Below are 114,042 nucleotides of genomic sequence, written 5' to 3'. Positions count from 1 at the left end.
GTTCTTGCTGCTCAACCAAGCGCGGAGGATAGGAGATTCGAACTCCTGAGGGGTTGCCCCCAACACGCTTTCCAAGCGTGCGCCCTAGGCCAACTAGGCGAATCCTCCGTCGGACAGCTTAGCTCACTTTCCTGTGTGGTTTCGACGTGTGTTTCTCCGTCCCGCGCACACCCGTCGAGTGGCTAGACTGTCCAGCGGACCCCTCGCGCGGCGTCATCCTGTGAACCTCCCCAGGGCCGGAAGGCAGCAAGGATAAGCGGGCTCTGGCGGGTGTGCGAGGGGTTCCTCAGTTAGCGGGTACGCCGGCCGGGTCGACCCTCCGAGGAGGCGGCATGAGTCTTGCGCTGTACCGCAAGTACAGGCCCGGGACGTTCGCCGAGGTCAAGGGGCAGGAGCACGTCACCGACCCGTTGCGCCAGGCGTTGCGCAGTGGCCGGATCCACCACGCCTATCTCTTCAGCGGCCCGCGCGGCTGCGGCAAGACCTCCAGTGCCCGCATCCTCGCCCGTTCGCTGAACTGCGAGAAGGGCCCGACGCCCGACCCCTGCGGGGAGTGCGAGTCCTGCGTCGCGCTGGCCCCCACCGGGCCCGGCCACCTCGACGTCATCGAGATCGACGCGGCGTCGCACGGCGGTGTGGACGACGCCCGCGACCTGCGCGAGCGGGCCTTCTTCGCCCCCGTCTCGGCGCGCTACAAGATCTACATCATCGACGAGGCCCACATGGTCACCCGTGAGGGCTTCAACGCGCTGCTGAAGCTGGTGGAAGAGCCGCCGCCGCACCTCAAGTTCGTCTTCGCCACGACCGAGCCGGAAAAGGTCATCGGGACGATCAAGTCCCGCACCCACCACTACCCCTTCCGGCTGATGCCGCCGGCCACGCTCAAACGGCTGATGGAGGAGATCCTCGACTCCGAGTCGGTGCCGTACGAGCCGGCCGCGTTACCACTGGTCGTACGGGCGGGCGCGGGATCGGCCCGGGACACGCTGTCGATCCTCGACCAGCTCCTCGCGGGCGCCGACGAGTCCGGCATCACCTACCAGCGGGCGGTGTCCCTGCTCGGCTACACCGACGGCGACCTGCTGGACGAAGTGGTCGACGCGTTCGCCAAGCGGGACGGCGCGGCGGTGTTCCAGGCCGTGCACCGGGTGATCGAGGGCGGCCACGACCCCCGTCGCTTCGCCACGGACCTGCTCGAACGCTTCCGCGACCTGGTGATCCTGTCCAACGTCCCCGAGGCCGCCGGCAGCGGCCTGCTCGACCGGCCCGCCGACGAGCTGGAGCGCCTGCAGGCGCAGGCGGCGTCGATGGGTCCCGCCGAGCTGACCCGGGCGGCCGAGGTGTTCAACGCCGGGCTGACGGAGATGCGCGGCGCGACCTCCCCCCGCCTGCTGCTGGAACTGATGTGCGCCCGCGTGCTGCTGCCCGGGGCCGACCAGGGCGAGGCCGCGCTGCTGACCCGGCTCGAACGGCTGGAGCGCGGGGTCGCGGCCGGGACGTACACCGCCGCCGCGCCGCAGGCTTCCCCGGCTCACTCGGCTCACTCGGTTCCCCCGGCTCCCCAGGCGGCGCCGTCCCCGGTGCCCGCCGCCGCCCCGGCTCCGCAGGTACAGGCCCCTTCCGCCGTGCCTTCCACCGTGCCTTCCACCGGGCCTGCCCCCACGCGCGGCGCCGACGACTGGCCCACCCCCGTACGACCCGGGTCCGGGGCCGCCGCGGCGCCGCCCCCGCAGGCGCAGCAGGCCCAGGCGCCCGCCGTGGGCGGGGGACCGGTGCAGCAGGCCTGGCCGCAGGTGCTCGAAGCGATCAAGAACCGCCAGCGGGTGGCCTGGATGATCCTCAACGCCCAGGGCAGGCTGCTCGGCGTCGAGGGCAACGTCGTGACCGTCGGTTTCGAGAAGCCGGGCGACGTGCAGGGCTTCCTCAAGGGCAAGCGCGACGAGGTGGTGGCCGCCGCGCTCGGCGACGTGCTCGGCGGCACCTGGCGCGTCGATGTGGTGGTCGGCGGCTCGGGTCCCGGCCCGGCCGGTCCCGCCACCCGCGGCCCTTCGGGCCCGCAGACGCCCACGCCGCCCCCGGCGGCTCCGCCCGCCGCGTCCTCCTCGCCGGCGGCGCCGGCCCCGTCGGTCACGCCGCCCGCGGGGGCCACGCCCGCCCCGGCCCCGGCCGCTCCCCAGGCCGCCCCGGCCGTGGAGCGGAAGGCCGCCGCACCCGTCGCCCCCGCAGCGCCCGCCGCGACGCCGACGGGGACGACCGACGAGACATGGCCGGACGCGCCGTCCGACGACTACGACGGGCCGTCGTCGTCGTCCTCGGCCTCGGCCCCGCGGGCCACGGCGAGCCCCGGGCTGGCCGCGGCGCGTTCGGCGGCCAGGGCCGCCGCCCAGACCGGCCCCCGGCAGGCCTGGCCCGAGACGGTGCCCGGCCGTACGGGCGCCGCCTCCCGTCCGGACGACGACGTGGACCCGCTCAACGACGACGACGCGGACGTCAGCGAGCTGTCCGGCATGGCCCTGATCCAGCGCGAGCTGGGCGGCCGGATCATCGAGGAGATCGATCACTCCTGAGCGCCTTCCCCGCCGGGGGGACGGCGGCCGCATGGACGGAGACTGGTGGGGTAACCGGTGTCCGTCCACTCGTGACCCGCCCGGCACCCGCGCGGAACACGCACGCCGCGCCGGTGCGGAAACCGGGGCGGACGCCGTAGGCTCGTCGCGACGAACATGTCGCTGGACGCTGAGGAGCGCAACCATCGTGAATCCAGGGGATGTCAACCTCCAGCAGTTGCTGGAGCAGGCTCAGCTGATGCAGCAGCAGCTCGTCACCGCGCAGCAGGAGCTCAGCGACGCCGAGGTGGAGGGCAGTGCGGGAGGCGGCCTGGTCGTCGCCACCGTCAACGGCAGCGGCGAGCTTCTCGAGCTCGAGATCAGCCCGCTGGCCATCGACGCGAGCGACCCGGAGGAGACCGCGCAGACGATCGCGGACCTCGTGCTCGCCGCCGTGCGGGACGCCGTACGCGCCGCGGGGGAGCTGCAGCAGGAGAAGCTGGGCCCGCTCGCGCAGGGACTGGGGGGCGGCCTCGGCGGTCAGCTGCCGGGGTTCTAGAGCATGTACGAAGGGGTCGTCCAGAACCTGATCGACGAGCTCGGGCTCTTGCCCGGCGTCGGTCCCAAGAGCGCGCAGCGGATCGCGTTCCACCTCCTCGCGGCCGACCCGGCCGACGTCAAGCGGCTGGCGCACGCGCTGCTCGAGGTGAAGGAGAAGGTGCGCTTCTGCCGCGTGTGCGGAAACGTGGCCGAAGAGGACCAGTGCCGGATCTGCCGGGACCAGCGGCGCGATCCGCACGTGATCTGCGTGGTCGAGGAGTCGAAGGACGTGGTGGCGATCGAGCGGACCCGTGAGTTCCGCGGCCGCTACCACGTGCTCGGCGGGGCGATCAGCCCCATCGACGGCGTCGGCCCGGACGACCTGAAGATTCGCGAGCTGATGACCCGGCTGGCCGACGGCCAGGTGACCGAGCTGATCCTCGCGACCGACCCGAACCTCGAGGGCGAGGCGACGGCCACCTATCTGGCCAGGCTCGTCAAGCCCCTGGGATTGAAAGTGACCCGACTGGCCAGCGGTCTGCCTGTGGGCGGTGATCTCGAGTACGCGGACGAGGTCACTTTGGGCCGCGCTTTCGAAGGACGGAGGCTGCTGGATGTCTGACGAGTGGAACGACCTGGCCGCACGCGTCGCCGGACACGCGCAGAATTTCATCGACGGCCTCACCCGCCTGGCCGGCGGTGAGGGCGGCGACGCGACTCTGCCGCTGCTCCTGGTGGAGGTGGCCCAGGTCAGCCTCGCGGGCACCCAGCTCGGGGCCGCGCAGGACGTGATCCTGCAGGGGAACGTGGAGCCCGCGCTGAGCGAGGACCCCGACATCGACCCCCTCCGTACGGCTCTCGCCGCCCGGCTCGGCCCGGTGGACGACTACGCCGAGGTGTTCGACCCCTACAAGGACACCGTGGTCACGCCCTACCGGCTGTCGGACGACCTCACGGCGGTGGCGGCCGACCTCATCCACGGGCTGCGGCACTACCAGGCGGGCCGCCCGCTCGAGGCGCTGTGGTGGTGGCAGTACTCCTACTTCAACACCTGGGGCAACCACGCCGGCGCGGCGCTGCGGGCCCTTCAGGCACTGGTCGCCCACACTCGGCTGGACGTCGTGGAAGAGGGCACGACGGTCTGATCCGGCGCCGGCCGTCCACATGCTGGTCGCGTCCGGTCTCGGTTTGGGACGTCCAAGTACACTGTGAGCTCCACGTCCTGATTCGTTGGAGATTCCAGTGGCGCTCGTTGTGCAAAAGTACGGTGGTTCCTCCGTAGCCGACGCGTCCTGCATCAAGCGGGTCGCCCAACGGATCGTCGCGACGAAAAAAGCGGGCAACGACGTCGTGGTGGTGGTCTCCGCGATGGGCGACACCACCGACGAGCTGCTCGACCTGGCCCAGCAGGTGTCGCCGCTGCCGCCCGGCCGCGAGCTCGACATGCTGCTGACCTCGGGTGAGCGGATCTCGATGGCGCTGCTCGCGATGGCGATCGCCAACCTCGGTCACGAGGCGCGCAGCTTCACCGGCTCGCAGGCCGGCGTCATCACCGACTCGACGCACGGCAAGGCGCGCATCATCGACGTGACGCCCAGCCGCATCCAGGAGGCCGTCGACGCCGGTCAGATCGCGATCGTGGCCGGGTTCCAGGGCGTCTCCCAGGACAGCAAGGACATCACGACGCTGGGCCGGGGTGGTTCGGACACCACGGCCGTCGCTCTCGCGGCGGCGCTCGGCGCGGACGTCTGTGAGATCTACACCGACGTGGACGGCATCTACACCGCCGACCCCCGCATCGTCCGTACGGCGCGGCAGATCCCGCGGATCTCCTACGACGAGGCCATGGAGATGGCGGCGTGCGGGGCGAAGATCCTGCACCTGCGCTGCGTGGAGTACGCCCGCAGGTTCGACCTGCCGATTCACGTCAGAAGCTCGTTCAGCACGAGGGAAGGCACCTGGGTCGTCTCCGACCCCTACAGCGAAGGAACCGAAGTGGAGCAGCCCATCATCTCCGGGGTCGCGCACGACCGGAGCGAGGCCAAGATCACTGTGGTCGGGGTGCCCGACAAGGTCGGCGAGGCCGCCGCCATCTTCCGCACGCTGGCGGACGCCGAGATCAACATCGACATGATCGTGCAGAACGTGTCGGCCGCGGCGACCGGTCGCACCGACATCTCGTTCACGCTCCCGGCCAGCGACAGCCAGACGGCCCTCACGGCGCTGAAGAAGATCCAGAACCAGGTCGCCTTCGAGTCGCTGCTGTACGACGACCAGATCGGCAAGGTCTCGCTGATCGGTGCGGGCATGCGCTCGCACCCGGGCGTCACCGCCAAGTTCTTCGGCGCGCTGGCCGACGCCGGGGTGAACATCGAGATGATCTCGACCTCGGAGATCCGCATCTCCGTCGTCGTGGGACAGAACGAGGTGGACACCGCGGTCGCCGCCGCCCACCGCGCGTTCGACCTCGACGCCGACCAGGTCGAGGCCGTTGTGTACGGAGGTACCGGACGATGAGCCGCAAGCCCACCCTCGCCGTCGTCGGCGCGACCGGTGCCGTCGGCACCGTCATGCTCGACATCCTGACCAGCCGGCGCGATCTGTCCGACGCGTACGGCGAGATCCGGCTGATCGCCTCGCCGCGCTCGGCCGGCAAGGTGCTCAGCGTGCGCGGCGAGGACGTCGTCGTCCAGGCGTTGTCGCCGGAGGCGTTCGACGGCGTCGACATCGCGATGTTCGACGTGCCGGACGAGGTCTCCGCCGAGTGGGCGCCGATCGCCGCCTCGCGCGGCGCGGTGGCCGTGGACAACTCCGGCGCCTTCCGGATGGACCCGGACGTGCCGCTCGTGGTGCCCGAGTGCAACCCCGAGCAGGCCCGCAACCGGCCCAAGGGGATCATCTCGAACCCCAACTGCACCACGCTGTCGATGATGGCCGCCATGGGCGCGCTGCACCGCGAGTACGGCCTGCGCGAGCTGGTCGTGGCCTCCTATCAGGCGGTGTCGGGCGCCGGGGTGGCCGGCCCCGAGCGGTTGTACGACGAGATCCAGGCCGTCGCGGGCGACCGGACGATGGGCACCGTGGCGGGCGACGTGCGCAAGGCCGTGCCCGACCTGGCCGACTCGCCGTTCCCGGCCCCGCTGGTGCTCAATGTGGTGCCGCTCGCGGGCTCGCTCAAGGACGGCGGCTGGACCTCCGAGGAGCTCAAGGTCCGCAACGAGTCGCGCAAGATCCTCGGCATCCCCGACCTGAAGGTCTCGGCGACCTGCGTCCGCGTCCCGGTGGTGACCACCCACTCGCTGGCCGTCCACGCGACGTTCGAGCGGGAGGTCACGGTCGAGGGCGCCCGGTCGATCCTGGACGCCGCGCCGACCGTCGTGGTGCTCGACGACCCCGCGAACGGCGTGTTCCCCACGCCGGCGGACGTCGTGGGCACCGACCCGACCTACGTCGGCCGGATCCGCCAGGCGCTCGACTTCCCGAACACGCTCGACCTGTTCCTGTGCGGCGACAACCTGCGCAAGGGCGCGGCGCTCAACACCGCCGAGATCGCCGCGCTGGTCGCCACGGAGTTCTGAGTCACCTGTAGAGCACGTCCCAGTGGGTGGACTCGTCCGCCCACACGTCGTCATCCGGCGCGTCGGACCCGGTTCGCGGGTCCGGCGCCGGCGGGCGATACAACGCGACTCCGTCCCCGCGCGTGCGCCAGTAGCGGTAGGTGCGGGTGACGTACGCGTCGAGGCACCGGTTGTGGGCGAGGTCCACCTTGTAGCCGTTGCCGTGGCTGTAGCGGCCGCCGGCGTGGCCGGCCTCGGTGCCGCCGGTGACAGTCACCGGGCAGCCGCTGTCCCGTCGCAGGTCGACGGTGCGCATCAGCGTGCCGTACCTGATCGCCTCCAGGGACGTGCAGTACGGGTGGCGGCGGTCGGCGCAGTCCCCGCTCGACGTCCAGCGCACCCCGGCCTCCTGCAGCAGGCCCGCCGCCTCGTCCTGACGGACGCGGGTGTCCGCCGCCGAGGTGTCCCAGGTCTTCACCGTGGCGACGAACGTGCCGGCCAGCAGTGGTGGGAGGGACGCCGTCCCGCTCACGCCGTCGGCCGTCACGGGCGGCGGCGAGGGTGGTGGGACGGGCTCCCCGCGGTTGTGTGCGGGGTGATTCTGCTGCGGCAGGGAGATCAGGACGGCGGCGCCGATGCCGGCCAGCCCCCGCCAGGACGAGCGGACGTACAAGAGCCTCGTATCCTCGGTCGACGACGGGGGCTGAGGTCTTCAATGCCACAGGTGGCGCCCGATGGGCCCGCTGCCACGAGGCGGTTTGCCGCGACGCGTGGATCATCTTGTCGGTTCATGACCGGGAGTGGGCCTGAGCCGTACAGTGACGAGCGTGGCCGAGAGTACACGGGAGCTGATCGTCGAGACGGCCCTCCGGTTGTTCAGAGATCGGGGGTACGAAGCGACCACGATGCGTGCCATCGCCGCCGAGGCCGGCGTGTCGGTGGGGAACGCCTACTACTACTTCAGGTCGAAAGAGCAGCTGATCCAGGCGTACTACGACCGGGCGCAGGAGACGCACGAAGCGGCCTGCCGTGAGGTGTTCGCCACCGAGCGGTCGTTCGCCGGACGGCTCGGGGCGGTGCTGCGGGAGTGGGTGCGCATCTCGGAGCCGTACCACGAGTTCGCGGTGAAGTTCTTCAAGCACGCGGCCGAGCCCAGCAACCCCCTGAGTCCGTTCAGCGCCGAGTCCGCGCCCGCCCGTGAGTCGGCCATCGCACTTTACCGGGAGGTGGTGGAGGGGTCGGCCGGGCGGATGGACGACGAACTGCGTGAGGAGCTTCCCGAGCTGCTGTGGCTGCTGTGGATGGGGGTCGTGTTGTTCTGGGTGCACGACAGCTCGCCCGGCTGCGCGCGCACCTATCGGCTGATCGACCGGGTCGTCCCGCTCGTCGACCGGCTGGTGGGCCTCTCGCACCTGCCTGGCATCAGGGGCGTGGCGAGGGAGGTCATCGAGGTGGTCCACGAACTACGGGCGTGACCGCGACTCCATACCGTCCGGTTGGTATGGTCGGGTCGAGACCTTGAGAGGGGTGGCCGTGGACCGCTGGGGCATGACGATTCCGTTCTTCGGGCAGACGCCGGTCGAGTCGAAGGAGCTCGTCGCCGAGCTGCCCTCGCTGGGCTACACCGACGCGTGGTCGGCCGAGGTGGGCGGCACCGACGGGTTCGTCCCGCTGGCGCTGGCGGCCGAGTGGGCGCCGTCCCTGCGCCTGGGCACCGCGATCGTCCCCGTCTACACGCGCGGGCCCGCCCTGCTCGCCATGTCGGCGGCGACGCTGGCGGACGTCGCTCCGGGCAGGTTCGTGCTGGGCATCGGCGCGTCGTCCCCGGTCATCGTCGGCAACTGGAACGCCGGCGAGTTCGACAAGCCGTACGCGCGGGTCCGCGACACCCTGCGCTTCCTGCGGGCGGCGCTGGCCGGGGAGAAGGTCACGGAAAGCTACGAGACCTTCGCCGTGAAGGGCTTCCGGCTGGAGAAGGCCCCCGCGACGCCGCCGAGGATCGTGCTCGCCGCGCTGCGGCCGGGCATGCTCCGGCTGGCCGCCCGCGAGGCCGACGGCGCGATCACCAACTGGCTGTCGCCAGGGGACGTACGGAAGGTCCGGGCCGAGCTGGGGCCGGACACGGAGCTGACCGCGCGGCTGTTCGTCGCGGTGACCGAGGACGCCGCCAGGGCCCGCGAAATCGGCCGTCGGCTGCTGGCCGCCTACCTGACCGTGCCGGTGTACGCGGCGTTCCACGAGTGGCTGGGCCGGGGGGAACTGCTGCGGCCCATGCGGGAGGCGTGGGCGGCCGGAGACAGGAAGGCCGCGCTGAAGGCCATTCCCGACGAGGTGGTGGACGATCTCGTCGTGCACGGCGACCCGGCGACCTGCCGGGCCCGGGTGCGGGAATACGTGGCCGCAGGGCTGGACACGCCCGTGCTGGCCCCGTTGCCGGGCGGCGACCTGCCGCTCGCCGACACCGTACGCGCGCTCGCCCCCGGCGCCTGACGGAACCAGGTGCGCGCCGCCGTACGTTATCCAGAGGGCAAAGCGGGCAGAGGAGTTCCCCTGGAGGTGTCCTCATGGTGAAGGCAGGACGTGCGGCGGCCACCTGGCGCGCCTACCGCGAGGTCTCCAAGCCGGGCTCGCCGAAGTTCGGGGCCCGGCTGCGGGCGGTGCCCCGGATGCTCCGCGCCGCCGTGAAGGGCGACTACCCCGGCATGACCAAGGGCAAGCTCGCCATGCTCGGCATGGCTGTGGCGTACATCGTGTCGCCCATCGACGTGGTCCCCGACTTCCTCCTCGGCATCGGGGTGGTCGACGACTTCGGTGTGTTCCTGTGGCTGGCGACCGCGCTGCTCGGGGAGAGCGGCCAGTTCGTCGAGTGGGAGAGGACCGAGAGGCGTTAGAGCTGCTCCTGCCGCAGCCAGGCCCGCGAGGGCAGCGGGTGGCCGAACAGGCGGGCGGCGTTGCCGTAGGAGACCCTCGCGATGTCGGCGGGGGGCAGGCTGCCGAGGTTGCGGGCCACCGCGCGCTGGGTGTCGGGCCAGGTGGACTCCGCGCGCGGATAACCGGTCTCCAGCAGCACGCGCTCCATGCCGACGGCGAGCCGCACCGAGCTCAACGCGCTGTCGTCGAGCGTTCCGAAGAAGAAGTTGCGCCGCAGCACCTCGCTGGGCTTCAGGCCGCCCTCCCAGCTCGGCTCGCCGGCGACCGGATGATCGAGCGCGTAGTCGGCCCGCTCGGCCAGCATCGGCAGCCACCCGACGCCGCCCTCCACGATGAGGATGCGCAGCTTGGGGAAGCGCAGCGCGACCCCCGACCACAGCCAGTCGGCGCAGGCGAACATCGCGCTGGCCGGGATCAGTGTGGTGATCGCCTCGACCGGGGTGTCGGGCGAGGGCACCGGCGCCCAGGAGGACGCGCCGGTGTGCAGGCACACGACCGTGCCGGTCTCCTCGCAGGCGGCGAAGAACGGGTCCCAGTGGCGGCTGTGGATGGAAGGCAGCCGCAGCCGGGTGGGGAACTCGGGGAACACGACCGCCTTGAAGCCGCGTGACGCGTTGGCCCTGATCTCCTTCGCCGCGACCTCCGGATCGGGGAGCCAGGGAAGCTGCAGCGCGATCATGCGCTCGGGATAGGTGCCGGCCCACACGTCGACGTGCCAGTCGTTCCAGGCGCGTACGAGCGCGAGCCCGAGGTCCTGGTCGCGGGTGCGGCCGAACGCCACTCCCGCCTGGTTCGCGAGCATGCCGGGGAAGCACAGGGCCGCCCAGATCCCGGCCCGGTCCATGTCGCCGATCCGGGCCTCGATGTCGTAGCAGCCCGGCCGCATGTCCTCGAAACGGACGGGATCGAGCGTCCACTGCTCCTTGGGCAGGCCCGCGCCCACGTCGAGCCCCGCACAGGGATAGGTGGCGCCGCCGTACCGCCACACCTGGTGGCCGGAGTCGGTCTCCACGACCTTGGGCGCGAGGTCCTTGTACTTCTCGGGGAGGCGGTCCTCGAAGAGGTCGGCCGGCTCGATCAGGTGATCATCGACCGAAATGATCACGAAGTCCCGCCGCCTCGGCTCTGGGTCGGGAAGCAGCGGCGTCGTCACGGTAGTAAACGGTAGGGCCAAGGGATAACGCCGTACAAGCTGCGAGGTCTCCGGTTGGTATCCGTTCGCTCACCTTGCGGCGCGTACGGTCACGCCGTGTGACGTCTGTTCCGTCCGGAGGTCGCGGGCCTCCCGGCGCAGCAGCAGCACCCAGCCGCCCACCGCGATGCCGATGAACAGCCACCACTGCACGGCGTACGCCAGGTTGAGCCCGCCTCCGGCGCCCACATCGGGCGGCGGGAGAAGCTGCGGGGCCTCGGCCGTCTTGGGCGTCTGCTCGGTCAGCTCGACGAACCCGCCGAAGACCGCGTACGGCAGGCCCTTGGCGACGGCGGGCGTGTCGATCAGCAGGATCTGCCCGGACGGCAGTCCTGACCTGTTCCTGATGCCGGTGTTGTCCCGCGTCTCGGCCGGGCGGAGCCGTCCGGTGACGGTCACCTCCCCCGCGGGCGGCGCGGGCACCTGCGGCGGCGCGTCCGCGGTGGCCCCGGCCGCGACCCAGCCGCGGTTCACCAGTACGGCGCCTTGCGGCGTGACGAGCGGGGTGACCACGTAGAACCCGACCCGGGTGTTGAGGGTGCGCCTGCGCACCACGAGCTCGTGGGCGGGGTCGTACCGGCCGGTGGCGGTGACGAGGCGATACCTGTCCCTCTCCGGTACGGGCACGCCCGGCCGGTCCAGCCGGTCGAGCGGCACGGGCGCGGCGGCGAGGTTGGCGGTGATCCTGGCGCTGTCGGCCGACCGCTCCTCGAACCGCCCCCACTGCCATCTCCCCAGGAAGAAGAAGGCGGGGATCAGCGCGAGCACGAGCAGGTGCAGGCCGACCCAGCGGCGCGTGAGGAGGAACCGGTACACGTCACCAGCCTAGGCAGGGGCACGACCGGTCCGCCCCCCGGGCGGAGCCCGGAAAACGAACGCGGTCAGGTCGTGTCTCACGCCGTGTCTCAGGCCGGGGTGCTGAGGCGGGCGCCGGGACCGGGCCGGGCGGTGACCTCGCGCGGGCCGCCGACCTCGTGGCCCTCCTCGCAGACCAGGTGCAGCGCGACGGGCGCGCCGCAGTCGCGGTGGGTCACCGCGACGGGCGGGCCCGCCGGGTCGGCCAGGTAGCGGTCGCCCCAGTGCATGAGCGCGATCATGATCGGGTAGAGGTCGAGGCCCTTCTGGGTGAGCCGGTACTCGTCGCGCTGACGCTGGCCGGGCTCCTGGTAGGGCGCCTTACGGAGCAGGCCCTCGTCGACGAGCCGGGTCAGCCGCGCGCTCAGCACCTGCCGGGGCGCGCCCGTTCGTGTCTGGAAGTCGGCGAACCGCCGGACGCCGTTGAACGCCTCCCGCAGGACCAGGAACGTCCACTTCTCGCCGAGCACGGCGAGGGTTCGCTCGATGGAGCAGTTGTCCACCCGATAACGCCGCATGTCGCGCATCGTAACCACAACCTCCGTCCCGCATCTAAGTCTAGTTGACAGACTCAGGCGGCTCGCGAGAGGCTGAGTCCATGCTTGGAACTCAGGTGAGGCCCGCCCTGGAGATTCGCGCGGCACGCCCCGAGGACGACGAGGAGCGGGTCGGGCTCTTCCTGCGGGGCCTGTCGCGGGAGACCCTCGCCCAGCGCTTCTTCGTCGGGCTGGGTGTGCCGGGCGCGGGCCTGGTGCGCGCGATGGTCGCCCGCGACGAACGACGCGACGCGCTGCTCGCGCTGCACGGCGACGTGGTGATCGGCCATGCCATGAGCCACCTGTCCGCGAGCCGCCTGTCCACGAGCCGCCTGTCCACGAGCCACCTGTCCGCGAGTCTCTCTGCCGACGGTGCGCCGGGAGTCGAGGCGGAGATCGCGGTCGTGGTGGACGACCGGTGGCAGGGCCTCGGCGTCGGCTCGCTGCTCGTCCGCACCCTGCTGCGGCGGGCGTCCGTACGCGGCGCGGTGGTCGTCGGCATGGACGTCCTGGCCGGCAACCGGAGGGTGCTGGCGATGGTGCGGAGGGCGTGGCCTTCTGCCACAATTACCGCAACAGGCACATCCGTAGAGATCAAAGCACCCCTCGCGTTTGCAGAACAAGGTTCTGTTGGTTCACCATTGACTATGTGAAGAACGCGAAGAGCGGGCGGGACGGCAGGGCCAGGATCATCGAGGGCGCCCTGCGCAGGTTCAGCCAGAGCGGGGTGTCGGCCACCACGCTGGCCAGCCTGCGGCAGGAGAGCGGCGTCAGCGTCGGCAGCTTCTATCACCACTTCACGAGCAAGGAACACGTCTTCGGCGTGCTCTACGCCGAGATCCTTGAGATGTACCAGGACGCGTTCGTCAAGGAGCTGACCCGTCACGAGGACGCCCGCGCCGGCATCGAGGCCATCGTCGCGATGCACATGGCGTGGTGCGGTGAGCATCCTGAGCGTGCCCGCCTGCTGATCAGCGAGCGCCCGCCCCGGCGCAACGAGCCCGGCGGGCCTGAGGTCGCCGAGTCGAGGCGTGAGTTCTTCCGCCAGGTCGCCGACTGGTGGCGGCCGCACATGAAGGACGGCGTGCTCCGGCCGGTCCCCGCGACCATGTGCTACGTGCTGTGGCTCGGCCCCGCGCAGGAGATGTGCCGCCTGTGGTTCAGCGGCGCCCACCAGCCCAGCGAGGAGGAGATCCGCGAGCTGGGCGAGGCCGCCTGGAACAGCCTGAAGATGCCGTAGATTCGATCTGTGGACGCCCCTTCTGACCTGGTCCGGCGACTTCGCGGCAGATTCGTGGAAGCCGGATACACGATCGACGGCGTGCGCGAGCGGCTGGGCGACATGGCCGCCTCCGCCCTGGCCCGTGAGGAGATCGTGCCCGCGCTGCGCGCCACCAGGGACGCCGACCCCCTCGCCGCGCTGATCCGCCTGTGGTGGCTGGGCGCCCCGGTCAGCATGGCCGCCGCCGACCTCCCGCTGCAGGACCTCATCGAAGCGGGGCTGCTGGTGCGCCTGGGCGACTCCGTGCAGGCCACCGTGCACCTCCAGCCGTGGGACACGGGGACGGGCGACCCGGCGTACGTCGTCTCCGACCGGAAGGTGCGGCCCGGCGACCCCTCCCTGCGGCCCGACCACGTGGTGGGCGCGGGCGGAGCCTCGGCGAACCTCGCGCAGCTCGGCTGGGCCGCGCCGGTCGGTCGGGCGCTCGACCTCGGCACCGGCTGCGGCGTGCAGGTGCTGCACCTCGCGCCCAGGGCGGAGCACGTCGTCGCGACCGACGTGAACCGCAGGGCGCTGCGGCTGGCCCGCCTCAGCTGGGGCCTGTCCGGCGTGACCGGCGTCGAGGCGCGCGAGGGCTCGATGTACGACCCGGTGGACGGCGAGCGGTTCGACCTCGTGGTCTCGAACCCGCCGTTCGTCATCGCGCCCGAGGCCAGGTACACCTACCGGGAGACCGGGCGGCGCGGCGACGAGTTCTGCCGCGACCTCGTACGGCGCACCCCCCGGCACCTCGCCCAGGGCGGGCAGGCGCGCTTCCTCGCCAACTGGCTGCACGTCAAGGGCGAGGACTGGCAGGACAGGGTGGGCGGCTGGCTCGCGGAGACCGGCTGCGACGGCTGGGCCGTGCAGCGCGACGTGCAGGACCCGGCCGAGTACGTCGAGCTGTGGCTGCGGGACTCCGCGGAACACGGCACGTCGGCCTACCGCGAGCGCTACGACGAGTGGCTCGGCTGGTTCGAGTCGATGGACGTGACCGGCGTCGGATTCGGCTGGATCGCCCTGCACGACTCCGGCTCGCTGAGCCCGCTCGTGCGGGTGGAGGAGATGACGCAGCCGGTCGAGCCTCCGGCCGGCGCGCTGGTCGAGGAGGTGCTGCGCGCGGCGCGCACCGCCCATGAGCTGTCCGACGAGGCCCTGCTCGACGCGCGGCTGAAGGTCGCCGAGGGGGTCGTGGAGGAACGCGTCGGCCTGCCCGGCGCCGACGACCCCTCCCGCATCGCCCTGCGGCAGACCCGGGGCGCGCGCCGTACGGCCACGGTGGGGACGGTGGAGGCGGCCCTGGCGGGGGTGTGCGACGGCGACCTGCCCACGCGCCCGCTGCTCGCCGCGATCGCCGAGCTGACCGGAGAGGACGTCGGCACCGTGATCCGCGACGCTCCCGCGGCGCTGCGCTCCCTGATCGCCGAGGGCTTCCTGGACGTTGCAAGCCCGCGTTGATCGAAGTTTGAACGGCACGGGCGACAGTGGTCTCTGCGCGGGCTTCGAGGGGGTTCGGAGCCCGCGCACTGGGGAGTGTCCTGCAGATTTTGCCGTAGCGAGGCGCCGCCTGGGCGACCGCAGTAGGCGAAGGATCCAAGGGACACGACCTGCCCGGCCAGCCGTCGACGTGAGGCGGCGAGTCGCCACGGGGCGCACCGGAAGGATCCGGGCCCCTGCGCGCCCCAGAGGCGACGGACGGCCGGCCGGGCGTTCACGCCCTCCGCTGAGCGAGAAATCGGTGATCACTGTGATCAACCACGTCCGGATGAGCCGGCTCGACGAAGACCTGCGACCCGACCTACGTCTCGACCTGTTCGCGCAGGAGCGCGCGGATGTCGCCGGCCTCGGGCGAGCCGAGCCGGGTGAAGATGTCGAGGGCCTTGGCCAGGGCGTCCCTGCCCCTGCCGGTCTCCCCGAGGCCCGCGAGGGCCTTGCCGAGGGCGGCCAGTGACTGCGCCTCGCCGTACGGGTGGGTGATCTCGCGGCTCACGGTCAGCGCCTGCTCCGCGTGCCGGGCGGCCTCGGCGAACCGCCCGGCGGCGATGAAGGTGGCGGCGAGCCGGTAGCAGACCCTTTGCTCCCAGACCCGCTGGTCGCTCGCCCGGAAGAAGGCCAGGCACTCGGCGTGGTGGACGACGGCCTCGTTGAGCCGCCCGACATGCGACAGCACGTTGCCGAGGTGGTATCGCGCGCGGGCCATCCCCGCCCCGCTGCCGATCTCGGTGAAGACCGCCAGCCCGCGCTCGGCCGCGGCGATGGCCTCGCCGGGCCGCCCGAGGCCGAGGTGGTCGCGGGCCGAGTAGCACGACGCCAGCGCCTCGCCCGCGGGGTTGCCCACCTCTCGATGGACCGCCGTCGCCCGGTCGAACCATTCGAGCGCCTCGGTGTGGCGGCGCCGCCGGCCGGCGACGACCGCCAGCGCGTTGCACGTCTCGCCCAGCACGATGCGGTCGCCGGTCTCCTCGGCCAGTGCCCGCGCGGCGAGGAAGTGGCCCTCGGCCTCGGCCAGCCGGTTCGCGCCGAACAGCACCCGGCCGAGGACGTAGCGGCAGCGCAGCTCTCCGCGCAGCTCTCCGGGCCGCTCTCCGGGCCGCTCTCCGGGCCGCTCTCCGGGCCGCTCGCCTGCCCGGCGTGTCGCCGTCAGCAGGGCCGAGGCGCGCTGCTCGAAATCCCGCTGGTTGGTGCCCGACTCCAGCAGCGGTTCCATGGCCAGCAGCAGGTCGGCCGCCGCGAGCAGGTCCTCGCCGGACGCGTCCTGGTCCGCCGCCGTCCTGGCGACCGCTCCGAACATGTCCTCGGCCTCGGCCGACAACCAGGACACGGCCTCGTCGGCGGTGGCGAAGGAATGGCCGAGCACGCCCAGGTCGGTGAGGTTCCCGGCGATCGCGCTGCCCTCGTACGCCAGCCGGTGGGCCGCGCCCGCCGACGCCAGGTAGAAGCCCAGCAGCCGCCGCAGGGCGAGCACGCGGGCTCCGGGCTCCTCGGCGTCCTCCGCCTGCCGCCGCGCGAACAGCTTGAGCAGGTCGTGGAAGCGGTAGCGGCCCGGCGCGGGCGCCTCCAGCAGGCTGGCGTCGACCAGTGACTCGATCACGTCCTCGGCCTCGGCCGGGGTGAGGCCGAGCACGGCCGCCGCCGCGAAGACCGAGATGCCCGAGCCCGCCGGCAGTGACAGCAGCCGGAACGCCCGTGCCTGCCGGGCGTCGAGCTGGCCGTATCCAAGGGCGAACGTGGCCGAGACGGCCAGGTTGCCGATCTTCATCTCGTCCAGGCGGCGGCGCTCGTCGGCGAGCCGGGGGACGAGCGAGGCCACCGTCCACGACGGCCGGGAGGCGAGCCTCGCGGCGACGATCCGCACGGCCAGCGGCAGGAAGCCGCAGGCGGCGACCACGTCCATGGCGGCAGCGCGTTCCGCCGCCACTCTCTCGGGTCCCGCGACCGCCGCGAACAGCGACAGCGCCTCCTCGGGCTCCAGCACGTCGAGGTCGATGAGCCGGGCCGCGGGAAGGTCGGCCAGCTTGCCCCGGCCGGTGATTATCGCCGCGCAGCCGGCCGACCCGGGCAGCAGGTGCTCGACCTGCTCGGCGTCACGGGCGTTGTCGAGCAGCACCAGCATCCTGCGGTCGGCGAGCAGCGAACGGAACAGCGCGGAACGCTCGGCCAGGCCGTCGGGGATCACGTCCATCGGGATGCCGAGGGCGCGCAGGAACGCGACCAGCGCCGTCTCGGGCGCGGTGGGCTCGGCGCCGTATCCCCGCAGATCGGCGTAGAGCTGGCCGTCGGGGAACAGGTCTCCGGCGAGATGGGCCACATGGACGGCGAGGGTGGTCTTGCCCACGCCGCCGATGCCCGACATCGCCGCGATCGGCACGCCCTCTCCCGCCCCTTCTCCGCTTAGCAGCGCGAGCAGCCGGCGCACCAGGCCGGCGCGTCCGGTGAAGTCGGCGACGGCCGCCGGGAGCTGTGCCGGTCTCGGCATCTCGATCGCGGGTCCGGCCTCGGCCGCCGCGGCGTCATCGTGGACATCCTGCGGCGAGAGCCGTACGGGAGGGGGTGCGGGGGTGAGAGAGGGGTCGGCGGCGAGAATCCTGCGGTGCAGGTCGGCCAGCTCGGCGCCGGGCTCGATGCCGAGCTCCTCCACCAGCGCCTGCCGGGTCTCGGTGAAGACCGACAGCGCCTCGGCCTGCCTGCCACAGCGGTAGTAGGCGAGCATGAGCTGGGCCCGCAACCGCTCGCGCAGCGGGTGCTCCGCGGCGAGCGCGACCAGCTCGGAGACGATCTCCGCGTGCCGGCCCAGCTCCAGGTCGAGCTCCATCAGCGTCTCCACCGCGCTCATCCGGCGCTCGGCCAGCCGGTCGCGCTGGTGCTCGGCGTACGGGCCGACGGCGCCGGCCAGGGGCTCGCCCGACCACAGGCGCAGGGCCCCGCGCAGCCGCCGGGCGGCCTCCCCGGCCCGGCCCGTACGGCGGTCGGACTCGGCGGCGGCGCACTCGCGCTCGAAGACGGCGAGGTCGAACCGGGCGGGACCGGAGTGCGCGGAGTCGAGCCGCAGCGCGTACCCCCGGCCCACGGAGGTCAGCAGCCGCGGCGGGGTCCTCGGCGAGCGGTCCGGCTCCAGGACGGTGCGCAGGCGGGAGACATATGTGCGCAGTGCGCCGAGCGCGCGCGGTGGCGCGTCCCCGCCCCACACGCCGTCGATCATCTCGTCCGGCGTGACCGCCTGCCCCTCGCGCAGCAGGAGCATCGCGAGAATGGAGCGTTGCAAGGGCGTGCCGAGGTCGAGTTCGACGCCGTCACGCCAGGCCAGGACGGGTCCGAGTACGGCGAAGCGCAGGCCGTCCGCGGCGGCGTGATCAGGCATGTGCCCTGTCTCCCAATGGCAAGATTTCCGACCAAATGATAGATCGTGACGCGCGCCGGCAACAGGACCGTGCGCGTCGGTTCAGTGTGCGTTCAGGTGCTTGAAAGTGGCCTGCAAACCACGGTGTGACCGCTGAAAGCGGGTTGCAGGCGGGCGGGCCTATCACTGTGGTGCAACCCCGACAGCACCCCGCATCGGGGATCGTCCTCGAACAGGAGAACCGAAATGCGACGCTCCATCACCCTCGGCCTCGCCGCAGCCACCGCCGTCGCCGCCCTCGGGCTGCCGGCCCTCGCGACCGCCGCGAACGCCGCCCCCGCTTCCACCGCCTCCGCCGCCTCCGCCTCCGCCCCGCACCACGACGACTGGGACTACGACGGCTGGTGGGGCACCTACTGGTCGTCCAACCACCTCGCCAAGGCCAAGGGCTACGTCGACGTGAACTACGACGACGAGGAGTCGAACCGGGTCCACATCACCGGCAAGCTCTGGGACGACGACCACCGCACCTACCGTCAGGGCGGCAAGTGCGCGTTCATCCAGTTCCGCGTGTCGTCCTGGGACGACGACGAGGACGACTGGTCCTCCAGCTACAAGTCGTACAAGCAGTGCGGCGCCGGCGGCTACAAGCAGATCAACTTCTGGCGCTACGACGTCGCCCAGGTCCAGGCGAAGGTCTGCCAGATCGGCCAGTACAGCAACCACCCGACCAAGTGCGGCTTCTGGCGCGACATCTACAACGCCTACGACGACGAGTACGGCTACGAGGCCTGACCGTCCCCGCACGACGCGGCCCGTCCCTTCCGGGACGGGCCGCTTTTCTCTCTAGGGGCTGATCACGCTGCTTCCGACGCCGTTTCCAGGAGGCCCAGCCTGACGCGGAGACGTTCGCGTACGGCGGGCCACTCAGGACTCAGGATCGAGTAGTACGCGGTATCTCGGACCGTGTCGTCGGCGCCTCGGCTGTCCGCTCGTCGCACACCGTCGAGGTGCGCTCCGAGGGCCTCGATGGCGGCCCGGGATCGGGAGTTGCGTACGTCTGCCTTGAGGGTGATCCGGTGAACCTGCCAGGTCTCGAAGGCCAGGGAGAGCAACAGGTACTTGCTCTCCCGGTTGACACCGGTGCCCTGGGCCGACGCGGCGAGCCAGGTGTACCCGATGTCCGCGACGGACGGGACCTCGCCCACCGCGCCCTTCGTGCCCGGCGGCCAGGGCATCGGGCCCTGCCAGTACTCCAGGTTCATCAGACGGGTGGCACCGACCACGCGGTCGGTGTGCAGCCACCGGATGGCGAAGGGCATCGTGCGGCCCTCCGCCTGCTCAGCCAGAGCGGCCTCCACGTAGGAGACCATCTCATCCCGGCCAGCGGGAACGCGAGTGAAGGCGTACGTCGAACGGTCTTCACTCGCCGCGGCGACGAGGTCGTCGAGCACCGCGAGGCTGAGCGGTTCCAGGCGCACGGAGCGCCCGGACAGGGTGACAAAAGCGGGCATGAGCACATGATGGGGGCTGCCAGCCACGGCTGATACCAAATGACACGAGACATCTTGGCGGGGGCTCGGTTAAGGGGGGTGGCGGGTGAAGAAACCGCAGGTCAGAGCGATGAACCGGGGGCTCTGTGGCGGGCGCTCAGAGTAAAGATTTCGCCAAAGATCGACTCGGTCCGACGGGCGGGTTCAGCGGGCGGCCGTGGGGGCGTCCGCGGGCTGCCCGAACCAGGTCTCCAGAGCCCGCTCGAGCCCTTCGGTATCGAGGCCGTCGGGTCCCTGTGCCCGATTGTCCTGTGCCCAGGCGACGAAGCCGTCCGGGCGTACGAGAAGCGCGCCGGGAGCGTGCGGATCGCGTATCGCCGTCGTGACGGTGACGATCCGGTCTCCGTAGCCGTCCACAGCCGGGCCGTGATCGTCCGGCGCCGTGCCGCCGGGGAGGACGAACAGGCCGCGTCCTGCATGGAGATGATCGGCGAGCCGTGAGCCGTCCTCGAACTCGTAGTCGGGCGCGCTGCGTCCCACCAGCGGGTGCCCGCCGGCGCCGGGCATGTCGTACCGGTGCCATACGCCTGAGATCTTCTTGACGAAGTAGGTGGTGCCGGTGACCGTCTCGATCAGGTCGGCGACCACGGCCCGGGCCGCCCGCGCGTGAGCGTCGGGACGCATCAGGGCGATCTGGGCGCGCGTCCAGTCCAGGACCCAGGCGCCGATCGGATGCCGCTCCCTGGTGTAGGTGTCGAGCAGCTCTTCCGTCGCCTGTCCTCGTACGACCGCCGCGAGCTTCCAGCCGAGGTTCACCGCGTCGCCAAGCCCCAGGTTCAACCCCTGGCCGCCGAAGGGCGAGTGGACGTGGGCGGCGTCGCCGGCCAGCAGCACCCGGCCGAGCCGGTAGGTCGCCGCCTGCCGGGCGTTGTCCGTGAACCGGGTGACCGTCTTGATCTCCTTCACGACCACGTCGGCACCCGTGACGTGCCTGACGGCGTCCTGGAGCTCTTCGGCGGTCACCGGGGTGGCCCTGTTGGCTCTGCTGGGCGGGGCGCCGTCGAAGCGTGCGACCAAAACGCGTCCGGGCACCGGCCCGTGGGAGTAGACCCCGGTAGGGGTGGCCCGCCAGCCGACGGCCAGGCGTTCGGTGCCCTCCATCTCGGCGACGGCCTGATAGGCGGTGATCTCCGGGTCCGTCCCCGGGAACTGGAAGCCGGCCAGCCTGCGTACCGTGCTCCTGCCGCCGTCGCAGCCCACCAGCCAGCGGCCGTGCACCGGGCCGCCGGTCGTGGTGACGGTGATCCGCTCGCCGTCGTCGGTGAAGCCGGTCACCTCCACGCCGCGCCGCACCTCGACTCCCAGTTCGGCCGCGCGTACGGCGAGGATGTGTTCGAGCTGCTGCTGCGACACCAGGCCGATCTCGGCGGCCGGTCCCCGGCTCGACAGGTCCGGATCGTCGGCGTCCAGCCGCTCGGCGCTCAGCATCATCCCCGCGAAGTGGCCGGCGAACCTGGGCGGAATCCGCGGCGTGGTTCGGGGCGTGGCTCGGGGCGTGGTTCGGAGCTGCCCTTCCGGGGAGGCCGGTCCGCGTTCTTCGGAGGCCCGCTCGCGTTCTTCGGAGGCCCGCTCGCGTCCTTCGGGGGCTCGTCCACGCATGAAGGCGGCCATCAGTTCCAGCGTCCGATCATGGGCTTCCTTCACCGCCGGCAGAAGGCCGCGCCGATAGAGCGCCTCCACGCTGGGCGTGTTCAGTGCTCCCGCCTTGATCGTCTGGTCGATCTCGGTGAGCCTTTCGAGCACCACGACCGAGGCTCCGCCCAGCCGTAGCTCACAGGCCAGCATCAGGCCGACGGGTCCCCCACCGACCACCACGACGTCGTACATTCGTCCTCCCCGTGTTGCTGTCGCTATAAACTTACTGTCACTAAAAGTTTCTAGCAACTAGAGTGAGGCGGGTGGCGGAAACGTTGGGACTGCGAGAGCGGAAGAAGCGGCAGACCCGGTCGCTCATCTCGGACGTGGCCTCGGGCCTGTTCATCCAGCGCGGGTTCGACAACGTCACGGTCGCTGAAGTCGCCGAGGCGGCCGGAGTCTCGGCCAAGACCGTCTTCAACTACTTCCCGCGCAAGGAGGACCTCTTCCTCGATCGCTTCCCGGAGGCGGTCGAGCTGGTCACCCGGGCCGTACGGGAACGCGGTGAGGGGGAGGGCCCCCTCGCCGCGCTGCGCCGCTTGTTCTTCCGCATGCTCAAAGAAGGCCACCCCCTCGGCGGCATCGCCCCGGAATATCAGGTGTTCTGGCAGGTGATCCTGGACTCGCCCGCACTTAGGGCCCGAGCGAGGGAAATGCTCGAGGAGTTCGAGGGCATGCTCGCCGCCCTGATCGCCGAGGCGGCCGGGACCGACCCCGCCGAGCCTGCCCCGAGGCTCGCGGCCGCTTTGGTGGTCGCCGCCTACCGCACTGTGTACGTCACCAGCGTCGGCAGGATCCGCGCCGGCGACCCGGGAGAGGAGGTGCTCGCCGCCCACGTCGCCCTGCTTGACCATGCCCTCCAAGCCGTCGAGCGCGCCGTCCCCGATTTCTGAGCACTCGCCGTCGTTGAGCACTCGCCGGCTTTGAGCCGGTGATCCTTCCCCGGTTGTTCACGAGCCCGTGGAAGTGGCACCCCGACGGCCTGTCCTGCGAGTAGGGCGGCGTGCCGTTCATGCGACAGCACGTCCCGGCGCACATCGCTACCTACTTATCGCGCTCCTAGGTGGCGAATCGGGGAGATTTCCCGTACGAGGCCCGGTCTGGGTCTGCGTTCCGGTCGGTGCTCCCTTTGCTCCGCTGGCTCGCTGCCGAAAACGGTTCAGGGAGCAGCGCGCTGGGACGCCGTCGGTGCTATCGCCCCTTCTCGGGCTGACCTGCTGCTCCAACTATTCGCCTCCAGCGGTTGCTCTGCGTGATGAGGCGATGGAAAAATTAATACAGGTTTTCGAGTTACTTGGGGGGGTGTGATGGATCTGTTCGGCTCCGATCCTGAGCACTCTCGTCGTTCGAATAGGGCCGACGGCGACTGGTGGGACCGGTTGACCGCCGATTCCCCTTTGTGGTCGTCCGAGGGCTCCCTTGCTCGCGACGACTCCTTCAGTGGCTGGTTGCCAATTGTCGAATCGGAAATACGGCGGTCCGGCAGCCCACTCGGCAGCCCACTCGACGGCCCGCCCGATGACGCCCCAGCCGACGACAGCTCGGTCAACGACAGCTCGGTCAACGACAGCGTGGTCAACGACAGCGCGGCCGATGTGGCGCACGACCCGGCCGGTGACCGCGCCGCCAGCGGCGATCTGAACGGTGCCGCCACCGCAAGCGCCGCTGCGGGCGGCGCTGGCAGGGGCGGCGGCAGTCGGGTCCGGTCGTCGTGGGTGTTGGTGGCCTCGTTGCGGGAGTCGGCGCAGGCGTTGGCGCTGGCGCCGGTTCCGGACGATGCCGGTGTCTGCCTGGCCGAGGCCGAGGACTTGATGTTCGCCCGCGATCGGATCACGTCGGCGTTGGCGGATCGGGTGGGGCGGGTGCATCGGGCGGGGCAGGCCAGGCAGCATGGGCATGCCTCCACCCGCAGTTGGTTGCGTACCGCGGGTGGGTTGAGCGTGGCGGGGGCGGGCCGGCTGCTGACGTTGGGCGTGCAGCTGGCGCGGTTGCCGCGGGTGCGGGAGAAGTTTGCGGGCGGGGAGCTGTCGGCGGGGGTGGTGGAGGCCATTTGCATGGCTACCGAGCATCTGACCGGTGAGCAGGTGGGGCTGGCCGAGCCGATTTTGTTGGAGTTGGCGGGCCGGGCGGGGCCGGCAGAGGTGGCCAGGGCGGGCCGGTATCTGCGGGCGGTGCTGGACCCTGATGGGGACGAGCGTGATGAGCGGGCCGATTACGGGCGGCGGTTTCTGCGGGTCCGCCCCGGCAGAGGTGGTGGGCTGGAGGGGGAGTTTTATCTTCCTCGTGAGGCGGCCGCCCGGTTGCGGGCGTTGCTGGACGCCTATGCCCGGCCCCGGGCGGAGGGTGATGACCGGCCGCTGCGGGTACGTCAGGCCGATGCGTTGATCGCGTTGCTGGAGCAGAAGATCGTCGCCGAGCTTCTGGTACTGGTCAACGCCGAGTCCCTCCCCACCGACCCGGTCACCGACACCGCCCCTGACCCGGCCACCGACCCCGCCGCCCCCGACCCGGTCCACGACCAGGGCGACCAGGGCGACCAGGGCGACGACGTCAACCACCCCGAGGACGCCACCGACACCGAGGACAGCGAGAACTGCCAGGACACGGAGGACCTCGAGGACACCGGCACCAGCGACGCCACTGGCCCGGAGGACGCGAATGACGTGAGTGACGTGGATGATGCGGGTGGTGTTGACGTCGTTGACGCTGACGGCCGGGGTGATGACCTGCGCAATCGCACGGAGACTACCGAGCCCGCCGCCCCCGAGTCGGCCGCCCCCGAGTCGGCCGCCCCCGAGCTCATCAAGCCAGTCGAGTCCGTGGGACCCGCCGGGCTCATCGAGCCCGCCGAGGAGGCGGTGTGCTCTGCCTCCGGCGAGGCCGAAGGAACGGACGCGGTCGCTCCGGGTGCCGGTGCCGCTGGACTCGGTGACGCGGCCGAATACGCGCAGCCGGAGGGCAACGAGCCGGAAAGCAAGCAGCAGGAAGGGACACAGCCCGAGGGGACGCGGTCGAAGAAGGCGCGGCCGGAGAAGGCGCGGCCGGAGGGGACGCGGCCGGAGGGGACGCGGTCGGAGGGGACGCGGTCGGAGAAGGCGCGGTCGGAGAAGGCGCGGTCGAGCGAGCCACAGCAGAGCGGGTCACGGTCGGGTAGGTCACGCTGGGATGAGTGTCGACCGCCGGATCCTTCTCCCGGGGGCACCTCTGCCCGTCACGCCCACGCCGGGCCTCGGCCCGCGGGGGAATCCCGGCATGGGCTGGGCACGCCTGAGGCCCATGGCGATGTGCGCGGCGGGCAGCGTCGGCATGGCCTGGGCACGTGCGAGGACCACGGTTGTGACAACCATGGCCGTGAGGACCACGGTTGTGAGGACCACGGTTGTGACAACCATGGCCGTGAGGACCACGGTTGTGAGGACCACGGTTGTGAGGACCACGGCCACGGGTGCCGGGGGCACGGCGAGAGCGCGTGCGGGTGCGGTGGTGGGGCAGGACGCTCGTCGAGCGAGCCGCCGGGGACACCACCGGGACTACCGGAAGGAGCGTCGCAGACGCCGCCCGCAGGGCCGGATCCAAAGCAGGGGTCAGCCCCGGTGACAGGGCTGGGTCCAGACCCGGCGACAGAGCCGGGGGCAGATTCGGGGCAAGGGCCGGTGCCAGGGCCGGGAGCAGATCCAGGGGCAGACCCGATGACAGGGCCGGGAACATGGCCGGGGGCCTTGGTGGGGGCGTTGCTGGGCAGGGCGCCGGGGTTGCTGCTGGCCACGGGGCAGGTGCTGCCGGTCTCCGGCGTGCACCGCCTGGCCCGCACCTCCACCCTGGTACGCCTGGTCATGAACGCCGCCGGGCAGGTCCTCGACATGGGCCGAAAAGTCAGATTGGCCACCCCGGCCCAGCGACGGGCGGTCTTCGCCCGCTACGCCACCTGCTGGATCGACGGCTGCCCCCTGCCCGCCACCCTCTGCCAGATCGACCACGCCGACAACTGGAGCACCGGCGGGCTCACGGACCTGAAGCTGCTCGGCCCGGCCTGCCAGTTCCACAACCGTGACCGCTACCAGCACCCCGAGCGCTACACCCGCCACACAACCGGCAAAGACCGCTGGGCCTTCACCTACCACCACCCCACCCGAGCCCCGAGGCGGCGGAACTAATCCTGGACCTTCACCGGGCTGGGGATGGAGCGGGCTTCGCGAGTGCCGCGCATTTCTGCCGGCGTGGTGACTCGGCCGAGGTTCATGGACGCCCGCTGGACAAGCGCATGGTGACGCGCCGCACGACCGGGATGGCGCTTCGCGGCGTGGCTGCGCCGAGATACGCGGGAGCATGACTCGGAGTAAGTTGCTGTGATCGAATCGGCGCGAGGAGGCTGGCGATGTCACGGTTCATCGGTAAGTTCGCGGTGGTCACCGGCGCGGCGCGGGGGATCGGTGCGGCGATCGCACGCCGGTTGGCCGCAGAGGGCGCGGCTGTGGCCTGCGTGGACCTGACCACGGACCAGTGCGCCTCGATCGTGGACGAGATCACCGTCACCGGGGGCAGGGCGGTCGCGTTCGGCTGTGATGTCTCGGAGGGTGCTCAGGTCGAGGCGCTCGTGCCGAGGGTGATGGCCGAGTTCGGGCGGATCGACGTGTTGGTGAACAACGCCGGGCTGACCCGCGACAACCTGCTGTTCCGTATGTCGGAAGACGACTGGGACAAGGTTGTCGACGTGAACCTCAAGGGCGTCTTCCTCATGAGCCGGGAAGTGCAAAAGCACATGGTGGAGCAGCGGTCCGGAGCCATCGTCAACCTGTCGAGCCGGTCGGCACTGGGAAACCGGGGGCAGGCCAACTATTCGGCGGCCAAGGCGGGCATCCAGGGGCTCACCGCGACCATGGCGATCGAGTTGGGCCCGTTCGGTGTCCGCGTCAACGCGGTCGCGCCCGGATACGTCGCGACGCCGATGACCGAGGCGACGGCAGTGCGGCTGGGGGTGACTCCGGAGGAGCACCAGGCCACTATGGCGCAGGCCGTGCCGTTGCGGCGTGTCGGTCAGCCGACCGAGATCGCGTCAGTGGTGGCCTTCTTCGCCTCCGACGACGCGTCGTACGTCACGGGTCAGACGCTTTACGTCAACGGCGGCCCGCGATAGGGGGCGGCCGCAGGGATGCGGATCGGCGTCTTCCTCATCGCGGCGGGCTTTCCTGGCATGGCATCCGGGGACGTGCTGCGCGGCACGGTCGAGGCGATCGGGGCGGCAGAACGAGCCGGGTTCGACGACGCCTGGATCGCCGAGCACCACTTCATGACCTACGGCGTGTGCCCGTCGGCGGCGACGCTGGCAGCCGTGGCGCTGGGCCGCACCTCGCGGATCGTGGTCGGGACGGCGGTCAGCGTGCTGTCCGCCCAGCATCCGATCGCGCTGGCGGAGCAGGCGGCGATTCTCCATCACGTGTCGGACGGCAGATTCCGGCTCGGCGTGGGGCGCGGGGGTCCGTGGCTGGAACTGGAGGTCTTCGGCACCGGGACGGCGAGGTTCGAGCGGGGTTTCCCCGAGTCGCTCGACCTGCTGTGCTCGGCGTTGGCCGACGGTCCGGTGGCGGGGGACGGCGAGTTCTTCCGCTTCCGTGAGGTCAAGATGGTCCCGCAGGCCTATATGTCGCCGGTCGTCGCCTGCACGTCGGACGGCACGGTGCGGCTCGCCGCCGAACGGGGACTGCCCATGCTTCTCGGCATGCACATCGGCGACGATGAGAAGGCGGAGATGATCGCCGGCTACGAGCGGTACGCCACATTCCCGAGCGCGGTCCCGGCGGCGCACATCGGGGCCGTGCTCGGGCATGTGGCGGACACCACCGAGCAGGCCGTACGGGAGATGCGTGAGTCGCTGCCACGCTGGCTCGGGCCGGGACTGGCCGGGTACGTGCCCGTGGACGGCCGGCCATCCCCACGGCGGAACATTGCGGAATACGTGGACCTGCTGTGCCGGATCCACCCGGTGGGCTCGACGGAACACTGCGTGGAGAAGATCACCGCCACGGTGGCGCGAACCGGGCTGCGGCACCTCATCCTGATGGTCGAGGGCGCCGGTGACCGCGCGCGGACGCTGGAGAACATCGCACGACTCGGCGCTGAGGTGCTTCCGGCCGTCCGGCAGGCCGTGTCACGGTCCGCGTGACGGGCCGCGTGATGGCCGTGTGATGGCCGTGTGAAAGGCAGGCAGTGGGAGAAGGGACGGTTCGCGGTGACGAGCGGACCGGCGAGGGCTGCGGGCGCTGCAGGTGGCCGGTGGTGGCTGGAGGCGGCGTGAACCGCCGTGAACCGGCGCGCCGCCCCCAGCCTGAGCCCGGAGAACCAGCCCGGGAATCCATCCCGGCGGCCAGTCCGGAGATTCAGCCCGGCGGCCAGCTCGGGAATTCAACCCGGGCCAGTTCGGGAGAACCGGCCGGGTCAGCCGATCGAGCTGGTCCGAGCTGGTCCGAGCTGGTCCGAGCTGGTCAGCAGTCGACCAGTTCCGGGCTTTGATTCAGGATCTGCGCCCGCGGTGTGACGAACTCCTGGTAGGCCTCGGTGGCGTCGGGGCGGAACACCGCGACGCGGTGGCAGTTCTGGAAGGCCAGCCGTACGCCGAAGTGCCTTTCGAGAGCGCCGCGCATCGCGTCGCTGGCCAGGCAGCGCAGCAGTTGACCGCGAGCGGCCTCGTCGGGCGGCGGCACCTGGTTGTCGGCGAAGTCGGCGCCGGACCGGTCCCGCCGCTCGACCAGCGCGGTGATCGTCGCCCAGGCGTACGGCAGCGAGTCGCGGACGCAGGCGACGAAGGCCGCGTCGTCCACCTCACCGGCGCGGGCCTGGTCGAGCAGGTCGTTGGACACGGACAGTGACATGAGCGTGTTCTCCTCTCGACGGCGTTTCCCCTGTCTCCTCGGACAAGCGGGGAACGCAGTTGACGGTATGCCGAACGTGGCGGGCCTCCATGTGGCGCGGAGGCGACACGTTTATGGGGCGGCGACGGCCGGGCCGTACACGAAGCCGGGGTCGATCTGCGCGACCAGGTCCTGTCCCGTCGCGCGGTTGGCCCATGCGCGGGCGTTCCTGATGTGGAACTCGGCCGCCTGCCTGCCGAACTTCGGCCAGTCCTTGGGCTGCGCGTCGAGTCTGTCGAGCATCGCGGCTAGGGCCAGATGGCCGGCGGGCTCCAGGTCGTGGAGCGTGAACGGCCGGCCCTGCTCCATGCCTCGGATGGCGGGGGAGTGGCCGAACCAGGTCAGCAGGTCGTCGCCGACGTGCTCGCGGAGGAAGTCGACGTCGTCCGGCGAGTGAATCTTGTTGCCCACGACGGCGATGGCGACGTCGAAGCCGGCGGCGTGGTCGCGGTACTGCCGGTAGACGCTCACGCCCTGCCGGGTCGGCTCGGCGACCAGGAAGGTGAGATCGAACCGGGTGAACAATCCGGAGGCGAAGGAGTCCGCCCCGGCGGTCATGTCCACCACGACGTACTCACCCGGGCCGTCGACGAGGTGATTGAGATAGAGCTCGACCGCGCCGAGCTTGGAGTGGTAGCAGGCGACGCCGAGGTCGTCCTCGTCGAACGGCCCGGTGACCATGAGCGTGACGCCCTCGACAGGGCGGGACGGGAAGAACGGGTCGCCCAGCCGGACCAGCCGGGATCCGCGTCCGGGCGGGGTCGTCTTCACCATGGACGCCGTGTCGCGAATCAGCGGGTTGTCCCCGCGCAGGTAGTCCTTGATCTCCTGCAGCATCCCGCCCAGCGGGGGCGGGTGCCCGGCCGCGTCGGCCTTCGCATCGGCAGGCAGGCCCAAGGCCAGGCCGAGGTGCTGGTTGATGTCGGCGTCGATGGCGACGACCGGTCCTCTCCGCGTCGCGTATCGCGCGAACAGCGACGACAGCGTGGTCTTGCCGCTTCCGCCCTTGCCGACGAACGCCACTCGCATCTTGGCCCCCAATCAAAATGAAAACCGTTGTCACTTTCACTCGTGCGTCATCATGACACAGCCGAGGAGTGCGCGGGCGGATTTCAGGCCGGGGAAGGCGTCGCCACAGAGGGTTGCGAGACGGGCGAGGGCGGCTGGAAGAGCGAGAGCACCCTGACGAGCGTGGGCCACAGGGCGTCCCAGCCGTCGGCGGGAGCGGTCCAGGTGAGCACGCTTGTCGTCGTGGCGGTGGAGATCACCCGTCTGTACTGGTGATACTTCACTCCCTTGTCCAGGTGGTCCCGCGCCGACGCCGTACGCGGGGTCCAGGTGAACTCCCAGTCGGCGGCAGGGCCGTGCCGGCTGGTCACGGTTTCGAGCCGGAGCTTGCGGTAGGTCGTGGCGACCGGACGGAGGATCACCTCCGCCTCGCCGAGCGCCGCCAGGGGGTCGGTGCCGCGCTGTGCGGTCACCTCGACCGTGAACGTCGCCTCGCCGTCCCGTGAGCGCCACGTGGTCGAGTACGGCCCCTTCTCGCGAGCCCAGCCGCGGGGCACGCCGGCCCGCCAACCGGCGTCAGACGTGTGCCACTTCAGCTTCAGCCGCCGGGCGGGCTGTGCGGACGCCGACGCAGGGGTCGACACAGGGGTCGACACAGGGGAGGCCGAAGCCGATGGAGCGACAGAGGCGACCGCCCCGGCCCCGGCCCGGTTCTCACCGCCGGGCCGCAGCGCCCCCCAGCCTCCCACCGCCCAACTCCCGGCAGTCCAACCCCCGACAGCCCAGCCTCCGAGAGCGCAGCCGACCAGGACGGCCGCCGCCACCCCGACGAGGAGCCGGGTGCGGCCGGGCTTCCGGCGTACGGGCCGGGGCGGGGCGGGCGGCTCGATCTCGCCGAGCAGGCGGTCGGCGGTCTCCGCGTCGATCCGCCGCCTGGGCTCCCGGGCCAGCAGCCCGGTCAGCACGTCGTGTAGCTGCCCGGGCAGGTCCCCGGGCGGATTCTTCAGGGGCCCCTGGCCCCCCGGCGGCCTGCCGGTGACGGCCAGGTGGAGGGTGGCGCCCAGCGACCACAGGTCGGCGGCGGCCGTACGCGGCCCGCCTGCGGCCCGCTCCGGGGCGAGGTACGTCTCGGTGCCACGGCCGGCGGAAGGGCTGCCGGCTTCCGGAGACCGGGCGAACGCCGGATCGGTGGCCGGCACGGACATGCCGAAGTCGGCGAGCAGCACCCGCCCGTCGTGCGCGAGGAGCACGTTGGCCGGCCGGACGTCGCCGTGCCGTACGCCGGCGGCGTGGGCGTGCGTGAGCGCGGACAGCACCGCGCGGGCGACGCGCGCGGCCTCGGCCGGGGGCAGCGGTCCGTCGCCGGAGACCACCCCGTCGAGCGAGCGCGAGGGGACCAGCTCCGTCACGACGTACGGCGTGTCGTCCTCCTCGGCGACGTCGTGGACGGCGGCGATGTGAGGGTGGCTCAGCCGCTCGGCCTGGCGGACCTCGCGGGAGATCCGCTGGACGAGCCGCAGTCGCGCGGTCTCGCCGAGGTCGGGGGGCAGCAGGACCTCGCGGATCGCCACGGGCCGGTCGAGCAGAGTGTCGCGGCCCTCCCACATGAGCCCGGTGCGGCCGTGGCCGAGGGCGCGGACCAGCCGGTATCGCCCCACGATGAGCTGCCCAGCAGTACCCATCCCGCCTGCCTCTACGCCACGGCACGTTCCACCTGAATGCGGAGTCTTGCACAAGTACCGGGCGCGCAAAGGTGATTAGAGGGGCGGAAGTGAACCCGTCGCGATGTGGGCGAGCGTGACCTCGGTGAGCGTCGCCTGCTCGTGGTCGCGCAGGGCCGTCCAGACGTCGCCGAGCGGTTCGGCGACGCCGTGGAACCCCTCGCTGTCCTGCGGCGCTCCCTCCATGATGAGGACGACGTCGGCGAGCGTGATCTGCTCGGCGGGCCGCGCGAGCCAGTAGCCGCCGTCGGGCCCGCGCTGGCTGTGGATGAGGCCGGCCCGCCGCATCTGCAGCAGGATGTTGTCGAGGAACCGCCGCGGAATGCGCTGGGCGGCCGCGATCCGCTCGGCCGGGAGCGGCCCCGGCGCCGCCGCGGCCAGTTCGGCCGCGGCGCGCAGGGCGTACTGGGTCCGTACGGAAAGCCGCATCTTCTTACACTGCGAGGACCAGGGATCGGGCGCCGGGCATGGGCCGCAGGTGCACGGTGTCGCCCGGCCCGAGACCGAGCCGGTCGGCCTGCTCCCGTGTCACCTGCACCCACGCCTCGTGCCCGCCGATCTCCACCTCCACGCGCACCTCGAAGCCGAGCCGTACGACGCGGGAGACCACGGCGGGCGAGCCGCCCTCGACGGGATCCTGGCTGATCTCGATGTCGTGCGGGCGGACCAGGCTGCCGCCGATCTCGGTGACCGGGCCCAGGAAACGCATCACGAACGGGTTGGCCGGGTTGTCGTACACCTCGCCGGGGCTGCCGGCCTGCACGACCTCGCCCCCGGCCAGCACCACGATCGTGTCGGCGACCTCGATGGCCTCCTCCTGGTCGTGGGTGACGAACACGGTGGTGACGTGGACCTCGTCGTGCAGCCGGCGCAGCCACGCCCGCAACTCCTTGCGCACCTGCGCGTCCAGGGCGCCGAACGGCTCGTCCAGCAGCAGCACCTCGGGCTCCACCGCGAGCGCCCGGGCCAGGGCCATGCGCTGGCGCTGGCCACCCGACAGCTGGGAGGGGTAGCGGTCGGCCAGTTTCTCCAGGTGGACCAGTTCGAGCAGCTCCATGACGCGCTTGCGGATCTCGTCCTTGGGCCGCTTACGGATCTCCAGCCCGAAGGCCACGTTGCGGAAGACCGTGAGGTGCTTGAAGGCGGCGTAGTGCTGGAACACGAAGCCGACGTTGCGCCGCTGCGGGGACAGCCGGGTGGCGTCGACGCCGGAGATCCGGACGGTGCCGGTGTCCGGCCGTTCCAGGCCGGCGATGACCCGCAGCAGCGTCGACTTCCCCCCGCCGCTCGGGCCGAGCAGGGCGGTGAGCGACCCCGCGGCGACGTCCAGTGACACGTCGCGCAGGACGGGGGTCGTCCCGAACGACTTGTTCACGTCGCGTACCTCAATTGCCATGAGACCGGTCCTTCGGGCGCAGGAGCTTGGTGAGCAGCAGGGTGACCACGGCGATCAGGGCGAGGGCCGTGGCGGCGGCGAACGCGGCCGGCTGGTCGAAGTTCTGGAACCGCTCCTCGACGAACAGCGTCAGCGTCTGGGTCTGGTCCACGAGGCGGCCGGAGACCACCGCGACCGCGCCGTACTCGCCGAGCGAGCGGGCCAGGCAGAGCACGATGCCGTAGCCGAGGGCCCAGCGGATGCCGGGGAGCGTGATGCGGACGAACGTCTGCAGGCGGCTCGCACCCAGCGTGTGCGCGGCCTGCTCCTGCTCGTCGCCGAGCTCCTCCAGGACCGGTACGACGGCCCGCACGACGAGCGGGAGCGCCACGAAGACCGTGGCCAGCACCATGCCGGGGGTGGAGAAGATGACCTGGAGTCCCCAGCTCTCCAGCAGTCCGCCGACGGGGGAGAACCGGCCGTACACGAGGATGAGCGCGAGCCCGACGACGACCGGCGACACGGCCATAGGCAGGTCGATGAAGGCTCCCAGAAGCCGTTTGCCGGGGAACTCGTGCCGCACGAGCAGGAGCGCGGCGCCGACCCCGAAGACCGTGTTGGCCACGACCGCCCAGCCGGCGACCGTCAGCGTGACTTTGAAGGCGTGCAGGGCCGACGGGGAGGTCAGCGCCTCGGTGAACGGCCCGATCCCGTTTCCGAAGGTCCGCCAGATGATCAGTGCCACGGGCAGGACCAGCAGGAACAGGACGTAGACGACGGCGACCAGGCGCAGGACGTGCTTAGCCACGGCGGCTCCCCCAGCGTTGCAGGACGTCGAGCGTGATCAGGGCGACCAGGGCGACCACGAGCAGGACCGTCGAGATCGCGGCCGCACCGGTGGTGTTGTCGCCCTCGATCTGGCTGAAGAGGTTCACCGCGGCGACCTGCGTCTTGAACGGCAGGTTGCCCGAGATGAGCACGGTCGAGCCGAACTCGGCGATCGCCCGGGTGAAGGCGAGGGCGGTGCCGGACAGCATCGCGGGGATGAGGTTCGGCAGGATGACCCGGCGGAAGGTCTGGAACGGCCGGGCCCCGAGGGAGGCCGCCGCCTGCTCCATCTCCGTGTCGAGCTCGAGCAGGACCGGCTGCACCGTACGGACGACGAACGGCAGCGTGACGAACATCAGCGCCAGCACGACTCCGGCCCTGCTGTAGGCGAGATTGATGCCGAGCGGGGACTGCGGGCCGTACAACGCGAGCAGGACGAGACCGGCGACGATGGTCGGCAGCGCGAACGGCAGGTCGATGATCGTGTCGAGCACCGCCCTGCCGGGGAAGCGGTCGCGGACCAGCACCCAGGCGATCACCGTTCCCATGACCAGGTTGACCAGGGCGACGAGCGCCGACGCCCCGACGGTCAGGGTGAGCGCCGCCCAGGCATCGGGGGTGGTGACCGAGCGCCAGAAGTATCCGGGGCCCTCCTCGCCCGAGCGCCAGACCACGGCGGCCAGCGGAATCAGCACGATCAGGCTCAGGTACAGCACCGCGACGCCGAGGCCGGCGGCGGTGCCGCCGGCGGGGCGCCGGACAGGTCGTACGGTGATCGCGGTCACTTCCTGCGTCATTTCTCCGTCGCCACGCCGAGCTTGCGCTCGATCTCCGCGACCTTGCCGGTCTTGGGGTCGAAGAAGTCCGTCGTGAGCTTGTCCCAGCCGCCGAGGTCCTGGATCGTGAACAGCTGCGGCGGGGCGGGCCAGTTGAAGCCGGTCACGCCGTCGACGACCGGGCGGTAGCCGTTCTTGGCGAAGATCGTCTGCGCCTCGACCGAGTAGAGGTACTTGAGGAAGGCCGCGGCCTCCTTGGGGTGGGCGCTGTTCTTCGTCACGGCCACCGGGTTCTCGATGAGGAGCGTCGAGTCCGGGACCGTGTAGTCGATCTCCTGGTTGTTCTGCTGAGCGAAGATCGCCTCGTTCTCGTACGTGAGGATCGCGTCGCCCTTGCCGCCGGTGAAGGTCTGCAGGGACTTGCGGCCGCTGTCGTCCTGGACCGGCACGTTCTTGAGCAGCGAGTCGAGGTAGGCGAGCCCGGTCGCCTGGTCGGCGCCCTTGTTCGACTTGGCGCCGTACCCCGCGAGGAGGTTCCAGCGGGCGCCGCCCGAGGTGAAGGGGTTCGGCGTGATGACCTCGACCCCGGGCTTGACGAGGTCGTCCCAGGTCTTGATGCCCTTCGGGTTGCCCTTGCGGGTCCCGATGACGACGACGGACTTGGTGAGGATCCCCTTGTCGGGCCCCGCGGTGGGACCGGAGTTCCAGTCCGGCGCGACGATGCCGGCCTTCACGAGCCGGGTGATGTCGGTCTCCAGGGAGAACTCGACGATGTCCGCCTTGAGCCCGTTCGCCACGGCGCGGCTCTGGTCGCCTGACGCGCCGAACGACTGCGTGAAGGTGATGTTCTTGCCCTCGGGCGTCTTCTGGAACGCCTTGATGATGTCCTCGAACGCCGCCTGGGGGGTGGAGTAGGCGACCAGCGCCAACTGGACCTTGTCGCCTGCGCCGTCGCCCCCGCCGGCGTCGCTGCCTCCCCCGCAGGCGGTGACCAGGGTGGTCGTCGCCATGACGGCGGCTGCGATGGCCCCGAGCCTGCGTACTGTCATGCCTGTCCTCTATTCCGCGCGATTCCTACCAAGTCAGTCGGTTTAGTCGATATTAAAGACCGTTCCAGGAATCCCGTCAAGCCCGATGGGTTTCACAGGTTTGTCACGACGATGACAAACCTGCTTCCAGCGGTTGTTGTGAAATTTCCAGACAGGACGTGTCGACAAGTGCTAGGAACGTTCGCTATTGGGACATGACCCAAATCCCACTGAGGAAGGAACTTCATGCGCGACCCGGTCACGGAGGACGCCTATGAGCAGGACGGTTCGTTGATCCGGCCGTACATAGCAGGCGAAGGGCAACACGCCGCGGAGGGGGACCGCTTCTGGTCGGAGGAGCACGACGAGCAGGCTCTGGGCGCCGCGCCGCGCGACCACGGGGACGTGTTGTCCGAGGACTGGCGGCCGGATCAGCCCCCGCAGACCCCCGCCGACCACGCCGACCAGGACGACTACACCGCCGGACGCACCGCTCGGCTCCGCTCCGACGACCTGGCGAGCGACGAGGGCCCGGTGAGCGAGGGGCGCCTGGTGAGCGACGGGGCCCTGGTGAGCGAGGGGGGCCTGGCGAGCGACGGCGACACCGATCCGCGCGGCTTCCTCGGCTCGGGCTGGCGCAACACGCCCGATCCGGAGGAGGACGAGGACGAGGGTTCGCGACGCGGCGGGCTGCTGCTGCGGACCGGCCTGATCGCCGTCGGGGTCCTCGGTGCGATCTGGGCGCTGGCGCTGTGGGTCGGACAGCCCTCCGGCACGGACTGCGCGGAGGCGGACTGCGCCGCCGGGGCGAAGCCGGCCGTGACGGCGCCCGTCTCGCCGGCCGCCGACGGCGACGCCGCGACCGGAGAGTCCGGCGACGCCCCTGCCGACGCCCCCACTGACGTCCCCACCAGCGTTCCCACCGGCCCGTCCGATGACGTGCCGAGCCAGGCGCCCAGTGACGCCCCGAGCGACGCCCCCAGGGCGGAACCCACCCGGACCCGGCCCGCGACGTCCGGGACCTCGGCGCCCGCCGCGCCCTCGCACGCCCCCCGGTCCCACGCGCAGAACCCCGGCTCCGGGAACGACACGGCTGACGACGCGGCTGACGGCGCGGCCTCACGCCCGTCGCGGTCCCGCGTGTCGGTCGACACGCCGGAGCGGTCGTCCGGCGACGAGCGGGCCGATGGACGGACCTCGGGGACGGACACGACGTCCGAGGAACGGGCGGCCACGGCTCCGACCTCCGAGCCGGCCACCGAGCAGCCGACGACCGCGCCGGCCCCCGCGCAGGATTCGTCCCACCGCGGCGGCGGCCTGTTCGGCTGGCTCTTCGGTTAAGAGGCCGGGCGGTTAAGAGGCCGTGCAACTGTCCTGAGTGGCGTCGAAGCCCTCCACGTCGTCAAGCGTCCTGGGGGGCTTCATTCCCTTCCAGTCGGCCCCGATCCCCAGCACGAGGGTCTGCGTGGTGGCCGTGCCCACCCGGCGGGAGCGCGCCTTCTTCAGCTCGCGGTAGAGCCGGGACGCCCGGCTCTCACCGTTGTCCGAATACGCGACGACGGTCTTGGCGTACGGCTTGGGCGCCTGCTCCACCTTGACGATGTGGTAGCCGCGCTGCTCCAGTTCGGCGGCCACCTGGGTGCCGAGGCCCTGCTGCCCGCTGCCGTTGCGGATCAGGATGTGGATCTGCGACTTGGGCACCTTCTGCTCGCCGCTCTTGACGTTCTTGGCGATCTGGTCGGCGGCGACCATCTTGAACAGACGGTCGGCCTGCGGCTGCACCCACTCGACCCGGCCGGGATTGGTGATCGAGTAACGCCAGGGGGTGGTGACGAAGCGGATCTGTCCGGCGGTCAGCCCCTGCGCGCTCGTCGCGAGCTCCTTCATCACGCCGATCGAGAGGTCGGGATCGGTGGTGATCGACCTGGTCGCCGCGTCGAGGAACCCGAACAGCGTCGCCGGGTTGGTCAGGGTCTCGCCGCTCATGGCCTTCTTGGCCATCGAGGCGAGGAACATCTGCTGGCGCTGGATCCGGCCGATGTCGGACCCGTCGCCGAGCGAGTAGCGGGCGCGGACGTACCCGAGCGCCTGCTCGCCCTTCAGCACCTGCTTGCCCGCGGGCAGGTCGAGCAGGGCCTTCTTGTCGTGGACGGCCTGCGGCAGGCAGACCTGGACGCCGCCCAGCGCGTTCACCATCGCCTTGAACCCGGTGAAGTCGACCTTCACGAAGTGGTCGATGTGGATGTCGGTGAGTCCCTCGATCGTCTTCCAGGTGCAGCCGATGCCGCCGGAGTTGAACGACTCGTTGATCATGCCGACGTGGGGCCGCTGACCGGGGAGGTTGCCCTTGGCGGAGCAGGCCGGGAGGCGGACGAGCGAGTCGCGGGGGAAGCTGATGAGCACCGCGCCGTCCCGGTTCGGGGAGATGTGGGCCAGGATGATCGTGTCGGTGCGCTCGCCGGGAAACTTGCCGTATTTGGCGTTTGCGCCGTTGCGCTGGTCGGAGCCGACGATCAGCACGTTGAGCGCCTTGCTGATCTTCTGCGGGCGTGCCTCCTCGCCCCCGAGATCCTTCTGGGTCACCGTCTCGTGCTTGACGTTGCCGCTCAGCTTGACGTATCCGCCGACCGTGAACGTGACGGCGCCGGCGAGCACGCCCAGCGCTCCCGACAGCGTGACCCACAGCCAGGCCCGCCACTTCGGGGGCGTCCGGGGTGGCGGCGCCGGAAGGTCCTCCGCCGGGGGCGCCGGACGGACGTCGACGTGACCCACTGTCGTGCTCCTGAGGGTCGGACCAGGCGCTTCTCGCCAGGTCGAAAGCCAGTAGCGGCAAACGGGGCCAAGTGTAGCGATCTCCCCTGAACGTCACCTTTCAAACGCGGTAACCGCGCACCACGCCGATCAGGCGGGTGGCGCCGTGCTGCCCCGGGTGGTCAGGCGCGGGGCCTCGTCCTCCAGCGGCGTGGCCTCCACGCCGTCGATCAGCGCGAGCAGCCGCTGCGCCGCGTGCGCGCCGTACGCGGGGATGTCGCGGGTGAGCACGGTCAGCGGGGGACGGACGACCTGGCAGAGCGGGGAGTCGTCCCAGGCGACGACGGACAGGTCGGCCGGCACGTCGAGCCGCATCTCCTGGGCGACGGAAAGACCCGCCACGGCCATGATGTCGTTGTCGAAGACGATCGCCGTGGGCCGCTCGGGCGAGCTGAGCAGCCGCCGTGTGGCCCGCGCGCCCTCCTCGCCGGTGTAGTCGGTGTGCACGATGGGGCAGGCGTCCAGCCCGAGACCGGCGCAGACGTCGCCGAACGCGCGGTCGCGGATCGCCGTGTGCGACAGCCGGGGCAGCCCGGCGACGCGGGCGATCCGCCGGTGCCCGAGCGCGACGAGATACTCCACCGTCTCGCGTACGGCCGCCCTGTCGTCGGCCCAGACCGGCACGAGCGATCCGGCGGCCGACGGGTGCCCGAGGACGACGACGGGCATGCCCATCTCCTCCATCTGGGGCACCCGGGGATCGTCGAGGTGGAGGTCGACGAGGATCGCGCCGTCCACCCGGCCCTCCCCCCACCAGCGGCGGTAGACGCCCATTTCGGCCTCGTGGTCGCCGACGACCTGGAGCAGCAGCGCGTACGAGCGGGCGGACAGCTCCGCCTCGATGCCGCTGATCAGCTCCATGAAGAACGGCTCGACGCCGAGGAAACGGGCAGGGCGGCACAGCGCGAGGCCCACGGCGTGCGCGCGGGCGCCGTTGAGCGCGCGGGCGGCGATGTTCGGCCGCCAGCCGATCTCGTCCGCGATCGCCAGGATGCGGGCCCTGGTGGCTTCGGACACCCCCGGCTGGCCGTTCAGGGCGTATGAGACCGCGCCCTTGGAGACCCCGGCCTGGCGTGCGATGTCCGCGATGGTGGGTCTTCTCACGTGTCCCCTCGACTGAACCGGTCCAGTGGCCCTCACCTTACTACCGTTACTTTGCCTACATCTTCCCCTTATTGACACCGGCGACGTCCCGATTTTACGGTCTCGGTACTTATCCGGTTCAGCAATAGCGAGCCGAGCAACATCGGGGTCTGGCATGAGGAGAGTCACCATGCGAAACCGAACACGGTTTCTGATACCGGTGCTGGCGGCCGGCCTGTTGAGCGCGGCCTGTTCGGGAGGCGGGGGATCGTCCACGCCGACCGGACCGGCGGGAGATGCGACGGGGGGCGCGGCGGGAGGCGGCGCCGCCGCTCCGGCGGGCGGCGGGGCGTTCCCCCGCAACGAGACCCTCTACACGAGCGGCACCCAGTGGGGGCCGCCCGCGAACTGGAACCCCCTGCGCGAGTGGGACTTCGCCACCGGCACCAAGGGCCTGGTCTACGAGACGCTGTTCATGTACGACCCGAACACCGACAAGTTCTCGCCGTGGCTGGCCGAGAGCGGCGACTGGACCGGTGACCTGGAGTACACCCTCAAGCTGCGCAAGGGCATCACCTGGTCGGACGGCAAGCCGTTCACGGCCGACGACGTCATCTTCACGTTCGAGCTCGGCAAGATGGAGACCGTCCCCTACCACCCGCTGTGGGACTGGATGAAGAGCGCCGACAAGGTCGACGACTACACGATCAAATTCACCTTCACCACGGCCAATCACCAGGAGTGGGCCAACCACCTCTACAGCCGGGCCATCGTCCCCAAGCACCTGTGGGAGGGGCGGTCCGAGGACGAGGTGATGAACGGGGTCAACGAGAAGCCCGTCGGCACCGGTCCGTACGCCTACCAGTCCCACGACCAGGACCGCATGGTCTGGGTCAAGCGCGACGGCTGGTGGGCGACGAAGGCGCTGAACAAGGACGTCAAGCCCAAGTACATCGTCGACATCGTCAACTCCAGCAACGAGGTCGCGATGGGCCTGCTGCTGCAGAAGGGCCTCGACCTCAGCGTGAACTTCCTGCCGGGCATCGCCAACCTGGTCAAGGGCAGCTTCGGCATCAAGACCTACTACGACCAGCCGCCGTACATGCTGTCGGCCAACACCACCTGGATGTGGTTCAACACGGCCAAGAAGCCGATGGACGACAAGGCGTTCCGCAAGGCGGTCGCCTACGCCGTCGACACCAAGAAGATCGTCGAGGGCGTCTACGGCAACCTGGTCAAGGCGTCCGACCCGAGCGGCCTGCTGCCGCAGTGGGACAAGTACGTCGACAAGAACGTCACCTCCACGCTCGGCTTCTCCTACAACCCCGACAAGGCCAAGCAGCTGCTCGCCGACGCGGGCTACAAGGACCGCAACGGCGACGGGCTGGTGGAGTCGCCGAACGGCGCCAAGATCTCGCTGAAGCTGATCGTGCCCGCCGGGTGGACCGACTGGATGGAGGCGGCCCGGGTCATCAGCTCCAGCGCCAAGGCCGCCGGCATCGACATCGAGGCCGACTTCCCCGACTACAACGCGCTCGTCGACGTGCGCAACCAGGGCAAGTTCGACCTCGTCCTCAACAACGACAAGCAGCTGGCGAACACGCCCTGGCTGTACTACGACTACCTGTTCCGCCTGCCGGTGCAGAAGCTGCAGACCACGACGAACTACGGCCGGTACGAGAACAAGCGGGCGTGGGAGCTCACGCAGCAGCTCGACCAGGTCAAGCCCGACGACCTGGCGGGCATGCAGAAGATCACCTCGGAGCTGCAGAAGATCCAGCTCGAGGACATGCCGGTCATCCCACTTTGGTACAACGGCCTGTGGTCCCAGACCTCCGACTCGGTCTGGAAGAACTGGCCCAGCAGTGCGCCGAACACGCCGAAGTATCCGCCGACCGTGTGGCGCAACTGGCTGGAGATGGGCGGCACGCTCATGCTCACCGAACTCCAGCCGGCCTCCGGAGGCTGATCTTCTCGCGCCCCCCTTCCATCCTGCGTACGGGAGGGGGGCGCCGTTCCGCGACCGGGAGGTCGATCGTGCGCCGCTATTTCGGCAGAAAACTCCTCATCTACGGCCTGACGTTCTTCGTGGCCGTGACCGTCAACTGGATGATTCCGCGGTTCATGCCGGGCGACCCCGTGTCGAGCATGCTCTCGCGGGCCAACGTCGCGCAGCCCGCGGCCGTCGAGGCCATGCGGGCGCACTACACCGCGATGTTCGGCTTCGACCTGCCGCTGTGGCAGCAGTATCTGAACTTCTGGGGATCACTGCTGAAGGGCGACCTCGGCATCAGCATCTGGCTGTTCCCGACGCCGGTGACCGACGTGATCGTCCGGGCGGTCCCGTACACGCTGGGGCTGCTGATCCCGTCCATCCTGCTGAGCTGGTTCGCCGGCAACCGGTTCGGGGCGTTCGCCGCGCGGCGCAAGTGGCTCGACAACAGCGTGCTCCCGGTCGGCTACGTGCTGACCGCGACGCCGTACATGTGGCTGGCGATCCTGCTGGCCTGGGCGCTCGGCATCGTCGCGGGGATCTTCCCGGTCGCCGGGCCCTACGGCTTCGACCTGCGGCCGTCCTGGTCGTGGACCTTCCTCGGCAGCCTCGCGCAGCACTGGTTCCTCCCGTTCGCCTCGCTGTTCCTGGTGGCGTTCGGCGGCTGGGCCATCGGCATGCGCAACATGATCATCTATGAGCTGGAAGCGGACTACGTCAACTACCTGCGGGCGCTCGGCGCGCCGGCGCGGCTGGTGCGGCGCTACGCCTTCAGGAACGCGATCCTGCCCCAGGTGACCGGCCTGGCCCTGCAACTCGGCGTGCTCGTGGCCGGCGCGCTGGTCACCGAAATCGTCTTCAGCTATCCCGGACTCGGCCACCTGATCCTTCAGGCGATCCAGAACCAGGACTTCTTCCTGCTGCAGGGCACCTTCCTGTTCATCGTCATCGGCGTGCTGATCGCCAACTTCGTCATCGACATCGCGTACGTCCTGGTGGACCCGCGCACCAGGACCGGGATGGGAGAAGCGGCATGACCACCGCACGCCGCGAGGCCCTGCACTTCGCGCTGCGCAACCGCAAGCTGGTCGTCGGCGCGATCATCGTCGCCGTGTTCCTCGTGGCCGGCCTGGCGGGGCCCCTGCTGTTCGACCACGGGCCGAACGACTACGTCGGGCCGGCCATGGCGCCGCCGTCCGGGGAGTTCTGGTTCGGCACCACCACGTTCGGCCAGGACGTCTTCGCCCAGTTCGTGTACGGCCTGCGCTCGACGTTCCTCGTGGGCGTGCTCGGCGGCGTGCTGGCCGCGGTCGTCGGCATGGTCGTGGGGTTCGTCGCGGGTTACCGCGGCGGGTGGGTCGACGAGCTGCTCACCATGCTCACCAACATCGTGCTCGTGCTGCCCGCGCTGGTGGTGCTGCTGATCGTCAACGCGTACCTGGGCGTGCGCAGCATCGGCGTGCAGGCGCTGTTCATCGGGCTGACCTCGTGGCCCTGGGCCGCGCGGGCGATCAGGGCGCAGACGTTCTCGCTGCGCTCGCGCGACTTCGTCGACCTCGCGCGGCTGAGCGGGGTGCGCACCCCGAAGATCATCCTTCGTGAGATCGCCCCGAACATGAGCTCGTACCTGTTCCTGACGTTCATCCTGCTGTTCGGCAGCGCGATCCTGATCGCCGCCTCGCTCGACTTCATCGGCCTCGGACCGACGGAAGGGGTCTCTCTCGGGCTGATGCTCAACAACGCCGCGCGGTGGAGCGCGCTCCAGCTCGGCCTGTGGTGGTGGTTCATCCCGCCGGGCGCCGGGATCACGGCGATCGTCGGCGCGCTCTACGTCATGAACGTCGGGCTGGACGAGGTGTTCAACCCGAAGCTGAGGGAGATGTGACGTGGCGCTGAATGTCACCGACCTCCGGGTCTACTACCGGACGCTGCGCGGCGAGGTGAAGGCGCTCGACGGCGTCACGTTCTCCGTCGCGGACGGCGAGATCATGGGCCTGGCCGGGGAGTCCGGCTCGGGCAAGTCCACGCTCGCCAAGAGCCTGATCCGCCTGGACGGCCGCATGCGCCACGTCGGCGGCACGGTCGAACTGGACGGCGCCGCGATGCCGCTGTCGGACGACGGCGCGATGGACGAGTTCCGCTTCCGGAAGGTGTCACTCATCCCGCAGTACTCGATGAGCGCGCTCAATCCGACCAGGAAGATCGGCAAGATGGTCGGCGAGCTGCTGGAGTCGCGCGGCGAGCGGCCGGACAGGGCCGAGCTGGAGCGGCGGCTGGAGCTGGTCGGCCTGTCGAAGGACGTGCTCGACCGCTATCCCATCGAGCTGTCCGGCGGCATGAAGCAGCGGGTGGTCATGGTCGTCTCCACGCTGCTGAACCCCTCGCTGCTGATCGCCGACGAGGTCACCTCCGCGCTCGACGTGTCGAGCCAGAAGGCCGTGGCCACGACGCTGCTCGGGTTCCGCGACCACGGCCTGGTCACGAGCATGATGGTGGTCACCCACGACATCTCGCTCGTCTACCAGATCGCCGACACGATCATGGTGATGTACGCCGGGCGGCTGGCGGAGAAGGCCCCGGCCGACGTGCTAGTCAACACTCCGAGGCATCCGTACACCAAGCAGCTCATCTCCGCGCTGCCCGAGGTGGGGGTGCGCTACGAGGACCGCCGGCTTACGGGGATCCCCGGCGGTCCGCCGTCGCTGCTGAAGCCGCCGGAGGGATGCCGGTTCAGGGACCGCTGCCCGGTCGCGTTCGACCGGTGCGCGGAGCAGCCGCCGTTCGCCGAGGTGGCCCCCGGCCACTTCGTCGCCTGCTGGAAGGCCGAGTGAATGCTGAAACTCGATAGCGTCTCCAAGGTCTACCGCGTCGGCGCGTTCGGCGGGCGCGAGCTGAAGGCCGTCTCCGACGTCGGCTTCGAGGTCGGCGAGGGGGAGGTGGTCTCGCTCATCGGCGAGAGCGGCAGCGGCAAGAGCACGCTCGGGCGGATGATCCTGCGCCTCGCCTCGATCAGCGGCGGCACGATCACCCTGGACGGCAGGAACATCTCCTCGATCAAGGACCGCAAGGAGTACTACCGGCAGGTGCAGGGCGTCTTCCAGGACCCCTTCAGCTGTTACAACCCCGTCTTCCGCGCCGATCGCGTCTTCTCGATGCTCAAAGAGCAGTACTTCCCCCGGGCGGGCGCGGACGAGTGGCGCACGCGCGTGGAGGCCGCACTGGAGAGCGTGCGGCTCGACCCCGGAAACGTCCTCGGCAAGTATCCCCACCAGCTCAGCGGCGGCCAGCTCCAGCGCATGCTGATCGCCCGCGCCGTGCTCCTCGACATCCGGCTGCTGGTCGCCGACGAGATCATCAGCATGCTCGACGCGTCCACCCGCATCGACGTGCTGAACCTGCTCGCCGACCTGCGGGCGCGCGGCCTCGGCATCCTGTTCGTCACCCACGACCTGTCGCTCGGCAACTACGTCAGCGACCGGACTGTCGTGCTCAGGAACGGGAAGATCATGGAGATGGGCCGCACGGACCTCGTCTTCGGCAACCCCGCGCATCCCTACACCCGGTCGCTGCTGGCCTCGGTGCCGCGGCTGCACGCCAAGTGGACGGACGCGGTCGTGGAGGAGGTGCCATGCGCGTATCACGAGGCGCCGGAGGACAGCCGGACTCGCCCCGGGCTGGCCGAGGTCGAAAATGATCACTACGTGGCGTGCGCCGGCTGCGCGGGATCGAAGATTAAGGAGACAGCGTGAGCTCGTACCGTCCCCTGCACGACGGGTGGACCGTCACCGCCGTGTCGTCGACCGGGCAGCTCCGGCCGGTGGTCGCGGGATTGCCCGCGTCCGTTCCCGGTTGCGTCCACACCGACCTCCTCGCCGCCGGGCTGATCGAGGATCCGTACCTGGACGACAACGAGGACGGCCTGACCTGGATCGGCCGCACGGCGTGGTCGTACGAGACCACCTTCACGTGGGAGTTCGCGCAGGACGGCACCGGCGACGACCGGGCCGACCTGGTGTGCGCGGGGCTCGACACGGTCGCCACGCTCGTGCTCAACGGCGTCGAGATCGGCGCGACGGCCGACATGCACCGGTCGTACCGCTTCCCCGTGCACCACTTGCTGCGTGCGGGCGAGAACACGCTGAAGATCCTGTTCGATCCGCCGTACGGGTACGCCGAGGCGCAGAAGGCGGCCCTCGGCGACCGCCCCGGCGCGTACGCCGAGCCGTACCAGTTCATCAGGAAGACGGCCTGCAACTTCGGCTGGGACTGGGGGCCGACGCTGGTCACGGCCGGGATCTGGCGGCCCATTGGCATCGAGACCTGGAGCACCGCCCGCCTGGCCGAGGTGCGTCCGCTCGTCCACGGCGACGGCAGGGTCGAGGTGCACGTGGAGGTGGAGCGCGCCGCCGAGCGGCCGCTCACGCTGACCGCCTCGGTGGGGGGCAGGGGGGCGGGCGTGACCGAGACCGTCACCGTCGGCGCCGGGCGGCGCAGGGCCGTCGTCACGCTGACCGTGCCCGGCCCGGAGCTGTGGTGGCCGCGCGGGTATGGCGAGCAGCCGTTGTACGACCTCACCGTCCGGCTTGAAGACGACGAGTGGACCGGCAGGATCGGGTTCCGCTCGGTCGAGCTGGACCGCACCGACGACGCGTTCACCTTCGTGATCAACGGCAAGCCGGTCTTCGTCAAGGGCTTCAACTGGATCCCCGACGACTGCTTCCCCTCCCGCATCACGCGGGAGCGCCTCGCCGAGCGGTTCGCCCAGGCGGCCGGCACGGGCGCCAACTGCCTGCGGGTGTGGGGCGGCGGGATGTACGAGAGCGAGGACTTCTACGACCTCGCCGACGAGATGGGCCTGCTCGTCTGGCAGGACTTCCCGTTCGCCTGCGCGGCCTACCCGGAGGAGGGCCCCTTCGCGGCGGAGGTCGAGGCCGAGGCCCGTGAGCACGTCGCCCGCCTGACCCGTCACGCCGCGCTCGTGCTGTGGTGCGGCAACAACGAGAACATCGAGGGCCACGCCGACTGGGGCTGGCAGGAGAAGCTGGAGGGCCGCAGCTGGGGCGCCGGCTTCTACTACGATCTGCTGCCGCGCATCGTCGCCGAACTCGACCCGACCCGGCCGTACTGGCCGGGCAGCCCGTACTCCGGGGCCCCCGACCTGCCGCCGAACGACCCGTCCAAGGGCACGGTCCACATCTGGACGGTGTGGAACACCCACGACTACACCCACTACGCGACCTACACGCCGAGGTTCGTGGCCGAGTTCGGCTTCCAGGGCCCGCCGACGTACGCGACGCTGCGCACGGCGGTCTCCGACGACCCGCTGACGCCGGTCTCCCCGGGGGTGACCCACCACCAGAAGGCCGTCGACGGCAACCTCAAGCTGCTGCGCGGCCTCGGCGAGCATCTGCCGCGGCCGGACGGCTTCGACGACTGGCACTACTACACCCAGCTGAACCAGGCCAGGGCGATGACGTTCGGCATCGAGCGGTTCCGGGCGCTCGCACCCCACTGCACGGGCACGATCGCGTGGCAGCTCAACGACTGCTGGCCGGTCACCTCCTGGGCCGCGGTCGACGGCGGCGGGCGGCGCAAGCCGCTGTGGTACGCGCTGCGCCGGGCGTACGCCGACCGGCTGCTGACCTTCCAGGGCGACGCGCTGGCGGTGGTGAACGACACCGACGAGCCGTGGTCGGGCGAGCTCGCCGTCGACCGGCTCAGCCTGGCGGGGGACATCCTGGCCAAGGAGCGCGTCGACGTGGCGGTCCCGGCGCGCGGCACCGCCTCCGTGGAGCTGCCCGAGGGGGTGACCAGGGCCGGAAACCCCGCGGGCGAGGTCCTGGTGGCGACGCTCGGCGACGCCCGCGCGCTGCGATTCCCCCGCGAGGACCCGGCCATGGACTACCCTCCGGCGGAGATGGACACGGCGGTCGAGGAGATCGAGGGAGGGCTGCGGGTGCGCGTGACCGCGCGGACGATCGTGCGCGAGCTCGCGATCTTCCCCGACCGGCTCGACCCCCGCGCGACCGTGGACGACCAGCTCGTCACGCTGCTGCCCGGGGAGAGCGCGGTCTTCCACGTCACCGGTGGTGATGTGGACCCCGGCGCGCTCATCCGTCACCCGGTGCTTCGCTGCGTCAACGAACCCCGTTAGTCTCGGATCTCCCCCTTTTGATGCCCGAAGGACGCACGTGGACCTGCTCATCAACCCCATAAAGGACTACCCCTGGGGCTCCCGTACGGCCATCGCCGAGCTGACCGGGCGGCCCGCCTCGGGGCCGGAGGCCGAGATGTGGCTGGGCGCCCACCCGGCCGCGCCCTCGCGGCTGACCAGGGACGGGGCCGAGACCACGCTCGCCGACGTGGTCGCCGCCGACCCGGTGGGGACCCTCGGCGAGGCGGTCGCCGGGCGGTTCGGGCGGCGGCTGCCGTACCTGATGAAGCTGATCGCGGTGGACGCGCCGCTGTCGCTGCAGGTCCACCCGGACGCCGAGCAGGCCGCCGACGGCCACGCGCGGGGCGACGCGAACTACACCGACCCCTGGCACAAGCCGGAGCTGGTCTGCGCGCTCACGCCGTTCACCGGGCTGGCCGGGTTCCGGCCGCCCGAGCAGGCGGCGATGCTGGTCGAGCGGCTGCACGTGAGCGCGCTGCAGCCGGTGGTCGCGGCGCTGCGCGGCGGCGACGTACTCGGCGCGCTGCGGGTGCTGCTGGAATGGCCGGGCTCTCGGGGAAAGCTGGTCGAGTCGGTGGTGTGGGCGGCCTCCGCCTGCCACACCCCCGACTACGCGCTGGTGGTGCGGCTGGCCCGCCGTTATCCGGAGGATCCGGCCGTGCTGGCGCCGCTGCTGATGCGCCGTCACACGCTGGCCCCCGGTGAGGCGCTGTTCCTCGGGGCAGGGGTGATGCACTGCTATCTCGAGGGCTTCGCGGTGGAGATCATGGCCTGTTCCGACAACGTGCTGCGGGCGGGCCTGACCGGCAAGCACGTCGACGTGGAGGAGCTGCTGCGGGTCGCCGACGCCGCCGCGCAGCCCCTGCCGGTGGAGCCGGTCGGCGGCGCGTACGTGCCGCCGGTGCCGGAGTTCCTGCTCCGCAGGATCGCGCCCGGCGCGGGTGAGGCGCTCCCGGGGAGCCTGCCGAGGATCGTGCTGTGCACCGAAGGTGTCGTGAACGTGCGCACGGCCTCCGGTTCGGAGGTCAAGCTCCGTCCCGGCGACTCGGTGTTCGCCGCCGCGTCCGAGGGCCAGGTCGAGGTCGGCGGCGACGGCCTCGCCTTCTGCGCCGAGCCCCACATGTGACTCACTTAGGGTGATGTTTGTCCTACCGAGTGTGACGTGAACCTGTCGCGCGGGTAGGAGCCCCTCATCGTCAAGCGCGGCCCGATGAGGGGGATCCATGGGGCGCTTCAGGGTTGCCGGAATCGCCGCTGCGTCGTTGGGGGCGGTCGCGCTCTCCGCCTGCGCGGCCGGCGGGGGCAAGCACGCCACGCAGGCGAGCCCGGCCGGCCACAAGCAGAACAACGCGGCCGCCGGGGCGGCACTGCGCAAGTCCGAGACGGCCGCCGCCGCCCAGGTGAAGGCCAACGAACTGGGGCAGATCCCGGTGATCATGTATCACCGGATCGTCACCAATCCGCCACCGGGCGACGACCGCAGTCCGAAGGACTTCCGCGACGAGCTGGAGCGGCTGGCGGCGGACGACTACGTGCCGATCACCGCGGCCGAGTACGTCACCGGGAAGATCGACATCCCGGCGGGCAAGCACCCGGTGGTGCTGACCTTCGACGACTCCTCGCCTTCCCAGCTCACTCTCGACGGCATGGGCAATCCGGCGCCGGACTGCGCGGTCGGCATCCTCATGGACGTCGCGAAGAAGCACCCTGGCTTCCGGCCGGTGGCGACCATGTACGTGATCAAGGACCTGTTCGGCAAGGCCCGCCAGGAAGAGCAGATGCAGGTCCTGCAGTGGCTCAAGGACCACAACTTCGACATCGGCAACCACACGCGCGACCACCTCAACCTGCTCGGCAAGCCGAAGGACGAGGTGGAGAAGCAGATCGCGGCCGGGCAGGCGCTGATCACCTCGCTGGTCAAGACGTCGCCGGTCACGCTCGCCCTGCCGTACGGCAACCAGCCGCACGAGAAGAAGTGGGCACTGCAGGGAGCGTCGGGCGGCACCCGCTACGACTACAGGGGCGTGTTCCTCGCGGGCTACACCCCGTCGCCGTCGCCGTTCACCAAGGACTTCGACCCCCTCGGCATCCCGCGGATCAGGTCGAAGGAGAAGGTCGGCGACTGCAAGAAGTTCTGCTCGATGGCGTGGCTCGACTGGCTCAAGGCCAACCCCACCGACCGCTACACCTCGGACGGCAACCCCAACACGGTCGCCTTCCCGAAGTTCAAGGCGGCCTTCGTCGCACCGTCGTTCACGTCCCGTGCGCTGCCGTACTGAGAGGACGGATGACCGCGCGGGGGCGGCTACCCTGCCTGCATGGACGACGCCACCGCCGACGCCACCGCCCTGCGCGGTCTTACGCCACGGCTGATCGGCCCGGAGATCGTCGCGGTCTTCGCGGTCTCGCTCGGCGCCAGCGCCCTGCTGTCGCTCATCCGCCTCATCGGCGCACTGACCGCGCCGAAGGACCTGGGCGACCAGCACGCGGTGCTCGTCGGCTCGCTGGCTCCCGGCCGCCCGTGGCTGGATCTCTCGCTGCACCTCGCGGGGATCGCGGTGAACGTGGCGCCGGTGGGGCTCGTCGCCTACCTGCTGGCCAGGTCGGGCGAGTCGATGCGCACGGTCGGGGCCGACTGGCGTGAGCCGGGCCGCGACACGCTGCGCGGCGCCGTGCTGGCGGCGGTTATCGGCGGCACCGGCCTGGTGTTCTACCTGTTCGCCTTCCGCTCCGGGTTCAACCTGAACGTCGTGCCCGACAGCCTGCCGGACCACTGGTGGCGGATCCCGGTCCTGGTCGCAGAGGCCGCCCAGAACGGTGTGCTGGAGGAGGTGCTGGTCGCCGGCTACCTGCTGCACCGGCTGGGGCAGCGCGGCTGGTCGCCATGGCGTGCGGTCGGAGTGTCGGCCGTCCTGCGCGGCTCCTACCACCTCTACCAGGGCTTCGGCGGCTTCGTCGGCAACATCGCGATGGGCGTGGTCTTCGGCCGGCTCTACCAGCGCTGGGGCCGGACCATGCCGCTGATCGTCGCGCACACGCTGATCGACGTGGTGGCCTTCGTCGGGTACGGCCTGCTGCGCGGCCGCGTCTCCTGGCTGCCCTGATGCTGCCCTGATCTCCGTCTAATCGGGCGGAATGCGTTCTCTCCGGCGCGCCTGATTGATTTGGGTCCGATCCCGGTGCATCGTTGACGGGCCGCCGCACGTCTGGATCCCCCCGGGCAAAACCGGCCTGTTCCGGCCGCATTTTCATTCGGGGAATTCGCATGAGGCGTTTATTGCCACGTATTTCATATCCGGCACGCATTCCATATCCGGCGCGCCGCCGCGCTGCCGTCGGCCGCCGGCCCGGGGGGCCCACCCGGCCGCCCGGCCGCAGACGTCCGGTCAGCCCGCCGTACCGCTGCCGCGTGGGAGGCGGGGCCGGGACCCGGGGCCGCGCCGTACCGGCCGCCACGAGCGCCGTGACCGTGCGCACGCTCGTGCCCGTACGGCCCGCGCCCGGGCGCACCGGGCCGTGGGCTCCGGTCCCACCGGGGCCGGAGACGATCGTCTTATTACCACCGGTGCCGCGAGCACGCTCCGATCCGTTATGTCCCGCACGCCGGGTGCCCCGAGGGGGCGCCCGGCGTGTCTTCGTGCCGGGGCTGTGTCGCCAAAGCTCAGGTTGCCAAAGCTCAGGCGAGGCAGCGCAGGGCGCCCCGGACGCGGGCGTCGAGGGGATGCCCGGCGGGCAGGCGGCCGACCGTCGCCTCGACGAACTCCCCGGGGGAGAGGTCGGCGGTCACGCCGTCGTCCACCTGCACCTCCAGTCGGTCGCAGGCGCGTGCGATCCGCGCCTTCGACCCCTGCTCCTCCAGCACGAACGCGCCGACCCGGACGCGCCAGTCGAGGCGGTCGCCGGCCTCGTCGGCCGTCACCGGAGCCCCGACGTCGTCGGCGTGCGTGGCGTACTCCGAGTCGTAGTGGAAGGTCTGGAGAACGGCCGGGTAAGGGCCGGCCGACGTGTGCAGCGTGCCGTCGAGGCCGAGGGCGCGCATCCGTGCGCGGGTCTCCCTGTTCTTGGTCCGCCACTCGTCGAGCACCTGCTCCGCGGGCAGGCCGTGCCGCTTGCGCACGCACCATTCGTTGAAGCCGTCGAAGCCGCCGCGCACGCCCTCGTGTTCGAGCATCTCGTAGAACCCGTCGATGTCGTCGTCGAGGCACGCGTGGTTGTACATCTCCTCGCCGGCCAGATGCGCGAGCACGTCGCGCACCGTCCAGCCGTCGCACCGGGAGGGGCGGTTCCAGCCGTCGTCGTCCAGGGAGGAGAAGAAGCGGTCGAGCCGCGCCGCCTCGGTGTCGAAGATGTCGAAGGGGTCGAGCCCCGCCAGTTCGTCCCGCGCAGAGGTCATGTCTGAGCCGTACCCCCAGGCGTTCCACCCTCACTTGGGCAGTGTCGGGACATTTCCCGCAGAAGACGGACATTTAAACCTGCGGCGCTCCCAACAAAGCGTAGGGGAAGGGAAAAACCGGCTCTTGGCCCGTTTGTCCGATGATCGACGCGGAAACCCCCGAGGTCGGAAAGCACGGCGGTTGTCGTTCTGCGGTTGATCTGTCGTTGATTCAGGGGGAAAACGAAATGGCAAAAAGCACGAGCGTCGCACTCGCGATCGGCGCCGTTCTCGCCGGGGGCGCCGTGATCGCGGGCGCTCCTCTCGTCGCGGCTCCGGCGGGGGCCGTGACGACGTCCGCCACGATGTCCGCACAGCACGACCTCGTCCGGTTCGGCCACCCGCACGCCCGGGGACAGCGCAACCGGAACAAGGGCGGGCACCGGCACAATCAGCGGCTGCGGGAGCAGCAGCGTCAGCACCAGTTCCTGATGCGTGACCTCACGCTGGTCCTCGTCCCGTACCAGAAGGAGACGACGGACGCGGCGGCGCTGCCGTACAACTGGCAGAACGACAGCACCTCCGTGCAGCAGTACGGCAACCAGGACCTGCTGACCACGGCACAGGACACGCCCCGGGCGACCGAGATCAACGTCGACGGCGGAGAGGGGAACAGCACGACGACGGTCTCCCCGAAGACGGAACAGCACGACGTGGACCACTCCAGCGATGTGAACGTCGCGGTGGACGACAAGGTGAAGGAGCCGGCGGGTGGGCCGCAGGGGGATCTCGTCACGCGGCCCGTTCCCACCGCGCCCGTTCCCACCGCGCCCACTCCCACAACGCCCGCTGCCACAGCGCCCGCTCCCACAGCGCCCGTTTCCACCGAGCCGGTGCCCGGCGCCACGTCGGCCGGGGATGTCCCGCAGCTCGCGGTGGACCCGGCGCCCGCGGCGGCCGATCCCGGCTGCTCGCAGGCTCTCACCCTGCCCCTGACCCTTTCGCTCACGGCCACGGTGTCCCTCGCGCCGGGCACGGACGACCGCCCGCCGTCCGCGCCCTGAGTCGTCAGGCGTCCCTGCGGGCCAGCAGGACGGCGGCCACCGCGTACGGCACCGCCACGTAGGCGGCCATCACCGCGAGCGCGGCGAGCGGCGACAGGAGCGCGCCGCCGAGCGATTGGGGGTTGCCGGTGCCGGCCAGCTGGCCCGCCAGGGCGCCCGGCAGGATCGAGCCGATGCGCTCGTTCCAGGGCGCCGGGATGTTGCCGACGATGATCGGGAGCACGTACCAGACCGCCACGAGTGCGGCGATGGCGGCGACGGCCGACCGGGTGATCGCGGCCAGGCACAGGCCGAGCAGCGCGAACATCACCATGGACAGGCTCATCGCCAGGAAGAGCGGCACCTGGCGGCTCAGCGCCTCGGCCGACTGCCCCCGGATCGGACGGTCGCCGATGATCAGCCGGCCCACGGCGGACGTCACGAGCACGGCCGCGAGCCCCGTGCAGAAGGCGACGACGGCGACGACGCCCGCCTTGGCGGCGAGCACCCGCCCGCGGGACGGCAGCACGGTGAACGTGGTGCGGATCATTCCGGTGCCGTGTTCGCCCGAGAAGGCGAGGACGCCCAGCACGGCCAGGCACAGCGAGGCGAGCCAGTTGGCGAGCTCGGGCAGCGACGCCACGGCGAGGTGGCCGCGCTGCTCGAGCGGCAGGGTGTCCCACAGGTGGGCGGCGTACCAGGCCAGCAGGACCATGAGACCGACGACGACGCCGACGACGCCGAGGACGACGGAGGTGGATCGGAGGGTGCGGAGCTTGAGCCATTCGGCGGCGAGAGCGTCGATCACCGGTCCACCCCCTCGGCCGTGGACTCAGCCGTGAGCCGCATGTAAATCTCCTCCAAGGAGGCGCCGCGCGGGGTGACCTCGTAAAGGGGGATCGCGTGCCGGGCGGCGAGGTCGCCGATCTCCGTCGGGTCGAGGCCGCGCACCGACAGGCCGGCGCCGTCCTCGGCCGTGACCGTCCCGCCCGCGGCCGACAGCGCGGTGGCGAGCTCCCCGGCGCGGCTGCTGCGGACGAACACCTCCCGCACGGCGGTCAGCTCCCGCATCGGGGTGTCCGCGATGAGCCGTCCGCGGCCGATGATGACCAGATGGTCCGCGGTGAGCTCCATCTCGCTCATCAGGTGGCTCGACAGGAGCACGGTGCGCCCTTCGGCGGCGAGGCCGCGGAGCAGTTCCCTGATCCAGCGCACGCCGTCCGGATCGAGGCCGTTGACCGGCTCGTCGAGCAGCAGCACCCCGGGATCGCCGAGGAGCGCGGCGGCGATCCCGAGGCGCTGGCGCATACCGAGCGAGAATCCCCCGATCCGCTTGCGGGCCACTCCGGCCAGGCCCACCTGCTCGATGACGGACACGACCCGGGCCCGGCCGATGCGGTTGGCGCGGGCCATCCAGCCCAGGTGCCCGAGGGGCGTACGGCCGCCCTGGACGGCCTGGGCGTCCAGGAGCGCGCCGACCTCCCGCATCGGGTGGCGGATGCGGTCGTAGCGGCGGCCTCCCACCAGCGCCTCGCCGCTCACCGGGCGGTCCAGGCCGAGGATCACCCGCATGGTCGTGGACTTGCCCGCGCCGTTCGGCCCGAGAAACCCGGTCACCCGGCCTGGTTTCACGTGGAACGTCAGCCCGTCCACGGCGACCGTGCGCCCGAAGCGCTTGGTCAGCTCTCTGACTTCGATCATGTCTCGACGGTCTCGCGGGCGGCCCGTCCCCCGCGTCGGAGCGACGTGCGATCTTCCGGCCGCACCTCGGACCGTGGCATGACAGACCGTGGCATGACAGACCATGGCATGAGGCGAACGGGATCGCGTACGGCTAGCGTGGGCGCGTGGACGATCCGGACGTGCGGCCGTTGTTCCCCCGGCCGCTGCGCCCTCGCGAGCTGGTCGCGCTCGACGCGCTGGCCGGTCTGGGCTACGCGTTCGTGCTGGTCCTCAACTCCCCGGACGCGCATCACCCGGCGGGCTGGGCCGCGATCGCCGCGATGACGCTGCCGCTCGCGGTAAGGCGGCGGTGGCCGCTGCCGGTCTTCTGTGTCGTCTCGGCCGCCTCCGTGGCGGCCGTGGCGCTCGGCGTCGTGCGGGAACCGCTGGCGGCCGCGGCGTACGCGCTCTACCCGGTCGCGCTGACCACGCGCCGGCGCCGGTGGGAGCCGACGGCGGCGATCGGCGCGCTGACCGCCGGGGCGCTGCTGCTCGCGGCGTTCGGCGGCGTGACGGCCGTCGCGGAGGTCAGGCGGATCATGGAGACGGTCGTGCTCGGCTCGCTCGCGCTGGGCGGGGCCTGGACGATCGGCCGGGCAGTGCGGGAGCGCCGGGCGTACGCCGCGCGCCAAGCCGAGCAGGCCGCCGAGCGGGCCGTCACCGAGGAGCGGCTGCGCATCGCCAGGGAGATGCACGACGTGGTCTCCCACACGCTCAGCCTCATCGGGGTCAAGGCCGGGGTCGCCGCGCACGTGGCGGACCGGCGGCCGGAGGAGGCGCTGGAGGCGCTGCGGGTCATCGAGACCACGAGCAGGCAGGCGCTGACCGAGATGCGGCACATGCTCGGCGTCCTGCGTGAGGCTCCCGGCGCCGCTCCGGACGCGTTGTCCCCGGCACCGGGCCTCGCGGCCCTTCCGGATCTCGCCGAGCGCGCGGCGGCCGCGGGCGTACGGGTGGACCTGGACGTGCGGGTGACGGGCGGCCTGCCCGAGGCGCTGGAGCTCGCGGTCCACCGGATCGTCCAGGAGGCCGTCACGAACGTGGTCAGGCACGCGGCCCCGGCGGCCTGCCGGGTCTCCGTGCACGACGAGGGCGGACAGCTGCGGATCGAGGTGACCGACGACGGGCCGGGCCGGCGGACCCTGCCCGCCGGTGCACCCGGCCACGGCCTGATCGGGATGCGCGAGCGCGTCAGGGCGTACGGCGGGGTCTTCACGGCGGGCCCGCTGCCCGGCGGCGGGTTCCGCGTGCTCGCGCGCCTGCCGCTGAAAGGGGAGGGGACGTGAACGAGCCCGAGCCGATCCGGGTGCTGCTCGCCGACGACCAGGAACTGCTGCGCGGCAGCCTGCGCCTGCTGGTCGACAGCACGCCGGGGCTGGTCGCGGTCGGCGAGGCGGGCACCGGGGCGCGGGCGGTCGAGCTGGCCCGCTCCGAGCGTCCCCACGTCGTGCTGATGGACGTGCGGATGCCCGGCATGGACGGCATCGAGGCGACCCGGCGCATCTGCGGTGAACCCTCCGGCACCAGAGTGCTGATCCTCACGACGTTCGACCTCGACGAGTACGTCTACGCGGGGCTGCGGGCCGGGGCGAGCGGGTTCCTGCTGAAGAACACCCCGCCGGCCGAGCTGCTGGCGGCGATCCGCGTCATCGCCGCGGGCGACGGGCTGCTGGCGCCGAGCGTGACGCGACGGCTGATTGCCCAGTTCACACAGTTCGGCGGGACCGCCATGGGCCGGTCTCGATCCGGCCCCTCGCTCGACGGCCTGACCGCCCGGGAGCGGGAGGTGCTCATGCTCGTCGCACGTGGGCTGTCCAACCTGGAGATCGCCGCGAGCCTGCACGTCAGCACGGCCACCGTGAAGACCCACATCGGGCACCTGCTCGCCAAGCTCGACGCGCGGGACCGGGCCCAGCTGGTCATCGCGGCCTACGAGGGAGGGCTCGTCTCCACCTCACGGCCGCACCCGTGACAGGCTGGAGCCCGTGGAAGTCTTCGATGTGATCGTCATTGGTGCGGGTTCGACGGGCGAGGTCGCCGCGGGACGGGTGGCGGCGGCCGGCCTGAGCACCGTCATCGTGGAAAGCGAGCTGGCGGGAGGGGAGTGCTCCTACTGGGCCTGCATGCCGAGCAAGGCGCTCCTGCGGCCGGTCGACCTCGCGGGAGAAGTGGGCCGGGTCACGGGGCTGCGGCTGGCCGGCACAGTCGGGGGCGGGCCGATCGACGCCGCCGCGGTGCTGGCCCGGCGTGACGCCGTGGTCTCGCACTACGACGACGCGGGGCAGGTCCGATGGCTCGACTCGGCGGGCGTGACGCTCGTTCGCGGCGCCGGACGGCTCGCCGGTCCCCGGCGGGTCGAGGTCACGACGGCCGACGGCGGCACGCGCACACTCGTCGCGAACCACGCCGTCATGGTGGCCACCGGAAGCCGCCCGGTGATTCCGCCCGTGGCCGGTCTCGCCGCGGCCGAGCCGTGGACGAACCGTGAGGCCACCGGCGTGCGTGCCGTACCGAACCGGCTCGTGGTGATCGGCGGCGGCGTGGTCGCGTGCGAGATGGCCCAGGCCATGCGCGGGCTCGGCGCCCGCGAGGTCACGATGCTCGTCCGGGGCGGCGGGCTGCTGACGAGGCTGGAGCCCTTCGCCGGCGAGATGGTCGCGCGGTCGCTGAAGGACCAGGGGATCGACATCCGCACGCACGAGAGCGTGGAGAAGGTCGAACGGCCGGAGCCGGGCGGCGAGGTCACGGTGCGGCTCGCGAGCGGAGGAACGGTCACGGCCGACGAGATCCTGGTCGCGACCGGCCGCCGGTCCGCCACCGGCGACATCGGCCTGGCCTCGGTCGGGCTGCCGGAGTCCGGTCCGATCGAGGTGGACGAGAGCATGCGGGCCACCGGCGTGGCGGACGGCTGGCTCTACGCGATCGGGGACGTCAACGGCCTCGCGCTCCTCACCCACATGGGCAAATACCAGGCGCGGGTCGCCGCGGACGTGGTCGCCGCCCGTGCCCGGGGCGAGGCGGACGACCGGCCGGGGATGCGCGACCGCGCGGACCGCGCCGGGGCGCCGCAGGTGGTCTTCACCGATCCGCAGGTGTGCGCGGTGGGCCGCACCGAGGCGCAGGCCCGCGCAGAGGGCTTCGACGTGCGGGTCGTGGAGTACGACATGGAGCAGGTGGCCGGCGGCTATCTCCTCGGCGACGGCTACCGGGGCAGGGCCAAGGCGGTGGTCGACGAGCGCCGCCGGGTGCTGCTCGGCGTGACCTTCGCGGCCCCCGGGGCGGCCGAGCTGCTGCACGCGGCGACGATCGCGGTCACCTCCGGGGTGACCCTGGACGACCTGTGGCACGCCGTCCCGGCGTACCCCACCGTCAGCGAGGTGTGGCTGCGCCTGCTGGAGGCGTACGGGCTCTAGAGGCGGGCGCTACAGACTGATCACTGCGGGGTGGCGCGGGTCCTCGACGCGGACGACCACGTCGGCGGCCCGTGCCGGGCCGATCTCGCGCTCGTACCGCTCGTAGGCGGGCAGCGTCCACCGCTCCTCGGGCGGCGTACGGCGGGCCAGCGCGGCGGCCGACACGGACAGGTGGACGGTCACGTCGAACGGCAGGCCACGCCCGAGCAGCAGCGCGCCGTCGAGCAGCACCACGCCGCCCGGCTTCAGCGTCACGTAGTCCGCGCGGGTGGCCCGGTCGCGTGCGCTGTCCCACAGCGAGGGCAGCACTCTGCCCGTACGCCTGCCCGTACGGCCCGGCTCCAGGGGGCCGAGCACCTCGCGGACGAGGCCGCCCATGTCCAGCCACTCGTCGTAGAACACGTCGGGGTCGGTCCGGCCGAACTCCAGCCGCAGCGAGGCCGGGCGCAGGAACCCGGCCGCGGGCACCCGCAGGGCCTCACGGCCGCGCAGGCGCAGCGGCTCGACCAGCTCGCCGGCCAGCCTCCCCGGTTCGGCGGCGGGAGCGCCGTCCAGGGCGACGCGCACCCACGCGTCGCGCGGCCGGTCGGCGATCAGGTCGGCGAGTTCCTCCACGAGCAGGGACGGGGAGACGGGACGGGCACGCACGTTCCCATCATCTATCGCTTGAGCCGGCGGCCGGAGATCTGCTCGGGGGCCATCACGATGAACTGGTCGCGGCTGCCGGGCACCCACGGCGTGAGCGGCAGCGCCGACAGGCGGGCGATCTCCTCCGGTTCCGAGACCGCGCGGGCGGGGCCGACCGCGGTCACCGACCACCCCGTACGGAACGTCGCGTCGAAGTCGTCGGCCTCGAACGCGACGATGGCGTTCCTCGCGGCCGCGGCCAGCTTGGAACCGGGGGCGGTGCGGATGACGATGTTCCCGTCGAGCAGGCAGAAGTTCACCGGCTGGACGGCGGGGAGGGCACGATCGGTGAAGACGATCCTGCCGATGGGGGCGGAGGCCAGCAGGTCCAGACATTCCCCTCCGCTGAGAATCTCCAGGCCGGCCGAGTCGAGCTTCATGTCTGCCAGCCTGAGGGATCGACCCCCACGCGGGTTAGGGACGAAGGTCCCGTTGTCGACGTCGATCGGCCCGGCTCAGTTCTCCTGTCCGGCCTTGAGCCGGGCGGCGAGCGCGGCGGCCTGGGTGCGGCGCTGCATGTCGAGCTTGCTCAGCAGGTTGGACACGTAGTTCTTGACCGTCTTCTCGGCGAGGAACATCCGCTCGCCGATCTGCCGGTTGGTCAGGCCCTCGCCGATCAGCTCCAGGATCTGCCGCTCCTGGTCCGACAGCGCCGCCAGCGGGTCCTTCTTCGCGGCCTGGTCGCGCAGCCGGTGCAGCATGGCGGCCGTGGTCTGCGGGTCCAGCAGCGACTGCCCGGCCGCCACCGTCCGCACCGCGCCGACCAGGTCAGAGCCGTGGATCTGCTTGAGCACGTATCCCGCGGCCCCGGCCATGACCGCGTTGAACAGCGCCTCGTCGTCGGCGTAGGAGGTCAGCATCAGGCAGGCCAGGCCCGGCAGCTTCGAGCGGACCTCGCGGCAGACGTCCACCCCGTCGCCGTCGGGCAGGCGCACGTCGAGCACCGCCACATCCGGCTTCAGCGCGGGGATGCGCGCCACAGCCGACTCGGCCGTCCCGGCCTCGCCGACGACCTCGATGTCGTCCTCCGCCTCCAGCAACGCCGCCACACCACGCCGTACGACCTCGTGGTCGTCCACCAGGAACACCCGAATCATGACCCGGACGTTAGCCGCTCCCCGCCCGCCGGTGAAGTGACGAAGGTCCCCACCCGCGCCACGAGTCAGCGGCGGGACAGACGGCGCAGGGCGCTCCTGATCCTGCCGCCGAACGGCGCGCGCCGCCCGGGCTGGGTATCGCGGGCCATACGCAGCTCCGCGAGGGCCGTGACCGCGTCCGGGCGCTTGGCCGGTGTGGGGTCGCGCATCCGCCTTACGAGGTCCATGACCTCGGGGGCGACGCCGCCGGCGTCCGGCTCGGCGTCGACGCCGGGCGCGGGCAGTTCGCCGGTGAGGAGCTGGAAGGCGATGACCCCGGCCGAGTACACGTCGGCGGCCGGGGTCATCCGGTCGGGGCGGGCCCGGCATTCGGGGGCGACGTAGTGGACATCGAGGATGTTGGGCAGCTCGTTGGCCACGGTGTGCTTGCGCGGGCCGGGCTTGGCGTAGTCGAAGCCGGTCAGCATCGCGTTGCCGCCGTCGGTGACGAGCACGCAGGCGGGGGTCAGCGACCGATGGATGACGTTGTTGGCGTGGACGTGGGCCAGGCCGTCCAGCATGTCCTCCATGACGCCGAGCTTGGCGTCGATGCCCAGCTTCCGCCCGGTCAGGTGCAGGTGCAGGGCCTGCCCGTGGACGTCGTCGAGCACGAGCACGAACCGGCTCTCGTCGTCGATCGCGAAGAAGTCCCTCGATCGTACGACGCAGGGGTGCGGCGGGATCTTGGCCAGCGACTGGTAGGCGTTGGCGATCCGGCGCTGCTCGGCCACCCGCCGCCGCTGCTCGGCCATCGGGTCGGCGCGGTAGACCCGCAGCAGCACGGTCCCGCTGGTCGGGGCGGTCGCGTTGACGGCGCGGTATTCGGTGACCCGGCTGTCGCCGCCGAGTTGCTCTTCCACCTCCCAGTTGCCGAAGCGCGGCGGCGCGGTCGAGCGGCGCACGGTGCCGTTCAGCGCCTCGATGATCGCCGTGCGGTACGGCCCCGCGTCCCGGCTGCATCCGTGCCTCACCCGGGAGACGTCGCTGAGCATGGGGATGAGCCCGGCGATCGTGGTGACGTGCCGGGCGTCGCGCCCGCTGGGGTCGACGAGGACGGCTCCGGAGGCGGTCAGCACCACCACGTTGTCGACGTACAACCGCTCCAGCTCGCGGTGTTCCTCGATCAGCAGGCCCTTGAGCGCCCGTGCGGTGCCGCGCAGCTTGGCCACCGGCGAGCCGAACGCCTCCCGGTGCTGGGGGAACCACCGGTTGCCGGACACCTCGAACCGGCCCCGGGCTCCCTTCACGTCGATCACCACGAGGGAGTGGCCGGTGAGCACCACCACGTCCACCTCGAACAGGTCGGCGCCGCGGGGAACCTCGATGTTGTGCAGCAGCAGCCAGTCGTCAGGGGCGTTGTCCCGCAGGTGGGCGATGACCCTTCGCTCGGCGTCATTGACGGGGCGTCCGCCACCGACGATCTGAGCCATCTCTGCTGCTCCGCCTCTCTGACCAGATTGAGAACTTAATCCTCCTAGGTAGCGGTATTCCCGCGCCACCACTGATTCCCCCGCATTGTTCCAGGAGAAATCTGGAGCTCCCGCATCCGGCCCACCCCGCCGGCCGGTCGCGGGGCCGCATGATCGGGCACCTGCCGGGGATGGGCGTATAGCGAACTTGTGCCTGGTTTGTGGCAGCTATCGCCAGGAAACGGAGTATTTCATGCGAGTTGTCGTGGTTGGTGCGAGCGGGAACGTCGGTACGAGCGTGCTCACCGCGCTCGAGTCCGAGGCGAGCGTGACCTCGATCGTCGGGGTGGCCAGGCGGATGCCGGGCTGGTGCCCGGCGAAGACCGAATGGCGCACGGCCGACGTCTTCCGGGACGACCTCGATCCGATCTTCAGCGGCGCCGACGCGGTCGTGCACCTGGCCTGGCTGTTCCAGCCCACGCACGACCCGGTCACCACCTGGAACTCCAACGTGCTCGGGAGCATGCGCGTCTTCGACGCCGCCGCCCGGGCCGGGGTCTCGGTCCTCGTCCACTCGTCGTCCGTGGGGGCGTACTCGCCGGGGCCCAAGGACCCGCCCGTCGACGAGTCCTGGCCGACGAACGGCTGGCCGAACGCGGCGTACGGCCGGGAGAAGGCCTACGTCGAGCGCGTGCTCGACGTCTTCGAGCGCGACCACCCGGACATCCGCGTGGTGCGGATGCGCCCCGGGTTCATCTTCAAGGAGGAGGCCGCCACCGAGCAGCGACGGCTGTTCGCCGGGCCGTTCCTGCCGCAGCGGCTGGTGCGGCCGGAGCTGATCCCGTTCGTGCCGGACATGCCGCGCCTGCGGTTCCAGGCCCTCCACTCCCGGGACGCCGGCGAGGCGTTCCGGCTGGCGCTCACCCGCGACGTGCGGGGGGCGTTCAACATCGCCGCCGACCCGGTGATCGACCCCTCCGTGCTGGCGGACCTGCTGGGCGCGCGGAAGGTGCCGGTCCCGGCCGCGATCGTGCGTACGGCGGTGTCGGCGGGCTGGCACCTGCGGCTGATCCCGGCCTCGCCCGGCATGGTGGAGATGGTCCTGCAGATTCCGATCATGGATGTCTCCCGTGCCCGTGAGGAACTGGGCTGGCAGCCCCGGCACAGCGCGGTGGACGCCCTGCGCGCGGCGATCGAGGGCATGCGGCGCGGCGCGGGCATGGAGACCCCGCCGCTCGCGCCCGACTCGGGCAGGGAGCGGGTCAAGGAGGTCACGACGGGCGTGGGCTTGCGGCCGTAGAGGTCGCCCAGACGCCGATCCCGACACCATGCCGACACCATGCCGACACCAGGGAGGCGCGATGGCGCTGCTGGACCCCGACTGCGTACGGCGGCTGCTTGAGTCGGCCGACCCGGACGTCGCACTGGTCTTCGTCCGGGGCGAGTGCCTCGTGCTGCCGCTCGACCGGATCGACGAGAGGCACCGCAAGCTCGTGGTGGTACGCCGCGCGGACCTTCCCGAGGCCCAGGGAGACGAGCCGGTGACGGAGGAACGGGTGGAGGCGCTCACCCGGTGCCTCGAGAACGTGGCACGTGATCTCGGCGCCTGAATCCGCCACCCGCGGTTGATGCGTGACCACGGCGTCACGTTCGGTAACATCGTCACCGGCATCCCCCATCTGTCCGCGGTCTCCGACGCCATGTGGACGCGGCGTGGGCGGCCGGATATGCCGCCTGATGCCGTCCTCTGAGACAAATGACGGCGTGTCGCGCGCTGGCCCAAAATTCCGGAAAGCGCCGCGGACAAATCAGACAGTCAACTACGCATCACGGGACAAACCGGGATAAAAAACTATCGCAACCCGTGATCTGATCGTCACTCTTCGTGCGGAACCTCGAATGCCGCTCGTATTCGTTGCGTGCACGGTGGGTCACCTGTGAACATCAGGGAAAGGTCCGGAATCCCTCCTACCGGGTCGGCGGCGCGACGGCGGCGGGGATTCCGCCCATGCGCGCTTCGGCCCGGCCAGGAACGGATTCCTGATCGGGCCGATCGACACGTCCGAGACGTCGATCTCGGACAGCGCATATGGGGAGGGGGCCCCGATGACTGCTATCAGGCCCCGCGGGAGCGGGGGACGCCGTCACGAAGGGCGGATTCACGACCCGGAATTCGGCTCGTGGATCGGCGAGGTGGCCAGAGCGGTCCGGGACGTGGTTGACAGCACACCCCGGACCATTCGCCTCTGCGCCCTGATCGCGGTTGCCGCCGCGTCATGGGCATTCCTCAGGTAGCCGTCCAGCAGCCATGAGGAGGTGGTCGCGGACCCAGGTTATGGCGGCCGGAGACCCGTGACGGCCCGGTTTACGGGATCGGGACGATACCCAGGGCCAACCCGGGGGTCGACCGGGGTGAACCGAGGAGAACCGAGGAGAACCGAGGTGGGGCGGCCACGGTTGGCCGGGCCCCGCCTGGGTCCGCGACAGGATCGCGGGGCACGTGCGGATTCCGCCCGTGCCCCGCACGCGTTCAGACCGGGCTGGCGCTGTGCCCGAGAGAGGCGGCGCCCCCGTCGCCGTTGTCCGCGACGCCGTCGTCGACCCGCATGGACAGCCGGATCGTCGACTGACCGGGGATCCGGTCGATGGTCACCGAGTCGCACAACTCGCCCATGAGCCACAGGCCGAATCCGCGGTCGCCGCGGCCGCTGGGCCGCTCGTTCGGGACGGCGCCGGCCCGGAGGACGCCGACGTGGTCGGCGACGTCGACGGCGAGCACGCCGCCGTCGCAGGAGATGGCCAAAGTGCCGACTCCTCCACCGTGTTCGAGCACGTTGATGGCCGCCTCGTTGGCGGCGATGACGAGGTCGTCCAGCCGGGGGCCGGCGAGGCCCGCCTGCACGGCGTACCGCTGGATGTTCTCGCGCAGCGTCGCGAGATCATCCGTTATCGGCCACTGCCGGCGGTGATCCACCACTGTCCTCCTCGCCGCTGCCTCTCCTGGCTGAATCTTCCGCCCGATTTCTTCGAGGCTACCGTCTTGTTACCCGTCGCCTGCCTTCACCTGGGTGTCGACCGTGCCGCGACCGCGTCCACGGCCTCCGCCAGGCCCGGCGCGACGGTGAAGGCGTTGACCAGCCCGGTGATCCTGAAGATTCTCGCCAACCGGGCGTTCATGCCCGCCAGAGTCACCGCGCCGTCGCGCTCCTGCAGCAGCTTGCGTACGGCCAGCAGGATCCGGATGCCCGTGGAGTCGCAGAAGTCGAGGCCGCTCAGGTCGAGGACGAGCTCGCTGTGCCCCTCACCGAGAACCCCCTCGACGTCCGTACGCAGCAGCTCGGCGTTCGTGTAGTCGAGGGCGCCGGCGAGCGCGACGACCAGCACGTGGTCGGCGAGGGGGCCGGCCACGGGGCCGGCGAGGGGCGTGGAGACGGGAGTAAGTACGACGGCGGCGGTCACGAGCACACCTCGGCGGACGCTGCGGGGACGGTCGGGCGGTGGGGGCGGTGGGAGTGGGGGGCGGGGGTCAGGCGTCAGTCTAGAGCAGCCATGCCGCGGGGGCGGGGCCGTACGGCCTGCGGAGACTCCTCCGACACGGACGGACGGTCAAGAAACGCCATATGTGGTTTTTCGCGGCGTGGTCGGGGGGAAGTGGGGGACTAACCTGCTGGACCCTCCTGCCGAAGAAGATCGCTCATGCCAGACGTGACAAGGGAGGTCCAGTTCGACACCGTGCACACACCCTCCCTCGTCGCGCAGGCAACCGCGAGTCCGGCGACACTCACGCTCGGAGTCGAGGAGGAGTTCCTGCTCGTCGACCCGCGAACCGGACGGGTCGTCCCCGCGGCGCGGGAGATCCGCGCGCGGGCGGCCGGGCCGGGGGCGGACCGGCTGGTGTTCGAACTGACACAGTTCCAACTGGAAAGCAACAGCGCCGTACACAGCACGCTGCGTGACCTGCACGGCGACCTGCTGGAGATGCGCCGCGCCGCCGACGGCGCCGCCGCGAGCGCGGGACTCGGCCTGCTGGCATGCGGTGCGCCGCTGGACGGCAACGCCGGGGTGCCGCCCCTGTCCCCGTGCCCCCGCTACCAGGCCATGCATCGCGAGTTCGGCGCGGTCATGGACGGGCAGGGCGTCTGCGGCTGCCACATCCACGTCGGCATCGCGGACCGAGAGGAGGCGGTGCGGGTCAGCAACCACCTGCGGCCCTGGCTCCCGGTCCTGCAGGCGCTGGCGGCCAACTCGCCGATCGCGGACGGCCGGGACACCCGCTACGCGAGCTGGCGGGCGCTGATGATGGGCAGGTGGCCGAGCGCGGAGCCGCCGCCGTTCTTCCGATCTCTGCGGCACTACGAGAGCCTCGTCGACGGCATGCTGACCGGCGGCACGATCATGGACCGGGGGATGATCTACTGGCTCGTCCGCCTGTCCGATCACGTCCCGACGCTGGAGATCCGCGCGGCCGACGTGTGCCCGACCGCGGGAGAGGCCGTGATGCTGGCCGGGCTGGTGCGAGGGCTGGCGGAGACGGCGTTGCGCGATGTGCGGGCCGGCGTGCCCGCCCCCGAGGTCGAGGACACCCTGCTGCGGGCGGCCTACTGGCGGGCCGCCCGCGACGGTGTGGACGGCGAGGCGTTCGACCTGTTCACGGGGGTTCGGGTGCCCGGCTGGCGCCTGGTGGACCGCCTGCTCGATCACGTGCGGCCGGTGCTGGAGAACAGCGGCGACTGGGCGCCGCTCACCCTCCAGCTCGACCGGCTACGGCACAGCGGCTCGGGGGCGGCGCGTCAGCGGGCGGCGTACGCCCGGCACAGCCGGCTGAGTGACGTCGCCGGAGCGCTCATGGCACAGACGGTCGCCGCCCAGTGGACCTGAACGGACCCGAATCCGCGTTCCGTCACTCAGCGACGACGCGCAGCGTCTTCAGGCTGGGGTCGCCGGCGTCCGGGATGTCCATGCCGCCTTCGAGCCCGGTGGTCAGGTAGCTCAACACCGGCTGGGTGATGCGCTCCCCCGGGCACAGGGCGGGCGCGCCCGGCGGGTACGGCGTGACCATCTCGGCCGCGATCCGGCCCACCGCCTGGCCGGTCGGCACGATCTCGACCCGCCCGAAGAACGCGTCCCTGGGCAGCATGGCGACGTCCAGCTCCAGCTCGCCCGGCTCGGGTACGTCGATCCGGGCGGCGGACGGTAGGTCGCGGGCCGAGGACAGAGCGCGCAGCGCGTCGAGCAGCACGCCGACCGTCTCCTCGCTGTCGGCGACGGTGATCTCGGCGCTGACGCGGCGGTGGTCGCTCAGCGAGAGGTTGACGTGGCAGCGCTCGCGCAGCCAGTCGGAGGCGTGGTAGCCGTCGACACCGAGTCCCGACACGTCGACCACGATCTTCAGCGGGTCCATGTCGAACGCGCGGGTGTTCTCCTTGCTCAGCACCCACAGGCCGTGCATTTTGTCGATCTCCCTGCGGACCGACTCCGCGAGTTCGAGCGCGCGGTCGAGCAGGTCCTTGCCGTGCTCCACCATCTGCCTGCGCCAGCCGTCGAGCGCCGCGTAGATCAGGGTCGAGGGGCTGGTCGTGCCGAGCAGGTCCTCGCGGGCCTTGAGCACGGCCGGGTCCACCCGGTTGCCCTGCAGGTGGAACACCGAGCTCTGCTCCAGCCCGTTGCCCATCTTGTGGACGCTCGTCACGCACAGGTCCGCCCCGGCGTTCATCCCCCACGTGGGCAGGTCCTCGTGGAACGGCAGGTGGGCGCCCCAGGCCTCGTCCACGATGAACGTCCGGTCATACCTGCGGCACACCTCGTTGATGCCCTCCAGGTTGCCGCAGGTGCCGTAGTCCACCGGGCTGGCGACGATGACGCCCTTGGCGTCGGGGGCCGCCTTGAACGCGTCCTCCACGGCCTCCGGCGTGGGCGGATACGACATGTGCAGATCCCCGTCCCAGTCCCCGTGCACCCAGACGGGCTCGACGCCGCTCAGAATCAGCGCCGAGATGACCGACTTGTGGGCGTTCCGGGCGACCAGCAGTTTCTCCCCGGGCCCGGCTACGGAGAGCATGGCGCTCTTGACCGACAGGGAGCTGCCGCAGGTGGAGAAGAACGCCCGCTCGGCGTTGACCGCCTCCGCCATGAGCTGCTGCGCCTCTTCGAGCACGCCGTTGCTCTGCAGCCGGTCGTCCAGGCCGTTCATGACCATCACGTCGTCTCTGAAGAGGTCCTCGCCCAGGACCTCCAGGACCCGTGGATCCACCCCCCGCCCCTGCTTGTGACCCGGAGGCGTGAAGCTGATGTCTCCTCGCCGGCGGTACGCGGTGAGCGCCTCCAGCACGGGTGCGCGGGACTGGTCCATGTCCGTGTTCCTCCCCTGGACGGGCCCTGAACGACTCGGGGCCGTTCCCCTCGTCCGCGCGTACCCGGACCTGACCGGCACAAACGACCACGGCGGGCCGTCAGAGGCCCCCGCCCCTCGGCGAGAGGGCGGGGGCCGGCGGTCAAACGATCGGACCGGTCAAACGATCAGACCATGGACACATCGTGCGAGTTCGTCACCACCATGGCGGCGACGGCCTCGACGGGCGTACCGTCGATGATGAACGTGTCGCGCAGCCGGGTCGCCGCAAGGACGATGTTCAAGATGCCGTGAACTCCGGTGAGCCGCATCGCACCGGCGGCCTTCTCGATGTCGTCCCGGGCGTCCAGCAGCGCTTCCAGGCCGCAGGAGTCGCAGAACCGCAGGCCGGACGCATCCACCACGATCTTGGTGCGACCCTGGCGGACAAGATTCCTGATCGCCTTGCGGAGCATGTCCCCGCTGGCGATGTCGAGTTCACCCCGCAGCACGACCACGACGGCCGGCTGGTGATCGCTCACAGTAATCTCGAGCTGCTGCGTTGTCATATACGCGCCTTCATCCATATTTTTCGGGCGTACTGTCTTGAACGACGCTACCCGGCAGAGTGTCAGGTCTCAGTAATGCGCGACGGTCGATGGTATGCGAGTCCGTCTGGCAATCCCACTCTTGCCCCACATTGTGGCAAATAGGTAAAGAGATCGGGCTTTGTGGTGATCTCTGGCGACATGTCCCGAACGATCCGGGATCACGGGGGATCCCCTGTCCTGTAGACGATTGCGGCCTGCGGGAGATCGCCGGAGGCGCCGGCCGGGGGCGGGATCCGCTGCCGCCGTCGTGGTCTCGTGGGGTGGAGACTGGACTGGTTCAAACATACCAGCTCGCCAGATAAACGAGGCGTAACCCCTTTTTCTCCGGAGAATGCTTACTTTTCCCACACGCTCTTGGCGGGCGTATTACCATTCATGCCAAGTCCGCCGCCCGGAACCGCCGAGCGATCGAAGGACGGCCGATCCCTGACCTCCATCGGCTCGATCACGTGGCGGCGCTCCTGACGCCGGCATCGGTGCGTGGCCCTTCCGTGCGTGGGTAGAGGGCCCGTTCCCGGAAGTACGGCGAGCGGGAGGACCGGCATGGCGGACGAGATCACGGCGGGCAGGATCGCGGCGCGGGCACTGGCGGCCAGGACACCCGGCTGGATGGTCTGGTATGGCGAGCGCACCGGAAGCTTCTGGGCCGTCCCCCGGGTGGCGACGGCGATCGTGCCCCGCCTGCTGGAGGCGCCGACGGCGGACGACCTGGAAGAGGAGATCCGGCAGGCCGAGGGCCGCCCCGCGCGGGAGCAGACGCGTGAGCAGACGCGGCCCGGGGAGCAGAGCCCCACTCAACAGGCCACCACTCAGGAGGCCACCACTCAGCAGGCCGTCACGGAGGCCGCCCGTCACCGCCGGTCGGCCGCCGAGACGCCGGCCCCCCGGATCCCGGTCAACCGCTGACGGCACGCTCTCACGTCGCCCGCACGACCACGCACTGGCCGGGGTTCAGGACGCCGGTGAGGGGCTCGCCGCTGATCAGGTCGGTGCCGTGGACCGGCACGGGCTGCTCGTCCTGGGTGTGGTTGAGAGCGAAGACCCGGTCCCGCCGCCGGACGATCTCGACGCCCGGTGCACCGCTGCCGGCCAGGCCGGCGCGGGCGAGGACACCCGCGTAGCCGGAATCGCCGAGCCGCGTCGAGACGTACCACGCCGTGCCCTCGCCGAGGCGGCGGCGCGTGACGGCGGGCCCGCCGCCGGGGTAGCGGGCGACCGCCTCGGCCCCGTCCAGGTGGACGACCTCGCTCCAGGCGGTCGCGACGCCGAAGTCCGTGAGCGTCACGGCGTCCGCCAGCGGGCGGAACTCCTCCACGCGGACGCCGAGGATCTCCCGCAACGCCCCCGGGTATCCGCCCGGCCTGATCCGGGTGTGCTCGTCGGCGATCCCGCTGAAGAACGACACGACGAGCGTGCCGCCACCCCGCACGTACGTCCCGAGGCCGCGGGCGGCCTCGTCGGAGATCAGGTAAAGGCTCGGCACGAGGACGGCCCGGTACGCCGACAGGTCGTGCGAGGGGTGGGCGAAGCAGGTCGTGACGCCCTGCCGCCACAGCACCCGGTGGGCCTGTTCGACGGCCGCGAGACAGTCGAGCTCGGCCGACGGCAGGCCAGGCGCCTGGACGGCCCACCACGCCTCCTCATCCCACAGGATCGCGACCTCCGCCTCGACGAGTGGCTCATCGGCCGGCTCATCAGGGGGGATCCGCTTCAGCGCCTCGCCTAGGGCGCACACCTCGCGGAAGACGCGGGAGTCCGGGCCGGTGTGCGGGACCATGCCGGGATGCCACTGCTCGGCGCCGCCGAGGGAGGCGCGCCACTGGAAGAACATGACACCCTTCGCGCCCCTGGCGACGTGCTGCAGGCTGTGCCTGGCGATCTCGCCGGGCTCCTTGGCCGTCATGCGGGGGCCCGTCACGTATCCCGTCGCCTGCTCCATCAGCAGCCAGGGCCGTCCGTTCGCCCAGGAGCGGGCCAGGTCGGCGGCGAACGCGGTCTGCTCGGCCGCTGCGGTGCCCCGCCCCGACGGGTAGTGATCGACGGCGACCAGGTCCACCTCGCGCGACCACTTCCAGTGGTCGATCGACGCCCAGCCGGCCAGCACGTAGTTGGTGGTGACGGGCACCTCGGGGGTCAGTTCGCGTAGCAGGTCGCGCTGCTCACGGAAGTGCGCGAGCATCTCGTCGGAGACGAACCGGCGGAAGTCGAGCGCCTGCGCGGGATTCGGGAGATACTGCGTCGCCCGGGGCGGGGTGATCTGTGCCCAGTCCGAGTAGTGCTGGCCCCAGAAGGCGGTCGTCCAGGCGTCGTTGAGGGCGTCGAGGCCGCCGTATCGCTCCCGCAGCCAGGTGCGGAACGCCGCCGCGGCGTGGTCGCAGTGGCAGGGCGTGCCGTACTCGTTGTGCACGTGCCACATGGCCAGCGCGGGGTGGTCGCGATAGCGCTCGCCGAGAGCGCGGGTGATCCGCAGCGACGCCGCGCGGTACGCCGGGGCGCTCACGCAGTAGGTGTCACGGCTGCCGTGCGTGAGCCGTACACCGTCCCGGGTGACGGTGAGGGCGTCGGGATGCGCCAGGGAGAACCACGGCGGGGGAGAGGCGGTCGGGACGGCCAGATCCACCCGGATCCCGCCGTCGGCGAGCAGGTCGAGCACCCGGTCGAGCCAGCCGAAGGTGTGGCGGCCCTCGGACGGCTCCAGCCGTGACCAGGCGAAGACGCCGACGGTGACGAGGGTGACCCCGGCGCGGCGCATGAGCGCGACGTCCTCGGCCCAGACCACCTCGGGCCACTGCTCCGGGTTGTAGTCCCCGCCGTACCAGAGCGGCATGCACGTGCCCTTCTTCAGGCTGGCCCTTCTTTCGGCCGGAGCCCAAACTAATTCCGGTGGATCATGGAGTCAACGGCTTCGTCTCGCGCACCCGCCCGGACGACTGGGAGCACGCGCTGATCAGCGGGAACGGCCGTCAGGGCGCTCTGGTCCACGGCGCGGGACCCGAGATGCGGGTCACGCTCTCGCACGAGCGGTTGTTCCTGCCCACGCTGCCGCCGATCGACCCGCCGGAGACCGCCCGGGTCCTGCCGGAGCTGCGCGCGCTGCTGTACGCGGGGCGGTTCGCGCGGGCGGCCGAGCGCGTGATGGAAATGGCCGTCGAGCAGGATCCCGGCTACGCCGCCCTGCGCCGGATCGGCCCGCTGATCGGCGCCGCGGCCCTGACGTACACGCACGTGACGTCGCCGGAGGGCTACGAGCGGGGCTGCGACTTCATGACCGGGCTGGTGACCCAGGAATGGCCCAGAGCCCTCAGGCAGGAGGTCTTCGTCTCCCGCGCCCACGACGGGACTTCTCGGCCTGCTTCCGGCCTGCCCCTGGCCGTCCGGGGAGGTCCGCGGCCTGCGCGCCAGGCGCGGGGTCGTCGTCGAGCGCCTGACCTGGTCCCCCGGCCGCGTCGAGGCCGTCCTCACCGCTCCCGCCCCCCGCCGCCTCACCGTCACCACCCCGTACGGCCCGCCCGCGACCGTCACCCGCCCCCTGCGTCGTGGCAGCGCCGTGAGCAGCGCCATGAACAGGGGGCGGGTGACGGGGATCCGGTCCGCTCAGACCTCGTCGACGGTCATCGCGCCCTCGTGGGGACGCCGGGACAGGTCGATGCCGAGCTCCTCCGCCGCGCGGAAGACGTCCTCGTCGGTGTCCCTCATCTCGATCGACATGCCGTCGCTGGAGAGAACCTCGACGTTCAGGCAGAGCGACTGCATCTCCTTGATGAGGACCTTGAAGGACTCGGGAATGCCCGCCTCGGGGATGTTCTCGCCCTTGACGATGGCCTCGTAGACCTTCACGCGGCCCAGGACGTCGTCGGACTTGATCGTCAGCAGCTCCTGCAGCGCGTAGGCCGCGCCGTAGGCCTCCAGGGCCCACACCTCCATCTCGCCGAAGCGCTGGCCGCCGAACTGCGCCTTACCGCCCAGCGGCTGCTGGGTGATCATCGAGTATGGGCCGGTCGAGCGAGCGTGGATCTTGTCGTCGACCAGGTGCAGCAGCTTCAGGATGTAGATGTAGCCGACGGCGATGGGCTGCTCGAACGGCTCACCGGTGCGGCCGTCGAACAACCGCGCCTTGCCGCTGTGCCGGATCATCCGTTCACCGTCGCGGTTGGGGAGGGTGCTGTCCAGAAGACCGACGATCTCCTCCTCGCTGGCACCGTCGAACACCGGCGTGGCCACGTTCGTGCGCGGCTCGACGCGCGCGAAGCCCTTGTCGCGCAGGCGCTCGGCCCAGGCCTCCTCGACGCCGCTGACGTCCCACCCCCGGGCGGCGATCCACCCCAGGTGGGTCTCGAGAATCTGGCCGACGTTCATCCGGCCGGGCACACCCAGCGGGTTGAGGATGATGTCGACCGGGGTGCCGTCCTCCAGGAACGGCATGTCCTCCACGGGCAGGATCTTGGAGATGACGCCCTTGTTGCCGTGGCGGCCGGCCAGCTTGTCGCCCTCGCTGATCTTGCGCTTCTGCGCCACGTAGACGCGGACCAGCTCGTTCACGCCCGGAGGAAGCTCGTCGCCCTCCTCGCGGCTGAACACGCGCACGCCGATGACCTTGCCGGCCCCGCCGTGCGGCACCTTCAGCGAGGTGTCGCGGACCTCGCGCGCCTTCTCCCCGAAGATCGCCCGCAGCAGCCGCTCCTCGGGGGTCAGCTCCGTCTCACCCTTGGGCGTGACCTTGCCGACCAGGATGTCACCGGTCTCCACATCGGCGCCGATGCGGATGATGCCGCGCTCGTCGAGGTCGGCCAGCGCGTCCTCGGAGGCGTTCGGGATGTCGCGGGTGATCTCCTCGGGGCCCAGCTTGGTGTCGCGGGCGTCGACCTCGTGCTCCTCGATGTGGATCGACGACAGCACGTCGTCCTGCACCAGGCGCTGGGACAGGATGATCGCGTCCTCGTAGTTGTGGCCCTCCCACGGCATGAACGCCACGAGCAGGTTCTTGCCGAGCGCCATCTCGCCGTTGTCGGTGCACGGCCCGTCGGCGACGACCTGACCCTGCTCGACCCGGTCGCCCTCGGCCACGATCGGCTTCTGGTTGAAGCAGGTGCCCTGGTTCGACCGGCTGAACTTGGCGACCCGGTAGGTCGTCCGGGTGCCGTCGTCGTTCATCACGGTGACGTAGTCGGCCGAGACCTCCTCCACCACACCGGCCTTCTCGGCCGTGATGACGTCGCCCGTGTCGACCGCGGCGCGGTATTCCATGCCGGTGCCGACCAGCGGGGCCTCGCTCTTGAGCAGGGGCACCGACTGCCGCTGCATGTTCGAGCCCATGAGCGCGCGGTTGGCGTCGTCGTGCTCGAGGAACGGAATCATGGCGGTGGCCACGGACACCATCTGGCGAGCCGACACGTCGACGTAGTCGACCTCGTCGGGACGGGCCAGTTCGGTCTCCCCTCCCTTGGTGCGCACCAGGACGCGCGTCTCGGCGAACGAGCCGTCGGCGTTCAGCGCCGTCGTGGCCTGCGCCTTGACGTACCTGTCCTCCTCGTCCGCGGTCAGGTAGTCGATCTGGTCGGTCACCTTGCCGTCGACGACGCGGCGGTACGGAGTCTCGACGAAGCCGAACGGGTTGATGCGGGCGTAGGAGGCCAGTGAGCCGATCAGGCCGATGTTCGGGCCCTCCGGCGACTCGATCGGGCACATCCGGCCGTAGTGGGACGGGTGCACGTCGCGGACCTCGAAGCCCGCACGCTCACGCGACAGACCACCGGGCCCCAGCGCGTTCAGGCGGCGCTTGTTCGTCAGCCCGGCCAGCGGGTTGATCTGGTCCATGAACTGCGACAGCTGCGAGGTGCCGAAGAACTCCTTGATCGACGCCACGACCGGGCGGATGTTGATCAGCGACTGCGGCGTGATCGCGTCCACGTCCTGCGTGGTCATGCGCTCGCGGACGACGCGCTCCATGCGGGCCAGGCCCAGGCGGACCTGGTTCTGGATCAGCTCGCCCACCGTGCGCACCCGCCGGTTGCCGAAGTGGTCGATGTCGTCGGTCTCGACGATGACGTCACCGCTCACGCCCGGCATCGTCGCCTGGCCGGCGTGCAGCCGGACGAGGTATTCGATGGTGGCGACGATGTCGTCCTCCGTGAGCGTGCCCTGGGTGATGTCGGACTGCACGCCCAGCTTCTTGTTGATCTTGTAGCGGCCGACCTTCGCCAGGTCGTAACGCTTCGGATTGAAGTACAGGTTCTCCAGCAGCGCCTGCGCCGACTCCTTGGTCGGCGGCTCACCCGGACGCAGCTTGCGGTAGATGTCCAGCAACGCGTCGTCCTGGCCGGAGGTGTGGTCCTTCTCCAGCGTCGCCCGCATCGACTCGTACTGGCCGAAACGCTCGAGGATCTGGTCGCTGGTCCAGCCCAGCGCCTTCAGCAGCACCGTGACCGGCTGCTTGCGCTTGCGGTCGACGCGGACGCCGACGCTGTCGCGCTTGTCGATCTCGAACTCGAGCCACGCGCCACGCGAGGGGATCACCCGGCAGCCGAACAGGTCCTTGTCGGAGGTCTTGTCGGCCGACCGGTCGAAGTAGACGCCCGGCGACCGCACGAGCTGGGAGACCACGACACGCTCGGTGCCGTTGACGATGAAGCTACCCTTCGGCGTCATGAGCGGGAAGTCGCCCATGAACACCGTCTGGCTCTTGATCTCACCTGTGGTGTTGTTGATGAACTCCGCCGTGACGAACAGCGGGGCGGAGTAGGTCATGTCCTTGTCTTTGCACTCGTCGACCGAATGCTTGGGCGGCTCGAACCTGTGCTCGCGGAACGACAGGGACATGGTTCCGGAGAAGTCCTCGATCGGACTGATCTCCTCGAAGATCTCTTCGAGGCCGGATTGGGGTGGGATGTCCTTGCGCCCGGCCTGGCGAGCCGCCTCGACCCGGTCCTTCCATCGTTGGTTGCCCACCAGCCAGTCGAAGGACTCGGTCTGCAGGGCGAGAAGGTCGGGGACTTCGAGCGGCTCCTCGATACGTGCGAACGACACGGTACGGGGGCCGGCGGGTACGGCGGAGGCGTTGCGCGAGGCTGCCAACAGATGTCCTTCCGAGGGCTCGCGGACTGACTACACGCGCCCGGCGGCACCACACCTGATAGCAGGGAATGGGACATCGAGACCGAGCGCGGAAGGGCAGCATAAATCAACAGACAAACGCCTGTCCACTTACTACAGTATTTGTCAATCTCTATCCCACCATCAGAGTCGCACGCCCCGGCGGAAATTGTCAAGCCGCCATTCGCGCCGCGGTTCTTTGGTAAACCCCGGTTTCCGGGAGGCCGTGCTTTCTCGGCAACCGCGGCGGCATGACGACGCCCCGCCGGTGGGAGGCGCGGCGGGGCGTCGGTCCTGGGGACGGGCGTGCGGAAAGCGCGTCAGCCCTTGATGGCGCCGATGATGACGCCCTTGGTGAAATGGCGTTGCACGAACGGATAGACGACCAGGGCCGGCAGCACGGCGATGGCGACGATGGCCATTTTGACGGCCAGCGTGGGGGGCGCGACGTGGCCGAAGCCGTTCACGCCCACCGTGGCCGTCGGCAGGGGATTGGAATCGACGACGTACGACCGCAGGACCAGGGCGAGGGGCCACTTGCGGGTGTCGTCGATGAACAGCATGGCGTTGAACCACGCGTTCCAGTAGCCCACGGCGTAGAACAGCCCGATGACCGCCGTGACCGCTTTCGACAGCGGAAGCACGATCCGCCACAGGATGCGGAACTCCCCGGCGCCGTCGATGCGGGCGCTGTCGAGCAGCTCGTGCGGGATGTTCATGAAGAACGCCCGCAGCACGACGATGTTGAACGCCGACACGGCCGACGGCAGGATCAGCGACCAGTACGTGTCCTTCAGCCCGAGCGAGGCGACCATCAGGTAGGTCGGGATGAGGCCCGGGAAGAACACGAACATCAGCAGGACGGAGAACAGGATCGGCCGGTGGAACAGCGTCCCCGGCCGCGACAGCGCGTACGCCCCGAGGACGCTCACGCCGAGGCTGACCGCGGTGCCCGCGACGGTGACGCCGGTGCTGACCAGCACGGCGCGGCTGACCACGCTGTCGGAGAAGATCTGGAGGTACGCGTCGAACGTGATGCCGTCCGGCACCAGCACCAGGCCGCCGACCCGGTTGACCGTCTCGGCCGACGACAGGCTGGTCAGCACGATCGTGTAGAGCGGCAGCAGCACGGCGAGCACGATGAGCGCGAGCGCGCCGCCCTTGCCGATCCGGCCCGTGACCGATCCCGGCTCCTCCCAGGGGGCCAGACCGGACACCTTGCGACGACTCATGATCGCGAATACACCCCCCGTTCGCCCAGGGCGTGCGCCACCCGGTTGGCCACCAGGATCAGCGCGAGGCCGACGACGCCCTTGAACAGGCCGGCCGCCGCGCCGTAGCCGAAGTCGCCGGTGCGCAGGCCGGACCAGTAGACGAAGGTGTCGAAGACCTCCGACACCTTGCTGCCGACCGCGCCGCGCTGCAGCATGAACTGCTCGAAGCCGACGTTGAGCGCGTCGCCGAGCCGCAGGATCAGCAGCAGCACGATGACGGGCCGCAGCCCGGGCAGCGTGACGTGCCACATCCGGCGCCACTGCCGGGCCCCGTCGACCGCGGCGGCCTCGTACAGACTCTGGTCGATGGTGCTGAGCGCGGCGAGGAACACGATCGTGCCCCAGCCGGCGTCCTTCCAGACCGTCTCCGCCGTGACCAGCAGGATGAACGTGTCCGAGTTCGTCATCCAGTCGATGCCCGCGTGCCCGTGGTCGCGCAGGATCTGCGCGATGAGCCCGGCGCCGCCGAACATCTGCTGGAAGATGGCGACAACCAGCACCCACGAGAAGAAGTGGGGCAGGTAGACCACGCCCTGGATGAAGGCCCGCAGCCGCCCGGAGACCAGGCTGTTGAGCAGCAGCGCCAGCGCGATCGGCACCGGGAAGTAGAAGACGAGCTGGAACGCGGTGATGCCCAGCGTGTTCACCACCGCCCGGATGAACTGCGGGTCGCCGAACAGCTGGGCGAAGTTGGTGAAACCGATGACCGGGCTGCCCAGGATGCCGCCGCTGAACGGGTTGTAGTCCTGGAAGGCGATGACGTTTCCCAGCGCGGGAACCCACCAGAAGGCGGTGACCAGCACCAGCATCGGCGCGGCCATGACCAGCAGCGGCCAGTCGCGGCGCAGCCGCGCGGCGAAGGTGTCCTTCCGCGCGCCGGCGGCCGGTCCGGCCGGGGTCGCCCCCGGCCGGACCTCCGGCACGCTCCTCGTGTCGGCGTCGGCGCTCACAGCCGCCCGTTCTCCCTGGCGACCTTCATGTAGAACTCGCGGGCCTCGTTGCCGCCCTGCTCCTGCCAGTCCTTGACGACCTGGGCCCACTCCGAGATCGGCCGCTTGCCGCGGAAGATCTCGTTCATCTTGTCCTCGGTCGGCTTGACCAGAGCGGCCATCTTGGACGGCACCTCGACCCGGATGCCGACGAACGGGTCGTTCTCCAGATACTTCGAGGCGGTGGCCTCCCAGCCGTGGTACGCCTCGACGTAGCCGGGATACTGGTTCTCGGTGATCGCGCCGGGCCGTCCGGACAGGAACATGTACGTCGGGGCGACCTCCTTGCGGCCGAGCGCGGTCTGCTGGACCTGCCCGTCCTTCAGCGTGAAGTGCCTGCCCTCGACGCCGTTGCTGATCAGGTCGTACTCCTGCGTGCCGTACGGCGCGGAGCACCAGTTGGCGATGCCGATCAGCTCGCGGGTGCGGGCGTCGCCGAGGCCCTTCCTGATGAAGCAGAACATGCCGGCGGGCTCGTTGCGCCACACGATGACCTTGCCGCCCGGGTGGGCCGGGTAGGGGTCCACCGCCCGCACGTCGATCTTCGGGGTGCTGGGCAGGTAGCGGCCGAGCAGCTCGTGGATCGTGCCGATCCCGTCCTTGTACATGACGAGCTGCCCGGCCCCGAAGGGCTCCTTGTGGTCGGCGAACTGGTTGGCCACGACGTCAGGGTGGACGTATCCGGCGTCGAACAGCTTCCTGTTGAACTCGATGGACTGCAGCCATTCCGGCGTCTCGTACTTGTAGATCAGAGTGCCGTCGGGCTGCTTGCGCCACTCGCGCGGGGCGCCGAACGCCCGCTGGAGCTCCTGGTCCATGCCGCCGAAGGCCCAGCGCTTCTTCTTCGGATCGGTCAGCTCCCTGCCCAGCGCGAGCAGGTCGTCGGCGCTCTTCGGAGGGGCCAGGCCGAACTCGTCGAGGATGTCCTTACGGACGATCGTGGCGAACGGATAGGGGGCGTTCTGCCACGGGATGCCCTGGAGCACGCCGCCGAACACGCCGTACGTCCAGGCGGCGGTGTCGTAGTTGGCCAGCAGCGGGAACTCCTTGGCCTTGTCGCCCGCGAGATAGGGCGACAGGTCGGCGAAGAGCTTGTTGGCCGCCTCGGTGAAGTGGGCGATGGCGATGACGTTCCAGCCCGGGATCTGGAGCATCTCGGGGACGTCGCCGCTGGCGAGCATCGTGTTCAGCTTGTCGACGTAGGTGTTGCCGTCGGAGATGTTGAACCGGACGGGTCCGCCGAGCCGCTCGTTGACGGCGTCGAAGTAGGAGTTCTCGCCGAGGCCGGGGGGGACGGTGCCCCACAGCGGGGTCATCACCTTCACCTCCGCGCCGCTGGTGATCGGCTTGGTGGTGACGGCCTGGACCATCGTGCCCGGCCTGGTCAGGAAGCCGGGTTCGACGAATTCGGAGCCCGGAAGGTCGGGCGACAGGCCCGGCACCTGGAACGGCACGCGGGTGGGCACGAGGCCCTTGAGCTTGTCGGCGGCGACGGCGGTGCCCTTGGACACTTCCTTCTTGGCCGCGCAGCCGGTGAGGCCCGCGGCGGCGAGCGTGCCCGCGCCGACCAGCCCGAGGAATCCGCGGCGGCTGGTCAGGGGGCCGCCGTGGGGTTGACTCATTGGTGCGATCCTTTGCTCGACGCCGATTAGTTCGTCAGATAGCCAAACAAATTAACCGGTTAACGGAAGGGCGACAAGGTTTCATGAAACGTTCATCGCGGTCGCGGGATCGCCCGTACAGGCGATCCGCCGGTCCTTAGGGCTGGTGATACTGGGGCGTTATGTCGCTCTTGTCGTTGAAGGCGTCTCGGTGGGCTCGACCACCAAGGGCGACTCGGCCATGCTGCGGACGATCGGACTGGCCGCCTTCTCCGGGTGAGGCGGGGCGAAACACTTGGCCAGGGTGTCGGACACGTACGCAGCGTCCGACACCCTGGCATGAGCAGCGCGCAGATCTGGCTCGCCCGTCCGGCCCGGCCCGGCGAGCGATACGCGTCGGCCGGTGACGTCGACTCCACCGGCGAGTTGCTGCACCCGTACCGCGGCATGACCGTGGACGAGGTGCGGGCAGTGCTGGCCGGGCGCAACGGCTCGATCGAGGAGTTCAGGGTCGGCGAGAGATCGGAGCGCCCCACGCAGGTGCCGGGAAACTGGTTCGTGGAGAGCGCGGTGCCGTGGGCCCCCGGGCGGGTGCTCGTCTGGGCGCGGCCCGACCGGGTGAAGCTCACTCCGGAGCAGACCGCGCAGGCGAAGGGGAAGATGGCCGGATGCCCTTAGGGACCTGAAGGACGTCTCCCGGACGTGAGGAGCGGGCGTGAGCGGCGCGATGGCGAGGGACGAGGCGGGCAACGAGCTGACCGCCTTCCACCGGGTGGCGGAGCGGGCGATGTTCTCCGACGCCCCGACGCCGCTCGCGCTGGTCGCGGTCTGGCATCGGCACGCGCACCTGGATCGGCTGCTTGTCGTCTTCAACCGCTACCGGCAGTGCTGGGAGCTGCCGGGCGGCCTGATCGATCCCGGCGAGACGCCCCATCAGGCGGCCGTACGGGAACTGCGCGAGGAGTCCGGGCTGCGGGCCGGGGACCTCGCGTTCGCCGGGTACGCGCGGTTCGTGCTGGGGCCCGAGCGGCGCGCGGAGTACGCGGCCGTCTACGCCCTCCGCGTCACGGCGCCGCATGACGGGTTCGCGCCCAACGCCGAGATCGCCGCGATCGGATGGTGGGACGGCACGACCCCGATGAAGGGCCGAGTGCAGAACCTCGACGTCCTCCTGGGCCGGCTGGCCCGGGAGGCCATTTCCGGTTGAGGGCCGGTCGATTCAGGCCCGTCCGGAACGGAGCGATCCAAAATTGACAGCCATCCGCAAACAGGATTGACAGTGACCGTAACATCCGAAAATGGCGCGATATTCAATTACTCGCCAGTACAATTTCTCTCCGGTGAACCACGTCTGACCAGCGGTTACGTCGCACACATAAGTGGATGACGCCCAATATGCGATAGTACGGACGCATTTCCGGATGTGGATGACATAATGCGTGGGAGCGCTCCCGCGCGTTCCGCTGCATTCTCGGAGCGCCATCCGGCACGCCTGCCCTCGGAAGGAAGGTGCCGCGTCTTCATGACGGCATTCGGCAAGAGTCCTCCGTCCCGGCCGCACCTCGACGGACACGGTCCGGCGGACGTCGTCCGCGCCGGCTCCCGTCCCTGGGCGTCCCACGTCTGGTGGATGGCCCTGGCCGCCGGGGCGCTCGGCTTCGCCTTCGTGTGGCTCGCCACGCCGCACGCCAGGGAGATCGGCTCGCCCTGGGAAATGGTGGCCAAGCTGTTCGCGTTCGCCTGCCTGTGCGTGGCGATCGCGGTCTTCCCATGGGTGTCGCCGCGGCTGAACTGGCTGCTCTACGTGCCGTTCGTCTTCTTCACCGGCTACCTGATTCCGCGCATCAGCTGGTTCTACTACGGTGACGGCGCGCGGGCCCAGGGCGACAGCTTCTACACGCACCTCTACCTGCTGCTCTATCCGGGCATCGTGCTCACGGTCGCCGCCGCCTACCGCATCGGGGGAGGCACGCCGGGCCGCACCCTGAAGATCATGGCCAGCGGTGTGCTCATCGTGTTCTCGGGGTTTCTCGACATCATGTGGCAGATCGTCAACCCGGTCGAGATCCCCGAGGTCATCGACGCGCCGCACATCAACCTGTTCACCGGGGGGCCGATCTCGTTCGGCGCGACGATCGTGTTCGCGCTCGTGCACGTTCCGATCATCGTCGGGATCAACCTGCTTCCCCTGGACCGCTGGATCGGCCGCCTGCTGGGCGCGGGTGACCGGTGAGCGCTGCCGTGAACATCTCCGTCGCCGCGCCCGCCTACAACGAGGCGGACACCATCGCGGCGGTGGTGAGCGAATGGCAGGACTATCTGGACGGCAACCCGGCCGTGGGCGAGTGGGAGATCGTCGTCTGCGACGACGGCAGCGGTGACGCGACCGGGGAGATCCTGGCCGCCCTGCGGGCCCGGTGCCCGCGGCTCGTCGTGGTCACGTTCGAACGCAACCGCGGCGCGGGCGCGGCCATCGCCGCCGCGATCGCCCACACCCGGCTCGACTGGGTCGTGCTGCTCGACTCCGACGGTCAGTTCCCGATCGCCAACCTCGACCGCGTCCTGCCGCGCGTCCAGGCCGGGGACGCGCGGGCGTTCTCCGGGGCCCGGATCAGGAAGGCCGACGGCCTGGCGTACCGATGGGGGTCGGCGGCCAGCGGCGCGGTCAGCAACCTGCTCCACCGCACGCGCTACCGCGACTTCAACTCGATCTTCAAGGTGGTGTACGGCCCGCTCTTCAGGTCGCTGCCGCTGGAGTCGGCCGGGATGAACTGCTCGACCGAGATCACCGCGCGGGTCGCCGAGATGGGCCACGAGTGGGTGGAGATCCCGATCGAGCACCGCGAGCGCGGCGGCGGCACCCGTGGCTGGCGCTACTGGCGCGGCGCCCGCGACCGGGCCCTGTTCGTCGCCTATCTCGGCTACCGCCACTGGTTGCTGCGCCGGGGCGTCCTGCGCCGTCCGGAACCGGCCGAGCCCGGCAGGTCCGCGTCGCCGGTCGCCGAGGAGGCCCGATGACCATCGCGGTGACGATGTTCAGCGGCGGCCGGGGGGCGTCCAGCATCACGAGGGGCATGCTGGACACCCCCGGGGTCGCCGTGTCGCTGGTCGTCAACGGGTACGACAACGGCCTGTCCACCGGCGCGCTGCGACGCTACCTGCCCGGGATGCTCGGGCCGTCGGACTTCCGCAAGAACCTCCTGCTCCATCTCGATCCCGCCGATCCGGAGCAAGGCGCGCTGGCGACCGTCCTCGACCACCGCCTGCCGGGCGGGACGACGCCCGCGGGGCTCACCGAGGTCATCGAGGCGATCGCCGGACGGCGTGGCCCGTTCGCCGCGCTGCCGGAGGCGGCCCGCGAGGCGGTCACGGCCGACCTGCGGGTGTTCGCCCGGCGGCTCGCGGCGTACCCGCACGGGCTCGATCTCGCCGACTGCGCGCTCGGCAACCTCGTGTTCGCCGGGGCGTACCTGCGGCTCGGCCGGGACTTCAACGCCGCCGTCGACGCCTGTGCCCGCGCGTTCGGCTCGCCCGTACGGCTGCTCAACGTGACCAACGGGGAGAACGCCTTCCTGACCGCGCTCAGGCAGGACGGCGGCCTGCTGACCGACGAGGCCGACATCGTCGCGCCGCAGGGCCCGGGCACGATCACCGACCTGTTCCTGCTGCGTGAGCCGGTCGGCGCGCGGCGCCGGGCCGAGCTGGAGGCGCTGCCGCCCGGATGGACCAGGGAGGTCCTGGGCCGCGAGCGCGCCGAGGTGACGCCGAACCCCCGCGCCCTGGAGGCGATCCGCGACGCGGACCTCATCGTCTACGGCCCCGGCACCCCGCACTCCTCGCTCCTGCCCAGCTATCTCACGCCCGGAGTGGCGGACGCGATCGCGCGCAGCCGGGCGGCGGCCAAGGTGTTCGTCGTCAACGTCCGGAGCGACCACGACATCCGGGGGCTGAGCGCGCCCGATCTGGTCGACCGCACGCTGGCCCACCTCGGCGACCCCCGCAACGGCCGGCGGCTGGTGACCCACGTGCTGAGCCACCTGCCCGCCCGGCCCGCCCTGCCCGTGCCGGACGCCCCCGCGGTGCCTCACAGCGTGCTCGACCGGGGCGAGTGGGCGGGGGCCCGCTGGGTCACCGCCGACCTCGAGAGTCCCGGCCGCCCGGGCCTGCACCACGCGGAGCGCACGGTCGAGGCGCTGCTCGCCGTCAGGGAGCTCGCCGTGAAGGAGTCGGCCGCCAGGGACGGGGCGGCCCTGGCGCGGGTCCGATGACGGCGCGGCTGGCGGACGCGTGTGCCCGGCGCGTCTGGCTCTTCGATCTCGACGGCACCCTCGTGGACTCCTGTCCGGCCCACGAGCAGGCCTTCCGCCAGGCCATCGCCGAGGTCGCGCCCGATCTGCTCGCTTCTTTCCGGTACGCCGACCACGCGGGCGCGAGCACCCGCGAGGTGGCGGTCCGCCTGCTGGGCGACACCGGGGACGCGGCCCGGCTGGCCCGGCTGAAGCAGCGGTTGTACCGCGAGCGGGCCGGTGCGGTGACCGTGTTCCCCGGCGCCCGGCGACTGCTCGGCCGCCTGGTCGCCGGGGGCCGCGACGCGTACCTCGTCACCAGCGGCAGCCGGGCGTCGGTCACGCGGGTGCTGGCGGCCTGCTCCCTGGGCGAGTACTTCCGCGGCGTGCTCACCAGCGACGACGTCCCGGCGAGCAAGCCAGACCCGGCCTTCTACGCGTACGCGTGCGACCGCTGGGGCCTCGACCCCGGCGCGGCCGTGGTGCTGGAGGACTCCGCGCACGGGGTGGCGTCGGCGGTCGGCGCGGGCCTGGCGACCCTGCACGTCCACGTCGCCGAGCCGGCTCCCGGGGCGGTCGCGGTGGGCGGCCTGGAACAGATCGTGTCTCTGCTGAACCCGGAGGTGGCCGGTGCCGGCTGACCGGTTGTGCGCGGTGATCCCGGCGGCCGGGCGGGGGACCCGCCTGGGCCTCGGGGTACCCAAGATCATGCTGGAGATCGCGGGCGGCGTCACCGTGTGGCACCTGCTCCACCGGCGGCTGCGGCCGTACGCCGAGCACGTCCACGTCGTGATGTCCCCCGAGGGGGAGGGGCCGTTCCGCGCGCTGGCCGCCGGCGAGATCGCGAGCGGGGCGGTCTCGGTGAGCGTCCAGGAGAAGCCCACCGGCATGGGCGGTGCGATCTTCGGCGCGGCCCCGCACTGGGAGGCCTACGGTGCGATCCTCGTGGTCTGGGGCGACCAGGCGGGCCTGTCCCCGGTGACCGTCGATCGTGTCGTCGAGGCGCACGAGAAGGGACTCACGCTCCCGCTGGTGCCGATGCCCGACCCGTACGTGGAGTACGAACTGGACGACGGCGGGACGCTGACGCGGGTGCGCCAGTCGCGGGAGGGCGACGAGTGCCGCCCGGGCGGGCTCAGCGACGTGGGCGTGTTCTGCCTGAGCACCGAAGGGCTCCGCGAGGCGTGGACGCGCCACCTGGACGAGGCGGCGGTGGGCGCCCACACGGGAGAGGTCAACTTCCTGCCGTTCCTGCCTTATTTGTCGCGGGAGCGGCGCTGGCCGCTGACGGTGGTGCCGGTGACCGACCCCGACGAGGCGCGCGGCGTCAACACGGCCGACGATCTCGAGTTCGCCCGGCGGGCGTACGCGCGGTGGGCATGAGACGGTGGGCATGAGACGGTGGGAGCGCTGACCGACCGGGTGGCCGGGCTTCTGGCCGCCCACCGCTGGGCCGCCGGGCCCACGCTGGTCAGCACCGCGGCCAGCGGCACGGCCGCCGCGACCACGCTCGTCATCGCGCGAGGGGTGGGCGCCGCCGCGTTCGGCCACTTCACCGTCGTCCTGTCGATCGCGCTGATCGTCACGGTCGGCATGATGATGAGCCTCAACTCCGTCATGTTCCAGGAGCTGCCGCGGGCCGAGTCCGCCGAGCGGCCTGCCCAGCTGAAGACGGAACAGCTGAAGACGGAACTGGTGACGACGGCGCTGCTGTGCACGCTCGTGCTGGGCGCGGTGGTGTTCGCCGCCGGGATGCTCGCGGCTCCGCTGCTGACCCGCGCGCTCGGCGTGGACACCCGCACGCTGGCCTTCGCGCTGGCGCTGGCGCTGTCGATGACGCTCAACCAGCTCACCGAGAGCTTCCTGCGCGGGCTGAAGAGGTTCCGCCTCGTCGCCGGGCTCAAGCTCGCCGTGGCCGTCGCCTACCTGGGCGGGGCGGCGTTCTTCCTGCTGGTCCTCGGCGCGCGGGACGCCGAGCCCTACCTGGTCGCGCTGATCGGCACCAACCTGGTCTTCGCCCTGCTCTCCTTCGCCGGGTTCGAGGTCGCGCCGCGCTCCTGGTCGCGGACGCTGGCCCGCTCGCTGTACCGGCACGGCGCGTACGTCACCGTCATCGGCGCGCTCACGGCGGTGGCGTTCGGGGTGGACGTCATCTTCCTCAACCATTGGGCGCCCCGGGCCGACGTCGGCGTCTACTCCGTCTACAACGGCTTCCCCAAACGGCTGCTCGGCGTGGTGTTCATCGACGGCATCGGCCTGGTGCTGCTGCCGACGCTGGCGACGTCCGACAAGCCCGCCGTGATGCGGCGCATCGCCCGGCTCGGCCCGGTGGTGTTCGCGGCGACGGCGGTCTTCGCGTTCGCGGCGAGCACGGTGTTCTTCCTGCTGGTGGGGGGCGAGTATCCGTACTCGCTCGGCCTGATGGCGCTGTCGGCGCTCGGGATCGGCGTGCACACGGTCTTCAACCTGCAGCAGGTCGCCCTGACCATGGACGGCGTGCGCGGAGCCAAGGTGCTCATCGGCTGCCTGCTGGCCGGGACCCCGCTCGCGCTCGCCTGCCAGGCGGCGCTGATCGCCTGGCAGGGGCTGACCGGCGGTCTGGTGGCCTTCGTCCTGAGCAATCTCGTCCTCGTGGCGGTCGTCACGGCCGTCTCCGCCCGGCTCTACCGGCCCGCATCGGAGGTGCGCGGGTGAAGGTCGCCCACGTCATCAACCAGTTCCCGCCCAACATCACGGCGGGGCTCGGCCGCTATGCCGAGCTGATCGCCCCGCATCTGGCACGCGACCACGAGACGGCGGTGCTCACCCTGAACGACGGCCGCCTGCCAATCTGGGCGCGCTCGCAGGGCGTGACCGTCTACCGGCCGCGTGGGCGGGTGCTCGGCGCGATCGCCCGTCGCCGGCGGCTCAACCGCACGCGCGGCGTGGAGTTCCTCCTGCTCGCGCTGACCGTCGTGGTGAGCAACTGGCGCTACTTCCTGCTGCTGCGGCGGCTGCGCCCCGACCGGCGGCCGGACCTCGTCGCCGTCCACGACTCGACGAACTTCCTGTGCGGGCTGCTGTGCCACTACGTGCTGCGGCTCCCGGTCGTGTTCCACGTGCACACCACCGAGTACGGCGTCGCCCCGCAACGCAGCATCACCGATCCGCTCAACCTGTTCGCCGCGCTGGAGCGGTGGCTGGCGCGGATCTCCCGGCGGGTCGTGGTCGCCACCCCGGAGGTGCGGGAGCAACTCCTTGCGGCGGGCTGGAACCGCTCGCCGATCGACGTCGTCCGCCTCGGCGGCACGTACGAACGGGTGGTCGCCGGCCCCGGGTTCGACCGCGACACGCTGCGCCTCGGCGCGGCGGACCTGCGCGCCCGGCTCGGCATCGCCGAGGGAGACCCGGTGCTGCTGTTCGTCGGCCGCCTGGAACGGCAGAAGGGCGTCTACCAGCTGCTGGAGGCCATGCGCAGGATCGCCCCCGCCGTGCCGGGGCTGCGCCTGGTCCTCGTGGGGGAGGGCGACGAGACGGGCGTCGCGCGGATCGCCGCCGAGACGGGACTCGGCGGCCGGGTGCTGACCTCCGGCGGCTTCGTCGACGGGCGGGCGCTGCTGGAGTATTACGCGATGGCCGACGCCTGCGTCTTCCCCTCGCTCTTCGAGCCGTTCGGGCTGGTGGCGACCGAGGCGATGGCCCTGGCCCGGCCGGTGATCCTGGGCGACGGATTCTCCCGGATCTTCCTCGGCGATCCCGCCGAGCCCGCCGTACGGTTCGTGCGGGCGGCCGATCCCGGCGACATCGCCGACGGGGTGATCGAGGTCATGACGGACGCGGGCCTGCGCCGGGCGCTCGCCGAGCGTGGCGAGCGGCTGGTGCGGGAGACGCTGAGCTGGAGCCGCACCGCAGAGGAGACGCTCGCCGTCTACGCCGAGGCCCTGGCCGCCGGCTCCCCGCGCCCGCTGTCCGAGCCGCGGGGGAGCCGGGCGGCGTGAGGGGTCAGGCGCAGCCGACGCGCCGGGTGCTCAGGGCGATGTCGTCGAGCCAGAGGTCGTACGACGCCGGGGACGGGTTGGACTGGTAGAGCTGCCAGCCGATCTTGACGGTGTCGAAACGGGGGAAGACGAAGTCGGTGTCGTTGCCGCCGTGGCTGCGGGTGGAGACGGTGAGGTCGGGCTGGGCGACGCCGTCGAACCAGACCGAGATCGAGTTGTCGGCGGGGTCCATCCGCCACTCGACGCACTGCCACACGCCCGCCCGTGAGGGGGCCGACTCGCGCCAGTTGGTCCAGTCTCCGGTGGGGCCGCCGTCCGCGCCGACGCCCCACAGGTCCTTGCGCAGCGTGGGGACGTACTGTCCGCCGAGCGGCCGGACGATCTCGGGGCCCGCGCCGGTGGCCTCGATCAGCGTGTAGTGGGCCCAGTCGGGCGCGGTGGGGAACGCCTTCACGCGCAGCCGCAGGCGGCCGTAGAAGCCGTTGCCGGGCGGAGCGAAGTCGTCCACCTTGAGGAACGCCCGTCCGTTGCCCTCGGTGTGGACGTGCAGCACCTTCTGGCCGCGCTCGGCGCGCTCCACGGTGAGCGTGCCGTGCTTGGTGTCGACGCCCCACCCGAGGCTGGCCGCGCCGCCGTCCGGCAGCGACTGGAAGTCTTCGCAGAACAGCGTGCCGTCCCTCCCGCAGGTGCCCGGCCCGTGACCCGGCCCGTGTTCCGGCCCGTGTTCCGGCCCGTGTTCCGGCCCGGGAGACGCGGCGGCGGCCGAGGTCGCCGTCAGCGGCAGCAGCAGGGCCAGACAGGCCGCGGATAACAGTCCTCGCACGACACGCTCCTTTTCCCGGTGATTACGGCAGAAGTAAGCTACGCCATCTGGGAGCGCTCCCACAGGGGTCTGCCGAAGATCGACGAAAGGGCCCGATCGCGCGGATAATCTCCGTGTGAAAGGACCTTCTCGGCGATTATTTCTGCAGCTCAGCGGGCTCGCCGCGCTGGCCGCGGCGTGCGCGCCCCCCGAGAGGGTCCCCACCGGGACCTTCGCTCTGCTGCGCCGCCGCTGGCGGGAGGTCACACTGGGGACGGAGCTGTTCGACCCGCGAACCGAGCCGTACCGGACGCGGCTCGCGGAGCTGGGAGCCCGGGCACGCGCGCACCGCGACGCCATGAACCCCACCGACCGGTCGTTGTGGCCGGACCTTCCGTTTCCCTCCCTCGACGCGACCCCCGCGCGGTTGCGGGCGATGGCCCGCGCGTACGCCCTGCCGGGAACCGGGCTGACCGCCGAGCCCGGTCTCGGCACGGCCGTCGCCACCGGCGTGGAGCACGTCGTGCGGCGCGTCTACTCTCCCGGCGCCGAGCCCGTGGGCAACTGGTGGGACTGGCGGATCGGGACGCCCAGGGCGCTGCTCGACGCGGCCGTGCTGGCCGCCCCGCACCTCACCGGCACGCAGAGCGCCGCGTTGTGCGCGGCGGTGGACGACTTCGTCCCGGAGAGCCGCCTGGACGACTACGAGGGCAACAGCACCGGAGCGAACCGGGTCGATCTGTGCACGGTGACGCTGCTGCGGGCGATCGCCGGCGAGGACCCCGGCCGTGCCGCGCTCGCGGCCTCCGCGCTCTCCCCGGTGTTCCCCTACGTCACCGAGGGCGACGGCTTCTACCGGGACGGCTCGTTCATCCAGCACGGATCCGTCCCCTATCAGGGCGGGTACGGCGCGGTGCTGCTGACCGGCCTCGCGACGCTGTTCGCCGTGCTGCGCGGCACGCCGTGGGAGATCACGGACCCGGTGGCGCGCACCGTCCTCGACGCGGTGGACCGGTCGTTCGCGCCGTTCGTCCACGACGGCGCGTGCATGGACCTGGTACGCGGGCGGGGTGTCGACAGGCGGCCCTACGGCGACCACAGGAGGGGCCGGGAGATCGCCGCGGCGGTCCTGCTGCTGGCGGAGACGGCCCCGGACGCCGACCGGGCCCGCTGGCGGGCCATGGTCAAGGGCTGGGCCGTGCGTGACACCGCGAAGCCCATGCTCAGGGCGGCCGAGGGAGGCGACCTGGCGTTCCACGCCCGCCTCGCCGCCGTGCTGGACGACGACGCGGTCCCAGTGGCCTCCGAGCCCGGCGGGCACCGCCTGTTCCCCATGAGCGCCCGCGCCGTGCACCGCGGGCCCGACTGGTGCGCGGCGCTCAGCATGGCCTCCTCCCGCGTCGCCCGCTACGAGTACGGCAACGGCGAGAACCTGCGGGGCTGGCACACCGGCTCCGGAATGCTCTACTGGTGGGCGCGAGGTGACGGCGACCACTACTCCGACTCGTTCTGGCCCACCGTGGATCCGTACCGGCTGCCGGGCACGACGGTCTCCACGCGGCGGTTACGCGACGGCGCGGGCGGCGCGTGGGGTGACACCCGCCCGCCGGCCGACTGGGTGGGCGGCGCGACCGACGGCGTGTACGCCGCCGTGGGCCAGCACCTGTACGGCCTGCAGAGCACGCTGGAGGCGTTCCAATCGTGGTTCTTCCTCGACGACGCCGTGGTCTGCCTCGGCGCCGGCATCACCTGCAGGGACGGCGTGCCGGTCGAGACCGTCGTGGACAACCGCAGGACCGGCGCCCGGCTCGCGGTGGGCGCCGGTTGGGCCCATCTGGACGGGCACGGCGGCTACGTCCTGCCCGCCGGACAGCCGCTGCGCACGCTGCGCGAGGCACGCACGGCCGGCGGAGCGACCCGGGCGTACACGGCACTGTGGCTGGACCACGGCGTGGACCCGGACGCGGCCGGTTACGTCTACCACCTCATGCCGGGGGCGGGTGAGGCCGCGACCGCCGCACGGGCCGCCGATCCCGGCTGGGCCCGGGTGCTCGCCAACACCTCCGCCCGGCAGGGAGTCGAGGTGCCGTCGCTGGGCGTCACCGCGGTGAACTTCTGGAGCGGGGGACGGGCGGGCGGCCTGACGGCCTCCGATCCCTGCGCGGTCCTCGTGCGCGACCTCGGCGACGGCACGGCCACGGTGACGGTGGCCGATCCCCGGCGCGACCTCGACGGGCTGACGGTGACGTGGGACCGCCCGGTGGCCGGGATCACGCGCGGGCATCCGCTCCTGCGGGACGCGCGGACCGGGCCGCGGCTGACCCTGGTCTTCGGCGCACTGGCCGATCGCGAGGGCGCCTCCCACACGGTGACCGTACGACTCCTGTCATCATGAACGCCGTGCCAACCGTGCCCGATCACCAACGCGACGCGCTGGACCTGGAAGACGCGCTGGAAGAGTCGCTCGGCCGCTTTCCGGCGGCCGAACTGACGCGAAGCGTCCAGACGCTCATCCGGCAGTACCGGGAGGGCTTCGACCGCAGCGTGCCCGCGCTGAGTTCGCAGGTCGCGGTCGCGGCGTACGCCGGGTATCGCATGCCGGCGACCTACAGCGCCGTGAGCGCGGCGCTGCGCCAGGTCGCCCTGCTGGCGCCCGGGTTCGCGCCGGTGACCCAGGTGGACGTGGGCGGCGGCACGGGCAGCGCGCTGTGGGCCGCGAGCGCGGTCTGGCCGACGCTGCGCACGGTCACCGTCCTGGAGCAGTCTCCCGCCGCCATCGCCTTCGGGCGGCGGCTGGCCGGCCGCGCACCCGCCGCGGCCGTACGCGAGGCGCGCTGGCAGCAGGCGGCGATCGACCGCACCCCGCCCTCGCCGGCGGCCGACCTGGTCACGCTGTCATACGTGCTCGGCGAGCTGTCGCCCGACGTTCAGGAGGACGTGGTCGCGTCCCTGGCCAGGGACGCCGGCATGCTGGTCGTCGTCGAGCCGGGCACGCCCGCCGGGTACGCGCGGATCGCGGCGGCACGGCGCCGGCTGGCCGGGCTGGGGCTGCATCTGGTCGCCCCCTGCCCGCATGACGGCGAATGCCCGATCCGCCCGGACCAGGACTGGTGCCACTTCGCCGTCCGCCTCAACCGCAGCGCCCTGCACCGGAGGATCAAGGACGGCACGCTGAGCTTCGAGGACGAGAAGTTCTCCTACGTCGCCGCGTCGGCCCGGCCGTGGCCGCGCGCGGAGAGCCGGATCCTGCGCCATCCCCTCAAGCGCAAGGGGCTCGTCACGCTGCGCCTGTGCACGGAGGGGGAGGGGCTGGCCGACCACGCGGTGTCCAAGCGGCAGGGGGAGACCTACCGCGAGGCGCGCGATGTCGTCTGGGGCGACGCCTGGCCGCCGCGCGTTCCCTAGATCGCCTAGTTCGCGAGCCCGTGGATCGTGGTCAGTTCCGCGAGCCCGGAGATGGTCAGCACGGGGGCGAGCAGCTCGTTGGCGACGAGCTCGATTTGCGGGGCGTGCGCGAACAACACGGTCAGGCCGGCGCTGTCGAGATACTCGACCGCGCTCAGGTCGACCAGGAGGGCGGGACCGTCGTCGCCTGCGGCGCTGTTCAGGGCGGCATCGAGATCACCGGCGTTGCTCATGTCGATCTCGCCGCTGACGGTGAGGACCGGGGTGCCGTCGGAACGGCGGGACGGAGCCAGGGTCAGGGGAGTCGTCATCGGGAGATCCTCGCGTGCATGTCGACGGTGGTGCCGGCGGCGCCGGGCTGGATGGTGACGTGCTGCATAAGGGCGCGCATGAGCGCGACGCCCCGGCCGCGGTGTGTGTTGACCTCGGGCTGCGGAGGCTTCCATCGGCCGGTGTCGGCGACGGTCAGGTACAGATCACCCGCCGTGACGACGGCCCGCAGCCGTACGGTGCGGCCCGGGGCGTCGCGGTGGCCGTGCTCGATCGCGTTGGCGCAGGCCTCGCCCGCCGCGACCAGCACGTTCTGGACCATCGAGGAGGTGATGTCGCACCGGTTGAGCCAGTCCCGCAGGGCCGTACGGACCGGGGCGAGCTGGCTGGACTCGGCGGGGAAGGCCACATCGAGCGGCGCCGGCTGGCGATACAGCAGGAGCGCGACGTCGTCGCTGTAACCGGTGTCCGGCGTCATGCGGCGCATGACCTGCGTCGCCAGATCCTCGATGGGGGCCGCGCGGCCGTCCTGCACCGCGGCGCTCGCCTGGTCGATGCCGGCGGTCAGCGGGCTGCGGCGGCGCTCGACGAGACCGTCGGTGTAGAGCAGCAGCGTGGAGCGGGGCGGCATCGTGCAGCTGCTCTCGGGCCGGGAGTGGCCGGGACGCACCGCGAGCGGGGTCGAACGGCCGCCCTCCAGCAGCTCCGTGGTGCCGTCGGAGTGGGCCAGGATGCCGGGCGGGTGGCCCGCGCTGGAGTAGACGAGGCGGCCGGTCGTGGTGTCGAGGACGCCGCAGAACACGGTGGTGCACTTGGCGCCGGGCACCAGCGCGGCGAACTTGTCCAGCGCGCTCAGCACCTGTGCGGGACCGGCCTCCTGCAGCAGCAGGGCGCGGCAGGCGCTGCGCAGCTGGCCCATGACGGCCGCGGCTTCCAGCCCGCGTCCCACGCAGTCGCCCACCACGATGCCGATGCGGTCGTCCGGCAGCGGCACGATGTCGTACCAGTCGCCGCCGACCTCCAGCGGCCGGGTGGCCGGCTCGTACCGTACGGCGAAACCGTCGGGCAGGTGGGACGGGCCGAGGATGGCGCGCTGGAGCGCCACCGCCGCCTCGCGCTGCTGGTCGAGCTGGTGGGTCCGGTGCAGGCCCTGCCCCAGATGACCGGACAGCAGCGCGAGCAGCGTCTGGTCCTCGGCGGTGAAAGGCCGGTTCTGCCCGAGGTCGATCCAGAGGGTCACGATCCCCTCGGGATGCTCCAGGGTGATGCCGGCCCCGTCCGCCTCGCTCGCGACCGGGCGCAACGGCGGGAAGTCGCGCAGCTCGGTGAGCCTTTCCCGCAGGTCGTCCGGCAGCGCGTGCCAGGTGGCCTCGGAGTCGGTGCAGAACAGCACCGGCTCCCACTCGGTCTCGCCGTGGCGCGGAGGCTCACCGTGCCACACCGCGGCGGTCACCTGCCGGGCGCGCCAGACGTCGCGCAGCTCCTGCAGCGCCCCGGTGAGGGCGTCGGGCACGCTGCTCGCCTCGGAGACGCGCACGCTGAGCGCGGCCAGGGCGGTCTCGCGCTGCACGAGGTAGTGCTCGGCGGTGACATCGCGCAGGGTGCCGACGACCCTGCGCTCGCCCGTCGTGGGATCGGCGACGTCGGTGAACGTCACCGCCACCCAGATCTGGTGCCCGTCCCGGTGGGTGAGGGGGACCACGCAGCTGCCCCGGCCCCGGCTCACGAGCTGCTCGAACGCCTCGGCGACGATCCGGTGCGCCACGGGGTCCTCGGCCTCACCTGGCCACCAGGGATGCAGCGCGGTGTAGGGCAGGCCTTCGGGGCCGTATCCGAGGATGTCGGTGAACGCCTGGTTGATCTCGATGACCGCGCCGTTGTCGTCGCAGACGAAGAAGGCCTCCTGCAGCGATTCGATCATCGCGGTCTGCCACCGCGTGTGGCGGCCGCGGATGCGCGCCAGTTTCACGTTGACCTGGACCCGTGCGAGCAGGTCGGCGGCGGAGAACGGCTTGACGAGATAGTCGTCCGCGCCGGCCTCCAGGCCCTCGATCGAGGCCTCCTGGCCCGCGCGGGCCGACAGCAGCAGCACCGGGACCCCGGCGGTGCGGGGGTCGGCCCGCAGCGCCGCCACCAGTTGCAGGCCGTCCAGGCGCGGCATCATGACGTCGCTGACGACGAGGTCGGGGGCGTCGTCGCGTACGGCCTCCAGGGCGGCCTGGCCGTCGGTCACCAGGGTGACCTCGTAGGCGGGCCGCAGGAGGCGCGCGAGATAGTCGCGCATGTCGGCGTTGTCGTCGGCGATCAGGACCCGTGGCGGGGGCCCGTCGAAGCCCGGATGTGGGGAGCCCTGGTGTGGGGAGCTCACGTGCGGGGAGCCCGGTTGCGCGGAGGTGGACGGCGAGGGGGTCTGGTCCGCCGTCATCCCCTCCTCCGAGGGGAGCCAGCGCAGGGCCTCCTCGACGAACGGGTCGGCGGCGTCCGACACCGCGCCCGAGATCGTGTCCGGTGCGGCGTCCGCCTGCCGGGCCGGCACGACGGCGTCGGACGGCAGGTGCGCGGCGCCGAAGGGCAGCCGGATGGTGAACGTGGTTCCCGCGCCCTCGGCGCTCTCGGCGGTGATCGTGCCGCCGTGCAGACCCACCAGCTCCTTCACCAGCGCCAGCCCGATGCCGCTGCCCTCGTTGGAGCGCGACCTGGCGCTCTCGATGCGGTGGAACCGTTCGAACAGCCGCGGCAGTTCGTGCCGCGGGATCCCGATGCCGGTGTCGGCGATGGTGACGACCGCGTGCCCGTCCCCGGGGCGCAGCGCGACCCGGACGGAGCCGTCGAAGGTGAACTTCAGGGCGTTGCTCAGCAGGTTGAGCACCACCTTCTCCCACATGCCCCGGTCGACGTACACCGGTTCGTCCAGGGGAGTGCAGTCCACCTCGAAGGCGAGCCCGGCCCTGTCGATGGCGGAGCGGAAGACGCCGGCCAGCTCGGCGGTGACGGCGGCCAGGTCCACCGGCTCATACCTGGCCTGCATGCGGCCGGCCTCGATGCGGGAGAAGTCCAGCAGCGTGTTGACGAGCTTGCCCAGCCGCAGGCCGTTGCGGTGGACCATGTCCAGTTCCTCGCGCAACCGGTCCCCGCTCAGCACGCCCTCGCGTGCCGGCCCGCCGGCGAGCGCGGTCCGCAGCTCCTGCACCGGGCCCATGATCAGCGTCAGCGGGGTGCGGAACTCGTGGCTGATGTTGGAGAAGAAGGCCGTCTTGGCCCGGTCGAGCTCGGCCAGCTCCTCGGCCCTGCGCTGCTGGAGCTGGCAGGCCACGGCCGCGTTGACCAACGCCGCGGTCTGCCGCGCCACCAGGGAGAGGAACGACTCGTACGCCTCGTCGAGCACGCGGCCGGCACTGGCCGCAAGCACCATCACCCCGACGCTCTGGCCGCCGGTCTCACCGGCCAGCGGCAGCACCATGGCCTGCGTCGGCGGCGTCTGCCAGCCCCCCGAGGGCAGCGCGCCGAAACGCTCCGGCACGTCGGTCACCACGACGGGCCTCTCGCTGCGCAACACCTGCTCCACCGGCCAGTCGCCGGGCCCGCCGGGCAGGGGGGACACGGTCGCGCCACGCGGGCTCGTCGCTGTCAGCGTGAGCTCGTCCGTGCCGGGACGGCGCAGGTAGACGGCGGAGAAGGGCACGTCGGAGCCCGACCGCTCCAGCACCTCGGCGACCAGTTGGCACGCCTCGGCGACGCTGCGGGCGTGGCCCGCCTGGGCGCCGAGGTCCTGCAGCACCGCCAGGCGCCGCTCGCCGATGACCCGCTCGGTGGTGTCGCTGACCGCGGTGAACACGCCCCGCACGGTGCCGTCGTCGTCATGCAGCGGACTGTAGGAGTACGTCCAGTACGTCTCCTCCCAGTAGCCGTGCCGGTTCATCGGCAGCAGCAGGTCCTCCGACCAGGTGGCCTCGCCCGAGCTCATCACCGACTTCAGCATCGGGCCGATGGTGTGCCAGATCTCCGTCCACACCTGGTCGCCCGGTTTGCCCAGCGCCGGGTGCTTGGACCCGAGAAGGGGCAGGTAGGCGTCGTTGTAGAGGAACCGCAGCTCCTCCCCCCACCACACGATCATGGGGAACCGGGAGGTGAGGCAGATCCGGCACGCGGTGCGCAGGCTCGTCGGCCAGGTCGCCGGGTCTCCCATGGAGGTCTCGGACCAGGGATGGCCGCGCATCCGCCGCGCCATCTCGCTGTCGCCGGGAAACAGCAGCTCGACGGGCCGGCCGTCGTCAACAGACATCGGTTCCGCCGCCCCGCTCATCGCTTTCGCCTTCTCCTCAACGGCCGGTGCGTCGTGGGCCGGGTTAAGTCGTGGGCCGTTGCCGCGTCGTGGGCCGGCCATCACGCGAGTCCGGCAGGTCAGGGAAGCAACAGTTCAATGGTTTCGTAGGATAGGGCAAATCATTCACCGGTCACGTGGGCCCCGGGGGGCCGCGGGCCGGTGGGACGGAAGGAGCCAGAGGTCAGCACCGTCGACGAAGCGCCCGGCAGGCAGTTGCCGCCCGCATCCGCCGCGGAGGCGCGCCGCCTCACGGCCGTGCACCGCTACGCGGCCCTGGGCACCGCCACCGGCGCCGCGTTCGACAGGGTGGCCGCCCTGGCCGCACGGATCTTCCACGCCCCCTTCGCCACCGTGACGGTCGTCGGCGACGGCACGGTCCGCGTCGTCGCCGCGCACGGGCTGCCACCGCGCCGCGCGCTCGTCGAGAGCCTGTGCGCCGCGGCCGTGCGGCACGGCGGCCCGTACGTCGTCAACGACGCGCTGCTGGACCCGCGGGCGGCCGGCGACCCGGCGGTGTACGGCGAGCCGGGCATCCGTTTCTACGCCGCGGCGGTGATCACGACGCCCGACGGCGCGGCCCTGGGCAGCGTCAACGTCATGGACGTGCGCCCCCGTGAGGCCGGCGAGGAGGAGCTGGCCTGCCTGCGGGACCTGGCGGGCCTGGTCATGGACGAACTCGAGGTGCGGCTGGCCACGCACCGTACGGTCGAGGTCGAAAGGGAACTGCGCGCGGGCGCCGAGCGCCTGGCCCGCACCCTGCAGCGCACCCTGCTTCCGCCGGCGCTGCCCCGGGTGCCCGGACTGTGCGCGGCCGCCGCCTACCACCCTGTCTCGGCGGACGAGGTGGGCGGCGACTTCTACGACCTGTTCCCCCTCAACGGCGACCGGTGGGGGTTCTTCCTCGGCGACGTCTGCGGCAAGGGCGCCGACGCCGCCGCGCTGACGTCCCTGGTCCGCTACACCCTGCGCGCCGCGGCCGTCTACGACGCCGACCCGCACGCGGTGCTGGCCAATCTCGACGCGGTCCTGCAACAGGAGCACGCGGGGGGCGAGGCCCCGGCGCCGTACTGCACGGCGGTCTTCGGCGTCCTGCAGCCCGACGGCGACGGGTTCGGCGTCACGCTCGCCACCGGGGGCCACCCCCCGGCGCTGGCGGTGCGGGCGAGCGGCGCCGTCGAGCCCATCCACCCGGCCGGGGGACAGCTGATCGGCATCCTGCGCAATCCTCACTTCGCCCAGGTGAGCGCGCGCCTGAACGCCGGTGACGCACTGCTGCTGTACACCGACGGCCTCACCGAGGCGCGGACGCCGACGGGCTCGATGCTCGACGAGGACGGGCTGACGGCCTACCTCGCCGCCGCCGGGCCCACGAGCGCCGACGCCCTCCTGACCACCGTGCACGACCTGATCACGGCCTTGGGCACGGGAGTGTCAGACGACACCGCGGTCCTCGCCCTCTCCGTCCCGCCCGCCACTCGAACGCCGTCATCCGGGAGTCTCGGTGCAGCATGACAACGGTCTGACCATCAGCCTTCAGCCGCATACCTCCGGTCCGCGCCTGCTCGTCGTGGCCGGTGACCTCGACCATCACACCACCCCACGCCTGCGGGCGGCCCTGGAGGAGGTCACGTTCGGCCCGGGCACCGACCTGGTGATCGACCTGTCCGGGTTGACCTTCTGCGACTCCACCGGCATCGCCACGCTGGTCGCCGCCCATCAGCGCGCCCATGACGCGGGCGCCGCCCTGCTCCTGGCCGGTCTGGACGCCGACATCGCCCGCGTCTTCCAGATCATGGGCCTGGACCGGTTGCTCTCCTTCTACGACAGCCCGGAAGAGGCCGTACGCGCGCTGAGCGGATGAGGCGCGAGCGGGGGCGTCTACAGAGGCGCGGCGACCACGACGGCGATGTTCTGCCTGATGTCGCAGTTCCTCGCTCCGCGGCAGAAGCCGTCCGCCACGCTGGTCGCCCCGCCGGCCGTGCTGGCCGCGGTGTGCTGGTGACCGCGATTGCGGGTGGGGCTGTCGAGGTGGACGATGTTCCGGTTGCGGGTGCCGTTCCCGATGGCGCGCGGACCGTCCCCGTCCTCCCGTACGGCCCGCGCGTCCGCGCGGGCGGCGAGGAGGACCTGCGCGGCGGCGGAGACGGTGAGGGCGGCAGTGAGGGCGGAGGTCAGGGCCGCGGCGGACAGCCGGGCCCTCCGAGACGCACCGCTCCGAGACGCACTGCTCCGAGACGCACCGCGTGAATGAAGCATCCGCCACCGCCTGTCGCCCATGGTTGCCGAATGCTGACACGCTAGCTGTCCGCGGTCGCCGGCCGGCGTTCCCCGGCGTGCGTGTCCCCGTTCCCGGCCGTTCGGGTGCCGTCAGCGTCCCGAGTTCCAGCGTCCCGAGTTCACCGTCCGAGTTCACCGTCCTGAGTTCACCGTCCTGAGTTCACCGTCCTGAGTTCACCGTCCCGCTTGTCCTGGGGGAGCTCTGGTTGCGGCCCCGGAGATTCTGGGAGCCCCTGCACCCCGGCCGGTGCACGCAGTTGGCGGCCTGGGTGTTCACCGAGGCGTCCACGCCCGTGATGACCTGCTGGGTGCCCGTCGTGTTCCGCTGGCTGCCGACGAGCAGGGAGTTCAGGTTGTTCTGGCCGTTGTTTATCCGATATCTGGAGCTCGCGCCGTTTCCGTCGCCACCGCCCCATCCCCGGCTCGTCGCCGCGCCCGCGCTCACGGGGGCGAGCGCGACCCCCGCGCTCGTGAGCGTCAGCGCGGTCACCGCCAGCAGTCGCGCCGCCGGGCCGACGAGGGCGTGAGGAGCCCAGTGTCGAGCGCTGTGTCGAGCGCTGTGACGAGCGTGACGAGCCATGTTCTCGTGCGCCTTCCCCGATGTCCGTCATGGAGATCCGTTCGCGCGGACCTGCCGGGCATCTACCCCGGGTGGTCGCGCCCGTCACGGCGCTGGACGAGGATTAACCGACCTCTGGTGATATGCCGGTCTTTTTCGCGTCCCGCCGGATTCGCGCGCCCGGAGGGGTGATCATCTCGCTCTGCCGGTCCGATGCCCGTATGCGTTGCGTCACGTCGCAGAAGCGGGAACGCCGCCCGCAGATCGTGCTCTGCGCGTTGGCGACACCGCTGACGCCGACCGTCCTCTGCTGGATGCCCGTCCCGTTTCTCGCACTGCCCACCGTCAGCTGGCTGACGTTGCGTATCCCGTTGCCCATGCGGACGTCGGCGCCGGCGCCGTTGCGGTCGCCGTAGCCGGTCACAGGGGTGACCGCGACGCGCCCGGCGGCGGAGGGCGGCGACGTGACGAGTCCCGCCGTCGCGATCGTGACCGCCACCAGGACGCGGGCGCGCATCAGCGGTTCACCGTGCGGCCGTCCGGGCGCGGATGTCCTGGGAGAGCGTGCAGAGCCGGGCGCGCGGCCTGCACAGACCGCCCTGCACGCTGCTCAGCCCGCCCACTCCCGTCGCGATCTGGTGGAGGACGCCGCTCAGGCGCGTGCTGCCCATCGCCACCATGGTGCGGTTGGCCGAGCCGTTGCCCGCGCGTACGGCCGAGCCGTTCCCGTTGCCGTCTCCGGCCGCCGCCGCGTACGCGTGCACCGGTGCGAGGACCGGCACGACGGCGAGCGTGACGGCGAGCGCGACCGCGGCCGGCGCGGGCCGTCGCGGCCGGCGGTCCAGGGATCGCGTGAGGGCGTGAATGATCGGCATGGTGATCGGCAGGGCGGTTGGCAGGGTGATCGGCAGGGTGATCGGCATCGACGTGCCTCTACCCCGGCGGCGGGCCCGCGTCCCGGCCCCGGCGGAAACCGGGCCGGATCATTCCCCGTCCGTCGAGCGGCCGCCCCTCGGGTGAAGGGGCGGCCGCTCACCGGTCATCGGCTGGTCACCTCGTACGTCCGCAGGTAGTCGAAGGTGGCCGTGGCGCCCGCCGTGTTCATCGAGATCAGGCCGATCCGCACCGGCCCGGTGCGCGGCAGCGACCAGGTGCCGCCCCAGATCCAGTGGGTGCCGTCGGTGCTCGACGCCATGCGGACGTCGTGCTCGCCGTTCTCCTCGTCGTAGTGGTAGAGCAGCCGCAGCCAGGTGGTCTCCGCGGCCGGGCCGCCGAACATCGGCGCGTTGGCGACGGCGGTCGGCGGGGTGGTGCCGGGCCGCGGGCCCTCCTTGCCGAACTCGGTCTGGTGCAGCACCGCGCCGCCGCCGTTGGCCAGCGGCAGGACCGTGTGCGTGAGCTTCAGCCACCGGTCGTCGTTCTCGTACAGCAGCAGACCGGCCTGCTGGTTGCCCTTCGTGCCGTTGAAGGTGAGCTTCGTCTCGACGGCGAAGTCACCCTGCGGCGCGTCGCGGAGCAGGATCGACGCGGTGTTGGTGCCCTGGAACAGCTCGGCGTTCTGCGTCGGCCAGGCCAGGGAGCCGCCCGACAGGGTGGCCGAGGGGTTGCGGACTTTGGTCCAGCCGGTGGGCGTGCCCGTGCCGTCGAACTCGTCGGAGTAGGCCGGGAGCCGCTCGCCCAGGACGGGGTCTGGCACCCGCTCGGTGACCTGCTGGTAGAGCGGAGCGGCCCCGACGTTGTCGGCGTCGGCGGCGCCGCGCGTGACCACGCCGATGGCGCCGGACGTGGGGGCGCCCTCGGGCAGCGTCATGACGACCTGCGCCAGCGGGTCGCCGAGCCGGTCGGCCGACACCGACACGGCCAGGGCGTTTCCGCGCCGCTCGGCGGCGACATTGTGCCAGGAGCCGTAGCCGAACGAGGCAGGCAGCGGGCTGCTCGCCGTCGTCGTCCTCCCGCGCACCTTGGCCGTCACCACGAGCTCGCCGCGCTCGCGGTCGATCCAGGCGGTGACGTCCTTCGAGCCGTTCTCGCGGGTCACGACGAGCCCGGCGGCGGCGCCGCCCTCGCGCAGCCGCAGGTCGGCCTCCACACGCACGTCGCCCTGGATGCGGCCGTCGCTGAGCTCGCTGGTCGAGCCCTTGCCGGTGAGATAGCCGTGCGAGTCGGGGTCGGAGGCGGGCTTCCACGGCCCGGTCCACCCGGCCGTGCCGTCGTTGAACGTGCTGCCCACGCTCCACGTGGTGACCGGCGCCGGCTGCTCCCCGGTGGACGGCCCTGCCCCGGCCCGTACGACAGGCCAGCCGTCGATCCAGTCGAGCCGGTCGATCATCAGCGGCCGGCGGGCCAGATTGCCGATGGTCGTGCCCCAGGTCGTCGTGACCGGCCCGAACTCGGGGGCCGACGACGGGATCGCGTGGTAGACGAGCCAGTCCTGCCCGCTGAGGTCGGTCTGGACGGCGTTGTGGCCCGGGCCGACCCAGCCGTTGCCGTTGGCCGCGAGGACGATGCCGTCCTTGCTGGTCAGGTCCATCAGGTTGACGCCGGTCGGGGTGGTGAACGGCCCGAGCGGGCTGTCGGACCGGCCGACCTTGACGGTGTAGCCGCTGAACGCGCCGTCGCAGCATCCGGCGTCGGAGTAGAACAGGTAATACTTGCCGTCGCGCCGGACGACGAAGCCGCCCTCCATGCGGCGCCCGTGGGCGATCCGCGTGACCTCGCCGGTGACCGCGGTCGCCTCGGCGTTCATCCGCGCCACGCAGATCGTGTCGTAGCTGCCCCAGTAGAGGTAGTTGTCGCCGTTCACGTCGGTGTAGACGGCCTGGTCGATGTCATTGGCCGGGCAGCCGCTGCCGCCCGCCGGTACGATCCGCCCGCGGTCGGTCCACGGCCCGGTCGGGTGCGGGCTGGTCGCGAGCCCGACACCGCTCGTGGACAGCGAGTACGTCAGGTGGTAGGCCCCGTTGACGTACCGGATGTCCGGCGCCCAGGGACGGGTGCCGTTCGGCCACCACGAGGGGTGGTCGTCCCCGGTGTAGACGTCCCCGGCGTACGTCCAGTGGACCATGTCGGCCGACTTGAGCATCGGCAGGATGTGCTCGTTCTTGCCGTCGATCGGGTTCGTGGTGCCGTAGGCGTACCAGAGGCCGTCCTTGCCCCGGATCATCGCGGGATCGGGGAAGGTCTGCACGGCGTCGCCGCTCACGGGGTTGGAGTAGGTGGCGTGGGTGGGTCCGGGCGCCGCCTGCGCGGTCGATGCCTGCGTTGTCGATGCTTGGGCGGGCAGCGTCGCCGGGACCACGGTGGACGCGAGGAGTAAGGCTCCGATCACCAGTTGTCTCACGGCGAGCACCGTAGACAGGTGAAATTTTTCCGTCGAGACGCCGTCAGAATCCGGTTTCCCACCTGTCACAGAGAGCACCGGCGGATGCGGCAGGATGCCGGGGAGCTTGTCGCGGGGGTGTCCATGCTGGTCAGAGGTTTCTTCAGGATCCCGGCCGAATTTACCGATTCTTTTTGCCGGATGGTTGACGTAAAAAACAGACGAACCTTAGGTTGCCAGCGTGTCAACGACCCCCAACGGCGTGCACGCCCTGGTGCGCCGCTCTCATGAGGAGCGGGTGTTGCGCGTGCTTCGCCAGAACGGCGCGCAGAGCCGCAACGAGATCGCGGCCCGGGTCGGCCTGTCACGCACCACGGTCTCCGAGATCACCGGCGATCTCCTCAGCCGCGGCGCCATCCGCGTCGTCGACACCGACGCCGTGGAGCGGGTGGGCAGCGGCCGGCCGGCCGAGCGGCTCGCGCTGGACCCCGCCTCCGGGCAGTACATGGGCGTCGACTTCGGCCACCGCCGGGTGAACGTCCTGGTGGCCGACGCCGCGCACGAGATCATCGCGTCCGGGACGGCCCGCTACGAGGAGTCGGCGCAGTGGCCCGAGCGTCTCGACGCCGGGCTCGCCCTGATCGACCGGCTGAGCGCGGAGACGGGAGTCCACTACGGCGCGCTCCAGGCCATCGGGATCGGCGTGCCGGGGTGGGGCGACCGCACCCGTGCCGACGGCGTCGCGGACGTGTTCGCCCAGCGCTTCCACGCGGCGGTGACCGTCGACAACAACGTGCGCTTCGCCGGGCTGGCCGAGGCGCTGCACGCCCAGTCGGACTCCGTACGCGACCTCATCTACCTGCGCCTGTCCGACGGGGTGGGCGGCGGGCTGGTGGTGGGCGGCCAGCTGGTGCGCGGCTCGCGGGGCTTCGCGGGCGAGCTCGGTCACGTGACCGCCGTCGCCGGTGGCGCGCAGTGCCGCTGCGGCAAGCGCGGCTGCGTCGAGACCGTCGCGTCGGTCCCGGCGATCCTCGGGCGGTGCCGGGAGCACGGCGTGCCCATGGACACGCTGGACGACCTGAAGGCCGCGGTGGACATCGCCCACCCGGTCGTCGACCAGGTGCTCCGCGAGGCCGGCACGGCGGTCGGCCGGGTGCTCGGCACGGCGGTCATGACCCTCAACCCGGACGAGATCGTGCTCGGCGGCGAGATCATCCAGATCGCTCCGGCCCTGCTGCGGCAGGTCGCGGACACGGTCACCTACGAGCTGTCGTGGTGGACCGACGCGGCGCCCGTGATCCGCCCCGCCCTGCTCTCGGACGACGGCGGCGCGCGGGGGGCCATCGCGGCCCTGTTCCACGAGTCCCCCCTGCTCGCCGGATACGAAGCGAACGTCACGACGGACGGAGGCCGATAGTGGCCGTGACCACCGCGGGCGCCACGAGGGACGGCAACGCCCCCGCCCGGCCGCGCAAGAACCGGACCTTCCTGGTCCTCAACATCATCTCGATCGTGGCCGGGATCGCGATCTGGTGGGGGCTGTCCCTGTCGGGGCTCCAGTTCCCCACCCCTGCCGAGGTCGTGTCGGCCGCCTGGAAGATGCTCCAGGACGGCACGCTCGCCACCGACGTCGGCGCCTCACTCGGGCGCGTGCTGGCCGGGTTCGCCCTCGGCTCGATCGCGGCGGTGATCGTCGGCTTCGTCATGGGGTGGTACACGGTGGCCCGCGGCCTGTTCGAGCCGTGGATCCAGTTCTTCCGCACGATCCCGCCGCTGGCGATGCTGCCCCTGGTGCTCGTCCTGATGGGCATCGGGGAGAGCCCGAAGATCTTCGTCATCTTCCTGGCGGCGTTCCTGTCCTGCGTCATCTCCACCTACCAGGGCGTGGTGAACGTGGACAGGACGCTGATCAACGCCGCGCGGGTGCTCGGCGCCGGCGACGGGACCATCTTCGGCCGCGTCGTGGTGCCGGCCTCCACGCCGTTCATCCTCGTCGGCATGCGGGTCGGGCTCGGCTCGGCCTGGGGCACGCTGGTGGCCGCGGAGCTCCTGGCCGCGCAGGCCGGGCTCGGCCACCGGATGCAGAGCGCGCAGCTCTACTACGACCTTCCGACGATCTTCGTCGGCATCATCGCGATCGGGGTCCTCGGCCTGATCATGGACCGGCTGCTCATGATCGCCGGCAACAAGCTGACGGCCTGGCAGGAGAACCGATGAGCACTCCCGAGATCACACCCAAGATCTCCGTACGCGACGTCGAGAAGGTCTTCCCCGTCGGGAAGGAGCCGTTCGTCGCGCTCGGCGGCGTCTCGCTGGACATCGCCGACAACGAGTTCGTGACCGTCGTCGGCCCCTCCGGCTGCGGCAAGAGCACGCTGCTCAACATCCTCGCCGGGCTGGAGCAGCCCACCGGCGGCACCGCGCTGGTGGACGGCAGGCCGGTCACCGGCCCCGGCCCCGAGCGCGGCGTCATCTTCCAGCAGTACGCGTTGTTCCCGTGGCTGACCGTCCGGGAGAACGTCGAGTTCGGCATGCGCACCGCGAAGGTCCCCAAGGCGGAGCGGCGGGAGCGGGCCGAGCACTTCATCCGCCTGGTCGGTCTGGAGCAGTTCGCCGAAGCGCTGCCCAAGACGCTGTCGGGCGGCATGAAGCAGCGCTGCGCGATCGCCCGGGCGTACGCGGTGAACCCGTCGATCCTGCTCATGGACGAGCCCTTCGGCGCCCTGGACGCGCTGACCCGGGTGCGTCTGCAGGAGCAGCTCCTGGAGACCTGGAGCAAGGAGCGGCGGACGGTCATGTTCATCACCCACGACGTCGACGAGGCGGTGTTCCTCGCCAACCGGGTGGTCGTCATGGCCGCCCGGCCGGGCCGGATCGCCGAGGTCATCGACGTCGACCTCCCCTATCCGCGCGACGAGGACATGAGGCTGAGCCCCGAGTTCGGGGCCCTGCGCAACCGCGTCTGGCACGCGGTGTACCACCAGCGGCAGATCAAGGAGCCCGCGAAATGAAGAAGACACTCCTGGCCGCCGCGGCGGTCGTCGTGGCGCTGTCGGCGACGGCCTGCGGGTCGGACGACTCCGCCGGTTCCGACGGCTCGGGCGGCGGCACGACCCACGTGGACTTCGGCTACATCGCCGACTTCAACGGCGCGAGCCTGCTCGCCGTCGCCGACAAGCAGGGCCTGTGGAAGAAGCACGGCCTCGACGCCAAGGTCAGCGTGTTCACCAACGGCCCGCTGCAGATCCAGGCGCTGGGCACCGGCGACCTCGACTTCGGCTACATCGGCCCCGGCGCCATGTGGCTGCCCGCCTCCGGCAAGGCCAAGGTCGTCGCGCTGAACACGCTCGGCAACGCCGACCGCGTCATCGCCCAGGCCGGCATCACCTCGCTCGAGGGCCTGAAGGGCAAGACGATCGGCGTGCCCGAGGGTACCTCCGGCGACATGATCCTCACGCTCGCGCTGAAGAAGGCCGGGCTGACCAAGGACGACGTGAAGATCGTCCCGATGGACGCGTCCACGATCGTGTCGGCGTTCACCTCCAAGCAGATCGACGCGGCCGGCTTCTGGTACCCGGCGATCTCCACGATCAAGAAGACCGTCCCCGACCTGGTCGAGCTGGCCAAGAACGAGGACTTCGCCGACACCGTGTCGTTCCCGACCGCGTTCGTCGCCGGCAACGACGTCGTCGCCAAGGAGAAGGACAAGACCGAGAAGGTCATCGGCGTGCTGCGCGACGCCATCCAGTACCGCAGCGAGCACCTCGACGAGACCGTGGCCGCGACCGCGGAGATGCTCAAGCTGCCGGCCGACCAGGTCAAGGCCGACGCCGCCAACTCCAAGGTGCTGTCGCTCGCGGAGCTGGACGGCTACAGCAAGGACGGGACGATCGAGAAGTGGCTGAGCGGCATGGGTGACTACTTCGTCGGCGCGGGCAAGCTGCCCTCGGCCGTCGACCCGAAGACGTACTACACCGGCGATCTGTTCACGGGCGCGGCCAAGTGAATGTCCTGTTCCTGATGACCGACCAGCATCGGGCCGACACCCTGGGGGCGTACGGCAACCGCCTCGCGGCCACCCCGGTGCTGGACGAGCTGGCCCGGACCGGGACGCGCTTCGACCGCTGGTACACCCCCACCGCGATCTGCACCCCGGCGCGGGCGAGCCTGCTCACCGGGCAGGCGCCGTTCCGGCACAAGCTGCTCGCCAACCACGAGAGGAACGTCGGCTACATCGAGGACCTGCCCGACGACCAGTGGGCCTTCTCCACGGCCCTGCGGGACGCCGGGTACAACTGCGGGCTCATCGGCAAGTGGCACGTCGGGCACCACCGGCGGGCCGCCGACTTCGGGTTCGACGGGCCGGACCTGCCGGGGTGGCACAACCCTGTGGACCACCCCGACTACCTCGACTATCTCAAGGCGAACGACCTGCCGCCGTACGAGATCCACGACCGCATCCGCGGGACGCTGCCGAACGGCGGGCCGGGCAACCTGCTCGCCGCGCGGCTGCGCCAGCCGGTCGAGGCGACGTTCGAGCACTACCTGGCGACCCGGGCCATCGAGATGCTGGAGCGGTACGCCGCCGACCCGAAGCCGTTCTTCCTGCAGCTCAACTTCTTCGGCCCGCACCTGCCGTACATCGTGCCGGACGAGTATTTCGACATGTTCGACCCCGAGCTGGTCGAGCTGCCCAAGTCGATCGCGGAGACCTTCGCCGGCAAGCCGCCGGTGCAGGCCAACTACAGCGCGCACTGGACGTTCGACACCATGCCGCTGGAGGTGACGCGCAAGCTCATCGCGGTCTACTGGGGTTACGTCGCGCTCATCGACATGGAGATCGGGCGGGTCATGGACGCCATGCGGCGCCTCGGCCTGAACGACGAGACGGCGGTGTTCTTCACCTGCGACCACGGCGAGTTCACCGGCGCCCACCGGCTGCACGACAAGGGCCCGGCGATGTACGAGGACATCTACCGCACGCCCGGCCTGCTGCGGATCCCCGGTCAGGAGCCGGGTGTCGTCCGGACGGAGTTCGTCAGCCTGCTGGACTGCACGGCGACGATCCTGGACCTGGCCGGGATCGACCCCGCCCCCGCGGTCGACTCGCGCAGCCTCGTGCCGCTCGCCTCCACCCACGAGGTGCCGTGGGAGCAGGACATCGTCTGCGAGTTCCACGGGCACCACTTCCCGTACCCGCAGCGGATGATCCGGACCGATCGCTACAAGCTGGTCGTCAACCCCGACTCGACCAACGAGCTGTACGACCTGTTCACCGACCCGGACGAACTGCTCAACGTCTACAACCACCCCGAGATGGCGGAGGTGCGCGGGCGGCTGATGCGGCGGCTCTACCAGGTGCTGCGTGACCGGGGCGACAACTTCTACCACTGGATGACCTCGATGTACGACGTGGGCGAGGTGTCGTACGACCCCACGCTGAGCGGGCTGGACGAGGCGACCTACCGATGAGCCGGCGTCCGAACATCGTCATGATCCTGACCGACGACCACGCGTCGCACGCGGTCGGCGCGTACGGCTCGGTCGTCAACCGGACGCCGCGGATCGACGAGATCGCGGACCTCGGCGTCCGGTTCGACAACTGCTTCGCGACGAACGCGTTGTGCTCGCCGAGCCGGGCCAGCATCCTGACCGGGACGTATTCGCACGTCAACGGGGTCTCGACGCTGGTCACGCCGATCGACGCGTCCCAGCCGACGTTCGTGAGCCAGTTGAAGGCGGCCGGGTATCGCACGGCGATCGTCGGCAAGTGGCACATGGGGGACGGCCCGGGGCACAACCCTCAGGGGTTCGACTACTGGGACGTGCTTATCGAGCAGGGGGAGTACTTCGACCCGTCGTTCCTGTCGGAGGAGGGCCTGCGGACCGTTCCCGGCTACGCCACCGACCTCATCACGGACATGGCGTTGAGCTGGGCCGGCTCGCTCGACGGCGACGATCCCTACTGTCTGCTGATCTATCACAAGGCGCCGCACCGCCCGTGGGAGCCGGACGACAAGCACGCGGGGATGTACACCGACCCCATCCCGGTGCCCTCGACGTTCGGCGACGACTACGCGACGCGCTCGTCGTCGGCCCGGCGGGCGGCCATGCGGATCGCCGAGCACCTCAACGCCGAGGACCTCAAGCAGGACCCGCCCGAGGGGCTGTCGTACGAGGAACTGGCGCTGTGGAAGTACCAGCGCTACATGGAGGACTACCTGGCCGTCGTCGCGTCGGTGGACGACAACGTCGGCCGGGTGGTCGACTGGCTGCGCGAACGCGGCGACTTCGACGACACGCTGCTGATGTACTGCTCCGACCAGGGCTTCTTCCTCGGCGACCACGGCTGGTTCGACAAGCGGTTCATGTATGAGGAGTCGCTGCGGATGCCGCTCGTGCTGAGCTATCCGCGGCGGATCCCGGCCGGTCAGGTGCACGGCGGGATCGTCACGAACGTCGACTTCGCGCAGACCGTGCTGGACGCGGCCGGGGTGGCGCACCACCCCCGGATGCAGGGCCGCAGCTTCCTCGCCGACCTGACCGGCGAGCCCGGCCCGCCTCCCGCGGAGGGCATGTACTACCGCTACTGGGAGCACGACGACGTCTTCCACAAGGCGCCGGCCCACTACGGCTACCGGACCGACCGCTACAAGATCATTTATTTCTACAACGACGGCATGGGCATCCCCGGCACGGGCGCGTTCACCTACCCCGGGGAGTGGGAGCTGTACGACCTGGAGGCCGACCCGGAGGAGTTGCGCAACGTCTACGACGACCCGGCCTACCGGGAGATCCGCGAGGAGATGAAGGTCCGCATGTGGCACGCCCAGGCGGCCCTCGGCGACGAGCCGCATCCCAGCCAGCCGGTGCCGGAAGGAGTTTGATGTCCTGCTGCACCCCCGCCACGCCGGGGCAGCCGCTGGAGCCGGTCCGTTTCACGGCGCACGGGCTCCACGGGATCGAGCAGGTGCGCCTGCCCGGCGGCGAGTTCCGCATGGGGGACGCGACCGGCGACGGCAACCCCGGCGACGGCGAGGGGCCCGTGCACGCGGTCACCGTGGCGCCGTTCTCGATCGACGCCACGACCGTGACGGTCGCGGACTTCGCGGCCTTCGCCGAGGCGACCGGCTACCGGACGGAGGCGGAGGAGTACGGCTTCTCGGCCGTCTTCCACCTGGCGATGCGGGCCCACCCCGACGACGTGATGGGCCCGGTGCCCGGCACCCCCTGGTGGGCGGGCGTGCGCGGCGCCGACTGGCGCCACCCCGCCGGGCGGCTGTCGGAGGCGGAACCCGACCACCCGGTGGTCCACGTGAGCTGGAACGACGCGATGGCCTACTGCTCCTGGGCGGGCAGGCGGCTGCCGACCGAGGCCGAGTGGGAGTACGCCTCCCGTGGCGGCCTCGACGGCGCGCGTTATCCCTGGGGCGACGACCTGCCTCAAGGCGATTGGCGGGTCAACATCTGGCAGGGCGTGTTCCCCACGGAGAACACCCTGGACGACGGTTATCTCACGACCGCCCCGGTCCGGACGTACGAGCCCAACGCGTACGGGCTGTGGCAGACGGTGGGGAACGTCTGGGAGTGGTGCGCGGACTGGTACGCGCCCGACTACTACGTCTACTCGCCGGAGGACAACCCGCGCGGCCCGCTGCGCGGCAGTGCCCGGGTGCTGCGCGGCGGCTCGTTCCTGTGCCACGACTCCTACTGCAACCGCTACCGCAACTCGGCGCGCTCGTCGAACACCCCCGACTCCTCCATGGCCAACGCCGGATTCCGCACCGTCGCGGTCTGACCCTGTCCGGCCCGGTCAGTCGACCTCCCGGAGCGTGGGCGTGCGGAGCAGCTTCTCCATCTTCGAGAAGTCGACCGTCGACAGTATTTTCAGGTAGGACGCGCGGTGCCTGTCGGTCATGCCGGCGACGATGACGGTGACCTGCAGGTCGGGGACGTACCACATCTCCGAGACGACACTCATGAAGCGGCAGGAGTACTTCCAGCGGACATGTGAGGCGCGGTGCCCGCCGATGGTGACGCTGTCGTGCATCAGGAGCTTGACCGCGGGTTCGGAACGCTTCGTCTCGTCGTAGCGCCACGCGTCCTGCGGCGGATCGAAGGCGTCGCCCACCCACTCGCAGACGGGCACCCGCCCCTGCAGGGCGAAGGACTGACTGGTCAGCTCGAACTGCCACCCCGCGTCGAGTTCGAGCCCGCCGAGACATCCGGCTTGGGAGGTGCCGATCGTGAACGGCGGGAGGATGCAGTACTGCCTCCCGCTGCCGGTCACCTCCCAGCCACTGGGCAGGTCCGCCGCGATGCCGCGATCGCTGACGAAGCGGACGTACGTCGGCTTGGGCTTCGGTTTCGGTGAACGGCTGGGGCTGGAGGACGGCGACGGGCTCGGGCTGGGCGACGGACTCGGCGAGGGGCTCGGGGCCGGCGCCGAGGCGGACGCCGCTCGGCGGGAGCAGGCCATGCCCGCTCGGCCTCGATCTTCCCTTCCCACGTACGCTCCAGGAGCCTGGTGAGCTCGATCGTCGCCTGGCCGGGCTCCTGGGACGCCATGACGCCCGAGAGCACCTCCTCGGCCGAGGGCCTCTGGCGCGGGTCCTTCCGCAGGGCGGCGTCGACGAGCCCGCGGAGCGTGCCGGGCACGGCTGCCGTGTCGACCGGCTCGCTCAGGGCGCGCAGCGCGAGGACCTCGGGACGCCCGGGCCCGAACGCGGGCCTGCCCGAGGCGGCGTAGGCGACGAGCAGGCCCCACCCGTACACGTCGACGGCCGCGGTGATCGGACCGTCGTGATACTCCTCCGGGCTGATCCATCCGGGAGAGCCGATCACCATGCCCGAGCGGGTGATGGCGGTCGCGTCCAGCGCTCGTGCGATGCCGAAATCGACGACGCGGGGTCCCGCGGGAGACATCAGCACATTGGTGGGCTTGAGGTCCCGGTGGATGACCTCCGCCGCGTGGATCGCCACCAGGGCCTCGGCCAGCCCGGCGGCCAGGCTGCGCAGTTCCTCGCCACGCAGCGGGCCGCGCAGGGAGACGAGCTCGTCCAGCGTCGGTCCGGACACGTACTCCGTGGCCAGCCACGGCAGGGGCGCGTCCGGGTCGGCCGCCAGAACCCTGGCCGTACACAGCCCACGGACGCGGCTGACGATGCCGATCTCCCTGGCGAACCGGGTGCGGAACTCGGCGTCGTGCGCGTACGCCGCGTGGATCAGCTTGACGGCGGCCTGAGTGCCGTGCCGATCCACGCCCGCGTAGACGACGCCCATGCCTCCGGCGCCGAGCCTGCCGACGATCCGGTAAGGGCCGATGTCCTCGGGATCGCCGCTGATCGCCGTCTTCACCCGGGTGAAGGTTTCCCCGGGCATGTCGTTCGGGTCCTTCATCCGTCAGGGAGAGACCGTGCGGATGCGGAGGATTCTGGCGAGTGCGATCGCGGCGATCGCGTAGAGCACGAGGCCGGCGTACTGGCCGAAGGCGTAGAGACCGTCGGCGGGCAGCAGTTGCACCTGCAGTTGCTCGATTCCGAGGATCTTCAACGCGTTCTTGAGGAAGAGCATGACGCTCAGCGCCAGGCCGGCCTCAAGCCCTCCCGTGAACACCACGAGCGCGCAGCCCGTGAGAGCGAAGACGACACTGGTGAGCAGATCCCGCGGGCCGTACTGGCCGCCCGCCAGCGCGCCGTCCGCGATGACGGAGACCGCGGTGGCCAGCGCGACTCCCGGCCAGAGGCTGCCCGTCCTGACGCCGGGGGCCTGCAGCACCAGGCTCCACATCATGTACGGCCACCAGGCCATGGCGGGGACGGTCAGGACGATGATGATCAGAGTGGGATACATGGTGGTCGTGGACAGGCCTTCGGCCCAGTAGTAGAAGGGCCGCTGCGTCGAACCGTCGAGCTGTCCGAGCAGGAAGCTGAGCATGTCCCCGGCGAAGACCGCAGCGGCCGCCATGCAGGCGCACCATCCCAGCCAGCGGTGGCGGATGGTGCCCTCCACGGAGGTGAGGGTCGAGAGGGGGCGGGACTGGAACACGACCAGGACGGCCCAGACGCATCCGAGGGCGGCGATGTTCGGGAAGACGGAGCCGAGCAGGTCCCACTGGCCGTCGGACACCTTCCGGGACGGGTCCTCCTCACCGAATCCCGCGCTCAGCGCCACGGCCCTCACCAGCATCCGGACGATGCCTGCGACGACGGCGACGAGCACGGCGCCGACGACGAGCGAGGCGACGACGCGGGGCAGCCGGTGGGGGGACGTCCGGCCCAGGAGGTGGAACTTCAGGCCGGGCGGAATCGGCCCCCTGACCCAGGCGGCCATCGGAGGCCGAGCGACCTGCCGGGGCGCCAGGACCAAAGGAGGAACCGGGGCCAAGGGAGGAGCCGGGAGCGTTTCAGCCGGTGCGACGGCCGGTGCGGGAGGCGTGGTCGTTCCGCCGGTCCGCTGCCACCAGTTCCAGTAGGGCGGGGCCGCGGGCCAGTCCGGCTCGGGCCCGGCCCAGCCCTCGTCGGGCACCCAGCCGTCGGGGGGCGCCGGCCATCCCGGCGGTGAGTTGAACGTCCAGTCGGGACCGGGGCGTGGGGGGATGTTCACCATCGATCTTTCTTGCCTGTCGGCCGCCGGCCGCGCTCAGCTCAGGAACGGAATGGCCAGGGGATACACGTACGGCTCGCCGCGATTGGCGGCCGTCGCGGCGATGATTCTGAGAACGACCGTCGTGACGCACACGGCCAGCGTGAGCAGCACGGCGAGCGGTGCGGCCACGGCGAACAGCACGAGCAGGACCAGGGCGGCCAGCAACTCGGTGAAGGCGAAGTTCAGCGCCTGCCGGGCGTGCCGGCGTACGAAGGGATCGCCCGCGCTTCGCCCGTTGTGGATGACCAGAGGGGGGATCCACAACAGTAGCGAGGTGATCCCGCAGGTGAGCAGACCACCCAGATCCATGAGAAGAGCGCCCAGATGCGTCCACATCGCGGTGCGCCGCGGGTCGGGCAGCGGTGGAGCGGTCCAATACGAGGGAGCGGAGACGTGCCGCAATGCCGGGCCGACGTACGGCGCGGGGCCGGGGATCGGCGGCGCCTGCCGGGCGAGCGGGTCCTGCGCGGGCAGGTCCTTTATCGGCGTGGTCCTGACCCACCAGGACCAGTAGGGAGGGGCGGCGGGCCAGTCAGGCTCGGGGCCGCTCCATGCCTCCGTCGGCGACCAGTCCGCGGGCGGGGTCGGCCATCCGGGAGGGGGGTTGAAGGACCAGTCGCCGGGCGGACGTGGGGGGATGCGCAACGCTGTCCTGCCGATCTGGCTTATGTCACTTGGTGCTCGCCAATTATGCACCGACCGATACTGGTTGTCATGATCCCTGGAGTCCTGTCTCGGTAGTTATGTCACCTGAGGGACTGTAAGCAGGTATACGCGCCGAATTGTTGGGCGTGAATTGACACCGGCATCCGGGATGTCGTGAACCTTTCAGCGCGTCCCCGGAGGTTTGGCAGGCCGGGGCCGGCTTCCCTTCCGTGGCTCTGGCCGCGCGGAATCAGCGATGCGACAGTGCGGGTGCCGCTCACCCCTGTGGGCGACTACCCCGGGAGGATCACATGCGTACGGTACGGGCTCTCCTCGTCTCCGCCGCCCTGGCCGCCGGCCTGGTGTCCGTCGGCACGGCTCCGGCGCACGCCGACAGCATCCGTTACGCCTACTACTACCAGGCCGACTGCTACAACGGCGGCAACCTGGGCATCCAGTGGGGCTGGTGGACGTCCTTCCGCTGCGAATGGGGCACCGGCGGGGGCAACTTCTGGTTCCTCTACGCCTGACGCCGGAACGCCCCGCACCTCGGGTGCGGGGCGTCCACACGTTCCCGGAAGGCAGGCTCGCTCCCACGCCCGAAAAGGCGACCGAAGGATCGATAGCTACACCCATGATAGGTGGGCCCGCCGGAGTCGCGGACACCGTAGCGTCCAAGATTTACGGCGCGCACTTCGAGGATCTCGCGCG

102 protein-coding genes, 1 tRNA gene, 1 other RNA gene and 1 pseudogene (1 of these 105 running past the window's edge) are annotated in these 114,042 nt (G+C 71.1%); 59 read left to right on the top strand and 46 right to left on the bottom strand.

Going from position 1 to position 114,042, the window contains the following annotated elements:
- Positions 1-22: 22 nt before the first annotated feature.
- Positions 23-108 (bottom strand) — tRNA-Ser (locus tag ACQPZZ_RS39515).
- An 85-nt stretch (positions 109-193) separates the two neighbouring features.
- Here ACQPZZ_RS39515 and ffs point away from each other — a divergent pair.
- The 7 genes from ffs (at position 194) to ACQPZZ_RS39480 (ending at position 6,664) form a co-directional block, all read left to right on the top strand.
- Positions 194-292: signal recognition particle sRNA small type (gene ffs, locus ACQPZZ_RS39510), an RNA gene on the top strand.
- 40 nt (positions 293-332) lie between these two features.
- A complete protein-coding gene (locus tag ACQPZZ_RS39505; protein WP_432927613.1) occupies positions 333-2,567 on the top strand; it encodes a DNA polymerase III subunit gamma and tau in 2,235 nt (744 codons plus the stop codon).
- 187 nt (positions 2,568-2,754) lie between these two features.
- Complete coding sequence (locus tag ACQPZZ_RS39500) at positions 2,755-3,105, top strand: YbaB/EbfC family nucleoid-associated protein (RefSeq protein ID WP_079320096.1); 351 nt, start codon at positions 2,755-2,757, stop codon at positions 3,103-3,105.
- A 3-nt stretch (positions 3,106-3,108) separates the two neighbouring features.
- Positions 3,109-3,708, top strand: a complete 600-nt coding sequence (gene recR / locus ACQPZZ_RS39495) for a recombination mediator RecR (protein WP_076439806.1) — start codon at positions 3,109-3,111, stop codon at positions 3,706-3,708.
- Positions 3,701-4,231 (top strand): DUF5063 domain-containing protein, encoded by a 531-nt coding sequence (locus ACQPZZ_RS39490; RefSeq protein WP_079320095.1) that lies wholly within the window; start codon positions 3,701-3,703, stop codon positions 4,229-4,231. Before recR ends, ACQPZZ_RS39490 begins: the two co-directional genes overlap by 8 nt.
- A gap of 97 nt (positions 4,232-4,328) precedes the next feature.
- Positions 4,329-5,603 carry an aspartate kinase gene (locus tag ACQPZZ_RS39485; protein ID WP_363636093.1) on the top strand — a complete coding sequence of 425 codons (1,275 nt, stop codon included), beginning with the start codon at positions 4,329-4,331 and terminating at the stop codon, positions 5,601-5,603.
- Positions 5,600-6,664, top strand: a complete 1,065-nt coding sequence (locus tag ACQPZZ_RS39480) for an aspartate-semialdehyde dehydrogenase (RefSeq protein WP_432927610.1) — start codon at positions 5,600-5,602, stop codon at positions 6,662-6,664. The genes ACQPZZ_RS39485 and ACQPZZ_RS39480 overlap by 4 nt, the downstream gene beginning before the upstream one ends.
- A 1-nt stretch (position 6,665) precedes the next feature.
- Here the strand turns inward: ACQPZZ_RS39480 and ACQPZZ_RS39475 are convergent, their stop codons facing one another.
- Positions 6,666-7,316, bottom strand: coding sequence for a hypothetical protein (locus tag ACQPZZ_RS39475; protein WP_432927608.1), 651 nt, complete (start codon positions 7,314-7,316; stop codon positions 6,666-6,668).
- A 154-nt stretch (positions 7,317-7,470) separates the two neighbouring features.
- Between ACQPZZ_RS39475 and ACQPZZ_RS39470 the strand changes: the two genes are divergently transcribed.
- The 3 genes from ACQPZZ_RS39470 (at position 7,471) to ACQPZZ_RS39460 (ending at position 9,534) form a co-directional block, all read left to right on the top strand.
- Positions 7,471-8,118: a TetR/AcrR family transcriptional regulator gene (locus tag ACQPZZ_RS39470; RefSeq protein WP_363636099.1), complete on the top strand. Its 648-nt coding sequence runs from the start codon at positions 7,471-7,473 to the stop codon at positions 8,116-8,118.
- Positions 8,119-8,191: 73 nt separating this feature from the next.
- The gene (locus ACQPZZ_RS39465) at positions 8,192-9,133 is read left to right on the top strand and encodes an LLM class F420-dependent oxidoreductase (RefSeq protein ID WP_432927605.1); all 942 of its coding nucleotides are present in this window, start codon (positions 8,192-8,194) and stop codon (positions 9,131-9,133) included.
- Between the two features lie 74 nt (positions 9,134-9,207).
- The gene (locus tag ACQPZZ_RS39460; protein ID WP_363636103.1) at positions 9,208-9,534 is read left to right on the top strand and encodes a YkvA family protein; all 327 of its coding nucleotides are present in this window, start codon (positions 9,208-9,210) and stop codon (positions 9,532-9,534) included.
- Here ACQPZZ_RS39460 and ACQPZZ_RS39455 read toward each other — a convergent pair.
- From ACQPZZ_RS39455 to ACQPZZ_RS39445, 3 genes are all read right to left on the bottom strand, one after another.
- Complete coding sequence (locus ACQPZZ_RS39455; protein WP_363636105.1) at positions 9,531-10,727, bottom strand: amidohydrolase family protein; 1,197 nt, start codon at positions 10,725-10,727, stop codon at positions 9,531-9,533. The two genes, ACQPZZ_RS39460 and ACQPZZ_RS39455, sit on opposite strands and share 4 nt — an antisense overlap.
- 69 nt (positions 10,728-10,796) lie before the next feature.
- Positions 10,797-11,582, bottom strand: a complete 786-nt coding sequence (locus ACQPZZ_RS39450; protein WP_432927602.1) for an SURF1 family cytochrome oxidase biogenesis protein — start codon at positions 11,580-11,582, stop codon at positions 10,797-10,799.
- An 89-nt stretch (positions 11,583-11,671) separates the two neighbouring features.
- Positions 11,672-12,139, bottom strand: coding sequence for a winged helix-turn-helix transcriptional regulator (locus ACQPZZ_RS39445; protein WP_363636109.1), 468 nt, complete (start codon positions 12,137-12,139; stop codon positions 11,672-11,674).
- An 80-nt stretch (positions 12,140-12,219) separates the two neighbouring features.
- Between ACQPZZ_RS39445 and ACQPZZ_RS39440 the strand changes: the two genes are divergently transcribed.
- Genes ACQPZZ_RS39440 through ACQPZZ_RS39430 form a run of 3 tightly spaced genes read left to right on the top strand, consistent with a single transcriptional unit; the run spans position 12,220 to position 14,876 of the window.
- Complete coding sequence (locus ACQPZZ_RS39440; protein ID WP_432927600.1) at positions 12,220-12,810, top strand: N-acetyltransferase family protein; 591 nt, start codon at positions 12,220-12,222, stop codon at positions 12,808-12,810.
- Positions 12,807-13,397 (top strand): TetR/AcrR family transcriptional regulator, encoded by a 591-nt coding sequence (locus tag ACQPZZ_RS39435; protein ID WP_432927598.1) that lies wholly within the window; start codon positions 12,807-12,809, stop codon positions 13,395-13,397. Before ACQPZZ_RS39440 ends, ACQPZZ_RS39435 begins: the two co-directional genes overlap by 4 nt.
- Positions 13,398-14,876 carry a DUF7059 domain-containing protein gene (locus ACQPZZ_RS39430; RefSeq protein WP_432934686.1) on the top strand — a complete coding sequence of 493 codons (1,479 nt, stop codon included), beginning with the start codon at positions 13,398-13,400 and terminating at the stop codon, positions 14,874-14,876. It abuts the gene before it with no gap.
- 340 nt (positions 14,877-15,216) lie between these two features.
- Here the strand turns inward: ACQPZZ_RS39430 and ACQPZZ_RS39425 are convergent, their stop codons facing one another.
- Positions 15,217-18,276 (bottom strand): AfsR/SARP family transcriptional regulator, encoded by a 3,060-nt coding sequence (locus ACQPZZ_RS39425; protein WP_432927596.1) that lies wholly within the window; start codon positions 18,274-18,276, stop codon positions 15,217-15,219.
- Between the two features lie 225 nt (positions 18,277-18,501).
- On the opposite strand from ACQPZZ_RS39425, the gene ACQPZZ_RS39420 reads away from it, so the two are divergent.
- The gene (locus ACQPZZ_RS39420) at positions 18,502-19,050 is read left to right on the top strand and encodes a hypothetical protein (RefSeq protein WP_432927594.1); all 549 of its coding nucleotides are present in this window, start codon (positions 18,502-18,504) and stop codon (positions 19,048-19,050) included.
- Between the two features lie 62 nt (positions 19,051-19,112).
- Here ACQPZZ_RS39420 and ACQPZZ_RS39415 read toward each other — a convergent pair whose 3' ends face one another.
- Positions 19,113-19,769, bottom strand: coding sequence for a GNAT family N-acetyltransferase (locus ACQPZZ_RS39415; protein WP_363636121.1), 657 nt, complete (start codon positions 19,767-19,769; stop codon positions 19,113-19,115).
- Positions 19,770-19,952: 183 nt separating this feature from the next.
- Positions 19,953-21,635, bottom strand: coding sequence for an FAD-dependent oxidoreductase (locus tag ACQPZZ_RS39410; RefSeq protein ID WP_432927591.1), 1,683 nt, complete (start codon positions 21,633-21,635; stop codon positions 19,953-19,955).
- A 71-nt stretch (positions 21,636-21,706) separates the two neighbouring features.
- Between ACQPZZ_RS39410 and ACQPZZ_RS39405 the strand changes: the two genes are divergently transcribed.
- The 4 genes from ACQPZZ_RS39405 to ACQPZZ_RS39390 all read left to right on the top strand — a co-directional run bounded on the left by ACQPZZ_RS39405 (position 21,707) and on the right by ACQPZZ_RS39390 (position 27,603).
- Positions 21,707-22,336: a TetR/AcrR family transcriptional regulator gene (locus tag ACQPZZ_RS39405; RefSeq protein WP_432927589.1), complete on the top strand. Its 630-nt coding sequence runs from the start codon at positions 21,707-21,709 to the stop codon at positions 22,334-22,336.
- 555 nt (positions 22,337-22,891) lie between these two features.
- A complete protein-coding gene (locus ACQPZZ_RS39400; protein ID WP_432927587.1) occupies positions 22,892-25,597 on the top strand; it encodes a DUF222 domain-containing protein in 2,706 nt (901 codons plus the stop codon).
- Between the two features lie 221 nt (positions 25,598-25,818).
- Positions 25,819-26,577, top strand: a complete 759-nt coding sequence (locus tag ACQPZZ_RS39395; RefSeq protein ID WP_432927585.1) for a glucose 1-dehydrogenase — start codon at positions 25,819-25,821, stop codon at positions 26,575-26,577.
- Between the two features lie 15 nt (positions 26,578-26,592).
- Positions 26,593-27,603 (top strand): LLM class flavin-dependent oxidoreductase, encoded by a 1,011-nt coding sequence (locus ACQPZZ_RS39390; protein WP_432927583.1) that lies wholly within the window; start codon positions 26,593-26,595, stop codon positions 27,601-27,603.
- Positions 27,604-27,922: 319 nt separating this feature from the next.
- Here ACQPZZ_RS39390 and ACQPZZ_RS39385 read toward each other — a convergent pair whose 3' ends face one another.
- The 8 genes from ACQPZZ_RS39385 to ACQPZZ_RS39350 all read right to left on the bottom strand — a co-directional run bounded on the left by ACQPZZ_RS39385 (position 27,923) and on the right by ACQPZZ_RS39350 (position 35,105).
- Positions 27,923-28,309, bottom strand: coding sequence for an SCO5389 family protein (locus ACQPZZ_RS39385; protein WP_363647712.1), 387 nt, complete (start codon positions 28,307-28,309; stop codon positions 27,923-27,925).
- Between the two features lie 111 nt (positions 28,310-28,420).
- Entirely contained in the window at positions 28,421-29,377 is a 957-nt protein-coding gene (locus tag ACQPZZ_RS39380) for an ATP-binding protein (RefSeq protein WP_432927581.1), read from the bottom strand.
- 83 nt (positions 29,378-29,460) lie between these two features.
- Complete coding sequence (locus tag ACQPZZ_RS39375; protein ID WP_432927579.1) at positions 29,461-31,038, bottom strand: serine/threonine-protein kinase; 1,578 nt, start codon at positions 31,036-31,038, stop codon at positions 29,461-29,463.
- Positions 31,039-31,113: 75 nt separating this feature from the next.
- Positions 31,114-31,506, bottom strand: coding sequence for an RrF2 family transcriptional regulator (locus ACQPZZ_RS39370; protein WP_363647718.1), 393 nt, complete (start codon positions 31,504-31,506; stop codon positions 31,114-31,116).
- Between the two features lie 4 nt (positions 31,507-31,510).
- Positions 31,511-32,473 (bottom strand): sulfate/molybdate ABC transporter ATP-binding protein, encoded by a 963-nt coding sequence (locus ACQPZZ_RS39365; RefSeq protein ID WP_432927576.1) that lies wholly within the window; start codon positions 32,471-32,473, stop codon positions 31,511-31,513.
- Positions 32,463-33,260 (bottom strand): sulfate ABC transporter permease subunit, encoded by a 798-nt coding sequence (locus tag ACQPZZ_RS39360; protein WP_432927574.1) that lies wholly within the window; start codon positions 33,258-33,260, stop codon positions 32,463-32,465. The genes ACQPZZ_RS39365 and ACQPZZ_RS39360 overlap by 11 nt, the downstream gene beginning before the upstream one ends.
- Positions 33,253-34,077, bottom strand: coding sequence for a sulfate ABC transporter permease subunit CysT (gene cysT / locus ACQPZZ_RS39355; protein ID WP_363647724.1), 825 nt, complete (start codon positions 34,075-34,077; stop codon positions 33,253-33,255). The genes ACQPZZ_RS39360 and cysT overlap by 8 nt, the downstream gene beginning before the upstream one ends.
- Positions 34,074-35,105, bottom strand: a complete 1,032-nt coding sequence (locus ACQPZZ_RS39350; protein ID WP_432927573.1) for a sulfate ABC transporter substrate-binding protein — start codon at positions 35,103-35,105, stop codon at positions 34,074-34,076. The genes cysT and ACQPZZ_RS39350 overlap by 4 nt, the downstream gene beginning before the upstream one ends.
- A 225-nt stretch (positions 35,106-35,330) precedes the next feature.
- Here ACQPZZ_RS39350 and ACQPZZ_RS39345 point away from each other — a divergent pair, with 225 nt between their 5' ends.
- A complete protein-coding gene (locus ACQPZZ_RS39345) occupies positions 35,331-36,425 on the top strand; it encodes a hypothetical protein (RefSeq protein ID WP_432927571.1) in 1,095 nt (364 codons plus the stop codon).
- 12 nt (positions 36,426-36,437) lie between these two features.
- Here ACQPZZ_RS39345 and ACQPZZ_RS39340 read toward each other — a convergent pair whose 3' ends face one another.
- Positions 36,438-37,856, bottom strand: a complete 1,419-nt coding sequence (locus ACQPZZ_RS39340; protein WP_432927569.1) for an LCP family protein — start codon at positions 37,854-37,856, stop codon at positions 36,438-36,440.
- Positions 37,857-37,985: 129 nt separating this feature from the next.
- The gene (locus tag ACQPZZ_RS39335) at positions 37,986-38,999 is read right to left on the bottom strand and encodes a LacI family DNA-binding transcriptional regulator (RefSeq protein WP_432927567.1); all 1,014 of its coding nucleotides are present in this window, start codon (positions 38,997-38,999) and stop codon (positions 37,986-37,988) included.
- 169 nt (positions 39,000-39,168) lie between these two features.
- Here ACQPZZ_RS39335 and ACQPZZ_RS39330 point away from each other — a divergent pair, with 169 nt between their 5' ends.
- From ACQPZZ_RS39330 to ACQPZZ_RS39290, 9 genes are all read left to right on the top strand, one after another.
- Positions 39,169-40,947, top strand: coding sequence for an ABC transporter substrate-binding protein (locus ACQPZZ_RS39330; RefSeq protein ID WP_432927564.1), 1,779 nt, complete (start codon positions 39,169-39,171; stop codon positions 40,945-40,947).
- A 68-nt stretch (positions 40,948-41,015) separates the two neighbouring features.
- A complete protein-coding gene (locus ACQPZZ_RS39325; RefSeq protein WP_432927562.1) occupies positions 41,016-42,008 on the top strand; it encodes an ABC transporter permease in 993 nt (330 codons plus the stop codon).
- The gene (locus ACQPZZ_RS39320; protein WP_363647738.1) at positions 42,005-42,856 is read left to right on the top strand and encodes an ABC transporter permease; all 852 of its coding nucleotides are present in this window, start codon (positions 42,005-42,007) and stop codon (positions 42,854-42,856) included. The genes ACQPZZ_RS39325 and ACQPZZ_RS39320 overlap by 4 nt, the downstream gene beginning before the upstream one ends.
- 1 nt (position 42,857) lies before the next feature.
- Positions 42,858-43,802 carry an ABC transporter ATP-binding protein gene (locus ACQPZZ_RS39315; RefSeq protein ID WP_432927559.1) on the top strand — a complete coding sequence of 315 codons (945 nt, stop codon included), beginning with the start codon at positions 42,858-42,860 and terminating at the stop codon, positions 43,800-43,802.
- Positions 43,803-44,720 (top strand): ABC transporter ATP-binding protein, encoded by a 918-nt coding sequence (locus ACQPZZ_RS39310; RefSeq protein WP_432927557.1) that lies wholly within the window; start codon positions 43,803-43,805, stop codon positions 44,718-44,720. It begins immediately after the preceding gene.
- Positions 44,717-47,125 carry a glycosyl hydrolase 2 galactose-binding domain-containing protein gene (locus tag ACQPZZ_RS39305; protein ID WP_432927555.1) on the top strand — a complete coding sequence of 803 codons (2,409 nt, stop codon included), beginning with the start codon at positions 44,717-44,719 and terminating at the stop codon, positions 47,123-47,125. The genes ACQPZZ_RS39310 and ACQPZZ_RS39305 overlap by 4 nt, the downstream gene beginning before the upstream one ends.
- Before the next feature lie 37 nt (positions 47,126-47,162).
- Positions 47,163-48,272: a mannose-6-phosphate isomerase, class I gene (gene manA, locus ACQPZZ_RS39300; RefSeq protein WP_432927553.1), complete on the top strand. Its 1,110-nt coding sequence runs from the start codon at positions 47,163-47,165 to the stop codon at positions 48,270-48,272.
- 97 nt (positions 48,273-48,369) lie between these two features.
- Positions 48,370-49,425 (top strand): polysaccharide deacetylase family protein, encoded by a 1,056-nt coding sequence (locus tag ACQPZZ_RS39295; protein WP_432927551.1) that lies wholly within the window; start codon positions 48,370-48,372, stop codon positions 49,423-49,425.
- A gap of 39 nt (positions 49,426-49,464) precedes the next feature.
- Positions 49,465-50,250, top strand: a complete 786-nt coding sequence (locus tag ACQPZZ_RS39290; protein ID WP_432927549.1) for a CPBP family intramembrane glutamic endopeptidase — start codon at positions 49,465-49,467, stop codon at positions 50,248-50,250.
- Between the two features lie 572 nt (positions 50,251-50,822).
- Here ACQPZZ_RS39290 and ACQPZZ_RS39285 read toward each other — a convergent pair.
- Positions 50,823-51,539, bottom strand: a complete 717-nt coding sequence (locus ACQPZZ_RS39285) for a maleylpyruvate isomerase family mycothiol-dependent enzyme (protein WP_363647752.1) — start codon at positions 51,537-51,539, stop codon at positions 50,823-50,825.
- Positions 51,540-51,766: 227 nt separating this feature from the next.
- Here ACQPZZ_RS39285 and ACQPZZ_RS39280 point away from each other — a divergent pair, with 227 nt between their 5' ends.
- Complete coding sequence (locus ACQPZZ_RS39280) at positions 51,767-52,582, top strand: hypothetical protein (RefSeq protein ID WP_432927546.1); 816 nt, start codon at positions 51,767-51,769, stop codon at positions 52,580-52,582.
- Between the two features lie 4 nt (positions 52,583-52,586).
- Here the strand turns inward: ACQPZZ_RS39280 and ACQPZZ_RS39275 are convergent, their stop codons facing one another.
- Both ACQPZZ_RS39275 and ACQPZZ_RS39270 read right to left on the bottom strand, forming a co-directional pair.
- Positions 52,587-53,369 carry an ABC transporter permease gene (locus ACQPZZ_RS39275; protein ID WP_432927544.1) on the bottom strand — a complete coding sequence of 261 codons (783 nt, stop codon included), beginning with the start codon at positions 53,367-53,369 and terminating at the stop codon, positions 52,587-52,589.
- Positions 53,366-54,262, bottom strand: a complete 897-nt coding sequence (locus tag ACQPZZ_RS39270) for an ABC transporter ATP-binding protein (RefSeq protein WP_432927542.1) — start codon at positions 54,260-54,262, stop codon at positions 53,366-53,368. Before ACQPZZ_RS39270 ends, ACQPZZ_RS39275 begins: the two co-directional genes overlap by 4 nt.
- Before the next feature lie 146 nt (positions 54,263-54,408).
- On the opposite strand from ACQPZZ_RS39270, the gene ACQPZZ_RS39265 reads away from it, so the two are divergent.
- From ACQPZZ_RS39265 to ACQPZZ_RS39255, 3 genes are read left to right on the top strand one after another with little or no spacing between them, the layout of a single operon-like run.
- On the top strand, positions 54,409-55,569 hold the full coding sequence (locus ACQPZZ_RS39265) for a sensor histidine kinase (protein WP_432927540.1): 1,161 nt from the start codon (positions 54,409-54,411) through the stop codon (positions 55,567-55,569).
- On the top strand, positions 55,566-56,255 hold the full coding sequence (locus ACQPZZ_RS39260; protein WP_432927538.1) for a response regulator: 690 nt from the start codon (positions 55,566-55,568) through the stop codon (positions 56,253-56,255). Before ACQPZZ_RS39265 ends, ACQPZZ_RS39260 begins: the two co-directional genes overlap by 4 nt.
- A gap of 13 nt (positions 56,256-56,268) precedes the next feature.
- On the top strand, positions 56,269-57,696 hold the full coding sequence (locus ACQPZZ_RS39255) for a dihydrolipoyl dehydrogenase family protein (protein WP_432927536.1): 1,428 nt from the start codon (positions 56,269-56,271) through the stop codon (positions 57,694-57,696).
- 9 nt (positions 57,697-57,705) lie between these two features.
- Here ACQPZZ_RS39255 and ACQPZZ_RS39250 read toward each other — a convergent pair whose 3' ends face one another.
- The 4 genes from ACQPZZ_RS39250 to mads6 form a co-directional block, all read right to left on the bottom strand.
- Positions 57,706-58,344, bottom strand: a complete 639-nt coding sequence (locus tag ACQPZZ_RS39250; RefSeq protein WP_432927534.1) for a uridine kinase — start codon at positions 58,342-58,344, stop codon at positions 57,706-57,708.
- An 11-nt stretch (positions 58,345-58,355) separates the two neighbouring features.
- Entirely contained in the window at positions 58,356-58,763 is a 408-nt protein-coding gene (locus tag ACQPZZ_RS39245) for a pyridoxamine 5'-phosphate oxidase family protein (RefSeq protein ID WP_432927532.1), read from the bottom strand.
- 75 nt (positions 58,764-58,838) lie between these two features.
- The gene (locus ACQPZZ_RS39240) at positions 58,839-59,480 is read right to left on the bottom strand and encodes a response regulator transcription factor (protein ID WP_432927530.1); all 642 of its coding nucleotides are present in this window, start codon (positions 59,478-59,480) and stop codon (positions 58,839-58,841) included.
- Between the two features lie 65 nt (positions 59,481-59,545).
- Positions 59,546-60,949: a methylation-associated defense system protein kinase MAD6 gene (gene mads6, locus ACQPZZ_RS39235; RefSeq protein WP_363648089.1), complete on the bottom strand. Its 1,404-nt coding sequence runs from the start codon at positions 60,947-60,949 to the stop codon at positions 59,546-59,548.
- Between the two features lie 232 nt (positions 60,950-61,181).
- On the opposite strand from mads6, the gene ACQPZZ_RS39230 reads away from it, so the two are divergent.
- Both ACQPZZ_RS39230 and ACQPZZ_RS39225 read left to right on the top strand, forming a co-directional pair.
- Positions 61,182-62,228: an NAD-dependent epimerase/dehydratase family protein gene (locus ACQPZZ_RS39230; protein ID WP_432927528.1), complete on the top strand. Its 1,047-nt coding sequence runs from the start codon at positions 61,182-61,184 to the stop codon at positions 62,226-62,228.
- 61 nt (positions 62,229-62,289) lie between these two features.
- The gene (locus ACQPZZ_RS39225) at positions 62,290-62,538 is read left to right on the top strand and encodes a hypothetical protein (protein WP_363648093.1); all 249 of its coding nucleotides are present in this window, start codon (positions 62,290-62,292) and stop codon (positions 62,536-62,538) included.
- Positions 62,539-63,458: 920 nt separating this feature from the next.
- Here the strand turns inward: ACQPZZ_RS39225 and ACQPZZ_RS39220 are convergent.
- Positions 63,459-63,902: an ATP-binding protein gene (locus ACQPZZ_RS39220; protein WP_363648095.1), complete on the bottom strand. Its 444-nt coding sequence runs from the start codon at positions 63,900-63,902 to the stop codon at positions 63,459-63,461.
- Between the two features lie 86 nt (positions 63,903-63,988).
- The gene (locus tag ACQPZZ_RS39215; protein WP_432927525.1) at positions 63,989-64,387 is read right to left on the bottom strand and encodes an STAS domain-containing protein; all 399 of its coding nucleotides are present in this window, start codon (positions 64,385-64,387) and stop codon (positions 63,989-63,991) included.
- 237 nt (positions 64,388-64,624) lie between these two features.
- Here ACQPZZ_RS39215 and ACQPZZ_RS39210 point away from each other — a divergent pair, with 237 nt between their 5' ends.
- The gene (locus ACQPZZ_RS39210; RefSeq protein WP_432927523.1) at positions 64,625-65,806 is read left to right on the top strand and encodes a carboxylate-amine ligase; all 1,182 of its coding nucleotides are present in this window, start codon (positions 64,625-64,627) and stop codon (positions 65,804-65,806) included.
- A 22-nt stretch (positions 65,807-65,828) separates the two neighbouring features.
- Here the strand turns inward: ACQPZZ_RS39210 and ACQPZZ_RS39205 are convergent, their stop codons facing one another.
- A complete protein-coding gene (locus tag ACQPZZ_RS39205) occupies positions 65,829-67,277 on the bottom strand; it encodes an aminotransferase class I/II-fold pyridoxal phosphate-dependent enzyme (RefSeq protein ID WP_432927521.1) in 1,449 nt (482 codons plus the stop codon).
- 167 nt (positions 67,278-67,444) lie between these two features.
- The gene (locus ACQPZZ_RS39200; RefSeq protein WP_432927519.1) at positions 67,445-67,843 is read right to left on the bottom strand and encodes an STAS domain-containing protein; all 399 of its coding nucleotides are present in this window, start codon (positions 67,841-67,843) and stop codon (positions 67,445-67,447) included.
- A gap of 567 nt (positions 67,844-68,410) precedes the next feature.
- Here ACQPZZ_RS39200 and ACQPZZ_RS39195 point away from each other — a divergent pair.
- Positions 68,411-68,773 (top strand): hypothetical protein, encoded by a 363-nt coding sequence (locus ACQPZZ_RS39195; protein WP_432927517.1) that lies wholly within the window; start codon positions 68,411-68,413, stop codon positions 68,771-68,773.
- A gap of 10 nt (positions 68,774-68,783) precedes the next feature.
- Here ACQPZZ_RS39195 and ACQPZZ_RS39190 read toward each other — a convergent pair whose 3' ends face one another.
- Positions 68,784-70,694, bottom strand: a complete 1,911-nt coding sequence (locus tag ACQPZZ_RS39190; RefSeq protein WP_432927515.1) for a beta-galactosidase — start codon at positions 70,692-70,694, stop codon at positions 68,784-68,786.
- Positions 70,695-70,750: 56 nt separating this feature from the next.
- Between ACQPZZ_RS39190 and ACQPZZ_RS39185 the strand changes: the two are divergent.
- Positions 70,751-71,188, top strand: a pseudogene (locus tag ACQPZZ_RS39185) (glycoside hydrolase N-terminal domain-containing protein); the annotation flags it as partial.
- Between the two features lie 273 nt (positions 71,189-71,461).
- Here ACQPZZ_RS39185 and rpoB read toward each other — a convergent pair.
- From rpoB to ACQPZZ_RS39165, 4 genes are all read right to left on the bottom strand, one after another.
- Positions 71,462-74,938: a DNA-directed RNA polymerase subunit beta gene (gene rpoB, locus ACQPZZ_RS39180; RefSeq protein ID WP_432927513.1), complete on the bottom strand. Its 3,477-nt coding sequence runs from the start codon at positions 74,936-74,938 to the stop codon at positions 71,462-71,464.
- A gap of 338 nt (positions 74,939-75,276) precedes the next feature.
- Positions 75,277-76,188, bottom strand: coding sequence for a carbohydrate ABC transporter permease (locus tag ACQPZZ_RS39175; RefSeq protein ID WP_432927511.1), 912 nt, complete (start codon positions 76,186-76,188; stop codon positions 75,277-75,279).
- Entirely contained in the window at positions 76,185-77,180 is a 996-nt protein-coding gene (locus ACQPZZ_RS39170; protein ID WP_432927508.1) for an ABC transporter permease, read from the bottom strand. The genes ACQPZZ_RS39175 and ACQPZZ_RS39170 overlap by 4 nt, the downstream gene beginning before the upstream one ends.
- Entirely contained in the window at positions 77,177-78,841 is a 1,665-nt protein-coding gene (locus ACQPZZ_RS39165; protein ID WP_432927506.1) for an extracellular solute-binding protein, read from the bottom strand. The genes ACQPZZ_RS39170 and ACQPZZ_RS39165 overlap by 4 nt, the downstream gene beginning before the upstream one ends.
- Before the next feature lie 318 nt (positions 78,842-79,159).
- Between ACQPZZ_RS39165 and ACQPZZ_RS39160 the strand changes: the two genes are divergently transcribed.
- The 9 genes from ACQPZZ_RS39160 (at position 79,160) to ACQPZZ_RS39120 (ending at position 87,083) form a co-directional block, all read left to right on the top strand.
- Positions 79,160-79,498 carry a hypothetical protein gene (locus tag ACQPZZ_RS39160; protein WP_432927504.1) on the top strand — a complete coding sequence of 113 codons (339 nt, stop codon included), beginning with the start codon at positions 79,160-79,162 and terminating at the stop codon, positions 79,496-79,498.
- A 37-nt stretch (positions 79,499-79,535) separates the two neighbouring features.
- Complete coding sequence (locus ACQPZZ_RS39155) at positions 79,536-80,027, top strand: NUDIX hydrolase (protein WP_432927502.1); 492 nt, start codon at positions 79,536-79,538, stop codon at positions 80,025-80,027.
- A gap of 315 nt (positions 80,028-80,342) precedes the next feature.
- Positions 80,343-81,053 (top strand): hypothetical protein, encoded by a 711-nt coding sequence (locus ACQPZZ_RS39150; RefSeq protein ID WP_432927500.1) that lies wholly within the window; start codon positions 80,343-80,345, stop codon positions 81,051-81,053.
- Entirely contained in the window at positions 81,050-81,838 is a 789-nt protein-coding gene (locus ACQPZZ_RS39145; protein ID WP_432927498.1) for a glycosyltransferase family 2 protein, read from the top strand. The genes ACQPZZ_RS39150 and ACQPZZ_RS39145 overlap by 4 nt, the downstream gene beginning before the upstream one ends.
- Positions 81,835-83,088, top strand: a complete 1,254-nt coding sequence (locus ACQPZZ_RS39140) for a 2-phospho-L-lactate transferase CofD family protein (RefSeq protein ID WP_432927496.1) — start codon at positions 81,835-81,837, stop codon at positions 83,086-83,088. The genes ACQPZZ_RS39145 and ACQPZZ_RS39140 overlap by 4 nt, the downstream gene beginning before the upstream one ends.
- Entirely contained in the window at positions 83,085-83,747 is a 663-nt protein-coding gene (locus ACQPZZ_RS39135) for an HAD family hydrolase (protein ID WP_363645598.1), read from the top strand. Before ACQPZZ_RS39140 ends, ACQPZZ_RS39135 begins: the two co-directional genes overlap by 4 nt.
- Entirely contained in the window at positions 83,737-84,489 is a 753-nt protein-coding gene (locus tag ACQPZZ_RS39130) for a nucleotidyltransferase family protein (protein ID WP_432927495.1), read from the top strand. Before ACQPZZ_RS39135 ends, ACQPZZ_RS39130 begins: the two co-directional genes overlap by 11 nt.
- A gap of 18 nt (positions 84,490-84,507) precedes the next feature.
- The gene (locus ACQPZZ_RS39125) at positions 84,508-85,800 is read left to right on the top strand and encodes an oligosaccharide flippase family protein (protein ID WP_432927493.1); all 1,293 of its coding nucleotides are present in this window, start codon (positions 84,508-84,510) and stop codon (positions 85,798-85,800) included.
- A complete protein-coding gene (locus tag ACQPZZ_RS39120; protein WP_432927491.1) occupies positions 85,797-87,083 on the top strand; it encodes a glycosyltransferase family 4 protein in 1,287 nt (428 codons plus the stop codon). Before ACQPZZ_RS39125 ends, ACQPZZ_RS39120 begins: the two co-directional genes overlap by 4 nt.
- A gap of 4 nt (positions 87,084-87,087) precedes the next feature.
- Here ACQPZZ_RS39120 and ACQPZZ_RS39115 read toward each other — a convergent pair whose 3' ends face one another.
- Complete coding sequence (locus ACQPZZ_RS39115; RefSeq protein ID WP_432927489.1) at positions 87,088-87,906, bottom strand: hypothetical protein; 819 nt, start codon at positions 87,904-87,906, stop codon at positions 87,088-87,090.
- A 115-nt stretch (positions 87,907-88,021) separates the two neighbouring features.
- Between ACQPZZ_RS39115 and ACQPZZ_RS39110 the strand changes: the two genes are divergently transcribed.
- Together ACQPZZ_RS39110 and ACQPZZ_RS39105 are read left to right on the top strand one after the other, a co-directional pair.
- The gene (locus ACQPZZ_RS39110; protein WP_432927487.1) at positions 88,022-90,280 is read left to right on the top strand and encodes a polysaccharide lyase 8 family protein; all 2,259 of its coding nucleotides are present in this window, start codon (positions 88,022-88,024) and stop codon (positions 90,278-90,280) included.
- Complete coding sequence (locus ACQPZZ_RS39105; RefSeq protein ID WP_432927485.1) at positions 90,277-91,290, top strand: small ribosomal subunit Rsm22 family protein; 1,014 nt, start codon at positions 90,277-90,279, stop codon at positions 91,288-91,290. Before ACQPZZ_RS39110 ends, ACQPZZ_RS39105 begins: the two co-directional genes overlap by 4 nt.
- A gap of 5 nt (positions 91,291-91,295) precedes the next feature.
- Here ACQPZZ_RS39105 and ACQPZZ_RS39100 read toward each other — a convergent pair whose 3' ends face one another.
- Positions 91,296-91,601: an STAS domain-containing protein gene (locus ACQPZZ_RS39100; protein ID WP_432927483.1), complete on the bottom strand. Its 306-nt coding sequence runs from the start codon at positions 91,599-91,601 to the stop codon at positions 91,296-91,298.
- Complete coding sequence (locus tag ACQPZZ_RS39095) at positions 91,598-95,842, bottom strand: SpoIIE family protein phosphatase (protein ID WP_432927481.1); 4,245 nt, start codon at positions 95,840-95,842, stop codon at positions 91,598-91,600. Before ACQPZZ_RS39095 ends, ACQPZZ_RS39100 begins: the two co-directional genes overlap by 4 nt.
- A 201-nt stretch (positions 95,843-96,043) precedes the next feature.
- Between ACQPZZ_RS39095 and ACQPZZ_RS39090 the strand changes: the two genes are divergently transcribed.
- Complete coding sequence (locus tag ACQPZZ_RS39090) at positions 96,044-97,396, top strand: PP2C family protein-serine/threonine phosphatase (RefSeq protein WP_432927479.1); 1,353 nt, start codon at positions 96,044-96,046, stop codon at positions 97,394-97,396.
- The gene (locus ACQPZZ_RS39085) at positions 97,386-97,745 is read left to right on the top strand and encodes an STAS domain-containing protein (protein WP_363645578.1); all 360 of its coding nucleotides are present in this window, start codon (positions 97,386-97,388) and stop codon (positions 97,743-97,745) included. Before ACQPZZ_RS39090 ends, ACQPZZ_RS39085 begins: the two co-directional genes overlap by 11 nt.
- Positions 97,746-97,762: 17 nt before the next feature.
- Here the strand turns inward: ACQPZZ_RS39085 and ACQPZZ_RS39080 are convergent, their stop codons facing one another.
- From ACQPZZ_RS39080 to ACQPZZ_RS39060, 5 genes are all read right to left on the bottom strand, one after another.
- Positions 97,763-98,140, bottom strand: a complete 378-nt coding sequence (locus ACQPZZ_RS39080) for a hypothetical protein (RefSeq protein WP_432927477.1) — start codon at positions 98,138-98,140, stop codon at positions 97,763-97,765.
- Between the two features lie 181 nt (positions 98,141-98,321).
- The gene (locus ACQPZZ_RS39075; protein ID WP_432927475.1) at positions 98,322-98,651 is read right to left on the bottom strand and encodes a hypothetical protein; all 330 of its coding nucleotides are present in this window, start codon (positions 98,649-98,651) and stop codon (positions 98,322-98,324) included.
- Positions 98,652-98,844: 193 nt separating this feature from the next.
- A complete protein-coding gene (locus tag ACQPZZ_RS39070) occupies positions 98,845-99,237 on the bottom strand; it encodes a hypothetical protein (RefSeq protein WP_432927473.1) in 393 nt (130 codons plus the stop codon).
- Between the two features lie 7 nt (positions 99,238-99,244).
- Positions 99,245-99,643, bottom strand: a complete 399-nt coding sequence (locus tag ACQPZZ_RS39065; protein WP_432927471.1) for a hypothetical protein — start codon at positions 99,641-99,643, stop codon at positions 99,245-99,247.
- A gap of 116 nt (positions 99,644-99,759) precedes the next feature.
- Entirely contained in the window at positions 99,760-102,060 is a 2,301-nt protein-coding gene (locus ACQPZZ_RS39060) for a family 43 glycosylhydrolase (protein ID WP_432927469.1), read from the bottom strand.
- Between the two features lie 220 nt (positions 102,061-102,280).
- On the opposite strand from ACQPZZ_RS39060, the gene ACQPZZ_RS39055 reads away from it, so the two are divergent.
- The 7 genes from ACQPZZ_RS39055 to ACQPZZ_RS39025 are packed head-to-tail and all read left to right on the top strand — an operon-like array spanning position 102,281 to position 109,837.
- Complete coding sequence (locus tag ACQPZZ_RS39055) at positions 102,281-103,456, top strand: ROK family transcriptional regulator (protein ID WP_432927467.1); 1,176 nt, start codon at positions 102,281-102,283, stop codon at positions 103,454-103,456.
- Positions 103,456-104,256, top strand: a complete 801-nt coding sequence (locus ACQPZZ_RS39050) for an ABC transporter permease (protein WP_432927465.1) — start codon at positions 103,456-103,458, stop codon at positions 104,254-104,256. Before ACQPZZ_RS39055 ends, ACQPZZ_RS39050 begins: the two co-directional genes overlap by 1 nt.
- Positions 104,253-105,050 carry an ABC transporter ATP-binding protein gene (locus ACQPZZ_RS39045; protein ID WP_432927463.1) on the top strand — a complete coding sequence of 266 codons (798 nt, stop codon included), beginning with the start codon at positions 104,253-104,255 and terminating at the stop codon, positions 105,048-105,050. Before ACQPZZ_RS39050 ends, ACQPZZ_RS39045 begins: the two co-directional genes overlap by 4 nt.
- Positions 105,047-106,045: an aliphatic sulfonate ABC transporter substrate-binding protein gene (locus tag ACQPZZ_RS39040; protein WP_432927461.1), complete on the top strand. Its 999-nt coding sequence runs from the start codon at positions 105,047-105,049 to the stop codon at positions 106,043-106,045. Before ACQPZZ_RS39045 ends, ACQPZZ_RS39040 begins: the two co-directional genes overlap by 4 nt.
- Positions 106,042-107,511, top strand: a complete 1,470-nt coding sequence (locus tag ACQPZZ_RS39035; protein ID WP_432927459.1) for a sulfatase-like hydrolase/transferase — start codon at positions 106,042-106,044, stop codon at positions 107,509-107,511. Before ACQPZZ_RS39040 ends, ACQPZZ_RS39035 begins: the two co-directional genes overlap by 4 nt.
- Complete coding sequence (locus tag ACQPZZ_RS39030; protein WP_432927457.1) at positions 107,508-108,926, top strand: sulfatase family protein; 1,419 nt, start codon at positions 107,508-107,510, stop codon at positions 108,924-108,926. The genes ACQPZZ_RS39035 and ACQPZZ_RS39030 overlap by 4 nt, the downstream gene beginning before the upstream one ends.
- Positions 108,926-109,837, top strand: a complete 912-nt coding sequence (locus tag ACQPZZ_RS39025) for a formylglycine-generating enzyme family protein (protein WP_432927455.1) — start codon at positions 108,926-108,928, stop codon at positions 109,835-109,837. Before ACQPZZ_RS39030 ends, ACQPZZ_RS39025 begins: the two co-directional genes overlap by 1 nt.
- 15 nt (positions 109,838-109,852) lie before the next feature.
- Here ACQPZZ_RS39025 and ACQPZZ_RS39020 read toward each other — a convergent pair whose 3' ends face one another.
- Genes ACQPZZ_RS39020 through ACQPZZ_RS39005 form a run of 4 tightly spaced genes read right to left on the bottom strand, consistent with a single transcriptional unit; the run spans position 109,853 to position 113,331 of the window.
- Positions 109,853-110,329, bottom strand: a complete 477-nt coding sequence (locus ACQPZZ_RS39020) for a hypothetical protein (protein ID WP_432927453.1) — start codon at positions 110,327-110,329, stop codon at positions 109,853-109,855.
- Entirely contained in the window at positions 110,326-111,420 is a 1,095-nt protein-coding gene (locus tag ACQPZZ_RS39015; RefSeq protein ID WP_432927451.1) for a serine/threonine-protein kinase, read from the bottom strand. The genes ACQPZZ_RS39020 and ACQPZZ_RS39015 overlap by 4 nt, the downstream gene beginning before the upstream one ends.
- Before the next feature lie 21 nt (positions 111,421-111,441).
- Positions 111,442-112,647 (bottom strand): hypothetical protein, encoded by a 1,206-nt coding sequence (locus tag ACQPZZ_RS39010; RefSeq protein WP_432927449.1) that lies wholly within the window; start codon positions 112,645-112,647, stop codon positions 111,442-111,444.
- A 33-nt stretch (positions 112,648-112,680) separates the two neighbouring features.
- Positions 112,681-113,331, bottom strand: coding sequence for a DUF4870 domain-containing protein (locus ACQPZZ_RS39005; protein ID WP_432927448.1), 651 nt, complete (start codon positions 113,329-113,331; stop codon positions 112,681-112,683).
- 311 nt (positions 113,332-113,642) lie between these two features.
- On the opposite strand from ACQPZZ_RS39005, the gene ACQPZZ_RS39000 reads away from it, so the two are divergent.
- On the top strand, positions 113,643-113,861 hold the full coding sequence (locus ACQPZZ_RS39000) for a hypothetical protein (RefSeq protein ID WP_363645546.1): 219 nt from the start codon (positions 113,643-113,645) through the stop codon (positions 113,859-113,861).
- A 104-nt stretch (positions 113,862-113,965) separates the two neighbouring features.
- Positions 113,966-114,042: the beginning of a hypothetical protein gene (locus tag ACQPZZ_RS38995; protein ID WP_432927446.1), read on the top strand. It continues 373 nt past the right edge of the window; 77 of the gene's 450 nt are visible here — the first part of the coding sequence; the start codon lies at positions 113,966-113,968; its stop codon lies off the right edge, out of view.

Source organism: Microbispora sp. CA-135349 (assembly GCF_050947365.1).
Lineage (GTDB): Bacteria > Actinomycetota > Actinomycetes > Streptosporangiales > Streptosporangiaceae > Microbispora.
This window is presented reverse-complemented; position numbering and strand designations above follow the sequence as displayed.

Bases quoted from the DNA above. Each gene is read 5' to 3' on its own strand.
- ACQPZZ_RS39505 (WP_432927613.1), top strand. From the start codon at position 333: ATGAGTCTTGCGCTGTACCGCAAGTACAGGCCCGGGACGTTCGCCGAG.
- recR (WP_076439806.1), top strand. From the start codon at position 3,109: ATGTACGAAGGGGTCGTCCAGAACCTGATCGACGAGCTCGGGCTCTTG.
- ACQPZZ_RS39490 (WP_079320095.1), top strand. From the start codon at position 3,701: ATGTCTGACGAGTGGAACGACCTGGCCGCACGCGTCGCCGGACACGCG.
- ACQPZZ_RS39480 (WP_432927610.1), top strand. From the start codon at position 5,600: ATGAGCCGCAAGCCCACCCTCGCCGTCGTCGGCGCGACCGGTGCCGTC.
- ACQPZZ_RS39465 (WP_432927605.1), top strand. From the start codon at position 8,192: ATGACGATTCCGTTCTTCGGGCAGACGCCGGTCGAGTCGAAGGAGCTC.
- ACQPZZ_RS39460 (WP_363636103.1), top strand. From the start codon at position 9,208: ATGGTGAAGGCAGGACGTGCGGCGGCCACCTGGCGCGCCTACCGCGAG.
- ACQPZZ_RS39445 (WP_363636109.1), bottom strand. From the start codon at position 12,139: ATGCGGCGTTATCGGGTGGACAACTGCTCCATCGAGCGAACCCTCGCC.
- ACQPZZ_RS39440 (WP_432927600.1), top strand. From the start codon at position 12,220: ATGCTTGGAACTCAGGTGAGGCCCGCCCTGGAGATTCGCGCGGCACGC.
- ACQPZZ_RS39425 (WP_432927596.1), bottom strand. From the start codon at position 18,276: ATGCCTGATCACGCCGCCGCGGACGGCCTGCGCTTCGCCGTACTCGGA.
- ACQPZZ_RS39420 (WP_432927594.1), top strand. From the start codon at position 18,502: ATGCGACGCTCCATCACCCTCGGCCTCGCCGCAGCCACCGCCGTCGCC.
- ACQPZZ_RS39415 (WP_363636121.1), bottom strand. From the start codon at position 19,769: ATGCCCGCTTTTGTCACCCTGTCCGGGCGCTCCGTGCGCCTGGAACCG.
- ACQPZZ_RS39410 (WP_432927591.1), bottom strand. From the start codon at position 21,635: ATGTACGACGTCGTGGTGGTCGGTGGGGGACCCGTCGGCCTGATGCTG.
- ACQPZZ_RS39395 (WP_432927585.1), top strand. From the start codon at position 25,819: ATGTCACGGTTCATCGGTAAGTTCGCGGTGGTCACCGGCGCGGCGCGG.
- ACQPZZ_RS39390 (WP_432927583.1), top strand. From the start codon at position 26,593: ATGCGGATCGGCGTCTTCCTCATCGCGGCGGGCTTTCCTGGCATGGCA.
- ACQPZZ_RS39385 (WP_363647712.1), bottom strand. From the start codon at position 28,309: ATGTCACTGTCCGTGTCCAACGACCTGCTCGACCAGGCCCGCGCCGGT.
- ACQPZZ_RS39380 (WP_432927581.1), bottom strand. From the start codon at position 29,377: ATGCGAGTGGCGTTCGTCGGCAAGGGCGGAAGCGGCAAGACCACGCTG.
- ACQPZZ_RS39375 (WP_432927579.1), bottom strand. From the start codon at position 31,038: ATGGGTACTGCTGGGCAGCTCATCGTGGGGCGATACCGGCTGGTCCGC.
- ACQPZZ_RS39370 (WP_363647718.1), bottom strand. From the start codon at position 31,506: ATGCGGCTTTCCGTACGGACCCAGTACGCCCTGCGCGCCGCGGCCGAA.
- ACQPZZ_RS39365 (WP_432927576.1), bottom strand. From the start codon at position 32,473: ATGGCAATTGAGGTACGCGACGTGAACAAGTCGTTCGGGACGACCCCC.
- cysT (WP_363647724.1), bottom strand. From the start codon at position 34,077: ATGACGCAGGAAGTGACCGCGATCACCGTACGACCTGTCCGGCGCCCC.
- ACQPZZ_RS39350 (WP_432927573.1), bottom strand. From the start codon at position 35,105: ATGACAGTACGCAGGCTCGGGGCCATCGCAGCCGCCGTCATGGCGACG.
- ACQPZZ_RS39345 (WP_432927571.1), top strand. From the start codon at position 35,331: ATGCGCGACCCGGTCACGGAGGACGCCTATGAGCAGGACGGTTCGTTG.
- ACQPZZ_RS39330 (WP_432927564.1), top strand. From the start codon at position 39,169: ATGCGAAACCGAACACGGTTTCTGATACCGGTGCTGGCGGCCGGCCTG.
- ACQPZZ_RS39320 (WP_363647738.1), top strand. From the start codon at position 42,005: ATGACCACCGCACGCCGCGAGGCCCTGCACTTCGCGCTGCGCAACCGC.
- ACQPZZ_RS39310 (WP_432927557.1), top strand. From the start codon at position 43,803: ATGCTGAAACTCGATAGCGTCTCCAAGGTCTACCGCGTCGGCGCGTTC.
- ACQPZZ_RS39295 (WP_432927551.1), top strand. From the start codon at position 48,370: ATGGGGCGCTTCAGGGTTGCCGGAATCGCCGCTGCGTCGTTGGGGGCG.
- ACQPZZ_RS39290 (WP_432927549.1), top strand. From the start codon at position 49,465: ATGGACGACGCCACCGCCGACGCCACCGCCCTGCGCGGTCTTACGCCA.
- ACQPZZ_RS39285 (WP_363647752.1), bottom strand. From the start codon at position 51,539: ATGACCTCTGCGCGGGACGAACTGGCGGGGCTCGACCCCTTCGACATC.
- ACQPZZ_RS39280 (WP_432927546.1), top strand. From the start codon at position 51,767: ATGGCAAAAAGCACGAGCGTCGCACTCGCGATCGGCGCCGTTCTCGCC.
- ACQPZZ_RS39270 (WP_432927542.1), bottom strand. From the start codon at position 54,262: ATGATCGAAGTCAGAGAGCTGACCAAGCGCTTCGGGCGCACGGTCGCC.
- ACQPZZ_RS39245 (WP_432927532.1), bottom strand. From the start codon at position 58,763: ATGAAGCTCGACTCGGCCGGCCTGGAGATTCTCAGCGGAGGGGAATGT.
- ACQPZZ_RS39240 (WP_432927530.1), bottom strand. From the start codon at position 59,480: ATGATTCGGGTGTTCCTGGTGGACGACCACGAGGTCGTACGGCGTGGT.
- mads6 (WP_363648089.1), bottom strand. From the start codon at position 60,949: ATGGCTCAGATCGTCGGTGGCGGACGCCCCGTCAATGACGCCGAGCGA.
- ACQPZZ_RS39230 (WP_432927528.1), top strand. From the start codon at position 61,182: ATGCGAGTTGTCGTGGTTGGTGCGAGCGGGAACGTCGGTACGAGCGTG.
- ACQPZZ_RS39225 (WP_363648093.1), top strand. From the start codon at position 62,290: ATGGCGCTGCTGGACCCCGACTGCGTACGGCGGCTGCTTGAGTCGGCC.
- ACQPZZ_RS39210 (WP_432927523.1), top strand. From the start codon at position 64,625: ATGCCAGACGTGACAAGGGAGGTCCAGTTCGACACCGTGCACACACCC.
- ACQPZZ_RS39205 (WP_432927521.1), bottom strand. From the start codon at position 67,277: ATGGACCAGTCCCGCGCACCCGTGCTGGAGGCGCTCACCGCGTACCGC.
- ACQPZZ_RS39200 (WP_432927519.1), bottom strand. From the start codon at position 67,843: ATGGATGAAGGCGCGTATATGACAACGCAGCAGCTCGAGATTACTGTG.
- ACQPZZ_RS39195 (WP_432927517.1), top strand. From the start codon at position 68,411: ATGGCGGACGAGATCACGGCGGGCAGGATCGCGGCGCGGGCACTGGCG.
- ACQPZZ_RS39190 (WP_432927515.1), bottom strand. From the start codon at position 70,694: ATGCCGCTCTGGTACGGCGGGGACTACAACCCGGAGCAGTGGCCCGAG.
- ACQPZZ_RS39175 (WP_432927511.1), bottom strand. From the start codon at position 76,188: ATGAGTCGTCGCAAGGTGTCCGGTCTGGCCCCCTGGGAGGAGCCGGGA.
- ACQPZZ_RS39165 (WP_432927506.1), bottom strand. From the start codon at position 78,841: ATGAGTCAACCCCACGGCGGCCCCCTGACCAGCCGCCGCGGATTCCTC.
- ACQPZZ_RS39160 (WP_432927504.1), top strand. From the start codon at position 79,160: ATGAGCAGCGCGCAGATCTGGCTCGCCCGTCCGGCCCGGCCCGGCGAG.
- ACQPZZ_RS39150 (WP_432927500.1), top strand. From the start codon at position 80,343: ATGACGGCATTCGGCAAGAGTCCTCCGTCCCGGCCGCACCTCGACGGA.
- ACQPZZ_RS39140 (WP_432927496.1), top strand. From the start codon at position 81,835: ATGACCATCGCGGTGACGATGTTCAGCGGCGGCCGGGGGGCGTCCAGC.
- ACQPZZ_RS39135 (WP_363645598.1), top strand. From the start codon at position 83,085: ATGACGGCGCGGCTGGCGGACGCGTGTGCCCGGCGCGTCTGGCTCTTC.
- ACQPZZ_RS39105 (WP_432927485.1), top strand. From the start codon at position 90,277: ATGAACGCCGTGCCAACCGTGCCCGATCACCAACGCGACGCGCTGGAC.
- ACQPZZ_RS39100 (WP_432927483.1), bottom strand. From the start codon at position 91,601: ATGACGACTCCCCTGACCCTGGCTCCGTCCCGCCGTTCCGACGGCACC.
- ACQPZZ_RS39095 (WP_432927481.1), bottom strand. From the start codon at position 95,842: ATGTCTGTTGACGACGGCCGGCCCGTCGAGCTGCTGTTTCCCGGCGAC.
- ACQPZZ_RS39080 (WP_432927477.1), bottom strand. From the start codon at position 98,140: ATGCTTCATTCACGCGGTGCGTCTCGGAGCAGTGCGTCTCGGAGCGGT.
- ACQPZZ_RS39070 (WP_432927473.1), bottom strand. From the start codon at position 99,237: ATGCGCGCCCGCGTCCTGGTGGCGGTCACGATCGCGACGGCGGGACTC.
- ACQPZZ_RS39065 (WP_432927471.1), bottom strand. From the start codon at position 99,643: ATGCCGATCACCCTGCCGATCACCCTGCCAACCGCCCTGCCGATCACC.
- ACQPZZ_RS39045 (WP_432927463.1), top strand. From the start codon at position 104,253: ATGAGCACTCCCGAGATCACACCCAAGATCTCCGTACGCGACGTCGAG.
- ACQPZZ_RS39040 (WP_432927461.1), top strand. From the start codon at position 105,047: ATGAAGAAGACACTCCTGGCCGCCGCGGCGGTCGTCGTGGCGCTGTCG.
- ACQPZZ_RS39030 (WP_432927457.1), top strand. From the start codon at position 107,508: ATGAGCCGGCGTCCGAACATCGTCATGATCCTGACCGACGACCACGCG.
- ACQPZZ_RS39025 (WP_432927455.1), top strand. From the start codon at position 108,926: ATGTCCTGCTGCACCCCCGCCACGCCGGGGCAGCCGCTGGAGCCGGTC.
- ACQPZZ_RS39015 (WP_432927451.1), bottom strand. From the start codon at position 111,420: ATGCCCGGGGAAACCTTCACCCGGGTGAAGACGGCGATCAGCGGCGAT.
- ACQPZZ_RS39010 (WP_432927449.1), bottom strand. From the start codon at position 112,647: ATGGTGAACATCCCCCCACGCCCCGGTCCCGACTGGACGTTCAACTCA.
- ACQPZZ_RS39000 (WP_363645546.1), top strand. From the start codon at position 113,643: ATGCGTACGGTACGGGCTCTCCTCGTCTCCGCCGCCCTGGCCGCCGGC.